Annotated in this window: 110 protein-coding genes, 1 tRNA gene and 3 pseudogenes (1 of these 114 only partly in view); 70 read left to right on the plus strand and 44 right to left on the minus strand. The window is 52.7% G+C overall.

The window, feature by feature from the left end; translation table 11 throughout:
- Positions 1 to 213: 213 nt before the first annotated feature.
- The 3 genes and pseudogenes from EVX52_RS25775 to EVX52_RS17035 form a co-directional block, all read right to left on the minus strand.
- Positions 214 to 540, minus strand: a pseudogene (locus EVX52_RS25775) (LytTR family DNA-binding domain-containing protein); the annotation flags it as partial.
- Positions 541 to 629: 89 nt separating this feature from the next.
- Positions 630 to 984 (minus strand): annotated as a pseudogene (locus EVX52_RS25780) (response regulator); the annotation flags it as partial.
- Between the two features lie 65 nt (positions 985 to 1049).
- On the minus strand, positions 1050 to 2768 hold the full coding sequence (locus EVX52_RS17035) for a sensor histidine kinase (protein WP_129991716.1): 1719 nt from the start codon (positions 2766 to 2768) through the stop codon (positions 1050 to 1052).
- A gap of 114 nt (positions 2769 to 2882) precedes the next feature.
- On the opposite strand from EVX52_RS17035, the gene EVX52_RS17040 reads away from it, so the two are divergent.
- Both EVX52_RS17040 and alaC read left to right on the plus strand, forming a co-directional pair.
- Positions 2883 to 3422 carry a GNAT family N-acetyltransferase gene (locus tag EVX52_RS17040; protein ID WP_129991717.1) on the plus strand — a complete coding sequence of 180 codons (540 nt, stop codon included), beginning with the start codon at positions 2883 to 2885 and terminating at the stop codon, positions 3420 to 3422.
- Between the two features lie 116 nt (positions 3423 to 3538).
- Entirely contained in the window at positions 3539 to 4798 is a 1260-nt protein-coding gene (gene alaC, locus EVX52_RS17045) for an alanine transaminase (RefSeq protein ID WP_129952224.1), read from the plus strand.
- A gap of 96 nt (positions 4799 to 4894) precedes the next feature.
- Here the strand turns inward: alaC and EVX52_RS17050 are convergent, their stop codons facing one another.
- Positions 4895 to 6700, minus strand: coding sequence for a DUF4153 domain-containing protein (locus EVX52_RS17050; protein ID WP_129991718.1), 1806 nt, complete (start codon positions 6698 to 6700; stop codon positions 4895 to 4897).
- A gap of 193 nt (positions 6701 to 6893) precedes the next feature.
- On the opposite strand from EVX52_RS17050, the gene EVX52_RS17055 reads away from it, so the two are divergent.
- Complete coding sequence (locus EVX52_RS17055) at positions 6894 to 7352, plus strand: nuclear transport factor 2 family protein (RefSeq protein ID WP_129991719.1); 459 nt, start codon at positions 6894 to 6896, stop codon at positions 7350 to 7352.
- 67 nt (positions 7353 to 7419) lie between these two features.
- Here EVX52_RS17055 and csgG read toward each other — a convergent pair whose 3' ends face one another.
- From csgG to csgD, 4 genes are read right to left on the minus strand one after another with little or no spacing between them, the layout of a single operon-like run.
- Positions 7420 to 8253 (minus strand): curli production assembly/transport protein CsgG, encoded by an 834-nt coding sequence (csgG, locus tag EVX52_RS17060; RefSeq protein ID WP_129952227.1) that lies wholly within the window; start codon positions 8251 to 8253, stop codon positions 7420 to 7422.
- A gap of 32 nt (positions 8254 to 8285) precedes the next feature.
- Complete coding sequence (csgF, locus tag EVX52_RS17065; protein ID WP_129952774.1) at positions 8286 to 8678, minus strand: curli production assembly/transport protein CsgF; 393 nt, start codon at positions 8676 to 8678, stop codon at positions 8286 to 8288.
- A 60-nt stretch (positions 8679 to 8738) separates the two neighbouring features.
- Positions 8739 to 9134 carry a curli production assembly/transport protein CsgE gene (gene csgE, locus EVX52_RS17070; protein WP_129991720.1) on the minus strand — a complete coding sequence of 132 codons (396 nt, stop codon included), beginning with the start codon at positions 9132 to 9134 and terminating at the stop codon, positions 8739 to 8741.
- Positions 9135 to 9138: 4 nt separating this feature from the next.
- Positions 9139 to 9789 carry a biofilm master transcriptional regulator CsgD gene (csgD, locus tag EVX52_RS17075; RefSeq protein ID WP_129991721.1) on the minus strand — a complete coding sequence of 217 codons (651 nt, stop codon included), beginning with the start codon at positions 9787 to 9789 and terminating at the stop codon, positions 9139 to 9141.
- An 873-nt stretch (positions 9790 to 10662) separates the two neighbouring features.
- Here csgD and EVX52_RS17080 point away from each other — a divergent pair.
- From EVX52_RS17080 to csgC, 3 genes are all read left to right on the plus strand, one after another.
- Positions 10663 to 11151 carry a curlin gene (locus EVX52_RS17080; protein WP_129991722.1) on the plus strand — a complete coding sequence of 163 codons (489 nt, stop codon included), beginning with the start codon at positions 10663 to 10665 and terminating at the stop codon, positions 11149 to 11151.
- Between the two features lie 70 nt (positions 11152 to 11221).
- Complete coding sequence (gene csgA / locus EVX52_RS17085) at positions 11222 to 11698, plus strand: curli major subunit CsgA (RefSeq protein ID WP_129952231.1); 477 nt, start codon at positions 11222 to 11224, stop codon at positions 11696 to 11698.
- A 213-nt stretch (positions 11699 to 11911) separates the two neighbouring features.
- Entirely contained in the window at positions 11912 to 12241 is a 330-nt protein-coding gene (gene csgC, locus EVX52_RS17090) for a curli assembly chaperone CsgC (protein WP_129952232.1), read from the plus strand.
- An 11-nt stretch (positions 12242 to 12252) separates the two neighbouring features.
- Here csgC and EVX52_RS17095 read toward each other — a convergent pair whose 3' ends face one another.
- The 13 genes from EVX52_RS17095 to hycA form a co-directional block, all read right to left on the minus strand.
- Positions 12253 to 13278 carry a HoxN/HupN/NixA family nickel/cobalt transporter gene (locus tag EVX52_RS17095; RefSeq protein ID WP_129991723.1) on the minus strand — a complete coding sequence of 342 codons (1026 nt, stop codon included), beginning with the start codon at positions 13276 to 13278 and terminating at the stop codon, positions 12253 to 12255.
- On the minus strand, positions 13271 to 15592 hold the full coding sequence (gene hypF, locus EVX52_RS17100) for a carbamoyltransferase HypF (protein ID WP_129952234.1): 2322 nt from the start codon (positions 15590 to 15592) through the stop codon (positions 13271 to 13273). Before hypF ends, EVX52_RS17095 begins: the two co-directional genes overlap by 8 nt.
- 136 nt (positions 15593 to 15728) lie before the next feature.
- On the minus strand, positions 15729 to 17900 hold the full coding sequence (gene fdhF / locus EVX52_RS17105; protein WP_129952235.1) for a formate dehydrogenase subunit alpha: 2172 nt from the start codon (positions 17898 to 17900) through the stop codon (positions 15729 to 15731).
- Between the two features lie 23 nt (positions 17901 to 17923).
- Positions 17924 to 18469, minus strand: coding sequence for an electron transport protein HydN (hydN, locus tag EVX52_RS17110; RefSeq protein WP_129952236.1), 546 nt, complete (start codon positions 18467 to 18469; stop codon positions 17924 to 17926).
- Between the two features lie 329 nt (positions 18470 to 18798).
- A complete protein-coding gene (hycI, locus tag EVX52_RS17115; protein WP_129991724.1) occupies positions 18799 to 19284 on the minus strand; it encodes a hydrogenase maturation peptidase HycI in 486 nt (161 codons plus the stop codon).
- The gene (locus tag EVX52_RS17120; protein ID WP_129952775.1) at positions 19277 to 19756 is read right to left on the minus strand and encodes a formate hydrogenlyase maturation HycH family protein; all 480 of its coding nucleotides are present in this window, start codon (positions 19754 to 19756) and stop codon (positions 19277 to 19279) included. Before EVX52_RS17120 ends, hycI begins: the two co-directional genes overlap by 8 nt.
- On the minus strand, positions 19756 to 20553 hold the full coding sequence (locus EVX52_RS17125; protein ID WP_129952238.1) for an NADH-quinone oxidoreductase subunit B family protein: 798 nt from the start codon (positions 20551 to 20553) through the stop codon (positions 19756 to 19758). Before EVX52_RS17125 ends, EVX52_RS17120 begins: the two co-directional genes overlap by 1 nt.
- On the minus strand, positions 20550 to 21107 hold the full coding sequence (locus tag EVX52_RS17130) for a formate hydrogenlyase complex iron-sulfur subunit (protein ID WP_129991725.1): 558 nt from the start codon (positions 21105 to 21107) through the stop codon (positions 20550 to 20552). Before EVX52_RS17130 ends, EVX52_RS17125 begins: the two co-directional genes overlap by 4 nt.
- 13 nt (positions 21108 to 21120) lie before the next feature.
- Positions 21121 to 22845 carry an NADH-quinone oxidoreductase subunit C gene (locus EVX52_RS17135; protein WP_129991726.1) on the minus strand — a complete coding sequence of 575 codons (1725 nt, stop codon included), beginning with the start codon at positions 22843 to 22845 and terminating at the stop codon, positions 21121 to 21123.
- Between the two features lie 44 nt (positions 22846 to 22889).
- Positions 22890 to 23843, minus strand: a complete 954-nt coding sequence (locus EVX52_RS17140) for a respiratory chain complex I subunit 1 family protein (RefSeq protein ID WP_129952241.1) — start codon at positions 23841 to 23843, stop codon at positions 22890 to 22892.
- Between the two features lie 10 nt (positions 23844 to 23853).
- On the minus strand, positions 23854 to 25758 hold the full coding sequence (locus tag EVX52_RS17145) for a proton-conducting transporter membrane subunit (RefSeq protein ID WP_129991727.1): 1905 nt from the start codon (positions 25756 to 25758) through the stop codon (positions 23854 to 23856).
- Complete coding sequence (locus tag EVX52_RS17150) at positions 25755 to 26384, minus strand: 4Fe-4S dicluster domain-containing protein (RefSeq protein WP_129952243.1); 630 nt, start codon at positions 26382 to 26384, stop codon at positions 25755 to 25757. Before EVX52_RS17150 ends, EVX52_RS17145 begins: the two co-directional genes overlap by 4 nt.
- Positions 26385 to 26531: 147 nt before the next feature.
- Entirely contained in the window at positions 26532 to 26999 is a 468-nt protein-coding gene (gene hycA, locus EVX52_RS17155) for a formate hydrogenlyase regulator HycA (protein ID WP_129952244.1), read from the minus strand.
- 360 nt (positions 27000 to 27359) lie between these two features.
- On the opposite strand from hycA, the gene hypA reads away from it, so the two are divergent.
- The 6 genes from hypA to flhA all read left to right on the plus strand — a co-directional run bounded on the left by hypA (position 27360) and on the right by flhA (position 33184).
- Complete coding sequence (gene hypA / locus EVX52_RS17160; protein WP_129952245.1) at positions 27360 to 27704, plus strand: hydrogenase maturation nickel metallochaperone HypA; 345 nt, start codon at positions 27360 to 27362, stop codon at positions 27702 to 27704.
- 31 nt (positions 27705 to 27735) lie between these two features.
- Positions 27736 to 28527, plus strand: coding sequence for a hydrogenase nickel incorporation protein HypB (gene hypB / locus EVX52_RS17165; RefSeq protein ID WP_129991728.1), 792 nt, complete (start codon positions 27736 to 27738; stop codon positions 28525 to 28527).
- Positions 28518 to 28796, plus strand: coding sequence for a HypC/HybG/HupF family hydrogenase formation chaperone (hypC, locus tag EVX52_RS17170; RefSeq protein WP_129991729.1), 279 nt, complete (start codon positions 28518 to 28520; stop codon positions 28794 to 28796). Before hypB ends, hypC begins: the two co-directional genes overlap by 10 nt.
- Positions 28796 to 29968, plus strand: a complete 1173-nt coding sequence (hypD, locus tag EVX52_RS17175; protein WP_129952248.1) for a hydrogenase formation protein HypD — start codon at positions 28796 to 28798, stop codon at positions 29966 to 29968. Before hypC ends, hypD begins: the two co-directional genes overlap by 1 nt.
- Positions 29961 to 30983 (plus strand): hydrogenase expression/formation protein HypE, encoded by a 1023-nt coding sequence (gene hypE, locus EVX52_RS17180; protein ID WP_129952249.1) that lies wholly within the window; start codon positions 29961 to 29963, stop codon positions 30981 to 30983. Before hypD ends, hypE begins: the two co-directional genes overlap by 8 nt.
- Positions 30984 to 31099: 116 nt before the next feature.
- Complete coding sequence (flhA, locus tag EVX52_RS17185; protein WP_370278353.1) at positions 31100 to 33184, plus strand: formate hydrogenlyase transcriptional activator FlhA; 2085 nt, start codon at positions 31100 to 31102, stop codon at positions 33182 to 33184.
- A gap of 4 nt (positions 33185 to 33188) precedes the next feature.
- Here the strand turns inward: flhA and EVX52_RS17190 are convergent, their stop codons facing one another.
- From EVX52_RS17190 to EVX52_RS17200, 3 genes are read right to left on the minus strand one after another with little or no spacing between them, the layout of a single operon-like run.
- Positions 33189 to 33731: a DUF4865 family protein gene (locus EVX52_RS17190; protein WP_129991731.1), complete on the minus strand. Its 543-nt coding sequence runs from the start codon at positions 33729 to 33731 to the stop codon at positions 33189 to 33191.
- Entirely contained in the window at positions 33731 to 34135 is a 405-nt protein-coding gene (locus EVX52_RS17195) for a tautomerase family protein (protein WP_129952252.1), read from the minus strand. Before EVX52_RS17195 ends, EVX52_RS17190 begins: the two co-directional genes overlap by 1 nt.
- Before the next feature lie 22 nt (positions 34136 to 34157).
- Positions 34158 to 34481 carry a carboxymuconolactone decarboxylase family protein gene (locus EVX52_RS17200; RefSeq protein WP_129991732.1) on the minus strand — a complete coding sequence of 108 codons (324 nt, stop codon included), beginning with the start codon at positions 34479 to 34481 and terminating at the stop codon, positions 34158 to 34160.
- Positions 34482 to 34585: 104 nt separating this feature from the next.
- Here EVX52_RS17200 and EVX52_RS17205 point away from each other — a divergent pair, with 104 nt between their 5' ends.
- Positions 34586 to 35467 (plus strand): LysR substrate-binding domain-containing protein, encoded by an 882-nt coding sequence (locus EVX52_RS17205; RefSeq protein WP_129991733.1) that lies wholly within the window; start codon positions 34586 to 34588, stop codon positions 35465 to 35467.
- A 10-nt stretch (positions 35468 to 35477) separates the two neighbouring features.
- On the opposite strand, the gene EVX52_RS17210 is transcribed toward EVX52_RS17205, so the two are convergent.
- On the minus strand, positions 35478 to 35678 hold the full coding sequence (locus tag EVX52_RS17210) for a DNA polymerase III subunit theta (RefSeq protein WP_129952255.1): 201 nt from the start codon (positions 35676 to 35678) through the stop codon (positions 35478 to 35480).
- Positions 35679 to 35833: 155 nt separating this feature from the next.
- Between EVX52_RS17210 and yghX the strand changes: the two genes are divergently transcribed.
- Entirely contained in the window at positions 35834 to 36739 is a 906-nt protein-coding gene (gene yghX / locus EVX52_RS17215; protein ID WP_129991734.1) for a YghX family hydrolase, read from the plus strand.
- Positions 36740 to 36791: 52 nt separating this feature from the next.
- Here yghX and yghU read toward each other — a convergent pair whose 3' ends face one another.
- Positions 36792 to 37637, minus strand: coding sequence for a glutathione-dependent disulfide-bond oxidoreductase (gene yghU, locus EVX52_RS17220; protein ID WP_129952257.1), 846 nt, complete (start codon positions 37635 to 37637; stop codon positions 36792 to 36794).
- Between the two features lie 91 nt (positions 37638 to 37728).
- Positions 37729 to 38790 (minus strand): LacI family DNA-binding transcriptional regulator, encoded by a 1062-nt coding sequence (locus tag EVX52_RS17225; RefSeq protein WP_129952258.1) that lies wholly within the window; start codon positions 38788 to 38790, stop codon positions 37729 to 37731.
- A gap of 285 nt (positions 38791 to 39075) precedes the next feature.
- Here EVX52_RS17225 and EVX52_RS17230 point away from each other — a divergent pair, with 285 nt between their 5' ends.
- The 4 genes from EVX52_RS17230 to EVX52_RS17245 are packed head-to-tail and all read left to right on the plus strand — an operon-like array spanning position 39076 to position 43936.
- Positions 39076 to 40251, plus strand: coding sequence for a Gfo/Idh/MocA family protein (locus EVX52_RS17230; RefSeq protein ID WP_129991735.1), 1176 nt, complete (start codon positions 39076 to 39078; stop codon positions 40249 to 40251).
- A gap of 2 nt (positions 40252 to 40253) precedes the next feature.
- Positions 40254 to 41321: a Gfo/Idh/MocA family protein gene (locus EVX52_RS17235; protein ID WP_129952260.1), complete on the plus strand. Its 1068-nt coding sequence runs from the start codon at positions 40254 to 40256 to the stop codon at positions 41319 to 41321.
- A 14-nt stretch (positions 41322 to 41335) separates the two neighbouring features.
- On the plus strand, positions 41336 to 42358 hold the full coding sequence (locus EVX52_RS17240; RefSeq protein ID WP_129991780.1) for a Gfo/Idh/MocA family protein: 1023 nt from the start codon (positions 41336 to 41338) through the stop codon (positions 42356 to 42358).
- A gap of 39 nt (positions 42359 to 42397) precedes the next feature.
- On the plus strand, positions 42398 to 43936 hold the full coding sequence (locus EVX52_RS17245) for an MFS transporter (RefSeq protein WP_129952262.1): 1539 nt from the start codon (positions 42398 to 42400) through the stop codon (positions 43934 to 43936).
- Between the two features lie 43 nt (positions 43937 to 43979).
- On the opposite strand, the gene EVX52_RS17250 is transcribed toward EVX52_RS17245, so the two are convergent.
- On the minus strand, positions 43980 to 44507 hold the full coding sequence (locus tag EVX52_RS17250) for a GNAT family N-acetyltransferase (protein ID WP_129952263.1): 528 nt from the start codon (positions 44505 to 44507) through the stop codon (positions 43980 to 43982).
- Positions 44508 to 44739: 232 nt separating this feature from the next.
- Here EVX52_RS17250 and nlpA point away from each other — a divergent pair, with 232 nt between their 5' ends.
- Positions 44740 to 45558: a lipoprotein NlpA gene (gene nlpA / locus EVX52_RS17255; protein ID WP_129952264.1), complete on the plus strand. Its 819-nt coding sequence runs from the start codon at positions 44740 to 44742 to the stop codon at positions 45556 to 45558.
- A 68-nt stretch (positions 45559 to 45626) separates the two neighbouring features.
- Here the strand turns inward: nlpA and EVX52_RS17260 are convergent, their stop codons facing one another.
- Positions 45627 to 45905: a DUF3761 domain-containing protein gene (locus tag EVX52_RS17260; protein WP_129952265.1), complete on the minus strand. Its 279-nt coding sequence runs from the start codon at positions 45903 to 45905 to the stop codon at positions 45627 to 45629.
- Between the two features lie 928 nt (positions 45906 to 46833).
- Here EVX52_RS17260 and EVX52_RS17270 point away from each other — a divergent pair.
- The 4 genes from EVX52_RS17270 to EVX52_RS17285 all read left to right on the plus strand — a co-directional run bounded on the left by EVX52_RS17270 (position 46834) and on the right by EVX52_RS17285 (position 50210).
- Positions 46834 to 47241 (plus strand): DUF3828 domain-containing protein, encoded by a 408-nt coding sequence (locus EVX52_RS17270; RefSeq protein ID WP_129991736.1) that lies wholly within the window; start codon positions 46834 to 46836, stop codon positions 47239 to 47241.
- Positions 47242 to 47469: 228 nt separating this feature from the next.
- Positions 47470 to 48600 carry a hypothetical protein gene (locus EVX52_RS17275; RefSeq protein ID WP_129991737.1) on the plus strand — a complete coding sequence of 377 codons (1131 nt, stop codon included), beginning with the start codon at positions 47470 to 47472 and terminating at the stop codon, positions 48598 to 48600.
- A complete protein-coding gene (locus EVX52_RS17280; protein ID WP_129952268.1) occupies positions 48597 to 48872 on the plus strand; it encodes a hypothetical protein in 276 nt (91 codons plus the stop codon). The genes EVX52_RS17275 and EVX52_RS17280 overlap by 4 nt, the downstream gene beginning before the upstream one ends.
- A gap of 546 nt (positions 48873 to 49418) precedes the next feature.
- Positions 49419 to 50210 (plus strand): hypothetical protein, encoded by a 792-nt coding sequence (locus tag EVX52_RS17285; RefSeq protein ID WP_129952269.1) that lies wholly within the window; start codon positions 49419 to 49421, stop codon positions 50208 to 50210.
- Between the two features lie 52 nt (positions 50211 to 50262).
- On the opposite strand, the pseudogene EVX52_RS17290 reads toward EVX52_RS17285, so the two are convergent.
- The 3 genes and pseudogenes from EVX52_RS17290 to EVX52_RS17300 form a co-directional block, all read right to left on the minus strand.
- Positions 50263 to 51474: pseudogene (locus EVX52_RS17290) on the minus strand (tyrosine-type recombinase/integrase).
- Between the two features lie 179 nt (positions 51475 to 51653).
- Positions 51654 to 51728 (minus strand) — tRNA-Arg (locus EVX52_RS17295).
- A 90-nt stretch (positions 51729 to 51818) separates the two neighbouring features.
- The gene (locus EVX52_RS17300; RefSeq protein WP_129952270.1) at positions 51819 to 52736 is read right to left on the minus strand and encodes a formate/nitrite transporter family protein; all 918 of its coding nucleotides are present in this window, start codon (positions 52734 to 52736) and stop codon (positions 51819 to 51821) included.
- A gap of 247 nt (positions 52737 to 52983) precedes the next feature.
- On the opposite strand from EVX52_RS17300, the gene ccmA reads away from it, so the two are divergent.
- From ccmA to mlaA, 10 genes are all read left to right on the plus strand, one after another.
- Positions 52984 to 53625 carry a cytochrome c biogenesis heme-transporting ATPase CcmA gene (gene ccmA, locus EVX52_RS17305; RefSeq protein ID WP_129991738.1) on the plus strand — a complete coding sequence of 214 codons (642 nt, stop codon included), beginning with the start codon at positions 52984 to 52986 and terminating at the stop codon, positions 53623 to 53625.
- 21 nt (positions 53626 to 53646) lie between these two features.
- Positions 53647 to 54306: a heme exporter protein CcmB gene (ccmB, locus tag EVX52_RS17310; RefSeq protein ID WP_129952272.1), complete on the plus strand. Its 660-nt coding sequence runs from the start codon at positions 53647 to 53649 to the stop codon at positions 54304 to 54306.
- Between the two features lie 217 nt (positions 54307 to 54523).
- Positions 54524 to 55261 (plus strand): heme ABC transporter permease, encoded by a 738-nt coding sequence (locus EVX52_RS17315; protein WP_129952273.1) that lies wholly within the window; start codon positions 54524 to 54526, stop codon positions 55259 to 55261.
- Positions 55258 to 55518 (plus strand): heme exporter protein CcmD, encoded by a 261-nt coding sequence (gene ccmD, locus EVX52_RS17320; RefSeq protein ID WP_129991739.1) that lies wholly within the window; start codon positions 55258 to 55260, stop codon positions 55516 to 55518. Before EVX52_RS17315 ends, ccmD begins: the two co-directional genes overlap by 4 nt.
- The gene (gene ccmE, locus EVX52_RS17325) at positions 55515 to 56009 is read left to right on the plus strand and encodes a cytochrome c maturation protein CcmE (RefSeq protein WP_129991740.1); all 495 of its coding nucleotides are present in this window, start codon (positions 55515 to 55517) and stop codon (positions 56007 to 56009) included. The genes ccmD and ccmE overlap by 4 nt, the downstream gene beginning before the upstream one ends.
- The gene (locus tag EVX52_RS17330; protein WP_129952276.1) at positions 56006 to 57979 is read left to right on the plus strand and encodes a heme lyase CcmF/NrfE family subunit; all 1974 of its coding nucleotides are present in this window, start codon (positions 56006 to 56008) and stop codon (positions 57977 to 57979) included. Before ccmE ends, EVX52_RS17330 begins: the two co-directional genes overlap by 4 nt.
- Positions 57976 to 58527: a DsbE family thiol:disulfide interchange protein gene (locus EVX52_RS17335; protein ID WP_129991741.1), complete on the plus strand. Its 552-nt coding sequence runs from the start codon at positions 57976 to 57978 to the stop codon at positions 58525 to 58527. The genes EVX52_RS17330 and EVX52_RS17335 overlap by 4 nt, the downstream gene beginning before the upstream one ends.
- Entirely contained in the window at positions 58524 to 59009 is a 486-nt protein-coding gene (locus tag EVX52_RS17340; protein WP_129991742.1) for a cytochrome c-type biogenesis protein, read from the plus strand. Before EVX52_RS17335 ends, EVX52_RS17340 begins: the two co-directional genes overlap by 4 nt.
- Complete coding sequence (gene ccmI, locus EVX52_RS17345) at positions 59006 to 60220, plus strand: c-type cytochrome biogenesis protein CcmI (RefSeq protein WP_129991743.1); 1215 nt, start codon at positions 59006 to 59008, stop codon at positions 60218 to 60220. Before EVX52_RS17340 ends, ccmI begins: the two co-directional genes overlap by 4 nt.
- A 34-nt stretch (positions 60221 to 60254) precedes the next feature.
- Positions 60255 to 61022 (plus strand): phospholipid-binding lipoprotein MlaA, encoded by a 768-nt coding sequence (gene mlaA / locus EVX52_RS17350; RefSeq protein WP_129952280.1) that lies wholly within the window; start codon positions 60255 to 60257, stop codon positions 61020 to 61022.
- 67 nt (positions 61023 to 61089) lie between these two features.
- Here mlaA and fadL read toward each other — a convergent pair whose 3' ends face one another.
- Positions 61090 to 62367: a long-chain fatty acid transporter FadL gene (gene fadL, locus EVX52_RS17355; protein WP_129952281.1), complete on the minus strand. Its 1278-nt coding sequence runs from the start codon at positions 62365 to 62367 to the stop codon at positions 61090 to 61092.
- Between the two features lie 417 nt (positions 62368 to 62784).
- Here fadL and EVX52_RS17360 point away from each other — a divergent pair, with 417 nt between their 5' ends.
- The 4 genes from EVX52_RS17360 to sixA all read left to right on the plus strand — a co-directional run bounded on the left by EVX52_RS17360 (position 62785) and on the right by sixA (position 67861).
- Complete coding sequence (locus EVX52_RS17360; protein WP_129952282.1) at positions 62785 to 63117, plus strand: YfcZ/YiiS family protein; 333 nt, start codon at positions 62785 to 62787, stop codon at positions 63115 to 63117.
- Between the two features lie 331 nt (positions 63118 to 63448).
- Positions 63449 to 64762: an acetyl-CoA C-acyltransferase FadI gene (gene fadI, locus EVX52_RS17365; protein ID WP_129991744.1), complete on the plus strand. Its 1314-nt coding sequence runs from the start codon at positions 63449 to 63451 to the stop codon at positions 64760 to 64762.
- A complete protein-coding gene (gene fadJ / locus EVX52_RS17370) occupies positions 64759 to 66960 on the plus strand; it encodes a fatty acid oxidation complex subunit alpha FadJ (RefSeq protein ID WP_129991745.1) in 2202 nt (733 codons plus the stop codon). Before fadI ends, fadJ begins: the two co-directional genes overlap by 4 nt.
- 412 nt (positions 66961 to 67372) lie before the next feature.
- Positions 67373 to 67861 carry a phosphohistidine phosphatase SixA gene (gene sixA, locus EVX52_RS17375; RefSeq protein WP_129991746.1) on the plus strand — a complete coding sequence of 163 codons (489 nt, stop codon included), beginning with the start codon at positions 67373 to 67375 and terminating at the stop codon, positions 67859 to 67861.
- Positions 67862 to 68071: 210 nt separating this feature from the next.
- On the opposite strand, the gene smrB is transcribed toward sixA, so the two are convergent.
- Positions 68072 to 68611 (minus strand): endonuclease SmrB, encoded by a 540-nt coding sequence (gene smrB, locus EVX52_RS17380; RefSeq protein WP_129952776.1) that lies wholly within the window; start codon positions 68609 to 68611, stop codon positions 68072 to 68074.
- 203 nt (positions 68612 to 68814) lie between these two features.
- Between smrB and prmB the strand changes: the two genes are divergently transcribed.
- The 6 genes from prmB to EVX52_RS17410 all read left to right on the plus strand — a co-directional run bounded on the left by prmB (position 68815) and on the right by EVX52_RS17410 (position 73581).
- On the plus strand, positions 68815 to 69747 hold the full coding sequence (prmB, locus tag EVX52_RS17385; RefSeq protein WP_129991747.1) for a 50S ribosomal protein L3 N(5)-glutamine methyltransferase: 933 nt from the start codon (positions 68815 to 68817) through the stop codon (positions 69745 to 69747).
- Between the two features lie 73 nt (positions 69748 to 69820).
- Positions 69821 to 70906 (plus strand): chorismate synthase, encoded by a 1086-nt coding sequence (gene aroC / locus EVX52_RS17390; protein WP_129952287.1) that lies wholly within the window; start codon positions 69821 to 69823, stop codon positions 70904 to 70906.
- An 8-nt stretch (positions 70907 to 70914) separates the two neighbouring features.
- The gene (mepA, locus tag EVX52_RS17395; protein ID WP_165383708.1) at positions 70915 to 71766 is read left to right on the plus strand and encodes a penicillin-insensitive murein endopeptidase; all 852 of its coding nucleotides are present in this window, start codon (positions 70915 to 70917) and stop codon (positions 71764 to 71766) included.
- A 45-nt stretch (positions 71767 to 71811) separates the two neighbouring features.
- Positions 71812 to 72612: a sulfite exporter TauE/SafE family protein gene (locus tag EVX52_RS17400; protein ID WP_129952288.1), complete on the plus strand. Its 801-nt coding sequence runs from the start codon at positions 71812 to 71814 to the stop codon at positions 72610 to 72612.
- Positions 72613 to 72709: 97 nt separating this feature from the next.
- Positions 72710 to 73267 carry an elongation factor P hydroxylase gene (locus EVX52_RS17405; protein ID WP_129991748.1) on the plus strand — a complete coding sequence of 186 codons (558 nt, stop codon included), beginning with the start codon at positions 72710 to 72712 and terminating at the stop codon, positions 73265 to 73267.
- A gap of 32 nt (positions 73268 to 73299) precedes the next feature.
- Positions 73300 to 73581, plus strand: a complete 282-nt coding sequence (locus EVX52_RS17410) for a YfcL family protein (protein ID WP_129952290.1) — start codon at positions 73300 to 73302, stop codon at positions 73579 to 73581.
- A gap of 71 nt (positions 73582 to 73652) precedes the next feature.
- On the opposite strand, the gene mnmC is transcribed toward EVX52_RS17410, so the two are convergent.
- The gene (gene mnmC, locus EVX52_RS17415; protein WP_129991749.1) at positions 73653 to 75683 is read right to left on the minus strand and encodes a bifunctional tRNA (5-methylaminomethyl-2-thiouridine)(34)-methyltransferase MnmD/FAD-dependent 5-carboxymethylaminomethyl-2-thiouridine(34) oxidoreductase MnmC; all 2031 of its coding nucleotides are present in this window, start codon (positions 75681 to 75683) and stop codon (positions 73653 to 73655) included.
- A gap of 169 nt (positions 75684 to 75852) precedes the next feature.
- Here mnmC and fabB point away from each other — a divergent pair, with 169 nt between their 5' ends.
- The 4 genes from fabB to EVX52_RS17435 all read left to right on the plus strand — a co-directional run bounded on the left by fabB (position 75853) and on the right by EVX52_RS17435 (position 80460).
- Positions 75853 to 77073 carry a beta-ketoacyl-ACP synthase I gene (gene fabB, locus EVX52_RS17420; RefSeq protein ID WP_129952292.1) on the plus strand — a complete coding sequence of 407 codons (1221 nt, stop codon included), beginning with the start codon at positions 75853 to 75855 and terminating at the stop codon, positions 77071 to 77073.
- Between the two features lie 205 nt (positions 77074 to 77278).
- Complete coding sequence (locus EVX52_RS17425) at positions 77279 to 77758, plus strand: DUF2946 domain-containing protein (RefSeq protein ID WP_129991750.1); 480 nt, start codon at positions 77279 to 77281, stop codon at positions 77756 to 77758.
- A gap of 85 nt (positions 77759 to 77843) precedes the next feature.
- Complete coding sequence (locus EVX52_RS17430) at positions 77844 to 79316, plus strand: PepSY domain-containing protein (protein ID WP_129991751.1); 1473 nt, start codon at positions 77844 to 77846, stop codon at positions 79314 to 79316.
- A gap of 16 nt (positions 79317 to 79332) precedes the next feature.
- Positions 79333 to 80460, plus strand: coding sequence for an SLC13 family permease (locus EVX52_RS17435; RefSeq protein ID WP_129991752.1), 1128 nt, complete (start codon positions 79333 to 79335; stop codon positions 80458 to 80460).
- Here the strand turns inward: EVX52_RS17435 and EVX52_RS17440 are convergent.
- The gene (locus tag EVX52_RS17440) at positions 80453 to 81940 is read right to left on the minus strand and encodes a PLP-dependent aminotransferase family protein (protein ID WP_240783482.1); all 1488 of its coding nucleotides are present in this window, start codon (positions 81938 to 81940) and stop codon (positions 80453 to 80455) included. The genes EVX52_RS17435 and EVX52_RS17440 overlap by 8 nt on opposite strands.
- Positions 81941 to 82040: 100 nt before the next feature.
- Between EVX52_RS17440 and EVX52_RS17445 the strand changes: the two genes are divergently transcribed.
- On the plus strand, positions 82041 to 82493 hold the full coding sequence (locus EVX52_RS17445) for a rhodanese-like domain-containing protein (RefSeq protein ID WP_129952297.1): 453 nt from the start codon (positions 82041 to 82043) through the stop codon (positions 82491 to 82493).
- A 19-nt stretch (positions 82494 to 82512) separates the two neighbouring features.
- Here EVX52_RS17445 and flk read toward each other — a convergent pair whose 3' ends face one another.
- Both flk and EVX52_RS17455 read right to left on the minus strand, forming a co-directional pair.
- Positions 82513 to 83562: a flagella biosynthesis regulator Flk gene (gene flk / locus EVX52_RS17450; RefSeq protein ID WP_129952298.1), complete on the minus strand. Its 1050-nt coding sequence runs from the start codon at positions 83560 to 83562 to the stop codon at positions 82513 to 82515.
- A gap of 242 nt (positions 83563 to 83804) precedes the next feature.
- Entirely contained in the window at positions 83805 to 84710 is a 906-nt protein-coding gene (locus tag EVX52_RS17455; protein WP_129991754.1) for a DMT family transporter, read from the minus strand.
- A 128-nt stretch (positions 84711 to 84838) separates the two neighbouring features.
- Between EVX52_RS17455 and EVX52_RS17460 the strand changes: the two genes are divergently transcribed.
- The 15 genes from EVX52_RS17460 to hisP all read left to right on the plus strand — a co-directional run bounded on the left by EVX52_RS17460 (position 84839) and on the right by hisP (position 99412).
- Positions 84839 to 85630 carry a helix-turn-helix domain-containing protein gene (locus EVX52_RS17460; protein ID WP_129991755.1) on the plus strand — a complete coding sequence of 264 codons (792 nt, stop codon included), beginning with the start codon at positions 84839 to 84841 and terminating at the stop codon, positions 85628 to 85630.
- 100 nt (positions 85631 to 85730) lie between these two features.
- Positions 85731 to 86864: a 4-phosphoerythronate dehydrogenase PdxB gene (gene pdxB / locus EVX52_RS17465; protein ID WP_129991756.1), complete on the plus strand. Its 1134-nt coding sequence runs from the start codon at positions 85731 to 85733 to the stop codon at positions 86862 to 86864.
- A 123-nt stretch (positions 86865 to 86987) separates the two neighbouring features.
- The gene (locus tag EVX52_RS17470; protein ID WP_129952302.1) at positions 86988 to 87998 is read left to right on the plus strand and encodes an aspartate-semialdehyde dehydrogenase; all 1011 of its coding nucleotides are present in this window, start codon (positions 86988 to 86990) and stop codon (positions 87996 to 87998) included.
- Positions 87999 to 88000: 2 nt separating this feature from the next.
- Positions 88001 to 88831, plus strand: coding sequence for a tRNA pseudouridine(38-40) synthase TruA (gene truA, locus EVX52_RS17475; protein WP_129952303.1), 831 nt, complete (start codon positions 88001 to 88003; stop codon positions 88829 to 88831).
- Positions 88832 to 88891: 60 nt separating this feature from the next.
- Positions 88892 to 89560: a DedA family protein gene (locus EVX52_RS17480; RefSeq protein WP_129952304.1), complete on the plus strand. Its 669-nt coding sequence runs from the start codon at positions 88892 to 88894 to the stop codon at positions 89558 to 89560.
- A 262-nt stretch (positions 89561 to 89822) separates the two neighbouring features.
- Positions 89823 to 90737 carry an acetyl-CoA carboxylase, carboxyltransferase subunit beta gene (gene accD, locus EVX52_RS17485; protein ID WP_129952305.1) on the plus strand — a complete coding sequence of 305 codons (915 nt, stop codon included), beginning with the start codon at positions 89823 to 89825 and terminating at the stop codon, positions 90735 to 90737.
- A gap of 188 nt (positions 90738 to 90925) precedes the next feature.
- Positions 90926 to 92212, plus strand: coding sequence for a bifunctional tetrahydrofolate synthase/dihydrofolate synthase (folC, locus tag EVX52_RS17490; protein WP_129991757.1), 1287 nt, complete (start codon positions 90926 to 90928; stop codon positions 92210 to 92212).
- Positions 92202 to 92993 carry a cell division protein DedD gene (gene dedD, locus EVX52_RS17495; protein ID WP_129952307.1) on the plus strand — a complete coding sequence of 264 codons (792 nt, stop codon included), beginning with the start codon at positions 92202 to 92204 and terminating at the stop codon, positions 92991 to 92993. The genes folC and dedD overlap by 11 nt, the downstream gene beginning before the upstream one ends.
- Positions 92994 to 93259: 266 nt before the next feature.
- The gene (gene cvpA / locus EVX52_RS17500) at positions 93260 to 93751 is read left to right on the plus strand and encodes a colicin V production protein (protein WP_013574561.1); all 492 of its coding nucleotides are present in this window, start codon (positions 93260 to 93262) and stop codon (positions 93749 to 93751) included.
- Positions 93752 to 93781: 30 nt separating this feature from the next.
- Positions 93782 to 95299 (plus strand): amidophosphoribosyltransferase, encoded by a 1518-nt coding sequence (gene purF / locus EVX52_RS17505; RefSeq protein WP_129952308.1) that lies wholly within the window; start codon positions 93782 to 93784, stop codon positions 95297 to 95299.
- A 131-nt stretch (positions 95300 to 95430) separates the two neighbouring features.
- The gene (locus tag EVX52_RS17510; protein ID WP_129952309.1) at positions 95431 to 96003 is read left to right on the plus strand and encodes a UbiX family flavin prenyltransferase; all 573 of its coding nucleotides are present in this window, start codon (positions 95431 to 95433) and stop codon (positions 96001 to 96003) included.
- Positions 96004 to 96325: 322 nt separating this feature from the next.
- A complete protein-coding gene (argT, locus tag EVX52_RS17515) occupies positions 96326 to 97108 on the plus strand; it encodes a lysine/arginine/ornithine ABC transporter substrate-binding protein ArgT (RefSeq protein ID WP_129952310.1) in 783 nt (260 codons plus the stop codon).
- A gap of 106 nt (positions 97109 to 97214) precedes the next feature.
- The gene (locus EVX52_RS17520) at positions 97215 to 97901 is read left to right on the plus strand and encodes a histidine ABC transporter permease HisQ (RefSeq protein WP_129952311.1); all 687 of its coding nucleotides are present in this window, start codon (positions 97215 to 97217) and stop codon (positions 97899 to 97901) included.
- Positions 97898 to 98611 (plus strand): ABC transporter permease, encoded by a 714-nt coding sequence (locus EVX52_RS17525; protein ID WP_129952312.1) that lies wholly within the window; start codon positions 97898 to 97900, stop codon positions 98609 to 98611. Before EVX52_RS17520 ends, EVX52_RS17525 begins: the two co-directional genes overlap by 4 nt.
- A 27-nt stretch (positions 98612 to 98638) precedes the next feature.
- Positions 98639 to 99412 (plus strand): histidine ABC transporter ATP-binding protein HisP, encoded by a 774-nt coding sequence (hisP, locus tag EVX52_RS17530; RefSeq protein WP_129952313.1) that lies wholly within the window; start codon positions 98639 to 98641, stop codon positions 99410 to 99412.
- Between the two features lie 72 nt (positions 99413 to 99484).
- Here hisP and pepT read toward each other — a convergent pair whose 3' ends face one another.
- Positions 99485 to 100717, minus strand: a complete 1233-nt coding sequence (gene pepT / locus EVX52_RS17535) for a peptidase T (protein WP_129991758.1) — start codon at positions 100715 to 100717, stop codon at positions 99485 to 99487.
- A gap of 159 nt (positions 100718 to 100876) precedes the next feature.
- On the opposite strand from pepT, the gene EVX52_RS17540 reads away from it, so the two are divergent.
- Positions 100877 to 102472, plus strand: coding sequence for an ABC transporter substrate-binding protein (locus EVX52_RS17540; RefSeq protein WP_129952315.1), 1596 nt, complete (start codon positions 100877 to 100879; stop codon positions 102470 to 102472).
- Between the two features lie 615 nt (positions 102473 to 103087).
- On the opposite strand, the gene EVX52_RS17545 is transcribed toward EVX52_RS17540, so the two are convergent.
- Both EVX52_RS17545 and yfcG read right to left on the minus strand, forming a co-directional pair.
- Positions 103088 to 103984, minus strand: a complete 897-nt coding sequence (locus EVX52_RS17545; protein WP_129991759.1) for a TIGR01777 family oxidoreductase — start codon at positions 103982 to 103984, stop codon at positions 103088 to 103090.
- Positions 103985 to 104126: 142 nt separating this feature from the next.
- Positions 104127 to 104756 (minus strand): GSH-dependent disulfide bond oxidoreductase, encoded by a 630-nt coding sequence (gene yfcG, locus EVX52_RS17550; protein WP_129952317.1) that lies wholly within the window; start codon positions 104754 to 104756, stop codon positions 104127 to 104129.
- 316 nt (positions 104757 to 105072) lie between these two features.
- On the opposite strand from yfcG, the gene yfcD reads away from it, so the two are divergent.
- Positions 105073 to 105705, plus strand: a complete 633-nt coding sequence (gene yfcD, locus EVX52_RS17555; protein WP_129991760.1) for an NUDIX hydrolase YfcD — start codon at positions 105073 to 105075, stop codon at positions 105703 to 105705.
- 37 nt (positions 105706 to 105742) lie between these two features.
- Here the strand turns inward: yfcD and EVX52_RS17560 are convergent, their stop codons facing one another.
- A complete protein-coding gene (locus EVX52_RS17560; RefSeq protein WP_129952319.1) occupies positions 105743 to 106759 on the minus strand; it encodes a LacI family DNA-binding transcriptional regulator in 1017 nt (338 codons plus the stop codon).
- Between the two features lie 351 nt (positions 106760 to 107110).
- On the opposite strand from EVX52_RS17560, the gene EVX52_RS17565 reads away from it, so the two are divergent.
- The 5 genes from EVX52_RS17565 to EVX52_RS17585 all read left to right on the plus strand — a co-directional run bounded on the left by EVX52_RS17565 (position 107111) and on the right by EVX52_RS17585 (position 111281).
- The gene (locus tag EVX52_RS17565; RefSeq protein WP_129952320.1) at positions 107111 to 107554 is read left to right on the plus strand and encodes a PTS sugar transporter subunit IIA; all 444 of its coding nucleotides are present in this window, start codon (positions 107111 to 107113) and stop codon (positions 107552 to 107554) included.
- Between the two features lie 135 nt (positions 107555 to 107689).
- Positions 107690 to 107971: a PTS sugar transporter subunit IIB gene (locus tag EVX52_RS17570; RefSeq protein WP_129952321.1), complete on the plus strand. Its 282-nt coding sequence runs from the start codon at positions 107690 to 107692 to the stop codon at positions 107969 to 107971.
- A gap of 50 nt (positions 107972 to 108021) precedes the next feature.
- Positions 108022 to 109398 carry a PTS ascorbate transporter subunit IIC gene (locus tag EVX52_RS17575; RefSeq protein ID WP_129952322.1) on the plus strand — a complete coding sequence of 459 codons (1377 nt, stop codon included), beginning with the start codon at positions 108022 to 108024 and terminating at the stop codon, positions 109396 to 109398.
- Between the two features lie 103 nt (positions 109399 to 109501).
- Positions 109502 to 110335 (plus strand): transketolase, encoded by an 834-nt coding sequence (locus tag EVX52_RS17580; protein ID WP_129991761.1) that lies wholly within the window; start codon positions 109502 to 109504, stop codon positions 110333 to 110335.
- Positions 110328 to 111281, plus strand: a complete 954-nt coding sequence (locus EVX52_RS17585) for a transketolase family protein (protein WP_129991762.1) — start codon at positions 110328 to 110330, stop codon at positions 111279 to 111281. Before EVX52_RS17580 ends, EVX52_RS17585 begins: the two co-directional genes overlap by 8 nt.
- A gap of 76 nt (positions 111282 to 111357) precedes the next feature.
- Here the strand turns inward: EVX52_RS17585 and pta are convergent, their stop codons facing one another.
- Positions 111358 to 113502, minus strand: coding sequence for a phosphate acetyltransferase (gene pta, locus EVX52_RS17590; RefSeq protein WP_205952685.1), 2145 nt, complete (start codon positions 113500 to 113502; stop codon positions 111358 to 111360).
- A 181-nt stretch (positions 113503 to 113683) separates the two neighbouring features.
- A protein-coding gene (gene ackA, locus EVX52_RS17595; RefSeq protein ID WP_129952326.1) for an acetate kinase crosses the window boundary here: on the minus strand, positions 113684 to 114712 show its 3' portion. The gene runs 174 nt beyond the window's last position; only the last 1029 of its 1203 coding nucleotides appear in the window; its start codon lies beyond the right edge, outside the window; its stop codon occupies positions 113684 to 113686.

A 114712-nucleotide genomic window follows, 5' to 3' on the forward strand; every position in this document is an offset into this window, starting at 1 on the left:
TATTTGTTAATAACGCAGAATATCTGGCAGAGGTATATTTAGGTTTTCCACATCACAGACGTGAGAAAGTGCGAAATATCCTCTGTCTTGACGAAACAAAGTCTACTTTTTACTGGCTAACCTGAGGATGACGGGTTAATGACATTTTTGTAATAATTCAGAGCCGGACGCCAAAAGATAACGCCCTCCGCCTCAAAACCCGTCAGATCCCCATCAAAACCGCATTAATTGCCTGAATTCTTTCACTTTGCTCCGGCTCACCGGCACTTCAAAATCCAGATCACTTAACCGCAAAATATAGGTGTTGTTAAACCACGGCACGATCTCGCGGATTTTCGACAGATTCACGCAATATGAACGGTGACAGCGAAAGAAATACTCCTCCGGCAGGCGGTTGCATAATTCAGTGATGTTCATTGGCATCGTGAATTCTTCTTTGCGGGTATAAACCTGTGTCACCTTTTCCTGCGCGGCGGCGTAATAAATATCATTAATATCGGTAACGATAATACGCTCATCTTTAATCAGATTGATGCTGTGACTGACCCGCAGGGGGTTGCCCATGGCCGGTGCAGTACCTTCCTGTTTATCACCGGGCTCCTTCGCAGCCAGCTCTTTATCCCGACGAAAATGTGACTCCAGCTTTTGCAGCATGGTGACAATGCGCGACTCATGATAAGGCTTAAGAATGTAATCAAACGCCTCAATTTCAAACGCTTCTGCGGCATGCTCCTTATAGGCGGTGATAAACACGATATACGGCTTGTGCGCAAACTTACTGATGTTTTGCGCCAGCAATACGCCATCGAGGGAAGGGATGCTGATATCAAGAAAAATTGCGTCCACTTCATGCGATTGCAGGTATTTAAGCACGTCCAGCCCGTCATCAAAAACTGCTTCAATGCTGATGCTGCTGTGGGTATTAATCAGATAACTCAGCTCTTCCTGAGCCGGTACTTCATCTTCGACGATAATAGCGTTCACGGAATTATCCCCCGGTGCGATGGCCCGAAATGCGGGCGGGTAAAACTAAAAAGCGTTTCTGCGGGTCAGGCGATTTTGCTCTCTGAGGCTGCCGTGACCTGGGGTTGCGTATGCGTAATCACAAACGAAATATCCGTGCCGGGCTCAAGACGGCGGATAGTCAGGCCCTGACCATACAATAATGAAACGCGGTGATGTACATTCAGCAGGCCAATTTTATTGCCGGGCATTTCATTGCGTGCCACGCGGTCAATCGTTTCCTGATTAATACCATGGCCGGTATCTTTTATTGATACCCTGATGCCGTCAGCCTGATGCTTCACTGAAATGACCACCACGCCTTTTCCGCTGCATTTCTGGATGCCGTGCACAATGGCGTTCTCTACCAGCGGCTGGATCAGCAGGCTCGGAATTTTCACCGAAATGTCATCATCAATGTCATAAATCACCGTCAGCTTGCTGCCGAACCGCGCCTGCTCAATGGCGATGTAATCCTGCACCTGATGCAATTCTTTGCGCAGATCAATCAGCTCATCGTTCAGTTCCAGGTTATAACGCAGATAGCGGGAAAGATTGATGATCAGCTGGCGCGCCACGTCAGGGCGGGCACGGATAGATGATGAAATCGCGTTCAGCGCGTTAAACAGAAAATGGGGATTTATCTTGCTCTGCAACGCCCGCATTTCCGCTTTATTGGCCATCTCGCGTAACTGCTCGGTGCGTGATACTTCCATCTGTGTCGACATAATCTGCGACAACCCGATCGCCATCACTTTCAGCGAATAAGTGATGCGGTGCGGGTCACAATAATAGATTTTCAGCGAGCCGGTGACTTCACCTTTTTCCCAGAGAGGAATGATAATCAGCGAGTGTATCTGTGGCGTACGGTGCATTTCGTCGTTGTTTTTCACCGTAATTTCACCGCTTTCCAGCGTCGCTTTGGTCATCTCACTCAGCGTTTCATGGCCGATATTGTATTCTTCTGCGCCCACGCCGACGTACGCCAGTATGTTTTTGGTGTCGGTTATCGCCACCGCATCAGCATCGATATCATCGCGAATAATACTGCAAATACTGGCTAACGATCCGGCGTTGATATTTCTGCCTTCTATGTTACGAAAATAGGGCAGGGTTTTATTGGCGATATCCAGCGCCAGCCGCGCCTGTCGTGCGGCGATCACCTCTTTTTCATCCTCGACACTTTGCACCAGCAACACAATCAGGCCGATGGAACTGGCACCGAGGATCAGCGGTGCGGCGATATTCATGACGATATCCAGCCCGAGCGAAAACGGTCGCGCCATCAGCAAAATCAGGATCATGGTCAGCGTTTCGCACAGCATGCCGCCCAGAATACCGACTTTCCAGTGCAGCGATTTTTTGACTTTTTTATTGATATAACCGGAGAGGAAACCTGCGGTAATACTGGTAATCAGACACGGAACAGACGTCGGCCCGTGGATGTCGATCAGGAAACGGTGGGTGCCGGAAATCAGGCCGGTAATGATCCCGACCCAGGGCCCGAACAGGATCCCGCCCGACATGATCGCGATCGTACGTACGTTGATCAGTGAACCTTCGACGTTGATGCCTGAGAGCGTACCGAAAATAGCGAACAGTGAGAAAATGGCGGTAACCGCAGTCAGTTCCAGCGGTGTATGGTTTTCATTTTCTTTATGCAGCAATTTGCGGAACAGCGGAGTTCGCGTGAGGAAGAACAAACAGATAAGCATCAGCGCCGCACGGTCGAAGACCGCCAGCAGCATATCGAACATGTGAGGCATGGCAGATTAGACTCTTTGCACGATTGAAAGATAAGCGTGCCAAATGGATTCAGCGGTTATTATATGTAAAAGGTCAGACTTTCACCATCGGCAGACACAGGAGCACATTCCGACATGATTTCGTTATCCACGCCGCGGCTGATCATGCAGCCTCTCCAGGCTGATGACTGGGCATTTTTCTTGCGGCTGTATCAGACCCCGGAGGTCATGCGTTTTATCGGCGATATTGAAACCCACGCGCAGGTTCATCGCCGTTTTGAACAACGTCTGGGTCACTGGGATCGCGACAGTGATTTCTGGCTGTGCCTGCTGATGCGTGAAAGAGAAACCGGCGCAGCAGTGGGACTGACCGGATTTTTCCCGGACTGGCGGCCGTATAAACAGGGTGAAGTCGGATTCATTCTGGCACCTGAACATCAGTGTAAGGGGTATGCCGTGGAATCCCTGCGTGAAGTGCTGAACTTTGCGTTTGACCAGTGTGGTTTTCATCGTTTGCAAGCTAACGTGCTGGAAGGCAACGACGCATCGCGCCGTGTGCTGGAAAAATGCGGATTCCGGATGGAAGGGCGTTTGCGGGACAGCTACCGGATCGGTGATGAGTGGAAAAACGACTGGCTGCTGGGGCTGCTGGTCACCGATCCACGTCCGCAGTGAAAAAAAGATGCCCGGTATCTCGACAGCCATTTTCCTCTGCGTTATGTTCGTTGTAGGCCGTTACGCGGCCAGCGTCGCTCGGACGGTCCGGGCGCTTACGTATCCCAGAGGAAATTATGGCTGATTCCAGTTCACCCCGTCGTTTTTCACGTATTGATCGTCTTCCCCCTTATGTTTTCAACATTACCGCTGAACTGAAAATGGCCGCACGCCATCGTGGCGAAGACATTATCGATTTCAGTATGGGCAATCCCGACGGCCCGACACCGCCGCACATTGTGGAAAAGCTGGTGCAGGTTGCGCAGCGCGAGGATACCCACGGTTACTCGACCTCACGCGGCATTCCGCGTCTGCGTCGTGCCATTTCCCGCTGGTATGCCGATCGCTATCAGGTGGAAATCGATCCTGAAAGCGAAGCTATTGTCACCATCGGTTCGAAAGAAGGGCTGGCGCATCTCATGCTGGCAACGCTCGATCATGGCGACACCGTACTGGTGCCCAACCCAAGTTATCCGATCCACATTTATGGTGCCGTGATTGCCGGTGCGCAGGTGCGCTCCGTGCCACTGGCCGAAGGCGTGGATTTCTTTGCTGAGCTGGAAAAAGCCATTCGTGAAACTATTCCGCGCCCGAAAATGATGATCCTCGGTTTCCCGTCTAACCCGACGGCGCAATGTGTGGAGCTGGATTTCTTCGAGCGTGTGGTGGCACTGGCTAAACAATACAACGTGCTGGTGATCCACGATCTGGCCTATGCGGATATCGTCTACGACGGCTGGAAAGCGCCGTCAATTATGCAGGTGCCGGGCGCAAAAGACATTGCGGTGGAATTCTTCACGCTGTCGAAAAGTTACAACATGGCGGGCTGGCGTATCGGTTTTATGGTCGGTAATCCTGAACTGGTCAGCGCGCTGGCACGCATCAAAAGTTACCATGATTATGGCACTTTCACGCCGTTGCAGGTGGCGGCCATCGCCGCGCTGGAAGGCGATCAGCAATGTGTGAAAGACATTGCTGAACAATACCGTCAGCGCCGTAATGTGCTGGTACGAGGTCTGCATGAAGCGGGCTGGATGGTGGAAAATCCGAAAGCATCAATGTACGTCTGGGCAAAAATCCCGCCTGCTTATGCGCATTTAGGATCGCTGGAATTTGCCAAACGATTGCTGGCCGACGCAAAAGTGTGTGTGTCACCGGGGATCGGTTTCGGGGATTACGGCGATACACATGTCCGTTTCGCCCTGATCGAAAATCAGGACCGGATCCGTCAGGCCGTGCGCGGCATCAAAGCGATGTTCCGGGCCGACGGTTTGCTGCCACCCAAAAAAACGGTGGGTGAACCGCCCGTGGAACAGGATCCGACGGTCACTGCCTGAGGCGCATTTGAACAAAAGCCGGGCGACGCCCGGCTTTTTTATGACATCAGGCTAACTTCTTTATTATCCAGGTCATATTTATCCGGGAATTCTGCGTTATTCTTCGTCGTGGTTGTAGTGAATGACCCGGCGTTTACCGTCAATCTGCACATCACTCCATTTACGCTGCATCGGTTTTACCTCACCGTTGCGCAGGGCGGTAATCAGTGCAAATTTATCTTTTTCTTCATACAGATAAAGTTCTCCCGCCTGGGTCCATTTCCCGGCCTGTCTGGCGTAAATGCGACAATTAACGGAAGGTGCATCCAGCGTATTACAGAGAAAAACCTCTTTCTGCCGGTCATTGTTTAAATCCAGCGTATTGACGATACACGCACCCTGAAGGCTGAGGCAATCGCGCAGTGTATTGCGGTACTCCTCCAGCTGCGGCAGGTTTTTCCACCATGCGTCATCGGGGGATGTCGCACCTTTCGCCAGCTGAATCCGTTTTTTCGCCTCTTCCACACGATAATTTTTCGCCAGTTCGGCTGCATTTTTATCGTTGTAGGAACCCCAGCGTGATGTCTGTGCCATCATATTTTTCACTGTGGTCAGCAGGCGCGGATCGGCAGTGAATGCGGGGTGCTGTTGCAGCGCTGCCAGCGCGTCGTTACCCCGCCGACCGGTGTCAAAACGTAGCCATTTCAGATCAACATCCTTCGCCTGTATCTTGCCCTTGTCGAGGCGTGCAATCTGGTTGTTCACGCTGATGCGGTAAGGATCGAGCAGCGGGCTGTTGGCGGCAATCACCAGTATCACCACCAGCACTGACAGCGGTTTATTGAGCTGGGTGATGCGTGGCAGCCAGCCGGGGTGCTTATCGATAACCGATAAGCTGTAGCAAAGCGATGCGAGCAGCGTAATGACGATCAGCAGCACCGCCCGCAGACGTTCCGGTGTCCAGCCGTGTTGCGAAACGCGCAGGCCGGTGGCGTAGAGCGCCAGTATGGCATACAACGGCAGCAACAAAATCGCCGCATTCACCAGCAGGCGGATAGCGCGCGGATAGGGTTTGACCTCGCTGTCAGTTTCACGCACGACATTGACCAGCAACAGAATACTCAGCGTCATGGTGGTCAGCAGGCTCGCTGCAGACCAGGCTTGCGACAGCGTTGACAAGCCGGTGAAGGGCAGGACAAACAGGAAAATCAGCGCGACAAACGCCACCAGCGGCAATAAGCCTTTCAGGATGAAACGGATGATGTGGCGGGTGGTATTGATGAGCGCCGGCTGCGTGCGGCAGATGACGATACTGGCCCCTAACAGCAGCCCGTAAACCAGATACATAAACAGCGGCGTTTCAAAAAATAATTCATGGAAATATTCGATGCCGACCAGCCGGAACAGCGCCGCGCACAGAGCCATCACGCCCACTGCCAGCAGCATCAGCAGGAACGTAAGCATGGCCGACAGCGTGTTCTGGCTGTAACACGCAGAAAGACTGGCATAGCGGTAACGGTTTGCCGCCGGGAAAGTTTGTACCTGCAGCCACGGCAAAACGAAGTAGACCAGCAGCGCCAGAGACAAATTAAATGACACCAGCACTGAATCCGCCGATGTCTCCGCTATATTACTTTTTACCCAGGTGGCCATACCGGCCAGCAGCAGCGCCAGCAGGGCCACTGAGGCCCATAACCGGCGGTCATTCAGATGAACGACGGACAATGAAATCAGCACCGGTAATGTAAATGCCATAGTCTGGCCGTAAATATTGTGAGAGAAACCGGCAAATCTTGCTGCAATGTGGTCTGAGAAAAAGAAGTACAGCAATAATCCCTGAAGCAGGCAGAGGGTAATGATTAACCCGCGGCCGGGTGTAGGCAGGTGTGGCATCGGGCGACCTGTCTGATTGAACTGAGGCATCCGTGGCTCTCCGGAAAAAATAATGTAAGGGGAAGTAATATAAAAACTCCCGCCAGTGTAGAGAATTCCCGCCCGCTGTGCAGAAAACTCTTCATCAGGCAGAAACGGTGGTTTTGTGAGCACTGCCGCTTCACTGGCAAAATCAGCTGTAGTCACTAGGCTTATGTATTAAATGGAGAATTCCGAGGTGAAAATGGCAGAACACGAACTGAAAGAAAAACGCATTGAAATTGTTAGAAATTTCTACGCCAAACTGGATCAGGCAGATGCGTCATTGCTGGATCTCTTTGCTGAAGATGTGGTGCTGTTTTTTCCAAAATTTGGCACTGCACAGGGAAAAACTTCGCTGGGGGAACTCGGTAAACGCTTCGCGCTTGAAATCGATAAGATCCAACACATTCAGGACGCGTTCCGTTTTCTGAGTGACGGAGATGCCATTGTGCTGGAAGGGCAGATGCGTGGCGTGATGCAAAACGGTGACCGCTGGCCGACGTCGGAGGCCGGCAGCCATCATTTCTGCACGGTCTTTGTCTTTGAAGATTTGCTGATTAAACGGCTGAGTATTTATCTCGATCCTGATTTTAATCTAGAGGATAAGAAGCGGGTGAATAATTATCGTCAGGCGGTGAAAACTGAGGAAAACAAAACCTGAGATCACCGGATAAAAAAAGAAGGGAAACCGTTTCAACCCACGGTTTCCCTTCGCCAACTGCCGGTTATCAGGATTCGGCAGGGACAATATTGTTCTTGTAGCGTTGCAGAATCGGTGAGTTGATGTCCGACGGGTTCTGCAACTGCCACAGGTTACGTTCGATGCCGTCATTCACCAGATAAATCACCCCGGATTCAATCGCCGACATCAGGCACAACATCACAGGCTCATTGGTGGTGTAACCCAGTTCACCTTCCAGTAACCGCTGATAGTCGATAAAGCGGAACACCCCGGCCTGCACTTCATACGACAAAATCGTCTTGCTGGTATTCACGGACGATAAAACTTCTCCGGTATTGACGTCGACAGCACGCAGGTTCACGGCTATCTGGTCCAGCTGGTATTGCGTGCTGGCTCCGATACCGAAGTATCGCGCCCCCGCACCGCCTGATTTCACATTACTTTCGTAACCGATTATCGAGCCTTCAATCAGGATATTCGCCGCGACCAGCGAGGAAAGCGGCCGCTGATTATTGATGGCGACGCTGCCATTCTCCTGCGCGGCACGAATAATTTTGCGTTCGTTCAGTAAGTTTTGCAGCCCCTGACGTTCCAGCGGGATAAACCATTTGGAATCTTTGAGTGCCGATACCAGCATCGCTGTGGCACTTTGCGGCACGGCGGTCGAAAAGTTACTGGCCGGATATGGCTTGAACTGGCCCGTTTCATCCTGAATGTTATAGACCGACACAAAAATCCGGCCCTGCGGCGAAGGCAAGTGAGTCAGATCGGTATAGCTTGGTGCCCGGGGCAATAATGTCGGTCTTGCGGCTTCTTTCGGTGCTGCTGTGAGGCACCCGCTCAACACAAAAACTGCGATGAGTAATAAATAGCTGCGCATGATGTCGTTCCTGTTTTTATTGGTCATCGGAATCAGTTGGTCGTGGCGGACAACCCCTGTACCTGGATAGTGGAAATTTTGCCGGTCTTGCGGTCAGTGACATTCATCACCAACTGCCCGTCGGTATTCTGGATATCCACGATAAAGTCTTGTGTTACCAGCCGCCCCGGTTTCCCCTGATTGACGTTGCCCATCAGGCTGCCCAGTAATTGCGACTGTATCGAGGCGGTAAAATTATCCAGCGCGGACGTCTGGGTGGAGCCGAAGTCATAGCTGTCGGGATCTTTATAAGAATTCTGCGCCTGAGCTTCGTTGAGCAGAAACGCACCATTATTCGGGTTGCCGCCAAAATTCGGGTTGATGAACTGAAAAACCATGTTGCCGCCCCAGGAAACCGGGGATGCCGTCAGTAATGCCAGCAGCATGACTGAACGCGAAGCTGAGACTGGAATATTCACGATGCTCTCCTTAAAAGAGGCTGTGCATTAAAATTCGTCATGGGCGAGATCCCCGGTGCCCAGTAACGCTTTGTCTAATTGCCGCCGTGATAGTGCTTCGCTCACCCCGGCAATGGCGGTATCGATGTCCTTATTAAAATTGCGACGGTTCGGAAACAGCAAAGCCTGATAAAGGGTGTCCTGACCTATTTTTATGGTGATCCAACTGCCCCAGCGGGCGCTGGGCCTTTCTGAAATGGTGAGCGTTTCCGGGTAGTTCTGTTCCCATTTGCCGGTGAAGCCACGGTAAAAATCGTGGCCAATCGAAGTCACGGTTCTGTCGGTGATAAGCCCCGGATCTTTTATATCCGCAGCCTGTACATGCAGGCAGGTGGCGCACAGCAGCGCCAGCCAGAGCCAGAAGCCCTTTATGCACATAGTCATGATGTCAGCGCTTGAGGTTGTCGTTAGCCCAGGACGCCGCCTGGGTACGGTTTTTAACCGATATTTTCCTAAATAAATTATAGAGATGCGTTTTAACGGTGTTCTCGCTGATAAACAGCAAACGCGCGATTTCCGTATTCGAGGCACCCATACGTAACTTATTAAGGATCTCTTTTTCGCGATGAGTCAGGCCGGTATCTTCTGAGTGAAGCTGGCGGAAAGCACCGGACTGATTGATCAGGTAACTGGCGAAGCCCTGAGAGAAGTAACATTCTCCACGGATCACGCTTTTAATCCCTTCCACCAGATGTGCTTCATCGGTGGAAAGATAAAAAACGGCGCTGATCCCCGGCCAGGTTTCAATTTCCCGAAAATGATAATTATCCGGTGTGTTTAATAATAATAACTTCACATTGTCGTGATAACGGTTTACCGCTGTTTGCCACAGATCAATTGTCCGACGATCGGCCTCCATCATATCGAAGAGAATTAATGCCTGATGAAGCGGCTGATCTTCAAGTAATTTATGGATATTGTGAAGCCGGGCATTAACACAAAGTTGCTGTTTTAATTGCTGCAATAAAGCACTGGCTTGTAATGATGGTTTAGTCACTAATAAAAGAATATTATTATTGATTGCTGCTTCATTACTCATAATGAAACCCTGCCCTGATTTTTATAGCCACAGTCTGCCATTGCCTGATCACTGAAAAGGCAGGAAATAGACTGAGATTTTATTTTGCTAAACCTATAGCGATATGTTTGCTGTGTATATCTGAAAGTAGCAAATATTCACAACCTGAGGCACATAATATTTTCAGGCGGTTTTATGTGCGTTACTGACTCAATTTAGCTTTTGGTTTACCTTACGCAAGGCTTATTTGTGTTTCAGAATGTAACATAAAATGTATAAAGCTTTCCTTATGTATTGGCGGGAATTAATTCCTGTCATGTTAAAGAGGACTTATCTACTAATTTTACACTAAATTAACGTTTGGCCTTGTTAAGGCTAAATATTTCTTCGATAGCAACCCGGTTTAATTGTGCTGAAACACCCGCCGGCTGCATGCTTCGCCTTTAATAACCCAAATTATGGTGTCTTTTTGTATTGATTTCACTTAGGTGAGCAGGCCTGTAAGTCACTTTACATCGGGTTAAACAGCGCTATAAAGCAGCGGAAAGGCTTTTTTTGCGACTGCTAAGGGATGAAAGTGTGCAGGTGATCTCTTTTACGTGGGTTTTTAATTTCAAAGAGAATTAAGAATAGTTGCATTTGTGTGATTATTTAAACTGTTCTGCACTTTAATTTTAGGATTAATGCCATGGGGTTGATTAGCCCCGCTGACCTTTTACGCCATCGTTCCGGACAGTCCGCATGATAAAGGTCGTCTCATACTTTCTGATGAAGCCGGAAATTAAAATACGACGGGCGGGTGAGTTCCTTATTTTCAGTAAACACCATAATCAATTTGTCCGCAGCAATTAACCGGTGAGCTAAGTAAGGTGCCGGTATATACAGGGTGACGAAATGAAAAAGACTTTATTGACCCTGGCGTTACTTACAGCATCCTGGGGGATTCATGCACAGCAGTTTGATATGACTTATCCGGAAATGAATTCTGCAGGGTCGGATCAGATTTTCGCGGGTGCAGGAAACTCAACGGGGAACTCCGCTGTAATTTATCAGAGCGGTAATAGCAATCTGACCGTCACCCATCAGACGGGTTACGGAAATTCAGGTGCTATCCGTCAGACCGGGTCAGAGAATACAGCACTGCTGAATCAGCGAGGTAATGGAAATAACGCGGATATATCCCAAAGCGGTAGCGATAATTTCGCCTACATATCGCAAACCGGCGGCGGGGATGCATCCATTACGCAACAGAATTTTGGCAATACCGCATACATTCTGCAAAAAGGCCGGAGTGTAACGGAAATTCGTCAGAATGGTACGAACCAGAGCAGCGGCGTCGTACAAAACTCGTCAGGAATGGCGATTAGAGTGACACAGCATTAGCAATCAAATCGGCCCAAAAAGGGTAGAACGTTTTTTATGACATCCGACATTAAACCAATGGGGTAGCATCATGAAACTTTGGAAAATTGTGGCAGTTTCCGCTTTAGTCGTCAGTGGCAGTGCGTTTGCAGGGGGCAATGATGGTCATCACGGTGGCGGACCCTCCGGCCCGTCAACACCGCCGTCAACGGTCCCGACATTCACGGCAACTCAGTGGAATTCTGAAATTCAGATTTACCAGCAGGGCACGGCTAACCTGGCGAATGCCACTCAGTCTGGCGCACAAAAATCGCTGACCTCCATCGGTCAGGATGGTTACAGAAATACCGCGAGCACCAATCAGACTGGCGACGGCAGTCTGGTGAGCGTTTCTCAGAAGGGTGACTTCAACAATGCTAACGTTGCACAAACTGCAAACGGCAGCAAAGTGCTGGTTTCCCAAAATGGTTCTGGCAACTATGCTCAGGCTTCGCAAGGGGCTAACGGTGCTCTGACCAATATTGTTCAGTCTGGTACCGGCAACCTCGCGTACGCTTCACAAAACTGATTCAGCTCCCTCCCCTGTGAAGGGGAGGGCTGGGGTAGGGTATTACTCGCAACGTCGGATTTGATGTTGCCTGCGAAACCCCCTCCCGACCTCCCCCTTCGCAGGGAGAGGAGCAAAAAACAGGTTTAGCTTCTACCATGAGTCATGGCAAAAGCTTCTCAGAACAGGGCGCTGGCCCTGTTTTTTTTCGACCGGATACGGAGGATAAACGTTATGCATTTACTCCTGATTGCTGCCGTGATGTCCAACCAGCTTTGGTTCGATACACAAAACAATGCGCAGAATTATGTCATTACGCCGATGGTCAGCCTCACCAAAGCCTGTGCCTGTCAGGTAGCGGTTTCTGTTTCGCAGGAAAGTACTGCGGGCACCAGCACCAGCCGTCAGAGCCATAATATGAATCTTTCCGCTAACCAGCCGCAGCCTCTGGGGCAGATGCGTTTTGCCGTCCAGCCCGGGGGCAAAACGCAAATTATGATAACCGTAACGGACGGCGATAAACTGCGTCTGGAAAAGCAACTGACCTTGCCGGACGATGCCTGACGGCGCGCGGATCACACCGCCAGATTGTCGTAGCCTTTACGGCGATAATTGAGGGCAGAAATACCCCAGAACACCACAAAAATCGCCACGGCAGCGTACCCCACGCTGCCCATATTTTCATTGAGGCGCCCGACAACGACCCAAATTCCACCGTGTAAGTCCAGCTTATCGGCCAACAGTCCGAGCGCTTCCAGGCCACCGATAAACAGGGCGATTACCACACTGGTGGCGGTAATTGTCATGTTGTAATAGAGCTTACGCACCGGTTTATCGAACGCCCAGCCGTAAGCGCCGACCATGACAAAGTTATCCAGTGAATCGACCAGCGCCATGCCGCTGGCGAACAGCGCCGGAAATACCAAAATGCTCCATACGGACATACCGGAAGTGGCCCCGGCGGCGGAAATACCCAGCAGGCCAATTTCAGTGGCCGTATCAAAACCCAGCCCGAATAAAAAGCCTACCAGATACATCTGCCAGCTTTTGTTTACCAGATTAAACGCAAAGCTGAATAACCGGCTCATCATCCCACCCTGCATCCTGTGATCTTCTCCGGTTTCCGCAGAATTTTTACCCTGTTTGATTTTCTGAAAACGGCGGTAAACATCGCGCAGGATCAGCGCATTCAACAGCGCCATCATCAGCAGAAATAGCGCGGAAACCAGTGTGCCAATCGTGCTGCCATAGTCATGCAGCCAGCCAATTTTATTACCAAACACCAGAGATGTTGCCGCGATCGCCACGCAGGCCAGCACCACAATGCTGGAATGTCCGAGAGAAAAAAATGCCCCGACTGCCACCGGCCGCTGTCCTTGTTGCATCAGCTTACGGGTGACGTTATCAATAGCCGCAATATGATCGGCATCAACGGCGTGACGCAGCCCGTAACCGTAAGCCAGCAAGGCCGCCGCCACCAGCGCAGGGTTGTGGCGAAACACCACCAGAGCCCAACCCCAGGCCAGTAAATTGACAGCCAGCAGCCCGATCAGCAGCCAGAAAGCACGACGGTGCGTGTGAAAAAAATCACGGTTAATCATGGGAGTCCTTGTTGTTAAAACCAGAAGAAAATTGCAGGCGGGCGCAGGCGATAACAGCCTGCCCCAGCGCCAGACCGCCGTCTCCGGCAGGCACCTTTTGTGGCATCAGCACGCGAAGGGGCGCTAAATAGTGATGTAAAAGCCGGCGCAGCAGACGGTTATGCAGCACGCCACCCCCCAGCGCCACAGTACGGGTGCCAGTTCTGACCGCGTGATAGCAGGCGAGGGCGGCAAAGCCTTGCGCCAGCGCATCGTGAAAAGCGAAAGCCCGTGCGTCAGGCGTAGCCCTCCAGCCGAGCCATTGCTGCCAGAACGTCGCTAAATCAAGAAACGTGCCCGACGGTGTATGCCGCAGCGGCATTGTCACCGGATGCGAAATACCCTGTCCGCGTTGCGCCAGCGCTTCCAGACGGCTTGCCGCCTCGCCTTCCCAGCTCAGTTGCGCAGGCGTACAGCCGAGTGCGGCGGCGACGGCATCAAACAGGCGTCCGCAGGAAGACGCCAGCGGGGCATTAATCCCGGCGGTGATGGCTCTGGAGAGCGGCAACCACGGATGTTCCTGTAACGCCTTTGCCTCAGGGCGTGTCTGCCAGTCCGGCACAAAGGCCTGCCAATGTGCCAGTAAATTCCGCCACGGTTCCCGCGCGGCGCGGTCGCCGCCCGGCAGTGCAACGGCAGGCAATCCGCCTAAATGTTCGCAGTGCAGATAATCTGCCTGCAAACACTCGCCGCCCCACAGGGCACCGGTTTTAGCATCAGCAATGCCATAACCCAGCCCGTCAAGCGCCAGCCCGATAACCTTGCCGCCATCCAGCGGCCAGCCATGTTCCGCCAGACATGCAGCAATATGGGCGTGATGATGAAGAACCTCCGTCACGCGTACACCGTGGCTTTCCGCCTGTCTATGGCTGACATACCCCGGATGCGCGTCACAGGCCACTGCCACCGGCAGGCAATCATAAAGGCGCTGAAAATGTTCAATCGCGTGCTGTTGTTGTCCGGCAATATCGCTGCAGGTGAGTGATCCGAAATGCGTACTGAGAATGGCCTGATCGCCGCGCACCAGACAGAAGGTATTTTTGAGATCACCGCCCAGCGCCAGCAGCGGCGGCTGGATGTTGAATCCGGCAGGCAGTGTAAAAGCATCGGGCACATAGCCGCGCGCGCGGCGCAGCATTTCAATACCCCGGGGTGTCACACGCAGCAGTGAATCATCGGCGCGCTGGACAATATCGCGGTTATGCAGCAACCACACGTCGGCAATACCGTTGAGTTGCAACAGCGCAGCTTCATTGGTCAGTACAGGTGCACAACCGTTCGCATTGCCGGAGGTCATCACCAGGGGGGTATGAACCGCCTGTATCAGTAAATGATGCAGCGGAGTAAACGGCAGCATCAGTCCGACTTCGTCCAGGTCCGGCGCAATGGCAGCGCACAGCTTTGATATCGCACTTTTCTCTGCCAGTACGATGGGTGCAGCCGGTGATTCCAGCATTTCACGCAGTGCAAATTGCGGGCTTTCATCGCTGCATTCTGCCAGCCAGCTGATATCCGGCAGCATCACCGCCAGTGGTTTTGACGGCCGCTGTTTACGTTCCCGCAGCCGCATTACCGCGTTTTGTTGTGTGGCATCACAGGCCAGATGAAAGCCGCCCAGCCCCTTAATGGCGACGATTTTACCCGCGCGTAATGCCGCGACGGCGCATTCCAGTGCCGCTTCTCCTTGTGCCAGAATGTTGCCATTTTGCAACGTCGCGCTGACCTGCGGCCCGCATTGCGGACAGGCGACCGGCTGTGCGTGAAACCGGCGGTCAGCAGGATCCTGATATTCGTGCTGGCAGTGCGGGCACAAGCGAAATTCCGCCATGCTGGTGGAAGGGCGGTCATAAGGCATGGCGCGGATCAGCGTAAAACGCGGGCCGCAATGTGTACAGTTGGTGAAGGCGTAGCCGAAACGACGATCCCCCGGACGGGTAATATCTTTCAGGCATTCGGGGCAGGTTGCCGCGTCGGGCACTACCTGTGTATCCATCCGGCTGTGACGGCTGTCAGCGATAGTGAAATTTTGCGGCGGTATCGGCCAGTCGAAAGGATCGAAAGTGATGCTGTCGATGCGTGCCAGCGGCGGGCAGTCGCGTTGTAACTGTTCAATAAAAATTTCAAGATTGACCGGCTGAAGCAGCCTGATTTCCACACCTGCGCTGTCGTTACACACTTCCCCGCGAAGCCGCAGACGGTCAGCCAGTTGCCAGACGAAAGGCCGGAAACCGACGCCCTGGACTTTACCGCAGATGCGAATGAGCAGACCGGACATAAAAACCCTTTTTAAACGTAGAGGAGGGTTTTAAAGCTCCTCCCCTTCGCAGGGGAGGGAGCAAAACTAAAACCCAATTCCCACTCCTCAGGGAGGCGCTTAAAACCCACTCCTTTTGGTGAGGAGCTAAATCAAACTAAATCTCAACCACCGGGATCACATCCTCCACGGCGCTGCGCAGGCGTGCTTTCATATCGCTGTAAGTCTGATGTGCGTAGTTTTCGGCCCAGCGCTGATCGGTGATTTGTTCGACTTTCACTGCGCAGTATTTGGTTTCCGGTGTTTTGGAAATCGGGTCGAGATTATCTTGCGTCAGCTCATTACAGGCGCCAATCCACCACTGATACGTCATGTACACCGCACCCAGATTGATACGTTCGTTGTAGTTGACGCGTGAGATAACTTTGCCGCGGCGTGAGGCCACCCAGACCAGTTGCTGGTCACGGATATTCAGCGCCTGGGCGTCAGCCGGGTTCATTTGCACGAAACCCGGTTCGTCAGCCAGCGTCTGCAATGCCGCACAGTTACCGGTCATCGAACGGCAGGAATAGTGGCCGACTTCGCGCACGGTGCACAGGACCAGCGGGTAATCACCGTCCGGCACTTCGGCCGGTGCGCGCCACGGTGCGGCAAACAACTGGCCTTTACCTGTCGGGGTATCGAAGTGATTGTCGGCGTACAGGTATTGCGTCCCCGGGCTTTCAAGTGTGGTACAAGGCCACTGCACGTGTCCCAGTTCGCCCATTTTTTCGTAGGTGGCGCCGTAGAACAGCGGGCAAAGGTTGCGCATTTCGTCCCAGATTTCCTGGTTATCGTTGTAATGCATCGGATAACCCATCTCGGTCGCCAGCAGACTGATAATGTCCCAGTCGCGTTTGACGTTGTATTTTGGCTCAATGGCTTTCTCGAAACGCTGGAAGCCACGGTCTGCGCAGGAGAATACGCCACCATGTTCGCCCCAGGAGGTGGCCGGTAAAATCACGTCGGCCTGCTCGGCGGTTTTGGTCATGAAGATGTCCTGAACCACCACGAATTCCAGCGCTTCGAAGCCTTTTCGCACCAGACCTAAATCGGCTTCAGTCTGCAATGGATCTTCACCCATAATGTAATAGGCTTTGACCTTACCTTCGATTGCCAGATGCGGGATCTCGGTGATGCGGTGACCGACTTCGGCGTCCATTTGATTAACGTCAATGCCCCAGGCATCGGCAAATTTCGCACGAACTTTTGCATCAGTGACGGACTGATAACCCGGGAATTCATTCGGCAACACGCCCATATCACAGGCACCCTGCACGTTATTCTGCCCGCGAACCGGCCCGACGCCGACATTGGCGCGGCCCAGATTACCGGTCAGCAAGGCCAGCCCTGCCAGCCCTTTCACCACGTCAACTGCCTGACCAAACTGAGTGACGCCCATGCCCCACATGATGGTGGCAGAAGGTGCGGCGGCGTAAGTGCGCATTGCCTGACGGATTTGCTGTGCGGAAACACCGGTTTGTTCTGCCACGGCTTCCGGTGAGTAATCCGCGACATTTTTGCGGTATTCCTCAAAGCCCTCGGTGTATTTCGCCACATAGTCATGGTCATACAGATCTTCTTCGATCAGCACATGGGCGAAGGCATTCACCAGCGCCATGTTACAGCCGTTTTTGATTTGCAAATGTTGATCGGCAATGCGGGCGGTTTCGATGCGGCGCGGGTCGCAGACAATGATCTGTGCGCCTTTTTCTTTCGCTTTGATCACGCGGCGTGCGACGATCGGATGAGAATCCGCGCAGTTATAGCCGAACACCAGCAGACATTTTGAGTTTTCGATATCGCCGATGGAGTTACTCATTGCACCGTTACCGAGGGTGGCCTGCAAACCGGCAACTGACGGGCCGTGACAAACACGGGCACAGCAGTCAACGTTGTTGGTGCCGATCACCGCACGGGCGAATTTCTGCATCACGTAGTTGGTTTCATTGCCGGTCCCGCGGGAAGAGCCGGTAGTCATAATGGCGCGCGGGCCGTGTTTTTGTTTAATGTCTTTCAGGCGTTGTGCAGTGTAGCGGATGGCTTCATCCCAACTGACGGCTTCGAATTTCCCGCCTTTCTGGCGGCGGATCAGGGGTTGGGTCAGGCGCGGGGTCAGCAGTTTGGTGTCATTGAGAAAATCCCAACCGTAATAACCTTTCAGGCACAGTTCGCCCTGATTGGTAACGCCGTTCGCCGCTTCCGCACGGATGATTTTTCCGTTATCGACAACCAGATTCAATTTACATCCGGCACCGCAATACGGGCAGACAGTAGTGACTTTTTTCATGCTATTGCTTCCTTAATCCGGGGTTAAAACAGCAGCGGGGAGGTGCTGTCGAGCGCAGCGCGGCGGCGTTTTTCTGCGTTCATTTCCTGTAAGTGGTTACGGTCGATGGCGAACAGTGCCTTGGTCGGGCAGATTTCCATACAGGCCGGGCCTTCAGCGCGGGCGTGACACAGGTCGCATTTGTGCGCCTCGGCTTTATCCGAGGTGGTGATCATCGCCGCGCCGTTCTGGCGGAAAACCGGTTTGGTGACCACTTCCATTGCGCCATACGGACAGGCGACAACGCAGGTCTTACAGCCGATGCAGCGTTCCTGCATCACCTGCACATGATCCCCGGTGCGAAGAATGGCGCCGTTCGGGCAGACGTTGGCACAAGGCGCATCTTCACACTGGCGACACATCACCGGTGTACTGAGATTGACGCCTTTGATGACGTGCAGACGCGGGGCGAAGGTGGCGGCGTTAAGCAGCGAGATATCTTGTGATTCACTGTGAGCCATCACGCAGGCAATTTCACAGGTACGACAGCCGATGCATTTTTTAGGGTCGGCGATAATAAACCGGTTCATCTCTCTCTCCAAATCCCCGTCGTCCTTGACACCGCAGGTGCGTTGGCTGCGTTCACTCGCCCGAATCACTGACTCATGTCAGCTCATCGGGACTCCTTCGCTTGCTGCCTTCCTGCAATGCCAATGCCTTAGGGGATTTCAGTATGCTTTTAATTGAGGGGGTTAAAAGTTTTCATCTACTTCTATACATAAAGCGTGCCAGTTTCTTGGTTGTGATATTTATCATTAAATTCAATACGTTATTTGTTTTGTGTGTGACGGTGACGAAACCAGTCGCTGACGTCATGTCTGTTTCGTCACCGCATCGACAGTTATGTCGACAGACGCTGTCAGGCGGTTTCCTGCCGGAAAGGGGCTATCCCGAGCCCTTGCTCCAGCGCAGGCAATCGCTGATACAGATGGCTAACAGCCTGTTCAACAGCGGCGCTCATGGGGAAGTAAAAAGCCACCACATCCGGCTGAATGCCGACAAACGTGATGTGCGGGATGTCTGTACGCAACTGCTGAATGAGGAATGTCAGCGGCAGATTATGGGTGGTCATCATGAACATGTCGGCGATGTCATCTTCATCGATGATGCGCATTTCACCGGGCGCCAGCCCCATGTCAGTGGCATCGATAATCACCAGATGTGCAGGCCGCAGTTCGCGTAAATAACCGATGTCGTTTTCCGGTACCGCGCCGCCGTCAACCACTGTCCAGCCGGCCAGCGGTTTTTCAACGCAGAGTTCGGCCAGCCGCGGACCGGCACCGTCATCGCCCATCATGCTGTTGCCCACGCACAACAGTGCGTAGCGGGAGGTTAAATCAGGCATCGTATCTCCTGACCATCAGGTACATGGCGGGGTCGTGTTCAATTTGGGTGAGCAGGGCGATGAGCCGGTCGCTCCAGCCCTGTTGTTCAGCACTCATTTTCGGGCGGGCATCACGCAGCGCCAGCGCCAGCAAGTGGGTGTGGCTGCTGTCGATATTGATCTCCCCGAAACGCCGCACACCGGCCAGTTTGCGGTGCGCTTCGCTGTTTTCAGGCAGACAGTCAACCCAGTGCAGATACCCCTCAAGCGGGCATTCCAGGCGGGATGTCAGACAGTCGATCACCCCGAGGTGATGGCCGATCGCCAGGCTGTAATACACCACTTCCTGCACTTTTTGCGAACTGCGTTTCTGTGCGCTTTTCTCATCGACAAACTTGCTGCTCAGTGAATAGAAAATCACTTTGTTTTTGTCCGGCTGATGACCGGTATAAGGTTGATGGCGCGCGTAGCGCTGGTCGTTAACGGAGGTCATCACAGATGTACCTCACCACGCAGAACCTGCTGATAAATGTGTTGCAGATTGCCGACAATTTCGTTGAGACGCAGATCACCTTGTTCCTCAAGATATGCAGACACCCGCTGTTCCACCGGTTGTAAGCCGGGCGCGGCAACGATATCCATAAACTTGTCAGCAATCTGGCGGCCATAACGGTAACCGGCCATCCGGCGTGCTTCCCTGTCCAGTAATACGCGTAGTGGCTGCGGTATATCCGGGTGCAGCAGCGCTGCCGGTCCGGTGGCCGCTTCGTCGTGTTGCTGGCCTTTAATCTTCTGATCCAGCAAACCCAGCGCCAGCGCAAAACCATAAATGGTGGCAGCCGGTGTCGGCGGGCACCCGGGAATATACACATCCACCGGCACGATTTTGTCGGTACCTCCCCATACGCAGTACAGATCATGGAAGATGCCACCGCTGTTGCCGCAGGCTCCGTAGGAAATGCAGATTTTCGGATCCGGTGCACTGTCCCAGGCGCGCAGTGCCGGAATGCGCATGGCGCGGGTGACGGCACCGGTGAACAGCAAAATGTCGGCGTGGCGCGGCGACGGTACAACCTTGATGCCGAAACGTTCGGCATCGAACAGCGGGGAAATGGCGGCGAAAATCTCAATTTCACAGCCGTTACACCCGCCGCAGTCCACGCGATACACGTAGGCTGAGCGGCGGATGCTGTTAAGCAGTGTGGATTTCAGTTTAGTAATGCTTTCGTCCAGCGTGACGGGGACCGGCAAGCCGTTTTCGTCACGCGGAGCAAACAGGTTATGACTCATGAACGGGCCTCCGTGGTCATGTGCCGGCCGATATCAATCCGGTCGGTCGAAGAAAGGCTGTGTAGTTTTTTGCATTCGGGACAGGTTTCGTACTGTTCGCGGCGTTCAGAAATTTGCCGGTCGCTCAGTGCGGCACTTTCCTGCAACAGGCTGAGTGCGAAGTCGATTTCCTTTTGTACCGCGTAAGGTTTTCCGCAGGCACGGCAATGACAGATCGGGAAATCCGCCGTCTCAAACAAATCTTCTTTCCGCCAGACTGCCAGTTCGAATTCCTGCGACAGTCTGATGGCGGCCGTCGGGCAGACTTCTTCACAGCGGGCGCAGAAAATACAGCGTCCCAGAAACAGCGACCAGCGGATCGTTTCGCCGTCTTCTGCCGTGGTCATGGTCAGCGCGTTAGACGGACAAGCGTTGGCACATGCGCCGCAGGCAATACACTGCTGTGCGGTGTATTGCGGTTTGCCGCGAAAATTGGGTGCCAGATCCAGCGGCTTAAACGGATAAGCCACGGTTGCGGTGCCGGTTTTAAGCACTTTTTTAATCAGTTTCAGCATGATAAGCAGTTCCTCAAAGCGGCGAATTTTTGCGTTCGATGCCGTAACGTTCGATCTCTTTGTAAGGCACGACAATGGACGTTTTCTTACGCACATCGACAACCGTCATGCGGTCGGTGCAGGAATAACAAGGATCGAGACTGCCGATAATCAGCGGCGCATCAGACACCGTATTGCCGCGCAGCATGTAGCGCAGCGTCGGCCAGTTGGCGTAAGTCGCCGCACGGCAACGCCAGCGGAACAGCTTTTGGTTGTCGCCGGTCATGCTCCAGTGAATGTCATCACCGCGTGGTGCTTCGGCAAAACCAAGAGCAAAGCGGTGCGGAATATAATTGAAACCTTCGACTGCCAGCGGGCCGCCGGGCAGGCTTTGCAGGCCGAACTCGATCATATTCAGGGCGTTAAACACTTCATGGATGCGCACTTTCAGGCGGGAATAAACGTCGTTACCGGTTTCGCTGCACAGCTCAAATGGCAGTTTGGCGTAACCGGCATAAGGGTGATCCTGACGCATATCGCGGCGGTGACCACTGCCACGGACCATCGGCCCGACGTTACTGAAATCGCGAGCGACTTCAGGATCCAGAATACCGACGCCCACGCTGCGCTGCCGGGTATTCGGCGTGCTGAGCAGAATATCAACCAGCTCGTTAAGATCACGGCGCATGCTGCCCGCCAGGGCAATCGTGGCTGTCATATCATCTTTGAGAATGTCGCGGCGGATACCGCCGATCAGGTTCATACCATAGGTTTTACGCGCGCCGGTCAGGATTTCTGCCATCTTCATCGACTGTTCACGGACGCGGAAAAATTGCATGAAACCGGAATCGAAACCGACAAAGTGGCAGGCCAGTCCGAGATTGAGCAGATGGCTGTGCAGACGTTCCACTTCCAGCAGAATGGAACGGATCATCTGGGCACGTTCCGGCACCACAATGCCCATCGCATTTTCGACCGAAGAGGTGTACGCCACGCTGTGCGTGAAGCCGCAGATGCCGCAAACGCGGTCTGACAGGAAGGTGACTTCGTTGTAGCCCATGCGGGTTTCAGCCAGTTTTTCCATGCCACGGTGCACGTAAAACAGACGGTAATCGGCATCGATAATGTCTTCGCCGTCGACGAACAGACGAAAGTGTCCGGGTTCGTCAGACGTGACGTGCAGCGGACCAATCGGCACGATTTTGCTGCCTTCTTTGGCTTCGGAAATAAACGGATAGGTTTCTTCATCCGTGGTCGGTGCCGGGCGCTGACGGTAATCCATCGCGTCTTTACGCAGCGGATATAAATCGTCCGGCCAGTCATCCGGCAGCACCAGACGTCGTTCATCCGGCAGCCCGACCGGACGCAACCCGTACATATCACGGACTTCGCGTTCGCCCCAGACGGCAGCCGGTACGCGCGGTGTCACGGAAGGAAATTCGAGGGACACGGGATCCACTTCGGCGCGCACGGTGATCCAGCACTTCACGCCCCGTTCCATCGACAGCACATAATACAGCGCGTAATTGCCGCACAGCGTCCGTTCGTCGTTACCGAATAGCACGGACAGCCAGCCACCCTGCTGGTAATACAGCCATTCGACGACTTCCGGCAGCCAGTTCAGCCGGATGGTGACGGTTGCCTGTGTATCGGTCTGCCATTCACTGCCTAAAATTGCCGACGGAAACTGTTTCGCCAGCGCGGCCAGATATTCTTTGCCGACCGGGTTTTGATTTAATGCGGTATTAAACTCACTCATTACAAAGCCTCTTCCCGCCGCAGCGGGACAAGAAAAATGTCAGGTCAGCCTGCGACCAGCCAGGAAACCAGCGCCAGAAACGCCAGCCCGAATCCCGCCCAGGTGGTGCGGGAAGTTTTAAGAAAGCGCAGACGGGCGACGCTGTTCTCGATTAGCGCGACCACAAAGACCGCGATCAGCAGTTTCAGCAGGCACCACACCACGGCGGTCAGCAGGGCCAGTGGCGTGAACTGTTCCGTCAACCCGAACGGGAGGAACAGACCGATGAACAACTGCAACACCACCAGTTGTTTCAGGCTGATGCCGATTTTCAGCACGCCGAGCGCCGCGCCGGAATATTCTGTCAGCGGGCCTTCCTGTAATTCCTGCTCGGCTTCCGCCATGTCGAACGGCAGTTTGCCCATTTCGATATAAGTGGCGAATGCACAGGCCAGACCGGCCAGAACGAGAGTCAGGGAAGAGGACAGCGGCCAGTGCAGTACGCGGGCAGCAATGGCACCCAGCGAGGTTGAACCGGCCACCAGTGCCGCAATCCACAAACCAAGCAGCAGGATCGGTTCGACCAGCACACCGAGTACCGCTTCACGGCTGGCGCCTATACCGGTGAAGGTGCTGCCGGTATCGAGACCGGCAATCGCAAACACAAAACGCACCACGGCAAACAGATAAATAACGGTGATCACATCGCCCGCAGCTCCCACTGGCGAGGCCAGCGTGACCACCGGCAGGGCCGTAGCGATCACCAATAATCCGCCGGTCAGCAGATACGGCATGCTGCGAAATGCTGAACCCGCGGCAGCGGGCGCGACACTCTGGCGGGTCAGCAGTTTGGCGATATCACGGTATTCCTGTAATACGCCCGGCCCCTGACGGTTGTGCATCCGCGCGCGCATCACGCGGCTGAAACCGGCAAACAACGGCGCAAGCGCCAGCAAGGCAATGGCCTGCAGCAGTCCCAGCGGCCACAACGAACCTGCGAGTAAGAATGAAAAGTTCAAAGTCAGTTCCTCAGGCAAAAGCCACGACCAGCAACACGGCCAGTTCGATGAGCGCCAGACGACGGCAGAAAGCCCCCAGCCAGCCACGGTGCAGCGCAGCCACCAGCGGCACGGGTGTCATGTGCTGACGCAGACGATAAAGCGGGGCAAACATCACGCGCAGCGGCTGAGCAAAACCGGTCGCCGTCACCACCATGGCAGCGCAATGACCGTAGCCACAGGCCCAGGCATCGCCGCGTGAACGGTTTGGGAGACGGGAGCCGCGCAATGCCGCCGCGATAATCCATGGCAGCAGCGGCATGCCCAGCAGCAGCAGCGCGATCATCGGTGCAGACACGGCGGACGTGTCAGAAAACACCACGCCGTGCGCGGCTGCCGGTAAAACAGACGAATTCAGCACCGAGGCGGCCACGGCAGAAAAATGCGGAATAATCCATGGCGAGGCGACACCTGAAAGTACACACAACAGCGCCAGCAATACGCTGCTCAGCGTCATCATCCTCGGGGCCGGCGTGGCTTCTGCCGCCGCCTGACTGCGGGGTGAGCCTAAGAATGTGACGCCAAAGACTTTGGCAATACACATCAGGGCCAGTGCACCGGTCAGCGCCAGACCGGTTGCCAGTAAAGGCCCGAGCAGACGTGCGATAAACACATGACTGGCGCTCAGCTGGAATAAAGACTGGTAGAGCAGCCATTCGCTGGCAAAGCCATTCAGCGGCGGCAGCGCAGCCATCGACATCAGGGCAATCAGCATCGCCACGGCGGTCCACGGCATCAGACGGGCGATCCCGCCGAGTTTTTCCATATCCTTAATGCCGGTCTGCATTTCGATTTCACCGGCACCGAGGAACAGCGCAGTTTTAAACAGCCCGTGATTGAACAGGTGGAATAATCCGGCCAGCAGGGCGAGTGAGGCCAGCAGCGGCAGATTCAGTGCCACGCCCACCATGGCACCACCGACGCCGAGCAGAATAATCCCGACGTTTTCCAGAGTGTGATAGGCCAGCAGACGGCGGATATCATGTTCCATCAGTGCGTACAGACCGCCGATAAATGCGGTCAGGATCGCCAGAAGCAATACCATCAGGCCCCACCAGAGTGGCGGTGCACCCAGCAGATCCAGACCGACTTTTACGATGCCGATAATGCCGATTTTCATTAATGCAGAAGAGAACAGAGCGGCGGCGTGGGCGGGGGCGCTGGAATGCGACTGCGGCACCCAGGCGTGCAGCGGGATAATTCCGGCATACAGTCCGAAGCCTGCCAGCGCCAGCAGGAATGCCAGAGATTTAGTGCCCGGCGTAAACGTTGTGTGGCGAAGCACCTCAAAATCCAGACTGCCACCGGCGCGATGCAGCAGTGCAAACGCCAGAATCAGACATAACGTGCCGAGGCGGCCGGATAAAAACTGATTCAGACCGGCACGTCGGCTTTTCACATCGTCGGCCTGGACGATCAGGAAATAAGCACACAGGGCGGCCATTTCCATCATCATGATCAGTTCAGCCGCATTGGCGGAAATCGCGGCGGCGGTCAGCGCTGCCAGCAGCAGATTACATAACGAACCGGTGCGGGCGCGCTGGCGCGGACGGGCATTCGCCAGCCAGGCGCAGGCATACAGGCTGCTGCACAAGGCTGTTACGGACATCGCCAGTAATAACAGCGCATTCAGCGGGCTGAAGCTGGCGCGGTAAGGCAGAACCGGCAGCGTGAGTGTCACTGATGTGCCATTGCTCAACATAAGAATCGCAGCAAGAATGACGGCTACCGATGCGATCATGCCGCCGGTGCCTGAAATCAGACTGCTGATTTTTGCAGCCCCGGCCAGCAATCCGCAGGCGATACCGCTGAGAACCCAGACCAGCATTGCCAGCGTCATCAGCGACGCCGGATCCAAAGCTAATAATGCCGTCATTGTTTGGCCTCCGTGTCAGGCGCACTAAAGGAAGTCAGCCCGGCCGGAAATACATTCATTGCATTCAGGCGTTTTTGCTGACTGGCATTTTCAGACAGACTGGCCGTGACCAGGGTGATGGCCTGCGTAGGGCAGGTCCTGATACACGCCGGCCCCTCAGGGCTGAAGCTGCATAAATCGCATTTGACCGCCACCGCGCGCACTCCCGGCACGCAATCCAGAAACGGGCTGACGGCCCGTGGATCTCGCGGGGCGGGCAGGGCTTTGGGGGTATTGCAGTCGCGGGGAATATCCAGCGGTGCGCTGCCGGAAAAGGTAATGGCGCCGAACGGGCAGGCAAGCCCGCATAGCTTGCAGCTCACACACAGACTTTCATTGAGATGAATGGCGTCATTTTCACGGGTGATCGCATTGACCGGACACACCTGTGCGCAGGGGGCATCTTCACACTGGTGACACATCACCGGCGCGGAATCCAGACGGTTACGCATCACCTGTAAACGGGGAGCAGATTGCAAACCGTGACGCTGGTGCTCCTGCGAACAGCTGGCCATACAGGTATTGCAGCCAATACAAAGTTTCGCATCGGCTATCACATATTGATTCATGGCATTTTTAAAGCTCATGAAGTCTCCTTGGTATTTCGTCAAAGGTGACGAAATCGGCACTTAAATTGACATTTCGACATTTATGTCGGAATTGATCCCAGTAAAAGTTCGGCAATAAAAAATATTTCTGTTGTGCCGAAGGGGTAATGTATTTCCGAATGTAAATCAGGCGTGGCTGAGTAATTTATCGAGTTGGGAATGAATCGGCTGATTACTTTTCAGTGAGTCAAAAATACATTGATAAATAGCCGAAATTTTATTGAGATAATGTTCAAGCACGGCGTTTTTATCTTTAATGTCCACGGTGCCATCAACCCGGCCTTCTTCGCTCAGCGTGGCGTGTGCAAACACTCTGAAGACAGGGTCTTCACCGTTGTGTGCCATGTTCAGGCTGTAAACGATATCCTGACTGTAGAAGTCGTCGCTGAGATGAATGCTGACTGAAAAATGGTTAAACAGCGTGAAGCGGATATCCTGATCTTCGCCGCAGCTGAATTCATGGTTTATCTTTTTATTTGAATGAGTTATTGCCTGTATCAGGCTGTTTTGATACGTGCGCCATTGTAACTTCAGGTGGCTGTTTTTACTGGCTATGTAATCCGCTTTGCTGGTCAGTTCACTGAGAGTGCTCATTGTTATTACCCGTTATTGAGGTGTGCGTAAGTGCCTTTCCGGTGCGTCTTTATGCCTAAAATGACGACGAAAATACGGCGCATACAACACTACTGGCATAAAACGTGCCAGTTTCGTATTTTATTGAGTATTTCTTTTATTATCATGGAGTTGAAATATTCCCGTGCTGAGTGCCGGGCCGCATGGAAAACATGATGACATGTCGAAGGCACTGTATTTCGACATATATGACGGACGATGTCAGAGTTATTCCGCTATTTGATTTTCAGTCCTGTTTACACCTGTCGAAAAATTCTGGCACCAATATTGCTACTCATGTTTCCATGCACTCTTTATTAATCTCCTGCCGGAGGGGAAATAATGCACGAGATTACGTTGTGCCAGAATGCCGTAGAAATAATGCAGCAATTTGGACGACAAAATAATGCCCGGCGAATTACGGCGGTATGGATGGAAATTGGCGCATTTTCCTGCGTTGAACCGGAAGCGGTGGAATTTTGCTTTGAACTGGCGTGTCGCGAAACCCTCGCCGAAGGTTGTGAATTACATCTCGTGACACCGGCAGCAGAAAGCTGGTGCTACACCTGCCAGCAGGACATCTCCTTACTCAGCCCCGGTGTGCTGCTGTGTCCGCAATGTGGCGGGCGTGATGTACGGGTGGTGGCCGATGACGGCATGAAAATTAAACGAATCGAAATCGAATAACGGGTGCCCGATATGCCCGGGGGAGAAAGCTATGTGCAGTACCTGCGGTTGCGCCAGCGGCGAACTTCGTATTGAAGGTGTCAGCCCTGAACACGTTCATCAACATTCCCATGATCACATTCATCCACATGATCATTCCCACGATCACCACCACGGCCTGCCGTTTGCGCCGCGACGGCTGGTGGACATCGAAATGGATGTGCTAGCCAAAAATAATCATATTGCCGCCCACAACCGCGAGCATTTTGCGGCAACGGGCATTCTGGCCCTGAATCTGGTGTCCAGCCCCGGCTCCGGTAAAACGACACTGCTGACCTGCACCCTGACCCGGCTGGCAACCTATTTTGACTGTGCGGTAATAGAAGGCGACCAGCAAACCACGAATGATGCTGATCGTATCCGTGCCACCGGCGTACCGGCGATTCAGGTCAATACCGGTAAAGGCTGCCATCTGGATGCACAAATGGTTCACGATGCGCTGCATCAGCTGTCGCCTAACAATAACAGTCTGCTTTTTATTGAAAATGTCGGCAATCTGGTGTGTCCGGCCAGCTTTGATCTGGGGGAATTGCACAAAGTGGCAGTGCTGTCCGTCACGGAAGGCGAGGACAAACCGCTGAAGTATCCGCATATGTTTGCGGCGTCGCGTCTGATGATCCTCAACAAAATCGATCTGCTGCCGTATGTCAGTTTTGACGTCGACGCCTGCATTGCCAATGCGCGGCAGGTTAATCCGCAGATTGAAGTGATCCGGCTTTCTGCCACCACCGGCGAAGGCATGGATCTGTGGCTGACCTGGCTGGAGCAGCAACGATGTGCATAGGCATTCCTGGGCAAATCGTTGCACTGCACGACCAGCAGCCCGATCACGCCTGGGCAGAAGTCTGTGGTCTGCGCCGCGAAGTGAATATTGCACTGGTGTGCGACGGCCAGCCACAAATGCTGATCGGCGGCTGGGTATTGATCCACGTCGGCTTTGCATTAAGCAAACTTGATGAACAGGAAGCACAGGAAACGCTGGCTGCGTTGCACGCGATGGAAGAAGTGGAAGCCGATGTCGCCCTGTTTCTCGGCGCGGGAGAGGCAAAATAATGCGTTTTGTTGATGAATTCCGTGATCCGAAACTGGCGAAAACGCTGATTGAAAGGCTGCATCAGCGCGCGGCATTGCTGCCTTATACCGCTGAAAAACCGATGCAGATTATGGAAGTGTGCGGTGGTCATACGCATGCCATTTTCAAATTCGGGCTGGATAAACTGCTGCCACCGCAACTGGAATTTATTCACGGGCCGGGGTGTCCGGTGTGTGTGTTACCGATGGGGCGGATTGACGCCTGCTGCGAAATTGCCGCGCACCCCGGGGTGATTTTCTGTACCTTCGGCGATGCGTTGCGTGTGCCCGGCCAGCATGGCTCGCTTTTGCAGGCGCGCGAACGCGGTGCTGATGTACGCGTAGTGTATTCCCCGCTGGATACGCTGAAACTGGCGCGTGAAAATCCGGCGCGTCAGGTGGTGTTTTTCGCCCTTGGTTTTGAAACCACGCTACCGGTTACCGCCGTTACGCTGCAACAGGCGCGACGCGAACGCCTGTCCAATTTCAGTGTGTTCTGTCAGCACATCAGTCTGATGCCAACCTTACGCAGCCTGCTTTCGCAGGATGATGTGCGGATTGACGCTTTTCTGGCACCCGGTCACGTCAGCATGGTGACAGGCACCGCACCTTATCATTTCATCAGTGAAGAATTTGGCAAGCCGCTGGTGATAAGCGGCTTTGAACCACTCGACATGCTGCAAAGCGTGCTGATGCTGGTGGAACAAGTTTGCGAGGCATCGTGTAAAACCGAAAATCAGTACCGCCGCGTGGTGCCGGAAGAGGGTAACCTGCTGGCACAGGAAGCGATGCGGGAGGTGTTTACGCTTTCCGGCAGCAGTGAGTGGCGCGGCCTGGGCGTGATTGAAGCCTCAGGAATTACCCTGACGCCTGCCTATGCCCCGATGGATGCGGAGCGGCGCTTTAATCCGCAGGCACAGCCGGTGGCAGACGATCCCCGCTCCCGTTGCGGTGAAGTCCTGACCGGGCGCTGTAAGCCACATGAATGTCCGCTGTTTGGCAGCGGTTGTACGCCACAGAATGCATTTGGTGCGCTGATGGTGTCTTCCGAAGGCGCATGTGCGGCATGGTATCAGTACCGTTATCAGGAAACGGCGAGTGCGAATAAACCGCCGCAAAAACAGATAAAACAGAAGGTAAGCCAGGATGAGTGATCGCAAAGACGTCGTCACTATGGCGCATGGCAGCGGCGGCCGTGCCATGCAGCAGATGATCGAACATATGTTCCTCAGTGCGTTTGATAATCCCTGGCTTAACGAACAGGAAGACGGCGCCCGGTTGTCGCTTGCCAGCCTGAATGCCCTGGGGGACCGGCTGGCATTTACCACAGACAGTTACGTTATCGACCCCGTCTTTTTCCCCGGCGGCAATATCGGCAAGCTGGCGGTGTGCGGCACGGCGAACGATCTGGCGGTATGCGGCGCGACACCAGCCTATCTTTCCTGCGGCTTTATTCTAGAAGAAGGGTTAGCGCTGGATGACTTACAGAAAATAGTAAGTTTGATGGCGCAGACGGCACGGGAGGCGGACATTGCCATTGTGACCGGTGACACCAAAGTCGTGCAGCGTGGGGCAGCCGATAAAATCTTCATTAACACGGCCGGAATAGGCGTGATCCCAACCGCCGTGAACTGGGGCGCCGCTATGATAAAAGCGGGGGATAAAGTCATCGTCAGCGGGACGCTTGGCGATCACGGTGCGGCGATCCTGAATTTGCGGGAAAATCTGGGGATGGATCTGGGCGTGGAAAGTGACTGTGCAGTGCTGGCCCCGATGATTGCACCGCTGCGACCGCTGGCCGGTGTCCATGCCTTACGCGATGCCACACGCGGCGGAGTGAATGCAATTCTGCATGAATTCAGCGCCGCCAGTGGGTTGGGGATCGCCATCGACGAAACTGCGTTGCCGGTTAAACCGGCAGTGCGTGGTATCTGCGAATTACTGGGACTGGAACCGCTGAACTTTGCCAACGAAGGCAAACTGGTGGTGGTGGTATCCGCCGGGGCCGAAGAAAAAGTGCTGAAGCTGTTACGCCACCATCCGCTCGGAGCCGGTGCTGCGACGATCGGTGAGGTGACGGTCAATCCACAGGTGTGTCTGCGCGGCGCACTGGGGGTTTCCCGCCAGCTAATGTTGCCCCACGCGGAGCCCTTACCTCGCATTTGTTGATCTCGTCAGGGGGCTGACTGCGCCGAAAGGGGTAGAATTTTCGCTGTTCTCCGAGGTTAAAAAAGCTTGTTTCCAAAATCACGTTATCCAGAGCCAACGCTATGCAGAGTGCAACAATGAGCACCACAAAACACAAAGGATTACTGGAACTGACGCGCACCTTGTTGCTGCAGCAGACCATGACATCGCTGCTGGAAACCCTGACTCAGGTGATTCAGACTGCCGGTATTGCGGAAGCCGTGACACTGGTGTTGTTCGACAATAACAGTGAACGCGTCAGCTTTTATGGTATCGATCCTCATCATCAACCGGTCAGTTATGAGGATGAAACGCTGCTGGCGACAGGCCCGGTGCATGCGCTGTTGAAGAATCCCAAAACGCAGGTCTGGCGCAGCGAAGCGCTGCATCTTCGCTATCCTCAGCTGGCTGCGCTGAATCTGTATCCGGCGTTTACCGATTATTGTCTGGTCCCTTTACTGGCTTCTTCCGGGTTGCTGGGCGGCTGCGAATTTACCCGTCAGCATGCGACCCCGTTCAGTGAGGAAGACAAAAATGGTCTCTATGACCTTTGCACGCTGGCTGCCATTGCGGTCGAACAAATCCAGTTGCGCGAAAACGCGTTGCTCCAGCAATCGCTGCTACGCCATGAACGTGACGATTTCCGTATTCTGGTCGATATCACCAATGCCGTCCTGTCCAAGCTGGATCTCGACGAACTGACCGGTGAAATCGCCAAGACTATTCACCACTTCTTCCACATTAACGCCATCAGCATTGTGCTGTGTGATGCCGATAAAGACAGCGAACAAGCCAGTGTTTACGCGACCCATTACGTGCAGACGCACGTTGCGGAGCGTGAACAGTCGCGCATGTCGCTCGACGGATCACTGGAACAGCAGGTGATGAAAAATGGCGAAATGTTGCTGACTAATGTGCGGGCTGCGGAAGAGCCGGATGATGAAAGCACATTGTTCCAGCTGTTATGGCGGGATCAGACCAAAACCCTGTGCATTCTGCCGTTACGTTTTGGTCATAAAACGCTGGGCGTTCTGAAACTGGCACAGTGCCAGCCGGATAACTTCAATTCCGCTAACCTGCGGGTGTTACAGCAGATCGCCGAACGCATTGCGATTGCCGTGGATAACGCGCTGGCCTATCAGGAAATTAAAAGCCTGAAGGAGAAACTGCAACACGAAAATCTGTATCTCACCGAGCAGATCAACAGCAATAATCCGGATTTCAGCGACATTGTCGGGCGCAGCTCCAGCATGTCAGCGGTACTGAAACAGGTGGAAATCGTAGCGAAAAGTGACTGTTCGGTGCTGATCCTTGGCGAAACCGGCACCGGTAAGGAGCTAATCGCCCGTGCGATCCATAATCTGGGGGATCGTCGTGATCAGCGGATGGTGAAAATGAACTGCGCAGCCATGCCTGCCGGCTTAATGGAAAGCGATTTATTCGGCCATGAAAAAGGCTCGTTTACCGGTGCCACCGCGCAACGTATGGGCCGTTTTGAGCTGGCTGACAAAGGCACGTTATTCCTCGATGAAGTCGGTGAAATCCCCGTTGAACTGCAACCCAAGCTGCTGCGCATTTTGCAGGAGCAGGAGTTTGAACGTGTCGGCGGCAATAAACTGATATCGGTGGATGTGCGGATGATTGCAGCAACGAACCGCGATTTACGTCAGATGGTGGCGGATAAAGAGTTTCGCAGTGATTTGTATTACCGGCTGAATGTCTTCCCGATTGTGATCCCGCCGCTGCGTGAACGCCCTGAAGACATTCCGCAACTGGTGAAATTCCTGACCTATAAAATCGCCAAACGCATGAAACGCACCATCGACAGTATTCCGGCCGAGACCTTACGGTTACTGAGCCGGATGCCGTGGCCGGGCAACGTGCGCGAGCTGGAAAATGTTATCGAACGCGCCGTATTGCTGACCCGTGGAACGGTGCTGGATTTACAACTTCCTGAACTGAATTACCCGTTGCCGGTGTCGCAGCCGGTGCCGGTGGCTTCCGCGCCTGATATTGCGCCCGCTCCGCACCTGAGTGAGGAAGACGAGCGCGAACGCATCCTTCAGGTACTTAAAGAAACCAACGGCGTGGTCGCCGGTCCGCGAGGTGCGGCGCAACGTCTGGGGTTAAAACGCACGACGCTGTTGTCGAGAATGAAGAAATTAGGCATCGCCGCGCATTAACCGGTCAGACTGCTTTTACCGCACCGGACAATGAAATGTGGCCGATGCGGTAATTCTGTCCACCGCCTGCCAGCGGGTTTCTCCCTGCCGTAAAATGTATTTTCTTCCAGTTTGTTGTATCCCAGGCGGTGACGTCGATCAGCCTGTCATTGATGTTTTCCTCAGCTAATGGCGCAAGATCACTGAACGGTGCGATGTCCGTTATCTCTCTTTTGGCGTAAACCGCTTGTGCGACATCATTACTCATTTTTGCTGCCAGCACCGGATAAACCCGGATCTGCGGCCAGCCGAAGGCGTTGGCGACACCCTGAAAACCCGCTCCTGAAATAAAACGGTTCATGCCTGACACGTCCTGCCACAGATAAAACGGCGCGTAGATATTTTCTGTACTGCCGGTTTGCGGGCAGTCACGGCGGGCGTAGAGATACGTTTTGAAAATAAGCCCCGCCAGGCCATCAGTCCGGTATCCGTTATCGGCAATGCGCTTTTCAATAATGTCCATGTCGTAATCTGCGGGCAGCGTAAAACTGTATTGCATGGCAATCATCAGGCGGCTCCCTGCGGGATGCTGAACATGTCTCCGTGACTGAACGACCAGTCTTCCGGCCGGGTAAAACTCACCACCACCATCACATCAGCCGGCGAAATGCCCAGCGTGATGTGTAGCTTTTCGGCCAGATGCCGGAACAGTTGCTGTTTCTGATAACTGTTACGCGGTTTACCTGCCGTAATGTGAAACAGCAAAAAATCGTCCGAACGCCGGTCATTTTCGCCCGCTAAATAGGTGGGACTGATCACCCGCTGGCGGCGGACCGCCGGTTCGAACAGCTGAAAACAATCCTCTGCGGGCACGGAAAAGTGATCAACCAGTGTTTCCTGCAATGTGGCTGAAATGGCATTCTGCCAGGCGTCCGCGCGGTGAGCAGGTAAAGAGATTCGGGTAAAAGGCATCGTCGGTTCCTCCGGTTACTGGTTACTGATCATTGAGAGCGGCGAAGCGGCTCAGGGCAGACGCGGCGGCGGGCCATCCGGCATAAAACGCCAGATGAGTGATCACTTCCGACAGTTCGGTATGTGTGACACCGTTGCTGACCGCCAGATCCAGATGAAAAGGCAGTTGTTCACTGCGGCTGAGGGCAATCAGTGCGGCAACAGTGATCAGGCTGCGGTCACGCGCAGACAGTTCATTTCGTTTCCACAGATCGCCGAATAACACCTGTTCCGTCAGTTCTGCCAGTTTGGGTGTCAGGCGCGACATGGTATCCAGCGTCTGCGTTTGGGAAGAGGTTGTGCTCATATCAGGCTCCTTTTTTCGGTGTGAAAAGGAGCATAAGGCGTTATGATTATCCTGAATATCGAAAATATCAGTAGTATTAATCCATAAAAACAGGATGATTAAGCATGGCGAAAAGACCGGTCACTTTTGATTCAGAAGCCTTGCGCAGTTTTGTTACCGGCATTGAGCTGGGGAGCTTTGTGCTGGCCGCTGACCGGCTGGGGCGTTCAACGTCTGCCGTCAGCGCACAGCTGAAAAAACTGGAGCAACAGGCGGGCACGGAGCTGGTACAGAAATCCGGACGGCACCTGATCCTGACCGGACGCGGCGAAGTGATGCTCAGTTATGCGAGGCGGATCCTCAGCCTGAATGATGAGGCCAGCGCCGTGCTGCTTGCCGGCGCGCTGAGTGGCAGCCTGAATCTGGGCATGCAGGAGGATTTCGGCGAAACCTTGTTACCGGCCATTCTCGGCACATTCACCCGTACGCATCCGCAGGTGCAGGTTTCGGCCAGTATTACCCGTAATCAGCAACTGCTGGACGGGATCCGGCATAACGAGTTTGATCTGGCTGTGTGCTGGCAGGCTGATGAAACGTCGCTTTTCCCGTCAAGCCGGTCGCTCGGACGTGTGCCGTTGCGCTGGATTGGCCCTGAAAATTTCAACCTGACGCATTATCAGGAAACCGGCGAACCCGTGCCTTTACTGGTGTTCGAAGCGCCATGCCTGATGCGTAATGCCGCGACGACGGCACTGGATAACGCCGGGATTGCCTGGCGTATAGCCTTCACCAGCCGCAGTCTGAGCGGAATTTGGGCAGCGATGTCGGCCGGGCTCGGGGTCACCGTGCGTACGGATTTTGGTGTTCCGGCAACCGTCAGAATTTTAAGGGAATTCCCCGCGCCGGGTGACGTGGGGATCAGCCTGCACCAGAGCCTGACGCCGCCGGGCGAGGCGGCCGCCAGCCTGAGGGAGGCCATTATCGGCTTCTTTACGCAGCAATACTGAGCCGCGGTAATTACTTTTTAACCGGTTGCTGACGGTAATGTTCCAGACGTTCGCGAAAATAAGCACGCAGATGTTCCGGCTGCTCCATCTCCACTTCATCTGCGTTGACCGGCAGATTATTGCGCTCACGCACCGCGACAGTCCCGGCCGCCAGCCCGGCACTCACTTTATCCATCTCTTCTTTACTCAGCCCTGCGAGTGTTTTGTTCATGGTATCTCCTGTTGACTGCTTGCAGTTTAGCATTCTCAGCGGGCGAAAGGTTTTGCTTCCCGGCTCAGATCAGGTCTCAATTTCACCGTTGGTTTACAAAATCGTCAAAAACAGGCCATTATTTATTCTTCACTTGTCCGGAACGGAGCCTGAAGATGACCCGAATGACCGCCAGAGATTTCCCGCCTGAACTCCTCGAATACTTTGATTTCTACGTGCACGGCAAAATGACCAAACGTGAGTTTCTTGATCTCTCGGCGAAGTTTGTGGCGGGCGGATTGTCGCTGGCTGCACTGACGACGCTGATGACGCCAAATTATGCCTATGCCGAACAGGTACCCTTCACCGATCCGGATATTGTGGCGGAATACATTCAGTATCCGTCACCGCAGGGGCACGGCAGCGTGAAAGGTTATCTGGTACGTCCGGCCAACCTGACCGGCAAAGTGCCCGGCGTGGTGGTGGTGCATGAAAATCGCGGGCTGAATCCGTATATCGAAGATGTTGCGCGGCGGGTAGCGAAAGCCGGATTTGTGGCGCTGGCACCGGACGGACTGAGTTCGGTCGGCGGTTATCCGGGCAATGACGAAAAAGGGCGCGAACTGCAAAAAAATGTCGATCCGACCAAGCTGATGAACGACTTTTTCGCGGCTGTAGAATTTCTGATGCACCACGGGACCGGCACCGGCAAAGTGGGTATCACCGGTTTCTGTTACGGCGGAGGTGTGGCGAATGCGGCTGCGGTGGCTTACCCTGAACTTGCTGCTGCCGTGTCATTCTACGGACGCCAGCCGAAACCGGAAGATGTGCCGCGCATCAAAGCGCCGTTATTGCTGCATTATGCTGAACTGGATAAGCCGATTACCGAAGGCTGGCCGGCATATGAAGCGGCGCTGAAGGCCAATGATAAAATTTATGAAGCGTATCTTTACCCCGGTGTTAACCACGGTTTTCACAACGATTCGACGCCGCGTTATGATAAAGCGGCAGCCGATCTGGCGTGGGAAAGAACCGTTGCCTGGTTTAAAAAATACCTCGAATTACCGACAGAAAGTGCATAAAAGAAAAGAGCGGGAGGGTAAAACCCCCGCTCTTTTTTGTTTCAGACGCCTGTTATGATTTCAGGATGCCGTCGAAATCCGAAGCATCATGGCGCTCTTCCAGCTGTTCATCGCCCCAGGTGCGATTCACAATGCGTCCGCGTTTAACCGCCGGACGGCTTGCGACCTCGGCGGCCCAGCGCTGGAAGTGCTTATAGGATTGGATGTCGAGGAATTTAGCAGACTCGTACAGACCGCCCTGTGCCAGACTGCCGTACCAGGTGAAAATGGCGATATCGGCAATCGTGTATTCTTCACCGGCAATATAACGGTGTCCGGCAAGCTGACGGTCTAATACGTCGAGCTGGCGTTTGGCTTCCATGGTAAAGCGGTTAATGGCGTATTCGATTTTGACCGGCGCGTAGTGATAAAAATGGCCGAAACCGCCGCCAAGATAGGGGGCGGACCCTTGCAGCCAGAACAACCAGTTCAGGGTTTCGGTGCGACCGGCAAGATCTTCAGGCAGGAATTTGCCGAACTTCTCTGCCAGATAAAGCAGGATGTTGCCCGATTCAAACACTCGGATCGGCGGGGTGGTGGAGTTATCCAGCAACGCTGGAATTTTCGAGTTCGGGTTAACGTCAACAAAGCCGCTGGAGAACTGATCACCTTCGTTGATGCGGATAATAAATGCATCGTACTCCGCACCGCTGATGCCCAGCGCCAGTAACTCTTCCAGCAGGATTGTCACTTTCTGGCCGTTCGGCGTACCAAGAGAATAAAGCTGAAGCGGGTGTTTACCCACCGGCAGCGTTTTTTCATGCGTCGGGCCCGCTACCGGACGGTTGATATTCGAGAACTTACTGACTTCGTCTTTATTCCAGGTCCAGACTTCAGGTGGCTGATACTGTTCTGACATGACATTCTCCGCGTCTTTTTTGAGGTTACGACCCAAAAGTTTAGCAGGAGTTAATCAATGGCGACGCTGAGAATGTGCCCCCGGCAGTTGGCTAACGGGCGGTATGCTGCAACCCTTTGCGTTTCCATTTCACATCGGCTACCGACTGGCCGGCATGAATTTTCCCCTGTAACAACAGATTGAATTTCGCGCCATTGGTGCGCATCAGACGGCTTTGCAGGATATACACGGCTTCAGTTCCCAGTTCACGACATGGCAGGTGCACGGCCGTGAAATTTTGCGCTGCCGCGCTTTTCGATTCGTGAGCGAAATCCAGACTCATCACCGAAATATCTTCCGGCACATTAATACCGTGCTCCGTCAGGACTTCCACAGTCGCTAACGCCATCGGATCGCCGCCGCAGATAATGGCCGAAGGTAAGGACTCGCGTTTATGCTCCCGAAGATATTTATCCATTGTTTGTCTGGCCTGTTCCCGGCCATTGCCATGATTAATCAGCAAATGGGTTGTATCCTCGAATGCAACGTGATGCTCAAGACAGGCACGTTTAAAACCGTCCAGCCGTTGCATCATGGTTTCTCGCCGCAGGTCGGTAAACAACAACACCGGGCGATGGCCTTTAAGGAACAGGTAATTTGCCGCGCTGTAACCGATGGAATAATGGTCTGCCGAGACGCAGTCCAGACGCATCTCACTGTCCTTGGCATTGATCATCACCACCGGTTTGCTGGATTCTGCTGCCAGCCGGTACAGCATCACATCATCAATACCAATAATGACGATCCCGTCGACATCCGGCTGATGCAGTGCCTGCATAAAAACAGCAATATCCGGCTCATTCACCGCCAGCGTACATTTGCGCACGTGTATATCAAAGCGCGCCACTTCCGTGCTTATTTCCTGGATCACTTCATAATAATACCGGTCTTCATGCGGGGAGAAGGCGGCGGGTGGCGCGCAGATCAACAGACAATTCATTAACAGACGGCTGGCAGGAATATCGCGCAAAATACCCATGTTTCTTGCGTGGGTAAATACTTTCTCTTTTGCCTGCGGGCTGACATTTGCTTTCCCTGCCAGCACACGGGAAACGGTGCTCGGAGATAGCCCGGTTAATTCCGCTATTTGCCTGATTTTTAATTTTCCCGTCATTTTGTGATCAACGCCTCATAAGAAGATGGACTTATTGCCACGGTTAACTGTTTGTAATTCATGGGCTATTCAGGATGATAGCAAATCCCGCAAACAGCACTGCAATTCCTGTCACAAATAGCAGTTGTTGGAAAAAAAAACCATTACTACTCTCCAGAATATAAACCTCACAAACAAGAAATAAGGTATTTATCCGCGCTGAATATTTAAAGAATTCAACAGGGTGACGTCCTTTATGTCGCTTAAATTCGTCTGCTGTCCGGTAAAATATTAAGGAGTAAAATAATGTTAAAAATAGCAATCATTGGTACGGGTAATATTTCGCATAATCATATTCAGGGATATTTAGAGTTTGCTGACCGTTGCCAGATTGTTGCGCTGGTAGATATTTACCCGGAGAAAGCCGAAGAGAAAAAACGTCATTACGGCCTCACGGGAGCCAAAGTCTACGCCAGCCATGAGGACATCCTCAATGATGCGAATATCGACGTTTTTGACGTTTGTACGCCACCGTATGTTCACGCTGAGATTTCTATTAATGCGCTGAATGCGGGGAAACATGTACTTTGCGAAAAACCCATGGCGGCCTCGTTACAGGAATGCGATGCGATGATCAGCGCCGTGCAGGCGAGCGGGAAAACGTTATCGATCATTGCGCAAAATCGTTTTACCGACGCGTTCTGGCGGCTGAAAAAAGTCCTCGATTCCAGCGAGGCCGGTAAGGTATGCCATGCGCAAGTGGATTCCTTCTGGTGGCGCGGACATTCCTATTATGATTTATGGTGGCGCGGTACCTGGGAAAAAGAAGCGGGTGGTTGCACACTCAATCACGCCGTTCATCATATTGATGCAATTCAGTGGATGCTCGGTTTCCCGTCTGAAGTGGTATCGGTGATCACTAACGCCGCGCACGATAATGCCGAAGTGGAAGATCTCTCGGCGGCTATTTTCAAATACGACTCCGGCGCACTGACCCAACTGACGGCGTCGGTGGTGCATCACGGGGAAGATCAGAAAATTGTCATCCAGGGCACGAAAGCGCGCATTTCTGCTCCGTGGGATAAATACGCCAGCATTTCTGCCCCTAACGGTTTCCCGATCGATGCGCGCGATACGGATCGGGAAAACCAGCTTGAAGACATTTATCAGTCTGTCCCAAAACTCACTTATACCCTGCATACCGGCCAGATTGACAATTTCCTGACGGCACTGGAAACCGGCACCGCGCCGCTGATCGACGGCATTCAGGGCAAGCGCTCACTGGAGCTTATCGCCGCAATTTATAAATCAGCCATTACCCGCAGTATTGTCTCTTTGCCACTGACCCCTTCCGATCCGTTTTATCAGACCGGCGGGCTGATGTCGCTGGCACCGCATTTTTATGAAAAATCCGCCTCTGTAGATAACTTCGCCGATGAAGATGCAATCCCGCTCGGTAAAAACATGGATAAAGGAGCCTGAACATGAGTAATAAAGATGGTATGAACTACGCGCCGGTAGGCAAACCGCAGCCGGTGGTGAAACCCGGTGAATTCGTGATTGCCGCGGCGGCATTGGATCACGGGCATATCTACGGCATGTGCAACGGGCTGATCGAGGCGGGTGCCAGCCTGAAATGGGTTTACGATCCTGATCCGGCCAAAGTCGAAAAATTTGTCGCGCAGTATCCGCAGGTTAAGGTTGCGGATTCATTGCAGACACTCCTTGATGATAAGGCAGTGCAGATGATCGCCGGGGCAGGCATTCCGTCTGAACGCTGTGCGCTGGGGCTGAAAGTTATGGCGGCCGGGAAAGATTATTTCACTGACAAAGCGCCGCTGACCACGCTGGAACAACTGGCGCAAGCGAAGGCCAAAGTGGCCGAAACCGGGCGCAAGTATGCCGTGTATTACAGCGAACGACTGCATGTTGAAAGTGCGGTTTTCGCGGGGCAACTGGTGCAGGAAGGGGCGATCGGCCGGGTGATCCAGACCCTCGGGACGGGCCCGCACCGTGAAGGTGAAGGGCGTCCGGACTGGTTCTACGAGCGGGAACGTTTTGGCGGCATCTTGTGCGATATCGGCAGCCATCAGATTGAACAATTTTTGTTTTATACCGGCAACCATAATGCGCGCGTGGTGGCGGCACAGGCACTCAACTTCAATCACCCGCAATATCCGCACTTTGAAGATTTCGGCGACACGATGCTGGAAGGTGAAAACGGTGCGCGCGGTTATTTCCGCTGCGACTGGTTTACCCCTGAGGGGCTGAGTACCTGGGGCGACGGCCGTCTGACGCTGCTCGGTACCGGGGGTTATATCGAGATCCGCAAATATGTCGATCTCACGCTCGGCGAACAGGACGTGGTGTATCTGGTCAATCAGCAAGGCGAATTCCGTTTCCCGGTTTCCGGCCACGTCGGCTTCCCGTTCTTTGGCCAACTGATCCTTGACTGCCTGAACCGTACCGAAAACGCCATGACGCAGGAGCATGCCTTTAAAGCCGCCGAGTTGTGCGTCCGTGCGCAAATGCTGGCAAACGAAACTCACTGAAACGGGAGCAGATGATGAAAACTCTTCAGGCTGCGGTGATCGGTTGCGGAGCTATCCATACCTGCCATGTAGCGGCGATCCGCCAGAACCCGGAGTGCCGGTTACGCGCGATTGCGGAGTGCGATATCGGCAAAGGCCGGGCGCTGGCCCAGGAATACGGGTGTGATTTTTACACGGATTATCATGAGATGTTGAGGGACCCGCAGATCGACGTGGTGCATATCTGTCTGCCGCATCATCTGCACAAGGAGGCTATTCTCGCCGCACTGGCAGCCGGAAAGCATATTTTCACCGAGAAACCGGTGGCGCTGAATAGCGGCGAAGTCAGCGCCATTAAACTCGCGGAGGAAAAGGCCGCAGGACACATTGGCGTCTGTCATCAGAACCGCCTGAACCCTTCCAGCCAGAAAATCAAAATGCTGCTGGAAAGCGGGCAACTGGGCAACATGCTGAGCATCAAAGCCGTTCTGACCTGGTCGCGCAGCGATGCCTATTACAGCGAAAGCCTGTGGCGCGGGCGGTTTGCCACCGAAGGCGGCAGCCTGCTGATCAATCAGGCAATTCATACGCTGGATTTAATGCAGTGGTTTGGTGGCGGTGTTCTGGCGTTGAAAGGGGTGGTCGAAAGAACCTTTCTCAGTGATGTGACGGAAAATGAAGACACCGCCATGGCCAGTCTGAAAATGACCAACGGGGCCCGCGGATTGTTTTATGCCACCAACTGCCACAGCACAGATTCGCCGTTACTGCTGGAGATCCACTGTGAAAAAGGACTGCTGCAGTTGTATCACAACACGTTATGGCTGACTGAAGGAGAAAACAAAACATTGCTGGTCAGCGATGACAGCCCGTCAGGAGCAACCAAAAGCTACTGGGGTGACAGTCACCGTCAGGCCGTATCAAATTTCTATTATTCACTTCGACATCCTGAAGAAAAAAATTATACCTCTGTTTCACAAGCCGGAGTGTCTCTGAATATTATCGGGGCAATCTACCGTTCTTCACAATCAGGGAAATGGATCACTCTGGCTGATTAAATAATTTATTAATTACCTCACATTCACAGGATAATAATAATGAAACCTACTGAACGCAGAGTGGGTTACGGCACGGCTATAGGCTATGGCGTAACCGACTTATTTGGTGGCGGTGCATTCGCCGTTATCGGTACCTGGCTTTTATTCTTCTATACCATGTATTGCGGATTAACCGTTTTAGAAGCGGGGTCTATTTTTGCTATTGCCCGTGTGATTGACGCCGTATTAAGTCCGATTATGGGCTATATTACCGATCACTTTGGCAATACATGGCTTGGAAAACGGTTTGGCCGCCGTCGGTTTTTCCTGCTGCTCAGCTCGCCGCTGATGTTCCTGTATGCGCTGGTCTGGATCAAAGACATGGGCTACTGGTATTACCTTGGCACGTATCTGTCGATTGAATTGCTGTCGGCGATGGTGCTGGTGCCGTGGGAAACGCTGGCGGCAGAGATGACCAACCGCTTTGGCGAACGTACCCGCCTTGCCGGTGTGCGTATGATTTGCTCGCAACTCGGTGGCTTCCTGGCCGTGTCTGTGCCGGGGGTGATCATGATGTTTACCGGTAAAGATAATCCGATGACCTATACCTATACCGGTATGTTTTTCGCCACGGTATTTTGTATTGCGGTTTTCACCACATGGCTGTGTACCTGGGAAGCCAAAGATGTGCGGGATCCGGATGAGCCGGAACCGGAAATGGAAACCGGCGGCAACCTCTGGCATCATCTGAAACGTCTGGTTTTAGATTTTATCTCATCGTTTAATATCCGTATGTTTCGTCAGCATATTATTATTTATATTGCTTCCTTCACGGCCATGGACGTATTCGGTGCTGTCTTTACCTATTATGTGGTTTATGGCCTGAATCAGGATGTGGGGGCAGTTTCCGGTTATTTAAGTGTGGCGGCTTTTGTTTCTGTGCCATCGACAATTTTTTATATGATGGTTATGGAACGCCTGAATCTTTCACCGTCAGCTGCGTTGCGGATAGCTTATGGGTGTATATTTATTGTGCTGGCTGTTCTGTTTTATATTTATATCACCAAGACCTCAGTACCATTAATCCTATTTACCTCCATATTTGTTATATTAGGTTTCGGACGTTCAGGGCTTTATTATATCCCATGGAATATTTACAGCTTTATTCCGGACGTCGACGAAATAGTCACTAAAAAACGCCGCGAGGGGATCTTTGCCGGGGTCATGGTATTTACCCGTAAAAGTACCGTCGCGATTGCCATCATGATCGTTGGCCTGGTGCTGGAAGAATGTGGATTTGTGAAAGGGCAGGGCGCTCAGCCGGTCAGTGCGTTACACGCGATCATCGGTCTGATGATCTTCGCCACCGGTGCGTTGCTGGCGATCAGTTTCTATATGACTTTCAAATTCAAACTAACGCGGGATACGCATAAAATTCTGATCAAAGAAACGGCGCGCCTGAAACTGGGCGGCGCTCAGGAAGATTGTGATGAAACCGCGCGTAAGGTGATTAAAGATCTGACCGGTTACGAATACAACGAAGTCTGGGGCGGCAGCGCGACACGTAAAACCACGCGGGAAAAATTAGCGATTGAGTAATCAGTCGCCTGCGGGCAGCAACAAGGCCCGCAGGGATTTCCTGTCAGTGATCCGGTGCGGGCAGGGTCTGGTTTCCGTCCCCCAGTGCGCGCTGCATAAACACGGTGTCCAGCCAGCGGCCATGCTTAAATCCAACGCAATGCAGCGTGCCTTTCATCTGAAAACCGGCAGCGAGATGTAAGCTGATTGAGGCTTTATTTTCGCTGTCACCAACGTTACCGATCAACTGACGATAGCCGTGGGTTTCTGCCCAGTCTATCGCCCGGCGAAGCAGGGCTTTCCCCGCGCCGCGCTTCTGAAAAGCAGGAGCAATATAGATTGAATCCTCCAGGGTATGGCGGTACGCATAGCGTTCACGATAATGTCCGAGGTAGCAATATCCCTTCACTTCGCCTTCATGCAAAACCACCAGCCAGAGTAAACCTGCGTCTTTAATTTTCTTCAGACGACCCGCCATCTCGCGTTCATCCGGTGGCTGCGTCTCAAACGAGGCGGTTCCATGAAGCACGTGCCAGGCATAAATTTTCTGTATCGCAGGAATATGCTGCGCTTCGGCTTCCGTAATTTCCATTCTTGCAGGTTCTCATCAGTGATTTCTGTTTTGCCTACTCTTTCCCAAATGTATCAGGGAGAGCAAACCCTTTATCACTGATATAAGGAAAAGCTTTGGTTAGCCGGACTTAAGGGGGGCATCTATATACTTTTTTCTTCTTAGCAGTGCTTTATTGGTTTTTTAAACTGCGGTAATCCTCCTGCTATAGTCAGTCCATTGTCCATTAGCGGTTATTTTTTAAGGAAAAAAAGTGAAACTGACGTTACCTCATTTACGCACGGGTGCTGTGGTATTGCTGGCGGGATTACTGCTGGCGGGTTGTGATCAAAAAAGTGACGATACGAAGCATATCAAAGTCGGCGTGATTAATGGCGCAGAGCAGGATGTGGCGGAAGTGGCGAAAAAGGTCGCGAAGGATAAATACGGTCTGGATGTCGAACTGGTTGGTTTCAGTGGTTCATTATTACCAAATGACGCAACCGAGCATGGTGATCTGGATGCGAACGTTTTCCAGCACCGTCCGTTCCTTGATCAGGATAATAAAGCCCACGGTTATCATCTGGTGGCGGTTGGCAACACTTTTGTGTTCCCGATGGCGGGTTACTCGAAAAAAATCAAAACGGTGGATCAGCTGAAAGATGGCGCGACGGTGGCGATCCCTAACGATCCGACCAATTTAGGCCGGGCGCTTCTTCTGCTGCAAAAAGAGAAGCTGATCACCCTGAAAGAGGGCAAAGGACTGCTGCCGACGGCGCTGGATATCACCGCAAACCCGCATCATCTGAATATTATGGAACTGGAAGGTGCGCAGTTACCGCGCGTGCTGGATGATCCGAAAGTTGATGTGGCGATCATCAGCACGACCTATATCCAGCAAACCGGGTTATCACCGGTGCATGACAGCGTATTTATTGAAGATAAAAATTCGCCGTACGTGAACATTCTGGTTTCACGACCAGACAATAAAGATGCGGAAAATGTGCAGGAGTTTCTGAAATCGTATCAGTCGCCTGAAGTGGCAAAAGCGGCGGAGAAAATCTTTAACGGCGGCGCGGTGCCGGGCTGGTGATCGGCTAAACCGGACAATTTAACCTGCTGATAAACCTGAATAGCCCACTTAAAGGTGGGCTTTTTTATTCAGTTCAGCCAGGCCGCCACCCCGCCGTGCCTTGAACATGTACCCCGGCGATGCGTACTGAAACTGTATGTTCCATCCCTGCACTGAGCCGATGCGCCATCGGGCGCTTTTCCCGATTTGGTATGCGCCGGACGGTGAATTTCCTGCCCGTCTGAGTTAGTGTAATCCCCTTGCTCAATGAGTTCACTATCCTGCGACGAAGGCGGCGTATGCTGTCTGGCCACAGCCGTGTTGCATAAAAGAGCCACTGCAAAAAGGAAAAATCCCAGTAAGCGCATGATTGCACTTTTCCCTGTAGAGGTTGTATGACCTGAATGATTGACGAGGAGAATACTCCTGATAACCACATAAACAATGCTGATATTTAAACAGTAGTTTACTGACTTATTAAGTTTCGTAATGATTAGTTCAGCATCTCCTTCTATCAGGCAGGTGTAGAGAAGACATGAATCATTTAGAATCCGCTTCACTACGTTATGAAAAAATTACATGGAATTATTGCAATCGTAACGTTATTCATAGCGATACAGGGAAAGAAAAAGCGTAAATAATAAAACTAAGTGGCAATAACTCTCCGTTTATTAAGGGGCTGTATGACGTGGATCTATGATGTCAAAAAAACGTTCAGTCATAATATTTTATTTCAATGAAAATAAAGTTTTCGAGTTCGGGCATTTAACTCAATACAATGACAAATAAGAGGGTTTTTAGAGTTAATTTGAGTGTATTCATTAGGGGGATTTAAATGGCGATAAATATATAGGTTATCTATGGCACATATTAACCCAAAACAACAATTCCGGAGGCCTAATATCTGAGCGGTTTTAACGGAGAGATTAATATGACATGGAATAAAGAGGAAGCAATAAGCTGGGCAAGGCAACATGCGCAGCCTCACAGCACTGGTTATTGTGCGCGTTATGTTGCGAGGGCAATTGAGGAGGGTGGGCTTCTCATTTCTCATGCGAACGCTCATGATTTCGGTGGGTCACTAAGGGGGGCCGGATTTCATGAGATGCCAGGCGGCACCCCACCCGAAAAAGGGGACCTTGCGGTAATCCAGCCGATACCAGGCCCCCCTATGGACATACCGCTATTTTTGATGGAGTAAGCTGGTACTCAGATTTTAAACAGCGAACAATATACCCCGGCGAAGCCTATCGCCATTATCAGCCCGCCTATAAAATTTAGCGGAAGAGGTGAGTGATGCGCAGATACATTCTGGCTGCAATGATGTTTACCTGTGTGGCGCGCGCTGAGACAACACCGCAGCAGCAGGCTGAAATATTTTATCGTTGGTACATCCAGCAGGTTAGTGGCCTTGAAAACCCGCTGGAGAATCCGAAACTTTCCGGATACGTAGAGCACGGGACATACGCCATCCTGATGAAAGCCTACAAGGCCAATGAGATTGATGTTGATTACTTCACGAAAGTTCAGGACTTTGATGATAAGGACTGGCTACAGCATATAACGGCTGAAAAGGTGGTTATTGATCCTGTTTGCACAAACGTTTACATGTCCTTTGGACTGGCAGACAGGAAACGGGTTGCCGCCTGCTTTGTTAGAGATAAGGGAGGGTGGAAAATTAGGTCAGTGACAGACCTGCCCTAAAATGTATTAGCTCAGACACTTGACCTGACACAACTACGGCACAAACCAAAGTGATAGTGAAGTGGCATACTGAATAAATCGCCCTATTTTTGGCGGTTTTAATGCATGCATTTACTTCACTAACTAAATGTTATGTAGGCATATAAACACAATAATTTTGGTTAAGTCAAAAAAAGTAATATGATGAAAATCTGATCAGTCCAAACTGCAAGGATTAGCAGGTGCATCATGTTTACACTCTACGAAGGCCGTGAAATTGAATGGGAACTCAGCCCAGAAGACTTCGCCTATATCTGCTCACCCGAGCACGCTTTAGAACAATCTAAAACCCACTATGATCTGGATGAGCGAAATTACCGCAGCAGATTCAGGCCCTTTAGTGTTCCTGAGCGCCTTTACTCAGGACAGCCCACATGGCGACGGGCACAGGCCGGGTATGTGGATCCCATTTACGACTCAATAAAGGAGCATCTTCAGTTGGGCTGGCTGATTGGTGTGGATACCACTGAGCAATGGAATTGGGTCGAAAACCCATTTTACGTTGATGAAAATGGTGACCTGATTTGTGACAGAGCCTACTTGTACCACGAAGGGTTTATTCGACAGGCTATGGATGCTTATGAATTCGCCGTAGCTGAAAGACAAGGTGTAAAAGCCCTTCCAACTCAGAAATATGATTACGGGGGTTGGGGTTCAGCGCCTGTTCAACATGCCCAGTCAACTAAGACAATCAATAGTAAAGCTGCCGGGCGGTTATTAGCTGCTGGCGGTATCTACAATGGAAACATAGAAGGCTACGCCAAAACAGCTCAGCAGCTCGGAGGAGATGCCCCGGCGGGTTACGATCAAGTTCTTAATGAAACAACAGCAGGATCGGCTATTGCTTTGGCATCTATCGGCGCGGCCTTTGGGCTTGGTCGGTTGGGGTCAATGCAAGAAATAGAGAGCATTGAAAAAATATATGGAGCAAGAGGGCCTGCAAGTCTACGAGAGTTTGAGCCTGACTTGGCCGGTGGGCCGCTTGAAAAGCTAAGTACAGAAGGTGTTAACATCACGCACGCGGGCGTTGATACCGTTGAGCTTCATATTTCGCGTTTCGAACCCGACAGTGCTAATGACTTTATGATTGACCGGCTACGAAAGATCTCTGACGGTACTTTAGCCCCAGCACCAGTAGATTTGAACTATTTCACCCATGAATGCCGTGAATTTCAACGATATTGCAATTTAGGATGGGAGTCAGGGCAACCAACAGACGGTGTTGCAGCGTATGATTTATGGAATAACGCCCACACAGCAACACTTGAGGAATTCGGTTTGCGAGATAATCAACTTTATCACCCGGATGCGTTTAAATGATGACTAAAGCAGAACAGGATATTCTCAAGGTTTTAATGGCTGATGAGAAAAAATGGACTTGGATGACTCTGGATCGGATGCTTTCGATAAGGGGCTTGGGCGGGGTTGGGCAGGTACCACGTTATGTAGCGAAACTTGCGGAGGATGGAATGATCAACATAGTTGAAGGCAATAAGCCAGCAATGCCTTTCTATGTAATTACCCCTAAGGGGCGAGCGATAGTTGAGAGACTTATCAGCCAAAGTGACGACTCAGTCTCTCAGAGTGACTAGTGGTCTTGGCAAAACTAGCACTAGCGGCTAAATGCCGACCAACTCATTGGGCGGTATTTTAATGCCTGCTGCATGGCTCAAAGTGGCACTGTTTTCAGGGAGGAGATCAATGCCATGTTTGTGCAGGGTAAATGGTCTAACAGCCCTTTTTTGGGACGATGGCTGTCATCTAAGGTAGCAGGGGGACCCATAGGCTAAAAGAGATAATTTTCTGAACCACACAGTAGGGATTCTAAAGGCTGCATTTTAGTATCTTTGAATAATTCGTCTCGGACGGAAGCAAAAATCTCTCGAAAGCTTTACTCGCAGGAGAGAGTGGCAGCGTGAACAACGCATACGAAAGGTCAACTCCAAACAGAGGGTTTTATACTCTAAAGCTTTGGTAAAGCCTTAGAGTAGCCTCAAAGTGAATTTACAAATATTTACCTATTTAAACTTAACTTTATATTTCGTTACGAGTAGCTTACACAAAAAGCACCATAGACCTTCTTTGTATCGCTTACATTGTGGCATCAATTTATATTTCTCCAGGGAGGAGATGTGTCAATGCTAGCTGCCAAAACCTCAAGTCACGAAAAAAGTTTTCTGAAAATCGTTTTGAATAATGACTATTATTATACACTGAAGATACTGAGATTCTTAGTTGTTACTCTAGTGGGATCTTATTCACCTATAGGTTACAGTTTTTCTGGAATAGACATACCTGATATCAAACCTTTTCAGGAAGAATCCGTCATTGTTCAGAAAGGAAATGTTGTATACTTTGATGGTCTTATATCAAAAGAATCTTTTACAACACTAAGTAATTTCCCACACCCAGATAAAATTGAATCCATTTCAATCAATAGCATGGGAGGTGACGTTGAAGCTGCTCTCGATATAGCTGATTGGATGTGGGAAAATCATATTAATATAACAATTCGTACTGTTTGCGCATCTGCTTGTGCAAATTATCTATTTCCTGCTGCAAGAAATAAATTCATAGGAAAAGATTCTTACCTATTACTGCACGGTGGTGTAAACAGTCCTGAAAAAGAGTTTCAGCTGGATACGAATACGGATTTTTCGAGAAATAGCTTCTTTGAGTCCCCAGAAGTAAAGAAAATCAAATCTAGAGAATTGGTTTTTTACCATAAAATTAATGTTGACTCTAAATACCCTTATTGCCCACAGTTAGAAGAGAATTATTCAGATAAATTTCCGGAAAAGTGGTTTTCATATGAACCCCTTTCTCTTGAAAAATTTGGCATATCCAATATCCATTATGCCAACTCACCTTCTCAATGGATTTTATTGATGAGAAGTAAAAATGTTATTTTCGCAAACAATTGTAATTAGGAGATTCGATAATGCGCGAGCTTTCAACAGTAGAAATGAACGTTGTCGCAGGTCATACCTTACATGCTTCAAGGTAGTCAGCCCACCATTGGAGCATCAGTTTCCTTTCTTCGAGATGTTCTGCTTTGTGTATGTATGCTGCTCGAACGGAGTTTCGTTCTTGATGGCTCATTTGACATTCAACAGCATCTCTTGACCACAATCCAGACTCAATTAAAGCACTACATGCCATGGTTCGAAAACCATGTCCACACACTTCCTTCTTTGTGTCGTAGCCCATAGTGCGCAGGGCCTTGTTGACAGTGTTTTCGCTGATTGGTTTGTCATCACGACTAAACCCTATGAACATAAGATCTTTATCGCCGCTGATAGCATGAAGTTTTTCGAGTATGGTTTTGGTTTGTTTGCTCAATGGCACAAGATGAGGGCTTTTCATTTTCGAGCCTCTGTCAGAATATTTTACCCCGTCTAATTCTTGACGTTCTCCCGGAATCGTCCATATCCCGTTTTTGAAATTCACTTCGGACCAACGAGCGAACCTAAGTTCACTTGAACGGATGAAAGTTAGCAGAGTTAACTGGACTGCGATTTGCGTTATGCCTTTACCTTTTAAGCTTCAATTCGTCTTAGAAGCTCAGGTAGCTGTTCGAAGGGGAGAGCAGGGCGATGAGTGCTTTTAGGTGTTTTTACGGCACCTGAAAGGTCATAGGCGGGATTTTGGTCAATCAAAGCGTTATGGACAGCATATCGCATTATGGCTGTTATGCGTTGTTGTAAACGCGAAGCCACTTCAAGATGCCCGCTTTTCTCAGCGTTTTTTAGCGGAAGCAATAATCACGGGTTTTGAGTTCAGTGATGTTCCGTTTACCAATAACTGGAAACAGATGAGTGATTAAGCTGTTTAACACTGTTGTTCTGTGACTATCAGACCATGTCCTGTTGCTCGAATGCCAATCTCTGGCAACCGTTTCGAATGTGAGCAACCCTTTTTCTTCAATCTTTTCAGATTTTCGCTTCTCACCAGGATCTATGTTGTTTGTGATTAGCTTTCTTGCTTCGTCTCTTCTAAGACGTGCAGCGGCAAGAGAGATTTCAGGATAAACACCTAACGCCAACATTTTTTGTTTACCGGCAAAACGGTATTGCAGACGCCAATATTTCGAACCGCTGGGCTGAATCAGAAGGTGCATACCACCACCATCAGTCAGCTTACCGGCTTCTCCGCAGGTTTAGCATTTCTTACTTTTACCTCAGTGAGTGCCATAGAAAACCTCCCATACTGATGGTATCTGCATTATCGAACTTACTATACCAACTGTTATACCAACAAAATGTGCAGGATGTTGATAAAAGTTATTGGAATTTGGTAGACGAAGTGATGGGGTTAACTTGCTGAATTTAGAGAATAAAATAGACTTGAGTGGACGTTTGTAGACATTGAAATGGTGTCCCCTACAGGAATCGAACCTGTAACTAGCCCTTAGGAGGGGCTTGTTATATCCGTTTAACTAAGGAGACACGGGCGCCTGTGGAAAGCGCCCGCGTAGTATACCCATTTTTCTGGTAATAATAAGATACCAAGCTGTCGTTTGGTTGTTTCCTCGCCAGTCAGGGTTTTGCGGCCTCTTTTCTGGCGGTTTCCTGTTCCTCTTTTTTCGCTTCGGCTTTCTTCTGATTACTCATGTCGTTGCGGATCTGCGCGTGGCTTATCAGCGCGAAGATAAAGGTACCGCCGAAGATGTTGCCAGCCAGCGTCGGCAGGGCGAACGGCCAGATAAATTCGTACCAGGGGATGGCGCCGGAGAATACCAGATACAGGATTTCAACCGAGCCGACGACGATGTGCGTCAGGTCGCCGATCGCCACCATATAGGTCATCAGCATGATTACCCACAGTTTGGCGGTACCGGCGGAGGGGATCATCCAGACCATGGTGGCAATTAGCCAGCCGGACACCATGCCGCCGACAAACATGCCCTGGGGGTCTTTCTTCATGATCTCCATACTGATGGTGCGAAACGCTTCGTCGGTCGCCGTGTCGAAAAAGGGCACCAGATGAAACACCAGCGCCGCCAGTCCGCCGCCGATGACATTACCTGCCAGCACGATGCCCCATAAACGCAGCAGCAGCAGAATGTTTCTGCCTGTCGGTTTTTGCATAATAGGTAAAACAGCGGTCACCGTGTTTTCAGTGAATAACTGCTGACGCGCCATGATCACGATAATGAACCCGACGGTATAACCGATGTTCTCAATGAAGAAGCGTTCCGGTGTATCGGGCAGACGGGCATGAAGAATACCTTTCGCCATCAGCGAGGCGCTGATCGACAATCCGGCGGCAACCGCTGACCACAGCAATGCCTGTCCGTCGCGCTCAAGCTCTTTTTCTCCTTCCATGCGGATAACTTCGTGAACCGCTGCCGCTTTTGACGGCAGGTTCTCTTCGCCGGTCTCGATTTCTTTTCCCTGCGTATGTTCGTCGCTGTCAACATCCTTGTCATCGTGATGCTGTTTTTCTCCGGCCATTATGATTCCCCAAAACTAAAGCAAAGTAATTGCAGATAGGTTCCTGAGTAAGCATAGGCGAGGCAGAGAAATTATGAGCAGGTATACAAAAAAGTTACAAAGCGTTAACCCATGAACCCTATGGAACATTGAGAAGATGTTTGCTGGATTTCAGGGTTTTCAAGCTTGTAAACTGCGCCTCCCTGAGCTGCGGCTCATCGGGTGCCTGTGATATGATACGCACTTGTGAAAAATAAGAGACATCACCATGTTTGAAGCCTTTAATCTGAGCTGTGTTCGTGATGAAAGAACCCTGTTTAGCGGCTTAAGTTTTACTATCGAACCGGGTGATATGGTGCAGATCGAAGGCCGCAACGGTGCCGGTAAAACCAGTTTACTGCGGATCCTTGCCGGATTGTCCTCTCCGGACGCCGGTGAAGTCCGCTGGCAGGGCGTGAGTACCCGCCGTCAGCGCGATATTTTCCATCAGCAGCTTCTCTATCTCGGTCATCAGCCCGGTGTAAAGTCAGTACTTACTGCGTTTGAAAACCTTGCCTTCTATCTGTCCGTGAATGGCCCGACGGTCAAAGGTAACGCCAGCGCAGAAGCGATTTATCAGGCATTGGAAAACGTCGGATTGCTGGGTTATGAAGATGTGACGGTGGCGCAGATGTCCGCCGGACAGCAACGCCGCGTCGCACTGGCGCGTCTGTGGCTGAGTGATGCGTCGTTATGGATCCTCGATGAGCCGCTGACCGCCATTGATAAACAAGGCGTTGCTACCCTGATTACGCTGTTTGAACAGCATGCGCAGCAGGGCGGGATGGTGTTGCTGACAACGCACCAGGATTTAGAGGGTGTTAACCGCCACGTGCGGAAACTTCGTCTGACCAGTGCTGAGCCGGTGTGACGCGAAGGGGATACAAAAGGAATGTTTACGAAAGTCCTGCGCCGCGAGCTGAAAATTGCCTTTCGCAAAAGCGCTGAAATTATTAACCCGCTGTGGTTTTTCCTGATTGTGATTACGCTGTTCCCGTTAGGGATCGGCCCTGAGCCTAAACTGCTGGCGCGTATTGCACCCGGCATTGTCTGGGTCGCCGCGTTGTTGTCCTCCCTGCTGGCGCTGGAGCGATTGTTCCGCGATGACTACCTGGACGGCACGCTCGAACAGCTTCTTTTGTTGCCTTCGCCGCTGGCACTCACGGTTCTGGGGAAAGTATGTGCTCACTGGGTGGTAACAGGATTGCCGTTACTGATCCTCTCGCCGCTGATTGCGCTGCTGCTCTCACTGGATTTTGAAACCTGGCAAGCCGTTGCGCTGACGATTTTACTGGGCACGCCGACGCTGAGCTTTATTGGCGCGATTGGTGTGGCGCTGACCGTCGGGCTGCGCAAAGGCGGTGTTCTGCTTAGCCTGCTGGTATTGCCGCTGTATATTCCGGTGCTGATTTTCGCCACCGGCGCGATTGATGCCGCATCAATGGCGATGCCCGTCGGCGGTTATCTGGCCATTCTCGGTGCGATGCTGGCAGGCAGTGCCACATTAGCGCCTTTTGCGACAGCTGCCGCTTTGAGAGTGAGTATCCACTGACACTTTTTGCCGGTAAAAGGCGATAGCACAGCATTATTTTACGTGTCGTTACAATAGAGAAGAAAAAACGCAACCTTTGACTAACATCACACTTCTCTATAGTGAACAATAGAGAGGCCAATAATAAGTGCGGATGATTTATAACCGACCGCGCAAGAGCCCACCGAGGTTCCACGGCATATCACACAGTGACATTTTAGAGTGAGCAACGATAACAATGTGGAAATGGTTACATCAACTCGCAAGGCCTGAACGGCTTTACCACGTCTGCGGGCGGTTCATCCCCTGGCTTGGGATTTTAGGTCTTGCCTGCCTGCTGATTGGCTGGGTATGGGGTTTTGGCTATGCACCACCGGATTACCAGCAAGGTAACAGTTACCGGATTATGTATATTCATGTCCCGGCGGCTATCTGGTCAATGGGGATTTACAGCGGGATGGCGATCGCGGCGTTTATCGGCCTGGTGTGGCAGATGAAAATGTCCGACCTGGCGGTGGCGGCAATGGCGCCGGTCGGGGCTGTATTCACGTTTATTGCCCTGGTGACCGGCTCGGCATGGGGCAAACCGATGTGGGGCACATGGTGGGTGTGGGATGCGCGTCTGACCTCCGAACTGGTGTTGCTGTTCCTGTATCTGGGTGTCATTGCGCTGTATAACGCCTTTGACGACCGTCGTCTGGCCGGGCGTGCCGCCGGTATTCTGGTCCTGGTCGGCGTGGTGAACATTCCCATTATTCATTACTCCGTAGAGTGGTGGAACACGCTGCATCAGGGGTCCACCGACATGCAGCAAACCATCGACCCGAGTATGCGTTATCCGCTGCGCTGGGCGATTTTCGGTTATCTGTTCTTCTTTATTACCCTGACGTTGATGCGTTTACGTAACCTGATTCTGGTTCAGGAACGTCTGCGTCCGTGGGTGGCTGGCCTGGTGAATAAGGAGCGTCGCGGATGAGCCCTGCATTCTCAAGCTGGCATGATTTTTTTGCGATGGGCGGCTATGCCTTTTATGTCTGGCTGTCGGTCGCCGCGACGCTGCTCTCGCTGAATGTGCTGGTGGCGCATACCTTTATTCAGCACCGGCAAATCCTCGGCGAAGTCCGTCGACGCCAGGCGCGCGAAAAACGCATCAGTCAGTCCCAGTCTAAAAAACAGCCAGGCGCACAGACGTCACCGCTGGAACCGGACGCTTCCGGGGAGAAGTTATTGTGAATCCACGTCGTAAAAAGCGGCTGTCGCTGGCGCTGGTGGTGCTGATGGGCCTTGGTCTGAGCATTTCACTGGTGATGTATGCGCTTCGCTCCAACATTGATTTGTTTTATACACCCAGTGAAATCTTGCAGGGCAAAGGCGAAGATCACGAGATGCCGACGGTGGGCCAGCGCCTGCGTATCGGCGGTATGGTGATGCCCGGCTCAGTGAAGCGTGACCCGAAAAGTTTGCAGGTTAGCTTTAAAATTTATGACGCACGGGGAGCGATTGCTGTGACCTATAACGGCATCCTTCCCGACCTGTTCCGTGAAGGGCAGGGTGTGGTGGCGCAGGGTGTGATGGAACCGGGGAATGTGGTGAATGCTATCCAGGTGCTGGCGAAACACGATGAAAAATATGTGCCGCCGGAAGTTGCCGACGCCATGAAAGAAAATCACAAAGGGCCTGCTTCGGCCTACGTGGGTAACAATAAAGGAAACGACCGTTCATGATGCCGGAACTGGGAACATTTGCACTCTGTCTGGCATTAGGTCTGGCGGTGTTACTGAGTATTTATCCGCAGTGGGGCGCGGCCCGTCAGGACAGCCGGATGATGGCGATGGCGCGTCCGTTGTCATACGGCATGTTCGCCTGCATTGCACTGGCCTTTATTATTCTGGTGCATGCGTTTGTGGTGAACGATTTCACCGTCGCCTATGTTGCCAATAATTCCAATACCCGCCTGCCGGTGTATTACCGCGTGGCAGCTACCTGGGGGGCGCACGAAGGGTCGCTGCTGCTGTGGGTGTTATTACTCAGTTGCTGGACGCTTGCCGTGGCGCTGTTCAGCCGCCGTATGCCGCAGGATGCCGTGGCACGCGTGCTGGCGGTGATGGGGATGATCACCGGCGGGTTCCTGCTGTTTATTCTGCTGACGTCCAACCCGTTCATCCGCTCGCTGCCGAATTTCCCTGTCGACGGCAGCGACCTGAATCCGGTGCTGCAGGATATCGGGCTGATTTTCCATCCGCCATTGCTGTACATGGGGTATGTCGGTTTCTCCGTGGCGTTTGCTTTCGCGATAGCGTCGCTGATGGCGGGGCGTCTGGATACCGCCTGGGCACGCTGGTCGCGGCCGTGGACACAAGCCGCGTGGGTATTTCTGACCATCGGTATTGTGCTCGGTTCGGCATGGGCGTATTACGAATTAGGCTGGGGCGGCTGGTGGTTCTGGGACCCGGTTGAAAATGCTTCCTTTATGCCGTGGCTGGCCGGTACGGCGCTGATCCACTCGCTCGCCGTTACCGAAAAGCGCGGGACCTTCAAAGCCTGGACGGTGCTGCTGGCCATCACCGCCTTCTCGCTGTGTCTGCTGGGCACATTCCTGGTGCGCTCCGGTGTGCTGGTCTCGGTTCACTCGTTTGCCTCTGATCCGGCACGCGGCATGTTTATCCTGGCTTACTTAGTGATTGTGATCGGTGGCTCGCTGCTGCTGTACGCTTTCAAAGGGAATTCGGTGCGCGCGCCGGGCCGTCACGAACTGCATTCCCGGGAGAGTTATTTGCTCGGCAATAACGTTCTGCTGGTGGCGGCGATGCTGGTGGTGCTGCTCGGTACGCTGCTGCCGCTTATCCACAAACAGCTCGGGCTGGGCAGTATTTCTATCGGCGAACCCTTCTTCAACACCATGTTTACCTGGCTGATGGCACCGCTGGCGCTGCTGTTAGGTATTGGCCCGCTGGTGCGCTGGCGTCGCGATGAGCCGAGCAAACTGTGGCGTCGTCTGGGCGTGGCGCTGGTGGTGACGCTGGTGCTGTCAATTCTTCTGCCGTGGCTGTTGCAGGATAAAATCGTCGGCATGACCGTAGTGGGTATGCTGATGTCGGTGTGGGTCATTGTGCTGACGCTGATGGAACTGCACGAGCGTGCCACGCACCGTCACTCGTTCTGGCGCGGTCTGACCAAACTTTCCCGCAGCCACTGGGGGATGGTGCTCGGGCACCTCGGGGTCGCGGTGACGGTGATCGGCATCGCCTTCAGCCAGAATTACAGCGTTGAACGTGATGTGCGCATGAAGTCCGGTGATACCGTGGATATTCATGATTATCACTTTATTTTCCGCGATGTCCGTGACATCACCGGACCGAACTATACCGGCGGTGAGGCGAACATTGATGTCACGCAGAACGGCAAAAAAATCACTACGCTGCATGCGGAAAAACGCTTCTACAGCGTGGCGCGCAGTATGATGACTGAGGCGGCGATTGACGGCAATCTGGCGCGCGACCTGTATGCGGCGCTCGGCGAAGAACTGGACGACGGTTCGTGGGCGGTACGGCTGTACTACAAACCTTTTGTCCGCTGGATCTGGCTGGGCGGCCTGTTTATGGCGGCCGGTGGGGTGTTGTGTATTCTTGACCCGCGTTATCGCATGAGTAAAAAACTCAGGAAGCAGGGTCTGGCGGAGGCGGAAGAAGCATGAACCGGAAACTTCTCTTTATTCCGTTGATCCTGTTTCTGGCACTGGCTGCGGCTTTTCTGGTGCAGCTGACCCGCAATGCAAACGGTGATGATCCGACGCTGCTGGAATCGGCTCTGATCGGCAAACCGGTGCCGGTGTTCAAACTGGAATCACTGGCGCAGGCGGGCAAAACCTACGATCAGTCGGTGTTGCGTGACGGTAAACCGATGCTGCTTAATGTCTGGGCGACGTGGTGTCCGACCTGCCGCGCCGAGCATGAATATCTGAATTCGCTGGCAGCAAAAGGTGTACGTGTGGTCGGACTCAATTATAAAGATGACCGGCAGAAAGCGGTAAACTGGCTCAATACGCTGGGCAATCCTTACATGCTCAGCCTGTATGACGGCGACGGCATGCTGGGGTTGGATCTGGGCGTATATGGTGCGCCGGAAACTTTCCTGATCGACGGGCAGGGCATTATCCGCTATCGCCACGCCGGTGACTTAAACGAAAAGGTCTGGCAGACCGAGGTGTTGCCGCTGTACAAAAAATACGGAGGTCACCCATGAAACTGATTTCATCGCTGCCCGCGTTGCTGCTGGGCATGCTGCTGAGTGTCAGCGCGTTCGCTGCCATCGACACGTATCAGTTCAAATCGCCGGAGCAGGAACAGGCTTACCGCGAAATAACGGCGCAGCTGCGTTGCCCGAAATGTCAGAACACTAATATTGCCGCTTCGGATTCGATTATCGCCGCCGATATGCGCACCAAGGTATTTCAGTTACTGAACGAAGGGCAGAACAAACAGCAAATCGTCGCGTATATGGTGGCGCGTTACGGCAATTTCGTCACTTACGAACCGCCGGTCACGCCCTCTACCTTTATTTTGTGGCTCGGGCCGGTGCTGGTCATCGTTATTGGCGCAGGCATGATTTTTATGCGCTCCCGCCGTGGTATTGCGCACACTGAACACACAACCATATCTATGTCAGAACAAGAGAGACAGCGCCTGGCGCAGTTACTTAAAGACAGTGACAGGAAAGGATCATGAGCATTTTTTGGCTGTGCATTGTGGTGATGCTGGTTATCGCACTGGCACTGTTTATCGTGCCGGTTATCCGTGGCGACCGCGCAGAACAGACTTCCCGCGATGCGCTGAACAAAGCGTTTTACCATCATCGCCTGAGTGAACTGGAAGAAGACGAAGCGCAGGGCGTGGTCGACGAGCGTCCGGCGCATATTCAGGAATTACAGGAAAACTTACTGACGGATATTCCCGCCGGGCAGATGCCCGTCGCCATGCAGCCGATTGGACGCTGGACGCTGGTGCCGGGCGGCATCTTGCTGGTGATCATCACGTTGGGTGTGTATCTGTATGCCGGTGGTCTGGGGCAGGTCAGTGCATGGAATCAGGTGATGCAGCGTATGCCCGATTTGCGTCAGCGGATTGCCGATGATCATGGTGTGCCACTGACCGCCATGGATGTACAGGATTTAGGGCTCGGATTGCGTACTGATTTGCAGGCAAATCCGGATAATATCCGGGACTGGGTGATGCTTGGCCGTGTCGGAATGGCGCTCAATAATGCCGCTACTGCCACACAGGCCTACGCCCATGCCTATCAGCTTGCACCAGACGATATGTCAGTCAAACTCGGTTATGCCGAAGTATTAACCCGTTCGTCTGATCCGCAGGATAACCTTACCGGCGGAAATCTTTTACGCAGTATGCTGGAAAAGTCTCAGGGTGATCTGCGTGTGTTAAGTCTGCTGGCCTATAATGAATATGAACAGGGGCATTATCCGCAAGCCATTGGTGCGTGGGAAGTTATGCAGAAAATCCTGCCTGCCGGTGACAAACGCCTGGAGATGGTTAACGCCAGCATTGCGCAGGCAAAACAGAAAGCCGGTCTGGATCAGGTTAAACTGACGGTAAATGTCACGCTTTCTGCTGAGGCTCAGCAGAAACTTTCGCAAAATGGCACGGTCTTTATTTCAGTGACTGACGGCAGCAGTCCGGTGCCGGTTGCGGTGAAAAAACTGCCGCTCAGCCGCTTCCCGCTGACGGCCACCGTCGATGACAGCAACGTAATGATGCCGGAACGCTTGCTTTCTTCGCTGCATCAATTAAAAGTACGCGTTCGTATTTCACAAAATGGTCTGGCAACGCCAGCCTCAGGTGACTGGTACGGCGACAGCCCGCTGACCGATTTTGCCGGTAAAGGCCAGGTCAGCATCGATATTAATCAGCAGGTTCCATAATAAGGAACCGACGATCAAAAACAGGGAGATATCCATGAACTTACGCCTGACTGGGCTGGCGTTTGCAACAGTTTTACTGGTCGGTTGTGCCGGCACGTCCGGATCATCGGACAGCGAACAGCAGGGACGTTCTGATCCGCTCGAAGGTTTCAACCGGGTGATGTTCGATTTCAACTATAACTATATGGACCCGTACCTGGTGCGGCCTGTGGCGGTAGCCTGGCGTGATTATGTGCCACAACCGGCGCGTAACGGCACCAGTAACTTCCTGAGCAATCTGGATGAACCGGCCAGCATGGTTAACTCCCTGCTGAAAGGTGATCCGTACCGTGCGGCAATCCACTTCAACCGCTTCTTCCTGAACACGATTTTAGGGATGGGCGGTCTGATCGATGTTGCCGGAATGGCGAACCCGAAACTGGCGCGTGAAGAGGCGCAGGGCTTCGGCAGCACACTGGGTCATTACGGCGTCGGCTACGGTCCGTATGTGGTTCTGCCAGGTTACGGCAGCGCGACCGTCCGTGACGAAGGTGGCGACCTGGTTGATGATTTGTATCCGATGCTCAGCTATCTGACGTTCTGGATGTCAGCCGGTAAATGGGTACTGGAAGGGGTGGAAACCCGTGCGGAACTGCTCGATTCTGATGGCCTGATCCGTAACTCTTCGGATCCGTATCTGTTTATACGTGAGGCTTACTTCCAGCGTCATGATTTCCTGGCAAGAGGCGGTCAGCTGACGCCACAGGAAAATCCGAACGCGGCACTGATTCAGGGCGACCTGAAAGATATCGACTCGGAATAACCGTTCCGGACACACAAAAAAAGCGCCTTCCGGCGCTTTTTTCATATCAGGCGTATCACTCAGTTCATCAGAAGCTGTAGTTAAAGTTCGCGCCGTACAGCATGGCGGTCCCTTTGGCCTGGTATTCGTAATTCGGTACACCGTTAGCGACTTTCTCACTGATATTCACGGTCTGACCATGCATATAGGAGACACCCACATCCACAGACGCGTCTTTATTGAAGGCGTAAGTCGTACCGGCGGAAACCCAGAAGCGGTCCTGATCCGGAATAGAAATGGTGCGGTTATCTGCCGGAACCGGGCTGTCATCGAAGGCGATACCGGTACGGAACGTCCAGTTATCGTCGTAGTAATAGGTGGTGCCCAACGCGATGCGGTAAGCATCATGATAACCTTCGTCTTTCTGGAACAGCGTCTGGCCGTTAGAACCGGTCGCTTTCAGCTCCTGGAACTGGCTCCAGCTGGTGTAAGCCAGGCTGTAGTGAATCGCCCATTTTGGTGCCACGCGGTTATAACCGGACAATTCCCACATTTCAGGCAAGTTCAGGGTCAGGGATCCCGGCACGGTCTGGCCACCCGTTCCGCCTAACGCTTTCGGAATGCCGTTACGGTATTCGCCGTCGAAGTCAATTTTCACTTCAGAACGGTAGGTGAAGCCGTAGCGGTTATTATCATCCACTTCATACAGGATACCGGCGTTCCAGCCGTAACCCCACTCATTGCCTTTCAGCTTGGCGGCTTCCGTATCCGCAGGCAGCAGACCGCCGGTTTGAATCGGCACCAGTTCACCGGCAGTACGGCGAATTTTCGCTTTCGCGTAAACGGCATCGAAGCCTAGGCCGAAGCTGAAATGCTGGTTCAAACGGTAAGCAACACTTAAGTTAGTGTTAACGGTGGTAAGGTCAGTTTCACCGCCGATCGGGCCAGCCGGATAATTATCGCTGAACTCAGTCGCCAGACCGTAGTTTGACGTAGCCGAGGCACCGACCGCCCATTGATCATTGAGTGGCATAATAAAGTGGATATTAGGCACCCACTGATTCGGCGCAATGTTATCCGCATCAGTGCTCCTGCCTGTAACCGGCGAGTTGCCTGTTACTTTGACATCCGGGTCGACATAAATCGCACCCGCTGAGAAAGAGGGACGATCAAACATGGTCATGGTTGCCGGGTTACGGCTGCCGGATGCGGCAGTATCAGCGATGGCACCTTCACCCGAGAAAGAGCGGCCTAACCCCGCAGCGGTATATTCATTTAACTGAAAACCTGCTGCATAAACGTTGGAGGAAACAATTGCCACTGCAGCTGCCAGAGCAGATCTTTTAAACAGGTTTTTCTGGTTCATGACCAAAACCTCAATTTTATGTTTTTTATCAAACAATGTTACATCAAGTAACAATGAGCGCGGGATTGTAGGGTCCGTTATCAGTCTGACAAATCAGACCAGTGAGCGAAGTATAGGTCTGACCTGTGGTGTAGTTGCAATAATGTTTCATAGATATTTCTTATTTGATGCAAGAAATTGGATCCACTTAACAAAAAACAAACAATAAAAGTTCAATTAAGAAACGTTAAAGTGAGAACAGTGACGAAGTTATAAACGATTACTTACATATACGTGATCTGGATCACCTGAAAGGCACATAATAAGTAAGCACTAGTGTGTTGTCAGAACGGTGGCGTAAAATACAAGCTGGAAATAAAACCTTATTCGCAATCAGGCCAGACGGTGGACGTTGCCGCTGATGCCGGGGAGAAAATTATGTCTGACGTAACCATGTCCTCTAAATCCACCCAACCTCTGCATTCCATCAACAAATGTGGTGCGGAAGAAACCGCAGCCTGCTGCTGTGTCGATGTCGGAACCATCATGGACAATACGGATTGCACCGCTTCTTACAGCCGTGTTTTCGAAACCGAAGCTCAGGCGAACGAAACCCTGCAAGCCCTGACCGAACGCGCACGCGGCGTTGAATCTGAGCCATGTGAAATCAACAGCCGTATCGAAAAAGTGGATGGCGGCGTCGAACTGAATATCGATTTCACATTTAGCTGCCAGGCTGAAACGATGATCTTCCAGTTAGGCTTGAGATAATCCCCGTCATACTTTGAGCCGCAGATGCGTTGGCTGCACTCCGTAACCGAATTACTGATGTATATCAGTTCATCGGAATGGCATTGATTGCCGCGTGACTCATTCTGCGACTCAAATTATTGAGAGGAAGTTCTAAGTTGTAATACCGCTTAAATAAGCGGTATTTCTTTGTCTGCTATTTCTGCCTGCCGCCTTTCTTCTCATTCTTATTTCAGAAAAATTTGCTGTTGCTCGCACTTCACTCCCTTTCGCTTTGCCAAATGTAAATACATAGTTAAAACTGAGTTATCAGGTCTGACCTCTTAAGACCCTATTTTTCTCAGGAGCTTGTATGAATAAAGTCGTTCCACTGGTGACGCGTGAGGGCGATCGCATTGCGATTGTCGACGGCTTACGTACGCCGTTTGCTAAACAGGCCACCGCCTATCACGGCATTCCTGCTGTCGATCTCGGTAAAATGGTGGTCAGTGAGCTGCTGGCAAAAAGTGGGATTGACCCGAAGGACATCGACCAGCTGGTTTTCGGTCAGGTGGTCCAGATGCCGGAAGCGCCGAATATCGCCCGCGAAATTGTGCTCGGTACCGGCATGAATGTATCGACCGATGCCTATAGCGTCTCGCGTGCCTGTGCCACCAGTTTTCAGGCGGTTGCTAACGTGGCCGAAAGCATCATGAGCGGGATGGTGCAGGTCGGGATCGCGGGCGGAGCGGATTCTTCTTCGGTATTGCCGATAGGTGTCAGCAAACGACTGGCCCGCGCCCTGGTGGATGTTAATAAAGCACGTACGCTGTCGCAGCGTCTCTCCATTTTCAGCAAACTCAAACTGCGCGATTTGCTGCCGGTGCCGCCTGCTGTGGCTGAATATTCTACCGGTCTGCGCATGGGCGATACCGCAGAGCAGATGGCGAAAAGCCATAACATCAGCCGCGTGCAGCAGGATGAGCTGGCGCACCGTTCTCATACGCTGGCCGCGCAGGCATGGGAGCAGGGGTATTTAACCTCGCAGGTCATGGCTGCACAGGTTCCGCCTTACCGTGAAGTGCTGCAAAAAGATAACAACATCCGCCTGAATTCTGAAATCAGTCAGTATGCCAAATTGCGCCCGGCTTTCGACCGTAAACACGGTACCGTCACCGCCGCCACCAGCACGCCGCTGACGGATGGTGCCGCGGCGGTATTAATGATGAGCGAATCCCGCGCACGTGAACTGGGCCTTGAACCTCTCGGCTATCTGAAAAGTTTTGCGTTTGCCGCTATCGGCGTCTGGGAAGACATGCTTCTCGGGCCTGCCTACGCCACGCCGCTGGCGCTGGATCGCGCAGGGTTGACGCTGGACGATTTGGATCTGATCGATATGCATGAAGCGTTTGCGGCACAGACGCTGGCGAATATCAAAATGTTAGCCAGTGATGAGTTCGCCCGTGAAAAACTTGGCCGTAGTCAGGCTGTTGGCGAAATAGACTGGGATAAATTCAATGTTCTGGGCGGTTCACTGGCCTACGGGCATCCTTTTGCGGCAACCGGCGCACGAATGATTACCCAGACTCTGCATGAATTACGTCGTCGTGGCGGGAAATATGGGCTGACCACTGCCTGTGCCGCTGGCGGCTTAGGCGCAGCAATGATCCTGGAGGCCGCGCAATGAGAGAACCTATGGAAAACCTGAATCCGGCAGAAACTCAAGCAACCGAACCGGTCTCTGCTTTTTCACTGATATTTACCACGGAACATGTGGGGATTATCACCATCGATGTTCCCGGCGAAAAAGTGAATACCTTAAAGGCTGAATTTGCTCAACAAATCAGCGCTATTTTGCACAAAGCACAGCAGTATCCCGGTCTGAAAGGTCTGGTGCTCATTTCGGGCAAAACAGATTCATTCATTGCCGGTGCGGATATCACCATGATTTCGGGCTGTCAGACAGCCGTCCAGGCCAGTGAACTGGCGCAAAAAGGCCAGACGGTGATGGCTCAAATCGCCTCGTTTTCTGTGCCGGTGGTGGCCGCTATTCATGGTGCCTGTCTCGGCGGTGGTCTGGAACTGGCGCTGGCGTGCCATGCCCGTGTGTGTTCGCTGGATGAAAAAACTCAGCTCGGCCTGCCGGAAGTACAGCTGGGTTTACTGCCGGGGTCCGGCGGTACGCAGCGGCTTCCGCGGCTTATCGGTGCGCCGAAAGCGCTGGATATGATGCTGACCGGTCGCAGTATTCGCGCGAAACAGGCGCTGAAAATGGGGCTGGTGGATGACGCAGTGCCCTATTCTATTTTGCTGCAAACGGCGCTGGAACGTGTGGCGAAAGGGCGTAAATCACGTCCGCCATTGCCGTGGCAGGCGCGTCTGGCCGGTGGGCCGGTGGGCAAAAGTTTGCTGTTTCATTTTGTGCGTAAACAGACATGGGCGAAAACACACGGCAATTATCCGGCCACCACAAAAATCATCGATGTGGTAAAAACCGGGCTCGATCAAGGCAGCGGTAACGGCTATCAGGCCGAAGCCAAAGCTTTTGGCGAACTGGTGATGACATCAGAATCGGCGGCATTACGCGGCCTGTTTTTCGCCTCCACCGCGCTGAAAAAAGAAAAGGGCGGTGATGCAGAACCTTTGCCGGTGCGCCGTGTGGGCATTCTCGGTGGTGGCCTGATGGGGGGAGGTATCGCTCATGTGACTGCCACCAAAGCCGGACTGCCGGTACGTATTAAAGACATTAATCACGACGGTATCCGCCATGCGCTGAAATACAGCTGGGATTTGCTGGAGAAAAAGGTGCGCAGCCGGAGGCTGACCCGCAGCGAACAGCAACGTCAGATGCTGCTGATTTCCGGTACTACCGGTTACAGCGGTTTTGCGCAGGCTGATATTGTGGTGGAAGCGGTATTTGAGGATTTATCGCTCAAACAGGCGATGGTGGCGGAAATAGAGCAAAACGCCGCACCGCACACGATTTTTGCATCAAACACCTCTTCTTTGCCCATTCATAAGATTGCAGAGCGGGCTGACCGGCCGGAACAGGTGATCGGGCTGCATTATTTCAGCCCGGTCGATAAAATGCCATTGATTGAAGTCATCCCGCATGCGGGCACCAGTGCACAGACTATTTCAACCACGGTTTCGCTTGCCAGGAAACAGGGGAAAACGGCCATCGTGGTAGGTGACAGCGCCGGATTCTATGTAAATCGTATTCTTGCGCCTTACATCAATGAAGCTGCGCGTTGCTTACTGGGCGGTGAACCGGTCGATCATATTGATAAAGCGCTGGTGAATTTTGGTTTCCCGGTCGGCCCGATCCAGCTGCTGGATGAGGTCGGTATTGATGTCGGCACGAAAATTGGTCCGATACTGGTGGACGCTTTTGGTGAGCGTTTTGCCGCTCCCGCCGGTTTTGATGCGGTGCTTAAAGATGACCGTAAAGGCCGTAAAAATGGCAAAGGTTTCTACCTTTACGGGCAGAAAGGGCGGACGGCGAAGAGAAAACAGGTCGACCCGGCGATTTATCGTCTGCTGAATGTCACGCCAAAAGCGCAGCAGTCAGAAGATGAGATTGCACAACGCTGCGTGATGCTGATGCTCAACGAAGCGGTGCGTTGTCTGGACGAAAAAGTCATCCGCAGTGCGCGCGATGGGGATCTTGGCGCTGTGTTCGGAATAGGTTTTCCGCCCTTCCGGGGGGGACCGTTCCGTTACATAGACCAGCTTGGCAGCGCCACTGTGGTGAAAATACTGGAGCAACTGGCGCAGCAGTACGGCGAGCATTTCACGCCATGCGAAGGGTTAATACGACGGGCGCAGCAGGGTGAACGGTTCTGTTCAGGTAACAGGGCGGGCGAAAAGGTCAGTGAAGTGTGATTGTGATCACTGCTTATTGCTGAGTTTCGCGAGAATCTGGAACAGATCCTGCTTAAAGCCAGGTACATGCCGGGGATCATTTTTATGGTGAGAATAACTTTGTACAGAAACAATCCCAAACGATTGATCTACAACCTGAGTGGTTAAATAATCGCCTGAATGGTTTACAAGCGGTAAGGGTTGGTGTAAAAAACAGCGTTTTATTTACGTGAAGTTTCAGGCAAAATGCCCGACCGCTGATGCTCATCATGCAGGGCATGTGGGCACAGCGTGTTAAGTGGATGTAATGCCTGACAGCTATCTTGTAATGAAAAACTTCAATCTGACAGTGATTGAAATGCTGGGCAATGGGTAATACAGCACGCAAGGCGTTTCTGTATAGCGCTATTTTTGTTAACAAAAGCGGTGCAATATGCAAGTTGTAATTATGCGTCACGGTGATGCGGTTCTCGAAGCTGCCAGCGACTCAGTTCGCCCGTTAAGCGAATGCGGATGTGACGAATCAGTACATATGGCTGCCTGGCTGAATGGCCGTGGCATCAAAATTGACCGCATTCTGGTCAGCCCGTACCTGCGTGCGCAGCAGACGCTCGAAAAAGTGCGCCAGTGTCTGGCGCTGCCCGGAAATGTTGAGATTGATATTCTCAAGGAACTGACACCGGGCGGAGATCCTGCTCTGGTCGCCAGTGAACTGCAGCATCTGGCACTGACCGGCGTCAACGCGGTACTGGTGGTGTCGCATCTGCCGCTGGTCGGTTATCTGGTAGCAGAGCTGTGTCCGGGCGTTTGCCCGCCAATGTTCGCCACTTCCGCGATGGCAAGTGTTGAACTGAACGGCGAAACCGGGCAAGGCACCTTTGACTGGCAATTCAGCCCATGCCAGGTGATGGCTAAGGTCTAATCCCGTTTACTCGTCATACTTCGAGCCGCAGATGCGTTGGCTGCGATAAATTACCCGAATCACTTACCTGAGTAAGCTCATCGGGATAATTTTTCTTGCCGCCTTGCTGCAACTCGCATTATTTAGAGTAAGGCTTCGGTGAACAGCGCCAGACAAAAGAAAGGCACAGCTCCGGCTGTGCCTTTCTCGTTTCTGAAGGTGGGGAGGAAGTCAGCTGATTTTATCGTCCAGCTCCACCAGTACCAGCAAAGCGGCGCTGCCACCCAGTTCTTTAGGAGCCTGATGGAAAGCCTCGACGTCCGGATGCTGTGCCAGCCACAACGGGGTTTGTTGCTTGAGGATATGTTTGCCGTGACCGTGCATCACACAGGCGCAATGTACATGTTCACGGCGGCAGGCGGCGATCAGCGCGCCCAGTTCCTGTTTGGCTTCTCTCTGCGTTAAACCGTGTAAATCCAGAAACAGCTCGGGCGAATAATCGCCGCGACGCAATTTTTTCAATTCAAAATGACTGACATCTGGCCGGATATGGCGAACCGGGCCTTCTTCCTGCAACATTGGCTGGAATTCATCAGAAAAGTAATAGCTCGCGTCCACCTGCTCCTGAATCAGCTTTTTAGGCGACAGGGTGACCAGCTTTTTTCGCGGCGGGCGGTGAGTAATCGTATCGTTTTTCAGGCGCTTGATGCCCGGAACAGCCTCGCGGAATAACGCCGCTTCCTCGGGGCTGAGCAGGTGTTTTTTCTTCATCTTTTTATCGTCATTATCGCTCAATACAGACAGTGTACCTTCCGTCACCCTGCGGTTTAAAGAAAACTCAGGGTTAAATTCTTCGGGACATCGCGCAAGTGCGTTGACTAGCTGCTGATTTGTGGCGGGCTTCGTGGCAAACTATGCGGCAAATAATGGGTTAAACGTCTGTTAAAAACCCGTGCACTGCCTGGAGAATAAAATTGGACAAAATTTTCGTCGACGAAGCTGTCAGTGAGCTGCATACCATTCAGGATATGCTGCGCTGGACCGTCAGCCGCCTGAACGCGGCCAATGTCTATTACGGTCACGGCACCGATAACCCGTGGGACGAAGCCGTGCAACTGGTTCTGCCAAGCGTGTTTTTACCGCTGGATATCCCTGAAGATATGCACACCGCACGCCTGACATCCAGCGAGCGCCACCGCATTGTTGAGCGTGTGATCCGCCGCGTCAACGAGCGGGTGCCGGTGGCCTATCTGACCAACAAAGCCTGGTTCTGCGACATGGAATTCTATGTCGATGAACGCGTACTGGTGCCACGTTCGCCTATTGGCGAGCTGATCAGCAACCGTTTCTCCGGCATTCTGAACGAACAGCCACAGCACATTCTTGATATGTGTACCGGCAGCGGCTGCATTGCTATTGCCTGTGCTTATGCGTTCCCTGAAACCGAAGTTGACGCTGTCGACATTTCTGCCGATGCGCTGGCGGTGGCTGAGCGCAATATCGACACACACGGCATTGAGAACTGGGTCACGCCCATCCGCTCCGACCTGTTCCGTGAATTGCCGGCCTTGCAATATGACCTGATTGTCACCAATCCGCCGTACGTGGACGAAGAAGACATGTCTGATCTGCCGCAGGAATACCGCCACGAGCCGGTTCTGGGGCTGGCTTCCGGCAGCGACGGTCTGAAACTGACCCGCCGTATTCTGGCCTGTGCACCCGATTACCTGACCGATAACGGCGTGCTGATCTGCGAAGTGGGCAACAGCATGGTACATCTGATGGATCAATATCCTGAGATCCCGTTCACCTGGCTGGAGTTTGAAAACGGTGGTGACGGCGTCTTTATGCTGACCAAACAGCAACTTCTCGATTGCGCCGAAGAATTCCGCGCATACAAAGACTAATTCACTTTGACAATAATGACCGGCATTGCGCCGGTCATTGAGCATCCATCAACATAATGGTTAAGGAGCCGTGATGGCAGGGAACAGTATTGGGCAGTTTTTCCGCGTCACCACTTTTGGCGAATCCCACGGTGTGGCACTGGGCTGTATTATTGACGGTGTACCGCCGGGCATTTCGCTGACCGAAGCTGATCTGCAACACGATCTCGACCGTCGTCGTCCGGGCACTTCGCGTTACACCACACAGCGCCGTGAAGCTGATGAAGTAAAAATTCTTTCAGGTGTGTTTGAAGGCGTCACTACCGGCACCAGCATCGGTCTGATTATCCAGAACACCGATCAGCGATCCCAGGATTACAGCGCAATCAAAGATGTGTTCCGCCCGGGACATGCCGATTATACTTACGAGCAAAAATATGGCGTGCGCGATTACCGTGGCGGCGGCCGTTCGTCTGCCCGCGAGACCGCGATGCGTGTGGCCGCTGGCGCGGTGGCTAAGAAATACCTGCTGGAGAAGTTCGGTGTCAAAGTACGCGGTTATATGTCGCAAATGGGTGATATCACCTGCGAGCTGAAAGACTGGGATCTGGTGGACACTAACCCGTTCTTCTGCCCGGATGAAAGCAAGCTGGAAGCGCTGGATGAGCTGATGCGCGCGCTGAAAAAAGAAGGTGATTCGATCGGTGCCAAAATCACTGTGGTGGCAGATCATGTGCCTGTCGGCCTGGGTGAGCCTGTGTTTGATCGTCTGGATGCGGATCTGGCGCATGCACTGATGAGCATTAATGCCGTGAAAGGTGTGGAAATCGGCGATGGTTTTGCGGTTGTCGCCAAACGTGGCAGTGAAAACCGGGACGAAATTACGCCGGGTGGTTTCGAAAGCAACCACGCGGGTGGGATTCTCGGCGGCATCAGCAGCGGCCAGCCGGTTATCGCCCATCTGGCGCTGAAGCCGACCTCGAGTATCACTGTACCGGGTCGTACGATTAACCGCGACGGTGAGCAGGTCGAGATGATCACCAAAGGGCGTCATGATCCGTGCGTCGGTATCCGTGCGGTACCGATTGCCGAAGCAATGATGGCGATCGTACTGATGGATCATTTACTGCGTCAGCGTGCTCAGAACGGCGACGTCCATTCCACCGTGCCACGCTGGTAGTCTGTCCGATGAAACCTTTACGCACGTTCCCGGCGTTTCGTGCTGTTTGCGCCAGTCTTCTGGCGCTTGCACTTTGCGCACCTGCGATGGCGGCAACGCCGTGGCAGAAAATTACTCAGCCGATTTCCGGCACGCCGGAAGCGATTGGCAGTTATGCCAACGGTTGTCAGGTTGGCGCACAGCCCTTGCCGCTGAACTCTCCGGCCTATCAGGTGATGCGTACCGACCAGCGCCGCTATTTCGGCCAGCCTGATTTACTGGCATTTATCACCCGTCTGGGCACGCAGGCTCAACAAAAAGGACTGGGTACCCTGCTGGTCGGTGATATGGCGATGCCGGCTGGCGGGCGCTTCAGCAGTGGTCACGCCAGCCATCAGTCCGGGCTGGATGTGGATATCTGGCTGCAACTGCCGCGTCAGCGCTGGAGCGAACAGATGTTGCTCAGGCCGCAGCCTATCGATCTGGTCAGCGCCAACGGTAAATCCATTGTGCCCTCTCAGTGGCAGCCACGGATCGAAACGCTGATCAAAATGGCAGCACAGGATAAAGATGTGGTGCGGATCTTCGTCAATCCGGCTATCAAACAACAGCTCTGTCTTGATGCAGGAACGGATCGCGAATGGCTGCATAAGGTACGTCCGTGGTTTGGTCATCGCGCGCATATGCACGTTCGTCTGCGTTGCCCGGTAGGTAATCTCGAATGTGAGAATCAGGCACCACCGCCTGCGGGTGATGGTTGTGGCGCAGAGCTGCAAAGCTGGTTCCTGCCACCTAAGCCGGGCAGCGGAAACCCGGTGAAAAAAGAGCCCCCTCCGTTGCCGCCTTCTTGTCAGGCGTTGCTGGATAAACACGTTCTTTAACAGGTTTTACTTACTCTTCGCCACGCATAGCGAGCTGACAGAAAAATGGACTGGTTGATTGTTGCCCCGTGGGTTTTGGTTGTTTTATTTTTCGTTGCACTGTTTGCCGGTTTCATTGATTCCATTGCCGGTGGTGGCGGGCTGATCAGCCTGCCGGCGCTGCTTGCGGCAGGTGTGTCACCGGCACAGGCCATTGCGACCAATAAGCTGTCATCGATAGGCGGATCCTTCTCCGCCAGTCTTTACTTTGTACGGCGTGGTGTGGTGAATCTCAACGATCAAAAACTGAATATTGCCTGTACCTTTACGGGATCAGTGATCGGCGCGATCCTTATCCAGCATCTGCGCGCTGATATGTTACGTCAGGTTTTACCGCTGCTGATCATCTGCATTGGGTTGTATTTTTTGCTGACGCCGCGTCTGGGCGAAAGCGACCGGGCAAGGCGCTTAAATGCACTGCCGTATGCGCTGGTAGGCGGCGGTTGTGTCGGGTTCTACGATGGTTTTTTCGGTCCCGGTGCCGGTTCTTTTTACGCGCTGGCTTTTGTGACGTTATGCGGGTTTAATCTGGCAAAAGCCACGGCACATGCAAAAGTCCTGAATTTCACCTCCAACTTTGGCGGCCTGCTGTTTTTCATACTTGGCGGCAAAGTGGTGTGGGTGCTGGGATTTGTGATGATGGCGGGGCAGTTTATCGGTGCACGTCTGGGCGCGCGGATGGTGCTGAGCAAAGGTCAGAAGATCATTCGTCCGATGGTGGTCATCGTTTCCGTGGTGATGAGCTGCAAGCTGATTTATGACAATCATGGCGCTGAAATCCATCAATGGATAAGCCTGCATTTATAATGGCAGGCGCTGCAAAATGCTTGCCTGAGGTCATGAAATCGGGTGTGTAAACAAGGGTATATTGTCGCCTTTCCCACTTACTGAGTTTTACCGTTTTATGTCAGATTCGACTACAACACATAACTATCATCAACTGATCGACATTTTTGATTCCTGCTTCTTTGAGGAATTTAACGTTCGCCTGGTCAAAGGCGACGACGAGCCGATCTATTTGCCTGCTGATGAGCAGACCCCTTTTAACCGGATTGTGTTTGCACACGGTTATTATGCCAGCGGCATGCATGAAATTTCCCACTGGTGTGTGGCTGGCGCTGAGCGCCGCAAACGGGTGGATTTCGGTTACTGGTACTGCCCGGATGGCCGCGATGCGCAAACGCAAAGTGAATTCGAGAAAGTGGAAATCAAACCACAATCTTACGAATGGCTGTTCTGTGTGGCAGCAGGTTTTCGTTTCAACGTCAGTTGTGACAACCTGAGCGGCGATTGCGAACCTGACCGCGTGGGTTTTCAGAACAAAGTACGCGAAGAAGTGCTGCGTATGCTGGAACTGGGTATTCCTGAAAGACCGGCACGCTTTATTAAAGCGTTACAATCGTTTTACAATACGCCCCCATTGACGCCTGCAGATTTCCCTGCGTTGCAGCCGATCGAATAAGACCCCGAATACCTGTTACGAGAGGAAGAGTAATGATCGCAGAATTTGAAACGCGGATTTTAACGCTGATCGACGATATGGTCGAAAGCGCCAGTGACGACGAATTGTTTGCCAGTGGCTATCTGCGGGGCCATCTGACGGTCGCCGTGGCAGAAGCGGAAGAAAACGGTGAACACACTGCTGAAGCACTGAAAATCCGTGTTCAGGATGGCCTGGACAAAGCCATCAAAGCCGGTGAGTTGTCACCACGCGATCAGGCTTTAGTGCAGGGCATGTGGGAAAATCTGTATCAGGCTTCCCTGCCTCAGTTTTAGGGGACGCTATTTTGTGAAAAAGCGCAGCGACGGGTTAACCGGCTGCGCTTTTTTATTGCCTCAGTGGCCGGTTAATGTGATTCGACCGGGCGGCCTTTCAGCAGTTTTCTGACCCACATCCGGTTTGGATTCAGCGCCGCCAGTGTGTCGCTGTCGAGCGGCAATGGTTCACCGGCAATCTGTGCAGCCAGTATTTCTGCCCCCAGGGGGGCGGAGCTGAGGCCACGGGAGCCGAGCGCGCCAAACAGAAACAGGTTTTCATACACCGGCGCGTCTGCAATCGGGCGATGGCGCTGAATATCCAGATCCAGTTTTTTATAGCTTTCCAGCAACGCGTCGTAATCGGACACCGAACCGATCATCGGCAGATGATCCCGCGTTGCACAACGCACGCCGTTCCTCGCCTCACCCTGACTGACATCCACCTCATGTGGCCATGGTTGTTCCGGCAGGCAGTTCAGCAGCCGCTGGCGGTTTTCCTGCTGATCGTCTTCACGGTAATCCGTGCATTTATCCGCACGGTGATAGCTTGCGCCAATGCAATGATGCTGATTTTGCGGACTGACCGGGGTCATATAACCGTCATAACACAAGACCTGTTTAAGTTTGCTCAGTACAGGTGTGGTCGGAATATGCGAAACCTGACCGCTGACCGCGTAAACCGGCAGTTTTTCGGTCTGGCTGAAATCAGTGATGTCCGCGCCGTTGGCCAGGACAACGCCCTGATGACGGGCAACATGGCCATCGGCAAAGGTCAGCACCCACTGTGAATCTGCATCATAATTTAATGCGGTTGCGCGCTGGCGATAATGCACGGTTAAGCCCCGGGTTTCGGCAAGCGAAATCAGGGACGCGGTCAGTTCAGCCGGACACAGCCAGGCACCGAGCGGATAAGTTACGCCGCCGCTGCCGCACGGCAATCCGCATAGTGCTTCCACGTCTTCTTCACTCAATCCTGTTGCCAGTTCTCCCGGCCAGCCACCGTTAATGATGCCGTCAATTTTGCCCTGACTTTTTTCGTCATACCCGAGTTGCGTGACGCCACTCCAGCCGTGATCGAAAGATACATCCGCCTTTTCAAGTTGCGCATACTGGCGGCGGGCGAAAGTGAAAGCATGGGCAAAGAAGTTCTCCAGTGTATCGCCGCGGCCGTTGAGCAACGGATAAACCGCCCCCTGACGGTTGCCGGAAGCACCGAGTGCCGGTTTTTCATCGGCGCAATACAGTGTGACCGCAAAACCACGTCGAAGTAATGCCAGCGATAACACAGCACTGGCGACGCCGCCGCCGAGAAGGGCAAATTCAGTGACATTTTTCGCCGCCGGACGCACATACCACGGTGCGGGATGAGGTACGTCAATTCCTGCGGGCAGCACACCGGCTAACATATGTCGCTTTTCGCCGAACCCCGGTACCTTACTGATGTCAAAACCTGCGCTTTGCAATCCGCGGCGGACAAAACCCGCCACGGTGAAGGTGGCGAATGTACCCTGCGGTCGGGTCATTTTCGCCATTGAACGGAATAAATCCTCTGTCCACATGTCCGGATTTTTGGACGGGGCAAATCCGTCGAGAAACCAGGCGTCGATCTGTTGATTCATACTGGTGTCACATGCCGGAAGCAGGGTAGTGACATCGCCGAACCACAGGTCAAGCGTGATACGCCCGTCTGCGAGCAGCAGGCGGTGACAGCCGGGAAAGGGCATTGGCCATTGTTCGCAAAGTTGTGCCGAATACGCGGCCAGCTCGGGCCATTGTGTGTGTGCTGTCGCCAGATCACGGGCGGACAACGGAAATTTCTCGTAGCTGATGAAATGCAGACGTTGCAGCGTGGCGTCGGGCTGCGCTTCGCGGAATGTCCCGAAGGCTTGCCACAGCGACATAAAGTTCAGACCGGTGCCAAAACCGGTTTCGGCGATAATGCACAGCGGGCGAGGGTGACCGGCAAAACGTGCCGGAAAATGATTGCCATTGAGAAAAACATGTCGTGTTTCCAGCAGGCCGTTCTGATTGGAAAAATAGACGTCATCAAAATGTCGGGAAACAGGTGTACCCTGTTCGTTCCAGCTTAATTCTGCGGGCGTGATCGGGTTGTGGCTCACGTGAAACTCTCTCAGTTCAAGGCGATGCCGAAGTTTAACGCTGCCTTAGAACCCGCGCAAATTTACCACGATTTACACAAGGAATTGCTGATCGGACTTGTTCGGCGTACAACTGTACGCTAGAGTGCGTGACGAAATCCCAAATGGTGAATAGTACAAGAGGTATTAAATGAAACGTGCAGTGATTACTGGCCTGGGTATCATCTCGAGCATCGGTAACAACAAGCAGGAAGTTCTTGCATCTCTGCAGGAAGGTCGCTCTGGGATCACCTTCTCGCAAGAGCTGAAAGATGCCGGGATGCGTAGTCACGTCTGGGGTGATGTCAAATTAGACACCGCAGGCCTTATCGATCGTAAGATTGTGCGTTTCATGAGTGATGCCTCGATCTACGCTTACTTATCCATGCAACAGGCGATTGAAGACTCCGGTCTGACCCCTGAAATGGTATCCAACGAACGTACCGGCCTGATCGCAGGTTCCGGCGGCGGTTCTCCGCGCAATCAGGTCGCGGGCTCTGACGGTATGCGTGCCAAAGGCCTGCGCGGCGTAGGTCCTTACATGGTGACCAAAGCGATGGCTTCCGGCGTGTCTGCCTGCCTCGCAACGCCGTTCAAAATTCGCGGCGTTAACTATTCCATCAGTTCTGCCTGCGCCACCTCTGCACACTGCATCGGTAACGCGGTAGAAATGATTCAGCTGGGCAAACAGGATGTGGTGTTTGCCGGTGGCGGTGAAGAACTGTGCTGGGAAATGGCGTGTGAATTTGACGCGATGGGCGCACTGTCCACCAGCTACAACGAAACGCCGGACAAAGCATCCCGTACCTACGACAAAGCGCGTGACGGTTTCGTTATCGCAGGTGGCGGCGGTATGGTTGTTGTCGAAGAGCTGGAACACGCTCTGGCACGTGGCGCGCATATCTATGCAGAAATCGTTGGCTACGGCGCAACATCTGACGGCGCAGATATGGTGGCTCCTTCTGGCGAAGGCGCAGTGCGTTGCATGAAAATGGCAATGAACGGTGTAGATACTCCAATCGATTACGTTAACGTTCATGGGACTTCTACCCCGGTCGGCGACGTTAAAGAACTGGGCGCTATCCGTGAAGTGTTCGGTGACAAAACGCCGGCGCTGTCTTCGACCAAAGCCATGACCGGTCACTCTCTGGGTGCCGCAGGCGTTCAGGAAGCGATCTACACCTTGCTGATGGCTGAATACGGCTTCATCGCGCCAAGCATCAACATCGAAAACCTTGATGAGCAGGCCGAAGGTATGGATATCATCACTCAGCCAACGCAGCGTGAACTGACGACGGTGATGTCTAACAGCTTCGGTTTCGGTGGCACCAACGCCACGTTGGTGATGCGTAAGCTGAAAAACGACAAATAATACTGTCCGTTAATGTCTGTATAAAAGCCTGCTTCCGAGCGGGCTTTTTTGTCTCCGCCATCCTTCAGGCCGCCTCTGCGTTGGCGTGCCGGGTTTCTGAGGAATTATTCGCCCGCGGCCGTGATAGAACCTGAATGATTTCGGGTGTATATCTCAACAATTCAGGTACAATTTCGCCGCTTCTTATTTTCACCTTGTTGACATAATGCTCTCACTCCGACACATCCATCATCGACATTTGCACTTCCCGGCCTGGCTCGGGATGGTGGCGATACTGATGTTGTTTATTGCGCCCGTGGTGTCTAAATCGCTGGTGGCAGAGGGTGTGCAGCATAGGATGATGCCCGGCATGATGATGTCCGGGATGGACATGTCGGACGGGGAAATGGCTGACATGGATATGTCAGTGCATTCTGTATTATCGGAAGAGCATTGCCAGACGCCCGCCTGTCAGTCTGCGCCGCAGGATACCGTGAAAGCTATGCTTTCTGGCGACATGAGCGATGCCGCGTGCGGTTATTGTGTGTTGCTGGTGCATTTACCCCTGCTCGATTTGCAGGCTATGCCCATGCAGTGGTCGCTGGATGTTTCCAGCCGTGCTCCACCGTGCGCTGCCATACCGCATCTTATTCCTTCGCTGATATTCACGGATTCCCAACCCCGCGCACCGCCTGTTTTTCTGTAACTGCCTCTGAATAATTTCTTTCAAGTTAACCGCGATTTTTATCGCTGTTGACAGCGTGTTATTTGAAATTCAGGAAACCAGATTTATGAATCAACCTGCAAACCTGCCTTCCAGCGCGGGTAAAAAAATGCCTGCGCAAGCGGCCTTTATGGCGTTGCTGCGCCGTGTGCATTTTTACATTGGCCTGTTCGTCGGACCCTTTATTTTTGTCGCTGCGCTGACCGGTACACTGTATGTACTGACACCTCAGTTGGAAAATTATCTCTATGCCGGCGCATTATTTACCGCCTCAAAAGGAGAGGCGCAGCCGCTCTCCCGTCAGATAGATGCGGCGCTACAGGTTGCCGGTCAGGATAAAAAAATCTACGCCGTCAGACCGGCCCCCTCTGCGGGGGAAACGACGCGGGTGATGTTTTCTGATCCGCAACTCGGAGCATCTAAGAGCCGTGCAATTTTCATCGACCCCATCACGCTGGCGGTGAAAGGCGACATGACGGTGTACGGCACCAGCGGCATTTTGCCTTTCCGCACCTGGCTGGATGATTTACATCGCGGCTTATTGCTGGGCGATACAGGCCGGATATACAGCGAGCTGGCCGCCTCCTGGTTGTGGGTGGCGGCATCGGGTGGCGTCGTGCTCTGGTTCAGCGGTCGCCGGAAACCCCGACCACTGCGTAAGGTCAGTGGCAAGGTACAACAGCAGCAAAACAGCCGTCGCTGGCACAGTTCGCTCGGCCTGGTTTTGCTCGCCGGTTTACTGTTTTTCTCCGCCACCGGCCTGACCTGGTCACAATGGGCGGGGGACAATATCGGCGTGTTACGTGCCCATATGGGCTGGATGACGCCCGGCGTGAAAACCAGTCTGGATCCACAGACGGTTGCCGGGCCGGTCAGTGAACATGCCGGGCATCAAGCGCCGATGGCTGATATGCCTGATATGCCGGGAATGAACATGTCGGCACACAGCATGCCTGCTGCATCACCAGCCGCCGTTGTTTCTGCACAGACTTTTGATGCGGTAGTACAGGCAGCGCGTGAGGCGGGTATTGCGGCGAACAAGATTGAAATCCGTCCGGCGTATAACACGGGGAAAGCCTGGACAGTGACCGAAGTTGATCGCAGCTGGCCAACGCAGGTGGATGCGGTATCGGTCAATCCCCGTTCCCTGCAAATCGTCGATCACGTGCGGTTTGCTGATTTCCCGCTGCTTGCCAAACTCACCCGCTGGGGTGTGGATGCGCATATGGGCATTCTGTTTGGCATCTGGAATCAGGCCATTCTGGTGATTTTTGGTGCCGGGCTTTGTGTGATGATTGCCTGGGGATATCGCCTGTGGTGGCTGCGCCGCAGCGTCAACAGTACCGACAGTCATCCGGCCACGACATTGCTACAAACCTGGCGGTCTGTGCCGTTCTGGCTGCAATGCCCGATTTTGGTGATCACGATCGGTCTGGCAATTTCATTGCCCGTGATGGGCGCGAGCTTACTTATTTTCCTGCTGATTGATGTTATCCGCTGGCAGCGGCGCAATTCTTCGCGTAACGTCAGCGAATTCTGAACAGTGAAGAAAAGACATGTTGATGGCGGCGTTCGGCTCTGTATTTAAGCCTTTTTTACGTGACAGATTTTTGCATCTGTTAATTCTGCTTGGTGTCATTCTGACCCTGTTTCAGCCTGAGGAAATCAGCCAGTTTCCGCAGTTTGTGGACTGGGACACGATCGTCACGTTGCTGGGTTTACTGATGCTGACCAAGGGCGTTGAGGTCAGCGGTTACTTTGATTTTGTAGGCCGTAAGATGATTAACGCCATCGACAATGAGCGGTGGCTGGCGCTGTTTCTGGTCACTGCTGCAGCACTGTTGTCCACGTTTATGACCAATGACGTCGCGTTATTTATCATCATCCCGCTGACGATCACGCTGAAGAAACTGACGTCGTTACCGGTGACGCGGCTGATTATCTTTGAAGCACTGGCGGTGAATGCCGGTTCACTGCTTACGCCGATCGGTAACCCGCAAAATATTCTGTTATGGAATAAATCCGGTCAGTCCTTCCTGCATTTTATCGGACAGATGACACCGCTGGCGCTGGTCACTCTGGCTGCCTTATTGCTGGTGACCTGGTTTTGTTTTCCGTCGCACAGCCTGAAAAAAATTGAGAACAATCAGGGATATCCTTTTCAAAAAGGTCTGCTGGTGAGCTGTGTTGTGCTCTACGCGGTATTTATCGCCTGTGTTGATCTGGGGCTGGCCCTGTATGGTTTGCTGGCGGTGATCCTGTGTTTTTTACTGCTGGCGCGAAATGTCCTGCTGCGCATCGACTGGCCGCTGATCCTGGTGTTTATCGTGATGTTTATCGATGTGCGTTTACTGGTCGGGATGAATGCCCTGCAGCCAGCGTTTACGCATATTCACGGGCTGCCGGATTACGGTCATTATCTGCTGAGCATCGGGCTTTCTCAGGTCATCAGTAATGTGCCCGCGACAATCCTGATGATTAATTATTTACCCTCCGGACCGTTGCTGGCCTACGCCGTCAATGCTGGCGGTTTCGGGCTGGCGATAGGATCGCTGGCCAATCTTATTGCGCTGCGCATGGCGAATGACAAGAAGATCTGGCTGCGGTTTCACTATTATTCTTTCCCGTTCCTGTTGTTCAGCGGCGGCGCGGGCTGGTTGTTATTGACGCTGTTTGTTAAATGACTGGCACCTTCAGCGACGCCAGACGGTTTACTGCGGTGGTGATTTCAGCCGGGGTTAATGCCGAGAAACCGAGCAGCCAGCCGTCCTGATGTTGGGTCACTAAACCGGCGCTGGCGGTAAACAGAGGTGAAAGCCGTGGCGTTTCGACACCGGCCTGGGCGGCAAGCGCGCTGAAATGCTGTTCCTGTCCGGCAGGCAGACGGGCGGCGAGTTGTAACCCCCCGGCGGCAACCTGAGGGCTCAGCCATTCAATTTTTTGCTTAATTTGCGTCAGCAGATGGTCACGTCGGCTGTGGTAAAGCTGACGCGAAAAGCGCAGATGTGAAGCGAAATGCCCGGCCTGCATAAATTCCGCCGTGACGGCCTGCATCAGCTGTGAAGAATGACCGTCATTCACGGTGCGCAGCGTCACCATCGGTGCCACCAGCGCAGGCGGTAAGACGGCATAGGCCAGCCGCAAAGACGGGAATAAAACTTTCGAGAAGGTTCCCAGATAAATGACCTGCTGATGTTTATCCAGCCCTTGCATAGCCGGAAGCGGCCGCCCGTCGTAATGCAGTTCACTATCGTAATCATCTTCGATGATCCAACTGCCGTGACGTTTCGCATAGCCGAGCAGATGTAAACGGCGTGACAAACTCAGGCTGACACCGGTCGGATAATGGTGCGACGGCGTCAGGTATATCAGGCGCGGCACAGGTGAATCAGCGCCCGGCACCATTCCCTGTTCATCAACCTCAATGGCGCAAATATCGGCTCCGGCGCTGGCAAACGCGTTGCGTGCACCCGGATAACCCGGCTGCTCAAGCCACACCGTATCTGCGGGATCAATCAGGAGCATCGCCAGCAATTGCAGTGCCTGTTGCGAACTGGTGGTGATAAGGATTTGTCCGGCGCTGCAAATGACCCCGCGTGACTGCTGAAGATAGCTGGCAAGCGCCTCGCGCAAGGGCAAATACCCCTGCGGGTCGCCATATCCCAGCAGGCGTTCGCCCTGAGTCCGCAGCTGTCTGGCGGTTATTTGCTTCCAGATTTTCAGCGGGAAGGCGCGCAGATCAGGCGAACCGGCTGCAAAGGCGACGGGCGCTTGCGGGTCATGACAGCCGCCGTTGGCGATAATTTTCTCACCCCGCGCTGACAAGCGCGTAAACCCAGGCGATAAGACCTGGCTGTTTCTGGAGGACAGGGCGGTGGGCAGTGAGCGGCTGACAAAAGTCCCCTTGCCGGTATGGCGCTGAAGATAACCCTCTGCTTCTATCTGTGCGTAGGCGGCTTCTACGGTGACCCGTGAGAGTTTCAGGTCAGAGGCCAGAATACGCGAAGACGGCAGGCGTTCTCCTCCGGTCAGCGCACCGGTATGAATAGCCTTGCGCAACGCTGAACACAGCCGGTCACGCAAACCTGCCGCAGCGTCTGAACCGGTGATGGCTGTGTTTTCGAAAAGCGTAATCAGTGCAGAGGGCTGAGACAAGATGCGCATAATGGGTCTTATGATTGGCTTGAAATTGGCATTAATCATAAGACCAAAAACGGCGATGATGGAACTGTTTTCAGTCATATCATTTAACGAGGAAGTGTTTATGCAACCAGAGTCTTATGTTTTAGGATTTGCACCACCATCACCTGAAATCAGTGCTGCATATCTGTTGTCGAAACTGAGCTTTTATACCGATGCCGCCGATGTCGCTGCGGATTTACAAAACGGTGTGAACACAATCGTGGTGATTGATACCCGTTCTGCTGAACATTATGCAGGTGGCCATGTGCCGGGCGCGGTCAGTTTTCCGCATAAACTGATGACGGCAGAAAGTACCTGCGAACTCAGTAAAGACGTGGTTTACGTAACCTATTGTGACGGAATCGGATGCAACGGTTCGACGCAGGGCGCGTATAAACTGGCCCGGCTTGGATTCAGGGTGAAGGAAATGATTGGCGGACTGGATTTCTGGATCCGCGATCAACACCCGGTTGCGGTGGGTGAAGAACGCGGACAGTATTCACGGAAACAGGCACCGCCAGATTGCAGTTGCTGAAAAGAGGTTAACGGCGTGCTTAAAACAGTAACCACAGCAGAAGCAGAACCACCACGAACGCAATAAATACCAGCGGCTTGCCGCCCATCGCCTGCATGGAAGGGGGCAACATCGCGATAAACGGGTTCATGATCGGTTGCGGATCGGTACGTGTCACCGTGGTGAAGGTATCGTCTATGTCTTCTGTGCGCGCAGAGCGGTCAACCCGCTGGCTGAACAGAACGCCAATCAGATCACTGACCTGAACCTGCGTCAGCGGCGTGGAAAGCGTCGCGCTGAAACGATTTTCGGCATATTCCGTCAGTTGATGAATTTCATGGGTGCTGGCCGGCTGCTTGAGCACGCTCAGCAACGTGGTCAGCGTCGGTGCGGTGGTCTGCTGGCTGAGCGACGCTTTCACCTGCATAAACTGGCTTAGCACCTGAAAATGCTTCGCCGGTATCGGTTCGCCCACTTTCACACCAACCAGCGTAAACAGTTCCTGCCAGACTTTCACAGGGGCTTCGCCGGTAGCAGCGCTGAGACGGGTTACCAGTTGTTGCAGGCTGTTATGCTCGGCAGGCAGCAACGGACGATCGGTGACCGGTGTCTGCTGGGGCTGCGGAATATTCATCTGACGGGTCTGGATCAGATCCAGCACCTGTTGCAGCTGCGGATGTGTCAGCTGACTCAGTACGGTATGACCAAAATTCTGGCGGATAAAATCGCTCACCGCCTGACGGTTGTTACCCTGCGGCAGCAGCTCGGTCAGTTGCAGCATCAGCTGGCGTGAGGCAAGGCTGTCCTGGGCCTGTGTAAGTTTTCCCTGTAACAGCGCTTCGGCCTGCGGGAATTGCTGAGAGGTGATTTCCGCACCGTTTGGCAACGCAAGTTCGTGGCGCAGATTGGCCCAGATCTCAGCAGATTTGATGGGCGTCAGCGCCATCAGTTTGACGATCAGTTTTTCCAGCGTGGTGCGCTGTACCGGCGTTAAGGGCAGTTCAGCGCCCGTTTTAGCCGGAACGGTCTGACCCTGCGGTTGTGTTCTGTTGTCGCCAACCGGCATGCCCGGGCCGCTCAAAGGTTGCATATCACCGTCCTTCGCTGGAAATTTAAAACGTCGCTTAAACTCAATGATAAGTCAAAAGCACGGCGCAGAGCGCGGAAGCGCCTCATCATACCTGCAAAGTGTTTTAATCGACACCGTGAATAGCAGGCTGAGAAAGATTCTTCAGAATATTGTTTCCTAAAACAGCAGAGAAAAACGTCTGGCGGGGCGCGAAAGCAGAAAGTGGGGGAGGTGCCACCCTCTTATTAAGGATGGCATACCCTTTAGCGAATTTTGTTTTGTTCCGCAGGCGCGGCGCGGGTGAACAGCGGTTTACGCAAACGCTGCGCCAGAATGACCCCGACAAGCGTGATACCGCCGCCAATCAGATGGTAGCTGTGCAGGTGCTCGTGCAGGAACAGCACGGCGATCACTGCCGTGAAAATCGGCGACAGGTTCATGAAAATAGACGCTTTGTTGGCACCCAAACGGATCACACCCTGGATCCACAAAAACGGCGCGATGATCGACGCCGGGATCCCCGCGAAAAGCACCAGCGGAATATTATGTGCGGTCAGGCTGACATCCTTCGCGAGCAGAAAGTTTGGCAGCAATAATAAAACGCCGAAAATGATCTGCACATATAACGATTGCCAGTTCGGCAGCGGGATCGCCCAGCGCTTGGTCAGCACCCCATACAGCGCATAGGAGGCCGAAGCCGCAAACATCATCAGCTCACCGGTGCCGATACCGTGTTGCAGCAGCTGCGCCGGCGAACCGGCACTGACCAGCCAGACTAAACCGCCGAGTGAAATAATACTGCCCAGTGCGACGCCCACTGTTGGCACTACGCTCAGCACAAACAGGCCAATCAGCACGGTCAGCAGCGGGATCAGCGAATTCAGGATGCCCATAAACAGCGCACTGACGCTGTGTGCAGCGTAGTATGCCAGACTCTGATACAGCACCATGCCCAGCAAGCCCAGTATCAGCAGTTTCCACCCGTATTGTTTCACCGCCTGGAGGTTACGCAGCACGCCGGGCAGCACGAAAGGTGTCAGCGTCAGCAGTGCCAGAAGCCAGCGGTAGAACGAAATGGCAGCAGGATCAATTGCGCTGGCCGAGGCTTTACTGACCACAGCATTCAGTGACCAGATCAGGACGGCAAGCAGGGGAAAGAGCACATTCATTGAGTCGTATTCCTGAATAAATCGTCACGCCAGTGTACGGTTGTCTTGTTTGTTATATATAACGATAATCAGACAACACATTGCGTAATTCAGACAATCCCCGTTTGGCGCACAGACAAAAGGTTTTTATGCCCGCACCGCGTTCTTCTTTACCCCGATATTACCCGCCGTTACCTGAGAAGATACCGGTTACTCTGCTTTTTCGGGGTGAAATTGTGGAGGGGAATTCTGAGTATGTTGAGCATTCCCATCCGTGGAGCCAGATTATCTGCGTAAAATCCGGCGTTCTTGCCATGCGCGTGGCCGGACAGCGCTATCTTGCCCCGCGCGAATTCGCCATCTGGATACCTGCCGGGGTTGAGCATTCAAGCTATAACCGCAAAACCACACGTTTTTGCGTCATTGATATCGCCCCCGAACTGGATATCCATCTGCCTGTTGAGCCTTGCCTGCTGACGCCGACAGCCATTTTTAACGCCATTGCTGATGACTGCTTCTCACGAAATATGACTGAACCGCAGAGTGAAACGGATCTGCGTATGTGTCGCGTTTTGCTGGATCAAATCAGTCTGGCACCCCGTCAGAACACTTATTTACCCACATCGGAAAATAAATTACTGTCCCCCGTGCTGAGCGCACTGGAAAAGAATCCGGCGGATAACACGTCGCTGGCACAATGGGCGAAGCAGGTGTATACCACCGAACGAACCCTGTCGCGGCGTTGCCAGCAGGAACTGGGGATGAGTTTTGCCCAATGGCGTCAGCGGCTGCGCTTCCTGCATGCTGTCTCTTTGCTGGAGCAGGGGAAAACGGTACAGGAGGTCTCACTCGAACTGGGTTACAGCTCGTCTTCGGCCTTTATCGCCATGTTCCAGCAGGTGTCGGGCACCACACCGCAGCGTTTTCGTAACGACAGGTAAACCCGTGCCCTGAAAGTTGGGATCTGACCCTGTATCGTGGCAAAATCAATGCCCTCTTTATTTTCTATTCTTTCTTTAGGCCATGCTGCCGGAGACAAACGTGAAAATCCTGGTTGATGAAAATATGCCGTATGCCGTCGAGCTTTTTAGCCGGCTGGGCAACGTGCAGGCCGTTCCTGGCCGTCCTATCCCGCAAGATGCGCTCAATGATGCCGATGCGCTGATGGTGCGGTCTGTGACCAAAGTGAACGAGAGTTTGCTGGCGGGAAAACCGGTGAAATTCGTGGGGACTGCCACGGCGGGCACCGATCATGTCGATGATGCATGGCTTGCCAGCGCAGGGATTGGTTTCTCGGCCGCGCCTGGCTGTAATGCGATTGCCGTGGTGGAATATGTCTTTTCTTCATTGCTGATCCTCGCACAGCGCGATGGTTTCCAGCTGCGCGATAAAACGGTCGGGATCATTGGTGTCGGTAACGTCGGGTCACGCCTGCATGCCCGCCTCGAGGCACTGGGGGTCCACACGCTGCTGTGCGATCCGCCGCGTGCCGATCGGGGTGATGCCGGTGAATTCTGGCCGCTTGAGAAACTGGTCGCCGAAGCCGATATCCTGACATTCCATACGCCACTGAATATGTCCGGCCCTTATGCCACATATCATCTGGTGGATGCGGATTTACTGGCGCGTCTGCCTGCTGAGCGCATCCTCATCAACGCCTGTCGTGGCGAAGTGGTGGATAACACTGCGCTGCTCGGCGTACTGAACGGCAGCAAAAAGCTGACCGCTGTGCTGGATGTCTGGGAACCGGAACCCGATTTGTCGCTGGCGTTGCTGGATAAAGTTGCCATCGGCACGGCACATATCGCCGGTTACAGCCTGGAAGGGAAGGCACGCGGCACCACGCAGGTGTTCGAAGCATTCAGCCAGTTTATCGGTCAGCCACAAACGGTGCCGCTGGAATCGTTACTGCCCGCGCCTGAATTTGCCGAAGTGACACTGAGTGGCGCGCTGAGCGAAGCCAAACTGCTGCGTCTTATTCACTTAGTGTATGATGTGCGCCGCGATGACCGGCCTTTGCGCCGTGTAGCCGGAAAACCGGGCGAATTCGACAAGCTGCGTAAGTTCTATGAAGAACGTCGTGAATGGTCATCTTTACGGGTGATTTGCGACGATGCAGCGACCGCCGGTGTGCTGAAAAAACTGGGTTTTAACAGCCAGTTAGCCACGGCGTAAATCATTGAGTTCCTGCCCTGATATTTCACGTTGAAATATGACGGGTAAAACGCGTTAAAACAGGGCGGTGATGTTCATCGCCCCTTTGTATTTTGTACTTTATATTTTCTGGAGAATACCAACATGTCTGATGGCTGGAATATTGCGCTGCTTGGCGCAACGGGCGCAGTCGGTGATGCGTTACTGGAATTATTGGCTGATCGTCAGTTCCCGGTTGGTGAGCTCTTCCCGCTGGCCAGTGAACGCAGTGCCGGTCAGACCGTGCGCTTTAATGGCAAAAGCCTGCGCGTACAACAGGCATCTGAGTTCGACTGGTCTCAGGTTCAGCTGGCATTCTTTGTTGCAGGCTCTGAAGCCTCTGCCTTGTATGCCGAGGAAGCTGCAAATCAGGGATGTCTGGTGATTGACAGCAGTGGCCTGTTCTCGCTTGAACATGACATTCCTCTGGTGGTGCCGGGCGTGAACCCTGATGCGCTTTCTCATTACCGCAATCGTAATATCGTGGCCGTGGCTGACAGCCTGACCAGCCAGTTGCTGACTGCCATCAAACCACTGACCGAACAGGCGGGTTTGTCCCGTCTGCACGTGACCTCTTTGCTGTCTGTTTCTGCGCTGGGCAAAGCCGCTGTTGACGATCTGGCCGGGCAAAGTGCCCGTCTGCTTAACGGAATTCCGGCAGAAGAGGGTATCTTCAGTAAACAGCTGGCGTTTAACCTTTTGCCGCTGGTCAGCGATGAAGAGGGCAGTGTGCGTCAGGAACGCCGTCTGGTGGATCAGGTTCGCAAAGTGTTGCAGGACGATGGCCTGCCGGTTTCCGTCAGCTGCGTGCAGTCGCCGGTGTTCTACGGTCATGCGCAGGTGGTACATATGGAAGGTCTGCGTCCGCTGTCAGCAGAAGAAGCACGCGCTGAACTTGAACGCATTGATGATATCAATCTGAGCGATGAAGATGATTTCCCGACGCAGGTCAGCGATGCATCCGGCAATGCCAATCTGAGCATCGGGTGTATCCGTAATGACTACGGCATTCCTGAGTTACTGCAATTCTGGTCAGTGGCTGACAACGTTCGTTTTGGCGGCGCACTGATGGCGGTGGAAACCGCAGAGAAGCTGATTAATGAGTACTGGTACTGATTATGTCCGATGAAGTGATCGCTGACGTCAGCACCGCACCGGTTGCCGGGCGTGTGGCGTTAGGCATTGAATATGACGGCAGTGCTTATTTTGGCTGGCAGCGTCAGCAGGGTGTTGCCAGTGTGCAGGAGTGTCTGGAAAAGGCACTGAGCCGGGTGGCCAATTCACCGATCGTGGTGTTTTGCGCCGGACGGACAGACGCAGGCGTCAGCGCGACGGGGCAGGTGGTGCATTTTGACACGCCGGTGCTGCGCAAAGACGCGGCGTGGACGATGGGGGTGAATACCCATTTACCCAAAGATATTGCTGTGCGCTGGTGCGCGAATGTGGGCGAAGATTTTCACGCCCGTTTCAGCGCCACTGCCCGCCGCTATCGCTACGTTATTTACAATAACCGTTACCGTTCAGCAATTTTGCATGCCGGCGTGACGCATGTTCACATGCCACTCGACGTCGGAAAAATGCAGATTGCCGGCCAGGCGCTACTGGGTGAGAACGATTTCACGTCTTTTCGTGCATCTCAGTGCCAGTCGCGTACACCGTGGCGTTATGTGATGCATGTGAATGTGAGCCGTCACGGCAGTTATGTGGTGGTGGATATCAAGGCTAATGCATTTGTTCATCATATGGTGCGCAATATCGTGGGCAGTCTGGTGGAAATCGGTGCCGGTAACCAGCCTGTTGGCTGGATGGGAGAACTGCTGGCAGCGAAAGATCGCAATCTTGCGGCAGCCACCGGCAAGCCGGAAGGGTTGTATCTGGTTTCAGTCGATTACCCTGAGAAGTTTGCGCTGCCTCAGGTGAATATGGGACCCCTGTTCCTCGAAGACTAAGGAACGGATAAAGCGATTGTTTAAATGGGCTGTTAAACCGAAAAAGGGGGAGTAAATCAAATGGGTTTTATTCACTTTGTCATTGATTTTATTTTGCATATTGACGTGCATTTAGCGGAGCTGGTTGCGCAGTATGGCATCTGGGTTTACGGCATTTTATTCCTGATTTTGTTTTGCGAAACCGGTCTGGTGGTGACACCTTTCCTGCCAGGGGACTCATTATTGTTTGTGGCAGGCGCGCTGGCGGCGTTGCCGGGCAATGACATTAACGTCCATCTGATGGCATTCCTGATGGCCATTGCGGCGATCCTGGGCGATGCGGTGAACTACACTATCGGACGGGTATTTGGTGAACGTCTGTTCAGTAATCCTGATTCAAAGATTTTCCGTCGCAGTTATTTGGACAAGACGCATAAGTTTTACGAGAAACATGGCGGTAAAACGATTATTCTTGCGCGCTTCGTGCCGATCGTCCGCACGTTTGCACCGTTTGTGGCCGGTATGGGACATATGTCTTACCGCCATTTTGCTGCGTATAACGTGATTGGTGCACTGGTTTGGGTACTGTTATTTACCTATGCTGGCTACCTTTTCGGTGATCTGCCGATTGTTCAGGAAAATCTGAAATTACTGATCGTGGCGATCATTGTGGTTTCCATCCTGCCGGGTGTGGTTGAAATCTGGCGGCACAAACGCGCAGCGGCCAAAGAAAAGCGTCAGCAGGATTAATTCCGCACGTTTTTTACGCAAGCGCTTTAAAATTTAAGGCATTAAACCTGAGGGTAAGACCAGTTTTTTATCCACAGTGTCTGGCCGTTATGGTTTAATGAGCGACAATTTATGGTCTGTTCCTGCGAACAACCCTTCTGTGGCGCGGTGTGTGAGGTTTTTTATCACCCCGCACACAGGTGATTTTGGGTAGGTTTCAGGGGACTTGTTACAGCATGAACAGCGGACTGGCTTCGGCCGGGTTCAAACAGAAAGGTTATCGATGAGCTGGATTGAACGAATTCTTAGTAAGAGCACTGACTCGCAGACCCGTAAGGCAAGTATTCCTGAGGGCGTCTGGACTAAATGTGATAGCTGCGGGCAGGTTCTTTACCGCGCCGAGCTTGAGCGCAACCTCATGGTGTGCCCTAAGTGTGACCACCATATGCGCCTCAGTGCGCGTATGCGTCTGTCCACTTTCATGGACGAGGGCAGTGAGGTTGAATTAGGCAGCGAGCTTGAGCCTAAAGATGTTCTGAAGTTTAAAGATTCCAAAAAATACAAAGATCGTCTGGTTGCAGCACAAAAAGAAACCAACGAAAAAGACGCCATGGTCGTCATGAAAGGTACGCTGTTTGGCATGCCAATCGTGGTCGCGTCCTTTGAGTTTGCCTTCATGGGCGGATCAATGGCGTCTGTGGTGGGGGCCCGTTTTGTACGTGCCGTTGAGCAGGCGCTGGAAGATAACTGCCCGCTGGTCTGTTTCTCTGCCAGTGGCGGCGCCCGTATGCAGGAAGCGCTGATGTCGCTGATGCAGATGGCGAAAACCAGTGCAGCACTGGCGAAATTACAGGAACGCGGCTTGCCGTACATTTCTGTACTGACTGACCCGACCATGGGCGGTGTTTCTGCCAGTCTGGCAATGCTGGGCGACATTAACGTCGCTGAGCCGAAAGCGCTGATCGGTTTTGCCGGTCCACGCGTTATCGAGCAAACCGTGCGTGAAAAACTGCCGCCGGGCTTCCAGCGCAGTGAATTCCTGATCGAAAAAGGTGCGATTGATATGATCGTACGCCGTCCGGAAATGCGAGCTAAACTGGGTAGCGTTCTGGCGAAATTAACCGGGCAACCGGAGCCGAACGTGGCTGACGTCCATGTTGCTGTCAACGGTTCTGCCGCTGACAATCAGGATGCCTGATCGAACAGGGTAAACGCCGGTCAGTTATTCGGGCGGCCATCGTGTGTTGTGCCGCCCACACTGTTTTTCTGCAAAAAAGACAGCCGTGCTTTTACTCTGTTGGTATGATCTGACAAAGAGGGCATTGCCTGCTGTCACAGTCTGGTGATGTAGCGTCGAAGTGAACCTGACAAGGTTGAACGGGACTCATGCAAAATCAACTTATTCCCCAAGCCACGTCGCCTTTGGCCACGTGGCTTTATTATCTCGAACATCTTCACTCTCAGGCGATTGAGCTTGGTCTTGATCGGGTTAAAGCGGTAGCCGCGAAACTCGATTTACTGACGCCTGCGCCACAAGTTTTCACTGTGGCCGGAACCAACGGTAAAGGCACCACCTGTGCAACGCTGGAATCCATCCTGATGGCAGCGGGCTACCGTGTGGGCGTTTACAGTTCCCCGCATCTGGTGCGCTACACCGAACGTGTCCGTATCCAGGGTGAAGAATTAGCAGAATCTGCGCATTGCGAATCTTTTGCGCTGCTGGAAGCTGGCCGTGGTGATATTTCGCTGACCTATTTTGAATACGGCACATTGTCGGCGTTGCAGCTGTTTAAACAGGCTAAGCTGGATGTGGTGATCCTTGAAGTCGGGCTGGGCGGGCGTCTGGACGCGACCAATATTGTCGATGCCAGTGTGGCAGTCGTGACCAGTATTGCGCTGGACCATACTGACTGGCTGGGATCTGACCGCGAAAGCATTGGCCGTGAAAAAGCCGGTATTTTCCGCGCCGGTAAACCGGCCGTGGTCGGTGAACCGGATATGCCGCAATCTATTGCTGCCGTTGCGCAGGAAAAACACGCGGATTTATACCGCCGTGAGGTGAACTGGCATTTTTCTGCGGATGCCGGACAGTGGCGCTGGGCAGCACTGGAAGAAGGCCATGAGGTTAACGTGCTGGAAGGTTTACCGTTGCCGAATGTGCCACTCGCCAACGCCGCGACCGCGCTGGCCGCGCTGCATTATTCCACTCTGGATATTCCTGAAGCCGCGTTGCGCACTGGTTTACAGCGCGCGGCACTGCCGGGACGTTTCCAGACGGTGAGTGAATCACCTCGTCTGATCCTGGATGTCGCGCACAACCCGCATGCGGCGGCGTATCTGGCCGGACGTCTGGCGGAACAGCCACGAAATGGCGGTAAAGTGCGTGCTGTCGTCGGAATGTTGAAAGACAAAGATATTGCCGGTACGCTGGCTTGCCTGTCGCCTCAGGTGGACGAATGGTATTGCGCGCCGCTGGAAGGTCCGCGCGGGGCCAGTGTTGAAGAGCTGACGGCACACCTGCCGCAGGCGCACCAGTTTGACGATGTGGAGTCTGCCTGGAAACAGGCTATGCAGGAGGCTGCTCCTCAGGATATTGTGATTGTCTGCGGCTCGTTCCATACCGTAGCTCACGTAATGGATGCTATAGACACGGGGAAAACCAGTGGCAAGTAAGTTTCAAAATCGTCTGGTCGGGACGGTCATTCTGGTGGCGCTGGGCGTCATTATTTTGCCCGGTTTACTCGACGGCAAGAAAAAGCATTACGAAGACGAATTTGCGTCTATTCCATTGGTGCCAAAACCGGGTGATGTTGAGGAACAGGACTCGGTGCCACCGGTCACGCAATCTTTGCCGGCTCAGCCACCGGAAGGTGCGGATCAGGCGATGAACGGTGCTGCGCAGGAGTCGGAAGGTTCGGCGAATAACACGAATGCCGCGAATAAGGGCAATGTTGCACCGGGCAATACCACGATAGAAGCACCGCCGGTCACCACATTGCCTGAGCAGAAAAAAACGGTGCAGACTGCACCGGTAAAACCTGCGGCGCAGAAACCTAAAGTCATCGAACCTAAACCGATGGTGGAAGCGAAGCCAACGGTGAAACCGAAGGTCGTCGAGCAACCAAAACCGGTCGAGCAGCCGAAGGCCGTGGCTGAACAGCCAAAACCGGCAGAACAGCCGAAGCCTGCGCCGGAAGAAAAAGCGCCGGCAGGGCAGTCCTACGTGGTGCAGCTTGGCGCACTGAAAAATGCTGCTAAAGCCAATGAGATTGTGGCGAATCTGCGTTTGTCTGGTTTCCGCGCTTATACGGTTCCGTCAACGCCGGTACAGGGGCAGATTACGCGCCTGTACGTCGGGCCGGATGCGTCGAAGCAGAAGCTTGAGGCTTCACTTCCGCAACTGCAACAGCTGAGTGGATTAGGCGGGCAGGTTCGCGCCTATTCTGCTCACTGATTTTGCACCTCCTCCTGCGAAGGGGGAGGTGGCCGTTAAAACATAAAAAATACCACGGAGGGCACAAGCGATTGGTGCCCTTTTTCTATAAGATCCTCTGGTTGAGTTTTTATAGGTTTATGCTGCGATTGAGGTTTTTTTAATCGCTATTATTAATTTGTCTGACCGGCTGATTTCCCCTACGCAAACGTTTTCTTTTTCTGTTAGAATTCGCCGCGAACGGGATGCCGGGGCAGATGTGACTGGATTAGACACTGGAATAGTTAATGGTCTGGATTGATTACGTCATTATTGCGGTTATCGGATTTTCTGCTTTAGTCAGTTTAATCCGTGGCTTTGTTCGTGAGGCTTTATCGCTGGTAACCTGGGCTTGCGCCTTTTTTGTTGCCAGCCATTATTACCCTTACCTCGCCATCTACTTCACACGTTTCGAAGATGAATTAGTTCGAAACGGGATCGCAATTGCCATCTTGTTCATCGCGACGTTGATCGTAGGTGCAATTGTCAACTATGTGATTGGTTCACTGGTTGAAAGAACCGGGTTGTCCGGCACTGACAGGGTGTTAGGTGTGTGCTTCGGCGCACTGCGTGGGGTGTTGATCGTTTCCGCGATGCTGTTCTTCCTCGATACTTTTACCGGTTTTTCGCAAAGTGAAGACTGGAAACAATCCCAGTTGATCCCACAATTCAGTTATATCATCAGGTGGTTCTTTGACTACCTGCAGAGCACGTCGAGTTTCTTGCCAAAACATATTTAGTTCTGGCAGCGCTGAAGAGGAAAAGACAACATGTGCGGTATTGTCGGTATCGCCGGTTTCATGCCGGTAAACCAGTCGATTTATGACGCGTTAACGGTGTTACAACACCGTGGTCAGGATGCCGCAGGCATCACCACCATCGACGCGAATAATAACTTCCGTTTACGTAAAGCCAATGGCCTGGTGAAGGATGTTTTCGAAGCCCGCCATATGCAACGCTTACAGGGCAACATGGGTATAGGCCATGTGCGCTACCCAACGGCTGGCAGTTCCAGCGCTTCAGAAGCTCAACCTTTTTACGTCAACTCTCCGTTCGGCATCACCCTTGCCCATAACGGTAACCTGACCAATGCTCACGAATTGCGAAGCAATCTGTTCGAAGGCCAACGCCGTCATGTGAACACCACTTCCGATTCTGAGATTTTGCTGAATATCCTGGCGAGTGAGTTGGATCGTTTCCAGCACTATCCGCTGGAAGCTGACAACATTTTTGCTGCGGTTGCTGCAGTGAATCTGAAAATCCGCGGTGCTTACGCTTGTGTGGCGATGATCATCGGTCATGGCATGCTGGCGTTTCGTGACCCGCATGGCATTCGTCCGCTGGTGATTGGTAAACGTACGCTGGCAGATGGTCGTAATGAGTACATGGTGGCCTCTGAGAGCGTGGCACTTGATACGCTGGGCTTTGAATTCCTGCGTGACGTTGCGCCGGGCGAAGCGGTGTACATCACTGAAAAAGGTCAGCTGTTCACCCGTATGTGTGCTGAGAACCCGCAGTACAATCCTTGCCTGTTCGAATACGTCTATTTTGCACGTCCGGATTCCTTCATCGACAAAATTTCCGTCTACAGCGCCCGCGTACGTATGGGTGAAAAGCTGGGCGCGAAAATTGCCCGTGAATGGGAAGACATGGATATCGACGTGGTGATCCCGATCCCGGAAACTTCCTGCGATATCGCGCTGGAAATTGCCCGTATTTTGGATAAACCGTACCGTCAGGGGTTTGTAAAAAACCGCTATGTGGGCCGTACCTTCATCATGCCGGGTCAGCAGGAGCGCCGTAAATCAGTACGACGTAAACTGAACGCTAACCGCGCTGAGTTCCGTGATAAAAATGTCTTACTGGTCGATGATTCCATCGTGCGTGGTACCACCTCTCAGCAGATTGTTGAGATGGCGCGTGAAGCCGGGGCAAAACGCGTTTATCTGGCCTCTGCGGCACCGGAAATCCGCTTCCCGAATGTTTACGGTATCGATATGCCAAGCGCGAACGAGCTGATTGCCCATGGCCGTGAAGTCAGTGAAATCAATCAGATGATTGGGGCTGATGCGTTAATCTTCCAGGATCTGAGCGACCTTATCGCCGCAGTGAAAGAAGACAATATGGATATCGAGAAATTCGAATGTTCAGTTTTCGACGGTGTTTACGTCACCAAAGATGTGGACCAGAACTATCTGGAATATCTTGAAGCGCTGCGCAACGACGATGCTCAGGCATTGCGTGGTCAGCAGGAAGCTGAAAATCTCGAGATGCACAACGAAGGCTGATCAGCCGGTTGCTGACATTCTCTCTGGCGCGCCCCTCCGGTGAACACCGGGCGGGCGCGTTTTTTTATGCCTGAATTTATGTCAGTATTGGCACCACCGGATCCGGGTTTATTTTTTCTAAGGCAGTGTTGATGAAACGACTTATTGTCGGTATTTCCGGCGCCAGCGGCGCAATCTATGGTGTCAGGCTCTTGCAGGTATTGCAGAGTGTGCCTGATATTGAAACTCATCTGGTGATGAGCAATGCAGCCCGTCAGACACTGACACTGGAAACGGATCTCACCCTGCGTGATGTTCAGGCACTGGCAGATGTGGTGCATGATTCCCGCGATATCGCGGCCAGCATCTCCTCCGGTTCTTTTAAAACTGCCGGCATGGTGATTTTGCCTTGCTCGATCAAAACGCTCTCGGGCATCGTGAACAGTTATACCGACGGTTTGCTGACCCGTGCGGCTGACGTAGTGATGAAAGAACGCCGCCGTCTGGTGTTATGTGTGCGCGAAACGCCGTTGCATCTGGGCCATTTACGACTGATGACACAGGCGGCTGAACTGGGCGCAATCATCATGCCGCCGGTTCCGGCGTTTTATCACCGCCCTGTTTCTGTGGAAGATATTATTGATCAGACGGTAAACCGGGTGATCGATCAGTTTGATATCGAGCTGCCGGAAGACTTATTTGTTCGATGGCAGGGCAGTCGTTAAACTTTCACGTCCCAATACGCACTTATTTCGCGCACTTTCGTTACATTGCACCAACAATGATCACAATTTGATTCATTGGGGTGCAGTGTCCAACCTTGCTTCGGCTATCCTTCCTTCAGACCTTTGAAAACTTTGATTATCCCGATGCTTTTTTGACCGGTTTTCACTCTCTCGCTGTGCAAAACGGCTATGCAGAGAAACGGCACGAAAAGTGCATGAGAAAATCTGGCAAAAAGCCATTTGCATCGTTCAGCAAACTATAAAAAGACGTTCATTCACGCACACGCAACCACAACAGATGAATAATCACTGAGGCTAATGTATGAAAAAGTTGTTCAAGGTTCTTCCGCTGGTTCTGGTTTTAGCCAGCGCAGGTAGTGCATTTGCTGCCGCGCCTAAAGCAATTAACATCGGTACTGATCCGACTTACGCCCCATTTGAATCGAAAGACTCCAGCGGTAAGCTGGTGGGTTTTGATATCGACCTGGCAAACGAGATGTGTAAACGTGCAGCCATTAAATGTACCTACGTTGAAAGCGATTTTGATGCGCTGATCCCGTCCCTGAAAGCGAAAAAGATTGATGCGATTATTTCCTCATTATCCATCACTGAAAAACGTCAGCAGGAGATTGATTTCACAGAGAAACTTTACGCTGCTAACGCCCGTCTGATTGCACCTAAAGGCTCTAAAGTTCTGCCCACTCTGGATGCGCTGAAAGGCAAAAACGTCGGTGTTCTGCAGGGGTCCACTCAGGAAGCTTATGCGAATGCCATGTGGCAGCCAAAAGGCATCAATGTGGTGGCCTACCAGAACCAGGATCTGATTTATGCGGATCTGGCTTCCGGTCGTCTTGACGCAGCATTCCAGGACGAAGTGGCAGGCAGCGAAGGCTTCCTGAAACAGGCAGCGGGTAAAGATTATGCGTTTGCGGGACCGTCGGTTAAAGATGATAAGTTCTTCGGCGTAGGTACCGGCATGGGCCTGCGTAAGAATGAAACGGACCTGAAAGATGCGCTGAACAAGGCATTTGACAGCATGCGTAAAGACGGCACTTACGACAAACTGGCGAAAAAATACTTCGACTTTGATGTTTACGGCGGCTGATATTCGTCGTGAGACATGCCAAAGGGGGCGGTACGCCGCTCCCTGCGGTTCTGACGCCGGTGGTCGTGTTGCCTGCGCAGGGATCCACTAAAGACAGGAAAAAACCATGCTGTATGGGTATTCCCAGGTAATTATCCAGGGCACGTTAGTGACACTGGAGCTGGCGATTTCGTCAGTCATTCTGGCGCTGGTGATAGGGTTAATCGGCGCGGGCGGGAAACTGTCAAAGAACCGGATCGTTTCTGGTTTTTTTGGTTGCTACACCACGCTCATTCGCGGCGTACCTGATCTGGTATTGATGTTATTGATTTTCTACGGTTTGCAGATTGCGCTTAACAGCATTACAGAATCACTGGGGCTGACACAAATTGATATCGACCCGATGAGCGCCGGTATTATCACCCTGGGCTTTATCTACGGGGCATATTTCACTGAAACGTTCCGCGGTGCGTTTATGGCGGTCCCGCGTGGACAAATCGAAGCTGCGACGGCTTTCGGGTTCAGCGGTTCACAAATCTTTCGTCGAATTTTATTCCCGGCCATGATGCGTTTTGCGCTGCCGGGCATTGCCAATAACTGGCAGGTTATTCTCAAAGCCACCGCACTGGTGTCGTTGCTGGGTCTCAATGATGTGGTGAAAGCCACGCAACTGGCCGGGAAGGGGACATATCAGCCGTTCTATTTTGCGATTGTGGCCGGTGTGGTTTATCTGATTTTCACCACGCTGTCGAACGGCGTGCTGGTGTGGCTTGATCGCCGTTATTCGCTGGGTGTGAAGAGGGCTGATCTATGATCGAAATTTTACAACAGTACGGTATGTCCCTGCTTTACAGCGACGGCTACCGTTTCACCGGTCTGGCTATCACCTTATGGTTACTGATCAGTTCCGTTGTGATAGGCGGATTACTGGCTGTGCCGATGGCGGTGGGGCGTGTGTCTTCCAACAAATTCCTTCGCTATCCGATCTGGCTGTATACCTATGTTTTCCGCGGGACACCGTTGTATGTGCAGTTACTGGTGTTTTATTCCGGCATGTACAGCCTGGAGATCGTGCGTGGCACCGACTTCCTGAATGCTTTTTTCCGCAGCGGGCTCAATTGTACGATTCTGGCACTGACGCTCAACACCTGTGCATACACCACCGAAATTTTTGCGGGTGCGATCCGCGCGGTGCCGCACGGCGAAATTGAAGCGGCCAACGCTTACGGGTTTTCACGTTTTAAATTGTATACCTGCATTATTTTACCGTCGGCATTACGCACGGCACTGCCTGCGTACAGTAATGAAGTCATTCTGATGTTGCACTCCACCGCGCTGGCGTTTACCGCCACAGTACCGGACGTGCTGAAAATAGCCCGCGACATTAACTCGGCAACGTATCAGCCGTTTTATGCCTTCGGGATTGCTGCGGTTATTTATCTTTGCATCTCTTTTATATTGATTGGGCTGTTCCGCATGGCGGAAAAACGCTGGCTGGCACATGTAAAGCCTCAAACTCACTAATAAGAATTATTTTTGCGGAATCACGTTATGCCAGAAAACAAATTAGCGGTTCTCGATCTCCACAAACGCTATGGCGACCATGAGGTGTTGAAAGGCGTTTCATTGTCGGCGAATGCGGGTGATGTGATCAGTATTATCGGTTCATCAGGATCCGGTAAAAGTACCTTCCTGCGCTGCATTAACTTCCTTGAGAAACCAAGCGAAGGCTCGATCAGTGTCAATAATCAGGATATCCGGATGGTGCGCGACACCGATGGTCAGCTGAAAGTGTTTGATAAAAAGCAGCTGCAACTGTTACGTACCAAACTGACGATGGTGTTTCAGCACTTCAACCTGTGGAGCCACATGACGGTGCTGGAAAATGTCATGGAAGCACCGGTTCAGGTGCTGGGGTTGAGCAAGGCAGAAGCGCGGGAACGCGCGGTGAAATACCTCGATAAAGTGGGTATTGATGCCCGCGCACAAGGGAAATATCCGGTGAATTTGTCCGGTGGCCAGCAGCAGCGCGTGTCCATTGCCCGTGCGCTGGCGATGGAACCGGAAGTGTTACTGTTTGACGAACCGACCTCCGCCCTTGACCCTGAACTGGTCGGCGAAGTACTGCGCATCATGCAAAAGCTGGCGGAAGAGGGGAAAACCATGGTGGTAGTGACACATGAAATGGAGTTTGCCCGTCACGTCTCCAGCCACGTCATTTTCCTGCATCAGGGGGTGATTGAAGAGCAGGGCGAGCCTTCCGAGGTGTTCGGTAACCCGAAAAGTGCGCGGCTGCAACAATTCCTCTCAGGTGCTTTGAAGTGATTTCCGTGCTCCTTCCCCTCTCACGAGGGGAAGGCTGGGATGGGGTGTGGGTTTTGCTCAGCTAAAATAGCATCAGCCTTTCGCGGCCAGCAGGCACAGCTGAACGGTCAGCTCGTAGGATTTCACAAACGAATTCACTGGCAGGAACTCAAATTTTGAGTGGAAATTATGCGCGCCGGTAAAGTAGTTCGGCGTCAGCAATCCTTTGGCCGACAATGCCGCACCATCGGTGCCGCCGCGCATCGGGATCACTTTGGGCTCCACGCCAATTTCTTTCAGTCCTGCAAAAATCAGGTCGATCGCCCGGCGATCTTCGCCGATGGCACTGCTGATATTGCTGTAGGTGTCGCTGATCTCCACCGAGACTTTTGCGCTCGGATACTGCGCGGCAATCTCTTGTGCCACGTCCTGAATTTTCTGCTTACGGGCGGCAAAACTGACGTTGTCAAAATCACGGATTGAGGCTTTCAGTTCTGCTCCCTGCTGGGATGCGCTCATGCCGTTGAACCAGATATAACCTTCCCGGCCTTCGGTGTTTTCAGGGGTTTCAGCACGGTCAAAATGGCTGATGAAATCCTGTGCCATCAACAGCGGATTCACCAGTACGCCTTTGGCCGACATCGGATGCGCTGTCACGCCGGTGAAGGTAATTTCTGCCGCCGCCGCATTGAAGTTTTCATACACCACTTCGCCCAGTTCGCAGCAATCGATGGTATAAGCAAAGTCCACATCGAAGCGGGCGAGATCCAACGCCTTGGCACCGCGCAGGCCGATTTCTTCGTCTGGCACGAACGCCACCACGATATCGCCGTATTCCTGCTCAGTCGTCAGGTTTTCCAACAGTGTCATCACTACCGTGACCGCCGCTTTATTGTCCGCGCCCAGCACGCTGGTGCCGTCGCTGAAAATAATGTCCTCACCTTTATACGGCAGGATTTCCGGGCGTTCGGAAGGGCGCAGCCAGATATCCAGTTCTTTGTTCAGACACACATCCTCACCGGTAAAACGCAACGTCTGGGGATGAATATCCGGACGCAGGCCGACATCGACCGTATCTATATGCGTAATGAACCCGATGCGCGGACCGCCTTTTTTGGTGCCGGGTTTTACTGCCGTCACGGTCGCCTGTTCGTCGATCTGAATATTTTTCAGGCCCAGCTGATGCAGTTCCTCAGCCAGTAGCCGCGCCATATCATGCTGGCCTGGCGTGCTTGGCAGGGTGGTCGCGCTGGCATCACTCTGTGATGTTACGCTGAGATAACGGTAGAAACGTTCGGTAAGCTGTTTTGCGATTGTTGTCGACATCTTGACCTCTGAATGTGCGCAAATATTGTTCCCTGTTATAAGATTTTCATATATAACAAAGTATTACTACGTGTTATCCAGATGTTAATCTGTTTTTGCTTTAGGTTCCACGATGAAGAAGATTTAAACACTCTCCGGACAGGGAAAATAGGGAAAAGAATGAAACACAACATCTTAAAAATAAGCACAGGCTTACTGGCGTTAACTCTCACTGGCGGCGTTTGTGCTAAAACGCTGGTTTACTGTTCCGAAGGTTCGCCTGAGCAATTCAACCCGCAGCTTTATACGTCGGGCACCTCTGTGGATGCCAGCGCCGCGCCAATTTATAACCGTCTGGTGGATTTCAAAATCGGTACCACTGAACTGGTGCCGGGTCTGGCAGAAAGCTGGGAGGTCAGTGCGGACGGTAAAACCTATACCTTCCACCTGCGCAAGGGCGTGAAATTTCAGAACAGCAAGCTGTTCAAACCGACCCGTGATTTCAACGCTGACGACGTGATCTTCTCGTTCATGCGCCAGAAAGACGAAAATAATCCTTATCATAAAATTTCCGGCGGTACTTACCTTAACTTCGACAGCCTGAAAATGGGTGACCTGATCGGCAGTATTGATAAGGTGGATGATTACACCGTGCGTTTCAACCTGACGCGCCCTGAAGCGCCGTTCGTGGCCGATCTGGCATGGTATTTTGCTTCCATCCTCTCGGCGGAATATGCCGATCAGATGCTCAAAGCCGGCACGCCGGAAAAAGTCGATCAGGATCCGATTGGTACCGGGCCGTTTGAACTGGTGCAATACCAGAAAGACACGCGTCTGCTGTACAAAGCTTTCCCGGACTACTGGCAGGGTAAATCCAAAATTGACCGTCTGGTGTATACCATTACGCCTGATGCCTCAATGCGTCTGGCCAAACTCGAGAAGAATGAATGTCAGGTGATGCCATTCCCGAATCCGGCTGATCTGGAGCGTATGCGTGCCAATAAAGACATCAATCTGATGAGTAAGGCTGGCCTGAACACCGGTTTCCTGTCCTTCAACACTCAGAAACCCCCGCTGGATAATGTGAAAGTGCGTCAGGCGCTGACCATGGCGATCAACAAACCGCAAATCATAGAAGCCGTATTCCATGGTACGGGAACCGTGGCGAAAACACTGCTGCCGACCGGTGTATGGAGCTATAACGACAAACTGGTGGATTACGATTATTCACCGGAGAAAGCCAAAGCCCTGCTGGCCGAAGCGGGTATGCCGAATGGTTTTGATATCGATTTGTGGGCGATGCCGGTTCAGCGTCCGTATAACCCGAACGCCCGGCGTATGGCGGAAATGATCCAGGCTGACTGGGCCAAAATCGGCGTGAAGGCGCATATCGTCAGTTACGAATGGGGCGAGTATCAGACCCGTATCCGTAACGGTGAACACATGGCGGCGCTGATGGGCTGGACGACGGCGAACGGCGATCCGGATAACTTCTTCGGCCCGCTGTTTACCTGTAATGCCGCGAAGGGCGGTTCAAACTCAGCCAAATGGTGTTACGCGCCGTTTGATAAGCTGATCACCGAAGCCAAAGAAACGACCGATCATGCAAAACGTGTAGCGCTTTACGAGCAGGCCCAGCAAATGATGCACGATCAGGCACCGGCGGTAATGATTGCTCACTCGACCATTTTCGAACCGGTACGTAAAGAAGTGACCGGCTATGAAGTGGATCCGTTTGGGAAACATGTGTTTTATCAGGCTGATATTAAGGAGTAAATCCTGAGCGGGATTAGAACGGATGAAAATTGAAACTGTGAAAGTTTCGGTTTCTCAATAGCAGTTCTCATACGAGATATTTTGCCGAAACCGAGCAGAGGGGAAAGGCTTTTCCCCTCTGCACTCCCCTCGCTTTTTCACTGCGCGCTGTCGCTGGAACGAAGGACATGTTCTGGTCGTTCTGAGTGTGGCGCAAAATGTCATCGCTCCGCGATTCCCTCATTTCAGGCTTCGAGCCTTAGGTCTCGAACCGTTCATTCGGTGCCATTTTTGAGCACGCCAATCAACATTTCTAAAAGATAAAAAACAATCTGCCTTTGAATTTAAGATCGCACGGGCGTTTCAGAAAGCTTGCTGAATGAGAGGTTGCAGACCCAAGGCTGCAATCCCGAAATGAAGGCACCGCGCAGCGGCAAGATTTCCAGCCTGTCGCAGTGATACCTGAAACATAGCTAGCGAGCGTTAGCGCTTGTTGAAAAAGCGAGGAGGAATCCAAAGGAGGAAAAGCACTTTCCTCCTTTGGGCGGTTTCGGCGCAGAAAGTTAAGTAATCTCAGTTATTGAGAAACCGAAACATCCCCAGTCTGGTACGGCAGGGTGAAGGCTGCCAAACCCTTCACCCTAGCAAATCCTCCAGCGCCTCTTTCAGTTCCTGATGCTTAAAAATAAACCCTGCGGCTTCCAGCCTGCGCGGGACGGCACGCTGTCCGCCGAGTACCAGCACGGCTGATTCCCCCATCAGTAACCTTATTACCGGCGCGGGTGCCCGCATAAATGCCGGACGGTGCAATACTTCGCCAAGCAGAGCGCTGAATTGCTCGTTACGTGCCGGGTACGGCGACACCATATTGAACGGGCCGGAAAGTGTTTCGTGTTCCAGCAGGAAAATAATCGCGTCAATCATGTCGCTGATGTGGATCCAGGGCATGTATTGCTGACCATCACCGAGCGGGCCACCGAGACCGGCACGGTAGGGCAGAACTATTTTTGCCAGCGCACCGCCTTTTTCAGCCAGGACGATGCCGGTACGCAGCAAACAAACACGCGTTGCCGGGCTTTGTGCTGACATCGCCAGTGCTTCCCAGCGGGCACATAACTGCCAGGTAAACTGCTTATTAGGTGGCTCGTCTTCCGGCACGAGCGCCTGACCCTGATCGCCGTAATATCCGACCGCTGAGCCGGAGATAAACACAGAAGGCGGCTTTTCACTGGCATTAATCAGCGTTGCCAGTTGTTCGGTCAGTTTCCAGCGGCTTTCACAAAGCAATGCTTTATACTCTTTGGTCCAGCGTTTGTCGGCAATCGGTTCACCGGCAAGATTAATTACGGCATCGAAACCATCGAGTGAGGTTTTTCCTTGCAGCGTTTCCCAGACGGAAACCTGAGTGCCGAGTAACTTCGCCGCGCGTTCAGGTGCACGGCTCAGGGCGGTGATCTGATGAGATTGCGCAAGCAGCCGTTCGGTGAGTTTCCTTCCGATGAGGCCGGTGGCGCCGGTAATCAAGATCTTCATATCGTGATCCTTAACTGTCTGAATACGCGGATGAACTGCCTTTAATCATAGATGAGTCATCGCTATTAACGCGCGATATGGAGCACAATTAAGGGTTTTTTATTTTGAGACATTCACAATACTGCCGGCAAACTGAAGGGGCTTACGGAACCTGCGCCAGCGCGTAGGCTTTTTGTGTCGCCGGGCGGCTTTTAACCCTTTCGAACCAATTGCGCACGGCCGGGTATTGTGCGAGATCAATTCGCTGACGTTCATGAGCCGCTACCCACGGATAAGTGGCTATGTCGGCGATACTGTAATTCTCCCCGGCGATATACGCGTTTTTCTCTAACTGGCGGTTCAGCACACCATACAGACGCTGAGTTTCCTGTAAATAACGCTCAATGGCATAAGGGACCGGTTGCGGCGCGTAATGCGTAAAGTGGTGGTTCTGACCCAGCATCGGACCAAAGCTGGCTACCTGCCAGGTGAGCCATTCCAGTGTCGCAGTCCGCTCGCGCAACTCTTTGCTGAGAAATTTTCCGGTTTTTTCTGCCAGATATTGCAAAATTGCGCCAGACTCAAAAATACCGATCGGTGCGCCGCCGTCAACGGGCTGACTGTCAACAATCGCCGGGATTTTGTTGTTTGGCGAAATGGCCAGAAATTCAGGTTTGAACTGTTCTCCGGCGCTGATATCAACGCGATGGAGCCGGTATTGCAGGCCACTCTCTTCAAGAAAAAGAGAAATTTTATGGCCATTCGGTGTGGGAGCGTAATAAAGATCGATCATATTGCCTCCTGCGTTGTTTTAATCACTGTCGCGACTGGCGGGGACGGGATACGCCAATAGGGAACGGGTAATCACAAACTTCTTATCCGGTTTATTAGGTTATCATAATGTAGATGTTTAGAGGTCTATGTCAGACTTGTCTGATGGCGAACTTTGCGGGGTAACATAGCTTTTAGGTTGCATCAACGCATCCATAGCTATTGAAGCTAACCAGCAGACCCAGATAGAATCTCAGCACATTATCGACGTGTTGCAAAATCACAGCGCACAGACTTATTGCGCACAGATCAGCGCTTAAAAGAGAAGGTTCCAGCGGATGTCAGAACAAGAGCAAAACATCAGTACGGATGAGTGGGTGGATATCGTCAACGAAGACAACGAGGTCATTGCCCAGGCCAGCCGACAACAAATGCGTGCTCAGGTCCTGCGTCACCGTGCCAGCTATATTGTGGTTCATGATGGAATGGGGAATATTTTGGTTCAGCGTCGGACTGAAACCAAAGACTTCTATCCGGGCTGGCTTGATGCAACGGCCGGTGGTGTGGTGCAAAGCGGTGAAAATATTCTTGATTCCGCCCGCCGTGAAGCCGAGGAAGAACTGGGCATCGCCGGTGTGCCGTTTGCAGAGCACGGTCAGTTCTACTTTGAAGAAGAGAACAAATGCCGCGTATGGGGTGCACTGTTCAGTTGTGTATCCCACGGTCCGTTTGCCCTGCAGGAAGAAGAAATTGATGCCGTGCGCTGGATGACACCGGAAGAAATTACCGCGCGCTGTGATGAATTTACGCCAGACTCGCTGAAAGCACTTTCTCTGTGGATGACGCGCAACAATGAAAAAGAACACGGTAAGCCTCTGCCCCGTGAAGCCGCCGCTGCTGTGGCTGACGCGTCTGTCTCTGAAGACCCTAAAAACGATGCCGTGGTGTCGTCACCAAAAGACGCTATCTGAGACACACTTACGGGCGAGCTCATATCGCCCGTTTTCTTTAGCAACTCTCCCGCTTGCACAACGACGAAGCGATCATCACTTCTTCCCACTCCTCGTCATTAATCCTCGCCAGTAACGCCTGGGCAGCCCGTATCCCGATTTCTTTATGCGGTATGGCAATGGTGGTCAGCGGTGGCTGGCATACTTTACTGACATCGGCGTTGCCAAAGCCGACCACGGCAAGATCGTCAGGCACTTTGATGCGTCTGCGCTGACATTCATACAATGCGCCACAGGCGAGATCGTCGGAAACACACACCAGCGCGTCAATTTCCGGCCAGGCGAGCAGAAATTCCGGCAATTGCTGAGCGCCGGTGGAGAAGCTGGCTGGCTCAGCGGCGTTTATCACCCGGTGCGGAGACATGTGCGCTTTTAACATGGCCTTGCGCCAACCCTGAAGGTGTTGCTGGAAAATCCACTGCTCCTGATTAGCACACAACATGCCGATATTCTGATACCCCCTGGCGATCACCGTCCGGGTTAGCTGAAACATCGCCTCGACATAATCAATGCCGATATTCATGTCGATCGGCGAATCGGTCAGCGCGCCGATTTCCAGCACCGGTATGGTCAGGTTATCCAGCCATTGCCGTACGTTGGCCGAATGCTCAACGGACAGCAAAATCGCCGCCGCCAGATTATAGGAAAGCAGCGTTTCCAGCAGTTTTTCTTCCCGCTCAATACGATGCTGAGATTCCGCCAGCATGATCTGATAACCCGCCGGTTGCAGCACTTTCTGTAACCCGGCAAACATCTCGGCGCAGCCCGCTTCGGAAAGGCTCGGTACAATCATCGCAATGGTATTTGATGAAGCAGAAGCCAGCGAACTGGCGGCCTGATTGGGCAGGTATCCGAGCTGGCTCACGGCCTCTTCGATCTTCTCCCGCAGCTTGTCGGAGACCTGTTCAGGTGTTCGCAGTGCACGGGAGACGGTCATACTGCCCACGCCTGCCAGCTGCGCAACATCGGCCAGCGTCACTCTTCCGGTACTGCGTCTCTTCTTGTTAATGGACATTCACGATCCTGACCTTAACTGCGCATCTTGCGCACAATGTATACCCATGGGTATAGCGAAAAAAGCGGGCCGCAGCAGGACCGGCAAAACGGGAACCACGGCAGAATTCGGTAAATTATCGGCAATTTCCAGACAAAGTATACCGTTATTTATGTGATCCACGGGACGGTGGTACCGCCGCGCGATTATTTTTGATAGCGCTATCACAGTTCTCAATGATAGAAGTTTGGTAGCGCTATCTTTGAGATGTGTGTCACAGATGTTAACGCTATCGCTGAAGTAGAGTCAGGATCGTTGGTGCGGTCTGGGGGAAATTTGACCGGCCATCTTAAAAAAATACGGAGCCTGACTATGTTAAATGATTGGCTGACATCTGAACGAATTCAGATCAGAACGGATATCACGGACTGGCGGCAGGCGGTGGAGGTCAGTGCACAACCCCTGCTGAAAGAAGGGACCATAACCCCGGATTACCTGACGGCAATTTTCGCTCAACGGGAAAAGCTGGGGCCGTATTTTGTTCTGGCACCGGGTATTGCCATGCCGCATGCCAGACCAGAAGAAGGGGCGAACGGGTTGGGACTCTCGTTACTGACACTGCCACACGGCGTGGTGTTTAATTCAGAGGATAACGACCCGGTCTATACGGTGGTGATGTTATCGGCTGCTGATAAACACAGTCATGTTGAACTGATTTCTGAACTGGCGGAATTATTTTCCAGTGAAGAAGATATGCAGAAAATACATCAGGCAAAAACGATCAGAGAAATTCAGGACATTATATCCCGCTATTAGTCTGCCTTTATATCAGAAGGGCATGGGGTTCAAGCCTAAAGAAATCCTGAAATTCAGGGGCATGAATATGTGCAACTGAACTGTGATCCTACGCAATGTAAACTTTTAAAAAACAGATAAAGAACAGGTGAAAAAATGAAAATCATGGCGATTTGTGGCTCCGGTTTAGGCAGCAGTTTTATGGTTGAAATGAACATCAAGAAGGTTCTGAAAAAACTTAATATTCAGGCAGATGTTCAGCACTCCGATTTGTCCTCAGCCATTCCGGGCGAGGCCGATCTGTTTGTGATGGCAAAGGACATCGCTGCCAGCGCCAGTATTCCTGAAAACCAGCTGGTGGTGATCACTAACATCATTGATATTAATGAACTTGAAACAAAACTGATGGCTCACTTTGAAAAGCATCCGGTGTCCTGACCGGCACGGAATAACCCTACAAATAAAACAAATAGACAAACGAGGTGGATATGTTTATCCAGGAAACGCTCAAGTTTGTGGTCGATATATTAAAAGTGCCTTCTATACTGGTGGGGCTCATCGCATTAATCGGTCTGGTAGCGCAAAAGAAAAACTTTTCTGATGTGGTGAAAGGCACGGTTAAAACAATACTGGGCTTTTTAGTCTTAGGCGGTGGTGCCACAGTATTAGTCGGTTCATTAAATCCTTTAGGCGGCATGTTTGAACATGCCTTTAATATCCAGGGTATTATTCCTAATAACGAAGCGATTGTTTCCATTGCGCTGGAGAAATTCGGTGCACCGACAGCGTTAATTATGGCGTTTGGTATGGTGGCAAACCTGATCGTGGCCCGTTTCACCCGTCTTAAATATGTGTTTCTGACCGGTCACCATACGTTTTATATGGCCTGTATGATCAGCGTTATTCTGACAGTGGCCGGTTTCGAAGGCGTTTCACTGGTGTTCACCGGCTCCCTGACGCTCGGGCTTATCATGGCGTTCTTCCCGGCGCTGGCGCAACGCTATATGCGCAAAATTACCGGCAGCGATGACGTCGCATTCGGTCATTTCGGCACTATCGGTTATGTCTTATCGGGCTGGATAGGCAGCAAGGTCGGTAAAGGTTCACGTTCTACGGAAGAAATGAATTTGCCGAAAAACCTCAGCTTCCTGCGTGACAGTTCCATTTCTATCTCGCTCACCATGATTATCATTTATCTGATTATGGCGGTATTCGCGGGGCAGGTCTTTGTTGAAGCCACTTACAGCGCAGGTCAGAACTATCTGGTGTACGCCATTATTATGGCAATTACTTTCGCGGCGGGCGTGTTCATCATTCTGCAAGGGGTGCGTCTGATCCTGGCGGAAATCGTTCCGGCATTCGTCGGCTTCTCCGAGAAATTGGTGCCTAATGCCCGCCCGGCGCTGGATTGCCCGGTGGTGTATCCGTACGCGCCGAATGCGGTGCTGATTGGCTTCCTGTTCAGCTTCCTCGGGGGGCTGGTGGGGCTGTTCCTGTTAGGGCAGATGCATCTGGTGCTTATCCTGCCCGGTGTAGTGCCGCACTTCTTCACCGGTGCAACGGCGGGCGTGTTTGGTAATGCCACCGGCGGGCGTCGCGGGGCGATGGTCGGTGCATTTGCCAACGGCGTGCTGATTACCTTCCTGCCGGTTCTGTTGTTACCGGTACTCGGCGCGCTGGGCTTTGCCAATGCAACCTTCTCTGATGCGGATTTCGGCGTTATTGGCATTCTGCTGGGTAACCTGGCCCGCTTCATGTCGAAGGAAGGCATCATGGCGCTGATTGTCGGAATCTTCGCGGTACTGGTTGCCTGGAACTATCTCGGTAAAAAACCGGTGGCTGAGAAAGAAGCCACTGAGAAGTAATAGCCTGCATCACTGCATTTTTAACTCCATCCGGGAAACACTGTCCTGCCTGTTAGAAATAACAGGTCAGGATAAGCATTCATTAAAATAAGGACCCATGAAGATGAAAGATGTCCAGAAGGTTCGTGATCTTGCCCGCCATATCCGCATCGAGACGCTGAAAATGCTGACCGGTCTGGGATTCGGGCATTATGGCGGCAGCATGTCCGTGGTGGAAACGCTGGCCGTGTTGTATGGCGATGTGATGCGCATCGATCCGGAAAAACCAGACTGGCAAGATCGTGATTATTTCGTGCTGTCAAAAGGCCATGCGGGGCCGGCGCTGTATGCCACGCTGGCACTGAAAGGTTATTTCCCGGTCAGCGAATTACACACACTCAACCAGAACGGAACCCGTCTGCCGAGCCATCCGGACCGGCTGCGCACCACGGGCGTGGATGCGACCACCGGCTCGCTGGGACAAGGCGTGTCCATTGCGGCGGGCATGGCGCTTTCGCATAAGCTGGCCGGTCGCAGCAACCGTGTATTCTGCATTCTTGGCGACGGCGAACTCAACGAAGGACAGTGCTGGGAAGCCTTCCAGTTTATTGCACACCACAACCTGCACAATCTGACGCTGTTCATTGATTACAACAAACAGCAACTCGACGGCACGCTGGATGAAGTCATCAAGCCGTTTGATCTGGCCGGAAAATTCAGTGCATTTGGCTTTGATGTGCAGACCATTAAAGGCGATGACATTGCAGCGATAAGTGAGGCGGTCACACCGGTTCGTCATGCTGAGCAACGTCCGCTGGTGGTGATACTCGACAGCATCAAAGGGCAGGGCGTGAAGTATCTCGAACAACTGGCGAACTCGCACCATCTGCGTCTAACGCCGGATGTGAAACTGGAAATCGAAAATGCTATCGCTGAGCTGGAGGCCACCCATGTTTGAAGTCTCTCTGGAATTACAAAAAGACGCGGTGGAAATGCGTAAAGTTTACGCCAATACCGTGCGTCAAAAGATCGTAGAGAACACGCCGGTTATCGCGCTGGAAGCCGACCTGATGAGCTCGATGGCGATGGACGGCGTGCATAAAGATCACCCTGATCATGTGATTAACTGCGGCATTATGGAAGCCAACGTGATCGGCGTTGCAGCAGGTTTGTCGCTGACCGGTCGCGTGCCTTTTGTGCATACTTTTACCGCATTCGCCAGCCGCCGCTGTTTCGATCAGCTATTTATGTCACTGGATTATCAGAAAAATAATGTGAAGATTATTGCGTCCGATGCGGGCGTCAGTGCCTGCCATAACGGTGGTACGCATATGTCGTTTGAGGATATGGGTATCGTGCGCGGGCTGGCGAGTTCGGTGGTGATGGAAGTTACCGACGCCGTAATGTTCCGCGATATCCTGTTGCAACTGATGGATTTGAAAGGCTTTTACTGGGTGCGCACCATCCGTAAACAGGCCACGCAGGTTTATCAGGAAGGTTCGACATTCACCATCGGCAAAGCCAATGTGCTGCGCGATGGCAAAGACATGACGCTGATTGCCAACGGCATTATGGTCGCTGAAGCACTGAAAGCGGCAGAAATGCTCGGGCGCGAAGGCGTGAGTGCGGCGGTCATTGACATGTTCACCCTCAAGCCGATTGATAAAGACATCATCATTCAATACGCCGCGAAAACCGGCAAAATAGTGACCTGCGAAAACCACAGTATTCACAACGGGCTGGGATCGGCGGTGGCGGAAGTACTGGTAGAAAATCAGCCGGTGCCGATGCGCCGTGTCGGCGTGAAGGAACGTTACGGTCAGGTGGGCACGCAGGAGTTTTTACAGCAGGAATATGGCCTGACGGCTGAGCATATTCTGGAAGCCGCGAAAACATTGCTCTGAATTTTTATCGAAAGAAATGCGACCCAAAAAAAACGCCGGATATTAAGTCCGGCGTCTTACCTTCAGAAGTTCTGACTTATTTAGCCGGAACAGCCGCTTCTGCCTGAGCAGACTGAATCGCTGTCAGTGCAACGGTGTAGACGATATCGTCTACCAGTGCGCCACGTGACAGGTCATTGACCGGTTTACGCATGCCCTGCAACATCGGTCCGATTGAGACCAGATCCGCAGAACGCTGTACCGCTTTGTACGTGGTGTTACCGGTATTCAGGTCAGGGAAGATGAACACGGTCGCTTTACCCGCAACCGGCGAGTTTGGCGCTTTGGACTGAGCAACGTCAGCCATGATAGCGGCGTCATATTGCAGCGGGCCATCGATGATCAAATCCGGGCGTTTTTCCTGTGCCAGACGGGTCGCTTCACGCACTTTTTCAACATCGCTACCTGCGCCGGAATTACCGGTTGAGTAGGAGATCATCGCAACGCGTGGTTCGATACCGAACACCGCAGCAGAATCCGCAGACTGGATTGCGATTTCAGACAGCTGTTCAGCGGTAGGATCCGGGTTGATCGCGCAGTCGCCGTAAACCAGAACCTGGTCAGGCAGCAGCATGAAGAATACAGAGGAAACCAGCGAGCTACCCGGTGCGGTTTTGATCAGCTGCAACGGCGGGCGGATGGTGTTTGCTGTGGTGTGAACCGCACCGGAAACCAGACCGTCAACGTTACCTTGTTCCAGCATCAGAGTGCCCAGAACCACGTTGTCTTCGAGTTGTTCACGTGCAACCACTTCGGTCATGCCTTTGTTTTTGCGCAGTTCAACCAGACGGGCTACATATTCTTCACGGACAGCCACCGGATCAACGATTTCGATGCCTTTACCCAGCGTCACGCCCTGAGCTGCTGCAACGCGTTTGATTTCGTCAGGATTACCCAACAGTACGCATTCAGCGATACCACGTTCAGCACACAGCGCTGCCGCTTTTACGGTACGTGGTTCGTCGCCTTCCGGCAGAACAATACGTTTACCGGCTTTACGGGCCAGTTCGGTCAGCTGATAGCGGAATGCCGGCGGTGACAGACGGCGTGAACGTTCGGAATGTGCGCTCAGGGAGTTGATCCAGTCAGCGTTAATGTGAGACGCCACGTACTGTTGCAGTTTCTCTACACGCTGATGGTCATCTGCAGGTACTTCCAGATTAAAGCTCTGCAGGCTCAGGGAGGTCTGCCAGGTGTTGGTTTCTACCATAAAGACAGGCAGGCCGGTCTGGAAGGCACGTTCACACAGGCTGTTGATGCGTTCGTCGATTTCATAACCACCGGTCAGCAGGATAGCGCCAATTTCCACGCCGTTCATGGCGGCCAGACAGGCTGAAACCAACACGTCAGGACGATCAGCAGAGGTCACCAGCAGAGAGCCCGGACGGAAATGCTCCAGCATATGCGGAATGCTGCGTGCACAGAATGTTACGGATTTCACGCGGCGGGTTTTCACATCGCCTTCGTTGATAATACGTGCGTTCAGATGCTTAGCCATGTCGATTGCGCGGGTGGCAATCAGCTCGAAGCTCCAGGGAATGCAGCCAAGAACCGGTAGCGGGCTGTTAGCGAACAACTGGGTCGGGTCGATATTCGCCACGCTGGCTTTGGTGGAATCATCAAAGATTTCGGACAGGTCAGGACGTGTACGACCCTGATCGTCAACCGGCGCATTCAGTTTGTTAATGATTACGCCGGTGATATTTTTGTTTTTGCTGCCACCGAAGCTGGAACGGGCCAGTTCGATACGTTCTTTCAACTGTGCAGGAGAATCATTGCCCAGCGCCAGCACAAAGACGATTTCTGCATTCAGGGTTTTGGCAATTTCATAGTTCAGCGCATTGGCGAACTGGTGTTTACGGGTAGGCACTAAGCCTTCAACCAGCACCACTTCCGCATCTTTGGTATTTTCATGATAACGCGCGATGATTTCTTCCATCAGTACGTCTTGCTGGTTTGAGCTCAGCAAGGTTTCCACATGGCTCATTTTCAGCGGTTCTGCAGCGGTCACGCTGGAGTTAGCACGAATAATGGTGGTGGTTTGGTCAGGAGCATCTCCGCCAGTACGCGGTTGGGCGATAGGCTTGAAGATACTCAGGCTGACGCCTTTTTGTTCCATGGCACGGATCACGCCCAGGCTGACGCTGGTCAGACCGACGCTGGTGCCTGTAGGGATCAACATAATTGTACGGGACACGGCTAAACCTCTTTAACGGTTGCCAGGCAGGGACCTTCGCAGGTTTGTACAGGGAGGATAATGATCAGCATAAGCGCGATGATTATCCTGCGCGGTGCGTCCAAACGGGCGGCGTTTGCCTATAAGTGAAAAATTGCCCGCATTACGCGGGCAGTCTTGAATCGAATTATGCAGTCAGACGCGCGGCGTCTTGTGCAATCACCAACTCTTCGTTGGTTGGAATAACCAGAGCGGCGCGGGTGCCTTCTTTGTTGATCGCCCCGGATTTGCCAAAACGGGCAGCCAGGTTACGTTCATGATCCACTTCAAAGCCCAGCAGACCCAGTTTAGCCAGCGACAGTTCGCGAACCATTGCAGCGTTTTCACCGATACCACCGGTGAATACGACGGCATCCAGACGGCCTTCCATCAATGAGGTATATGCACCGATGTATTTCGCCAGACGGTGGCAGAAGACGTCCATGGCACGTTTAGCATCTGCTTTGGTGGTGTAGTTATCTTCAACATAACGGCAGTCACTGGTGACTTCAGTCAGGCCCAGCAGACCTGATTCTTTGGTCAACATTTTGTTGATTTGATCAACGCTCATGCCCAGTGAATCATGCAGATGGAAGATGATGGCCGGGTCGATGTCACCGCTGCGGGTACCCATCACCAGACCTTCCAGTGGGGTCAGGCCCATGGAGGTATCAACACATTGACCGTTACGGATTGCACTGACAGAACCGCCGTTACCCAGGTGGCAAGTGATCAGGTTCACTTCTTCCACGGGTTTGTTCAACATTTTTGCGGCTTCCTGTGTCACGTAGAAGTGACTGGTGCCGTGTGCGCCATAACGACGGACGTGATGATCTTTATACAGGCTGTACGGCAGTGCGTAGAGGTAGGATTCTTCTGGCATTGTCTGATGGAAAGCCGTGTCGAAAACGGCAACGTTTTTATCAGCCAGTTTAGGGAATGATTTCAGGGCTTCATCGATACCGATCAGGTGAGCCGGATTATGCAGCGGCGCAAACGGAATAGATTCTTTGATACCCTCAATAACCGCGTCGTTGATCAGCATTGATTTGGTCAGCTTCTCGCCGCCATGAACGATGCGGTGGCCGATCGCAACCAGTTCTGCGGACAGCTCAGGTTTTTTGCTCAGAATGTTATTAACGATGAATTTCAACGCTTCACTGTGTGCGGCACCCGC

Origin of the sequence: Rahnella sp. CFA14(1/10), from assembly GCF_004195095.1 — a bacterium.
Classification (GTDB): Bacteria; Pseudomonadota; Gammaproteobacteria; order Enterobacterales; family Enterobacteriaceae; genus Rahnella; species Rahnella perminowiae.

Bases quoted from the DNA above. Each gene is read 5' to 3' on its own strand.
- EVX52_RS17520 (WP_129952311.1), top strand. From the start codon at position 97,215: ATGCTGTATGGGTATTCCCAGGTAATTATCCAGGGCACGTTAGTGACA.
- EVX52_RS17315 (WP_129952273.1), top strand. From the start codon at position 54,524: ATGTGGAAATGGTTACATCAACTCGCAAGGCCTGAACGGCTTTACCAC.
- yghX (WP_129991734.1), top strand. From the start codon at position 35,834: ATGACCCGAATGACCGCCAGAGATTTCCCGCCTGAACTCCTCGAATAC.
- EVX52_RS17145 (WP_129991727.1), bottom strand. From the start codon at position 25,758: ATGACGGCATTATTAGCTTTGGATCCGGCGTCGCTGATGACGCTGGCA.
- EVX52_RS17480 (WP_129952304.1), top strand. From the start codon at position 88,892: ATGGGTTTTATTCACTTTGTCATTGATTTTATTTTGCATATTGACGTG.
- EVX52_RS17565 (WP_129952320.1), top strand. From the start codon at position 107,111: ATGTTAAATGATTGGCTGACATCTGAACGAATTCAGATCAGAACGGAT.
- hycA (WP_129952244.1), bottom strand. From the start codon at position 26,999: ATGAGCACTCTCAGTGAACTGACCAGCAAAGCGGATTACATAGCCAGT.
- hypA (WP_129952245.1), top strand. From the start codon at position 27,360: ATGCACGAGATTACGTTGTGCCAGAATGCCGTAGAAATAATGCAGCAA.
- EVX52_RS17035 (WP_129991716.1), bottom strand. From the start codon at position 2,768: ATGCCTCACATGTTCGATATGCTGCTGGCGGTCTTCGACCGTGCGGCG.
- EVX52_RS17195 (WP_129952252.1), bottom strand. From the start codon at position 34,135: ATGCCTTTTACCCGAATCTCTTTACCTGCTCACCGCGCGGACGCCTGG.
- yfcD (WP_129991760.1), top strand. From the start codon at position 105,073: ATGTCAGAACAAGAGCAAAACATCAGTACGGATGAGTGGGTGGATATC.
- EVX52_RS17240 (WP_129991780.1), top strand. From the start codon at position 41,336: ATGAAAACTCTTCAGGCTGCGGTGATCGGTTGCGGAGCTATCCATACC.
- sixA (WP_129991746.1), top strand. From the start codon at position 67,373: ATGCAAGTTGTAATTATGCGTCACGGTGATGCGGTTCTCGAAGCTGCC.
- aroC (WP_129952287.1), top strand. From the start codon at position 69,821: ATGGCAGGGAACAGTATTGGGCAGTTTTTCCGCGTCACCACTTTTGGC.
- hypB (WP_129991728.1), top strand. From the start codon at position 27,736: ATGTGCAGTACCTGCGGTTGCGCCAGCGGCGAACTTCGTATTGAAGGT.
- EVX52_RS17235 (WP_129952260.1), top strand. From the start codon at position 40,254: ATGAGTAATAAAGATGGTATGAACTACGCGCCGGTAGGCAAACCGCAG.
- EVX52_RS17585 (WP_129991762.1), top strand. From the start codon at position 110,328: ATGTTTGAAGTCTCTCTGGAATTACAAAAAGACGCGGTGGAAATGCGT.
- hycI (WP_129991724.1), bottom strand. From the start codon at position 19,284: ATGCCTGATTTAACCTCCCGCTACGCACTGTTGTGCGTGGGCAACAGC.
- mepA (WP_165383708.1), top strand. From the start codon at position 70,915: ATGAAACCTTTACGCACGTTCCCGGCGTTTCGTGCTGTTTGCGCCAGT.
- csgC (WP_129952232.1), top strand. From the start codon at position 11,912: ATGCATTTACTCCTGATTGCTGCCGTGATGTCCAACCAGCTTTGGTTC.
- EVX52_RS17055 (WP_129991719.1), top strand. From the start codon at position 6,894: ATGGCAGAACACGAACTGAAAGAAAAACGCATTGAAATTGTTAGAAAT.
- EVX52_RS17525 (WP_129952312.1), top strand. From the start codon at position 97,898: ATGATCGAAATTTTACAACAGTACGGTATGTCCCTGCTTTACAGCGAC.
- EVX52_RS17095 (WP_129991723.1), bottom strand. From the start codon at position 13,278: ATGATTAACCGTGATTTTTTTCACACGCACCGTCGTGCTTTCTGGCTG.
- hydN (WP_129952236.1), bottom strand. From the start codon at position 18,469: ATGAACCGGTTTATTATCGCCGACCCTAAAAAATGCATCGGCTGTCGT.
- EVX52_RS17470 (WP_129952302.1), top strand. From the start codon at position 86,988: ATGTCTGATGGCTGGAATATTGCGCTGCTTGGCGCAACGGGCGCAGTC.
- truA (WP_129952303.1), top strand. From the start codon at position 88,001: ATGTCCGATGAAGTGATCGCTGACGTCAGCACCGCACCGGTTGCCGGG.
- EVX52_RS17440 (WP_240783482.1), bottom strand. From the start codon at position 81,940: ATGCGCATCTTGTCTCAGCCCTCTGCACTGATTACGCTTTTCGAAAAC.
- EVX52_RS17250 (WP_129952263.1), bottom strand. From the start codon at position 44,507: ATGGAAATTACGGAAGCCGAAGCGCAGCATATTCCTGCGATACAGAAA.
- EVX52_RS17205 (WP_129991733.1), top strand. From the start codon at position 34,586: ATGGCGAAAAGACCGGTCACTTTTGATTCAGAAGCCTTGCGCAGTTTT.
- flk (WP_129952298.1), bottom strand. From the start codon at position 83,562: ATGCAACCTTTGAGCGGCCCGGGCATGCCGGTTGGCGACAACAGAACA.
- EVX52_RS17135 (WP_129991726.1), bottom strand. From the start codon at position 22,845: ATGAGTGAGTTTAATACCGCATTAAATCAAAACCCGGTCGGCAAAGAA.
- flhA (WP_370278353.1), top strand. From the start codon at position 31,100: ATGAGCACCACAAAACACAAAGGATTACTGGAACTGACGCGCACCTTG.
- EVX52_RS17575 (WP_129952322.1), top strand. From the start codon at position 108,022: ATGTTTATCCAGGAAACGCTCAAGTTTGTGGTCGATATATTAAAAGTG.
- yfcG (WP_129952317.1), bottom strand. From the start codon at position 104,756: ATGATCGATCTTTATTACGCTCCCACACCGAATGGCCATAAAATTTCT.
- EVX52_RS17570 (WP_129952321.1), top strand. From the start codon at position 107,690: ATGAAAATCATGGCGATTTGTGGCTCCGGTTTAGGCAGCAGTTTTATG.
- ccmB (WP_129952272.1), top strand. From the start codon at position 53,647: ATGTTTACGAAAGTCCTGCGCCGCGAGCTGAAAATTGCCTTTCGCAAA.
- hypE (WP_129952249.1), top strand. From the start codon at position 29,961: ATGAGTGATCGCAAAGACGTCGTCACTATGGCGCATGGCAGCGGCGGC.
- EVX52_RS17190 (WP_129991731.1), bottom strand. From the start codon at position 33,731: ATGATTGCCATGCAATACAGTTTTACGCTGCCCGCAGATTACGACATG.
- EVX52_RS17510 (WP_129952309.1), top strand. From the start codon at position 95,431: ATGAAACGACTTATTGTCGGTATTTCCGGCGCCAGCGGCGCAATCTAT.
- ccmA (WP_129991738.1), top strand. From the start codon at position 52,984: ATGTTTGAAGCCTTTAATCTGAGCTGTGTTCGTGATGAAAGAACCCTG.
- EVX52_RS17200 (WP_129991732.1), bottom strand. From the start codon at position 34,481: ATGAGCACAACCTCTTCCCAAACGCAGACGCTGGATACCATGTCGCGC.
- EVX52_RS17545 (WP_129991759.1), bottom strand. From the start codon at position 103,984: ATGAAGATCTTGATTACCGGCGCCACCGGCCTCATCGGAAGGAAACTC.
- EVX52_RS17040 (WP_129991717.1), top strand. From the start codon at position 2,883: ATGATTTCGTTATCCACGCCGCGGCTGATCATGCAGCCTCTCCAGGCT.
- fadL (WP_129952281.1), bottom strand. From the start codon at position 62,367: ATGAACCAGAAAAACCTGTTTAAAAGATCTGCTCTGGCAGCTGCAGTG.
- EVX52_RS17560 (WP_129952319.1), bottom strand. From the start codon at position 106,759: ATGTCCATTAACAAGAAGAGACGCAGTACCGGAAGAGTGACGCTGGCC.
- EVX52_RS17400 (WP_129952288.1), top strand. From the start codon at position 71,812: ATGGACTGGTTGATTGTTGCCCCGTGGGTTTTGGTTGTTTTATTTTTC.
- EVX52_RS17210 (WP_129952255.1), bottom strand. From the start codon at position 35,678: ATGAACAAAACACTCGCAGGGCTGAGTAAAGAAGAGATGGATAAAGTG.
- EVX52_RS17430 (WP_129991751.1), top strand. From the start codon at position 77,844: ATGAATCAACCTGCAAACCTGCCTTCCAGCGCGGGTAAAAAAATGCCT.
- pepT (WP_129991758.1), bottom strand. From the start codon at position 100,717: ATGTCGACAACAATCGCAAAACAGCTTACCGAACGTTTCTACCGTTAT.
- EVX52_RS17230 (WP_129991735.1), top strand. From the start codon at position 39,076: ATGTTAAAAATAGCAATCATTGGTACGGGTAATATTTCGCATAATCAT.
- EVX52_RS17435 (WP_129991752.1), top strand. From the start codon at position 79,333: ATGTTGATGGCGGCGTTCGGCTCTGTATTTAAGCCTTTTTTACGTGAC.
- EVX52_RS17270 (WP_129991736.1), top strand. From the start codon at position 46,834: ATGCGCAGATACATTCTGGCTGCAATGATGTTTACCTGTGTGGCGCGC.
- yghU (WP_129952257.1), bottom strand. From the start codon at position 37,637: ATGTCAGAACAGTATCAGCCACCTGAAGTCTGGACCTGGAATAAAGAC.
- cvpA (WP_013574561.1), top strand. From the start codon at position 93,260: ATGGTCTGGATTGATTACGTCATTATTGCGGTTATCGGATTTTCTGCT.
- EVX52_RS17455 (WP_129991754.1), bottom strand. From the start codon at position 84,710: ATGAATGTGCTCTTTCCCCTGCTTGCCGTCCTGATCTGGTCACTGAAT.
- fabB (WP_129952292.1), top strand. From the start codon at position 75,853: ATGAAACGTGCAGTGATTACTGGCCTGGGTATCATCTCGAGCATCGGT.
- pta (WP_205952685.1), bottom strand. From the start codon at position 113,502: ATGTTGATCCCTACAGGCACCAGCGTCGGTCTGACCAGCGTCAGCCTG.
- EVX52_RS17280 (WP_129952268.1), top strand. From the start codon at position 48,597: ATGATGACTAAAGCAGAACAGGATATTCTCAAGGTTTTAATGGCTGAT.
- EVX52_RS17360 (WP_129952282.1), top strand. From the start codon at position 62,785: ATGTCTGACGTAACCATGTCCTCTAAATCCACCCAACCTCTGCATTCC.
- EVX52_RS17425 (WP_129991750.1), top strand. From the start codon at position 77,279: ATGCTCTCACTCCGACACATCCATCATCGACATTTGCACTTCCCGGCC.
- csgF (WP_129952774.1), bottom strand. From the start codon at position 8,678: ATGCTGCTGGCATTACTGACGGCATCCCCGGTTTCCTGGGGCGGCAAC.
- csgD (WP_129991721.1), bottom strand. From the start codon at position 9,789: ATGAGTAATGAAGCAGCAATCAATAATAATATTCTTTTATTAGTGACT.
- alaC (WP_129952224.1), top strand. From the start codon at position 3,539: ATGGCTGATTCCAGTTCACCCCGTCGTTTTTCACGTATTGATCGTCTT.
- csgA (WP_129952231.1), top strand. From the start codon at position 11,222: ATGAAACTTTGGAAAATTGTGGCAGTTTCCGCTTTAGTCGTCAGTGGC.
- EVX52_RS17125 (WP_129952238.1), bottom strand. From the start codon at position 20,553: ATGAGTCATAACCTGTTTGCTCCGCGTGACGAAAACGGCTTGCCGGTC.
- EVX52_RS17300 (WP_129952270.1), bottom strand. From the start codon at position 52,736: ATGGCCGGAGAAAAACAGCATCACGATGACAAGGATGTTGACAGCGAC.
- EVX52_RS17445 (WP_129952297.1), top strand. From the start codon at position 82,041: ATGCAACCAGAGTCTTATGTTTTAGGATTTGCACCACCATCACCTGAA.
- EVX52_RS17050 (WP_129991718.1), bottom strand. From the start codon at position 6,700: ATGCCTCAGTTCAATCAGACAGGTCGCCCGATGCCACACCTGCCTACA.
- EVX52_RS17335 (WP_129991741.1), top strand. From the start codon at position 57,976: ATGAACCGGAAACTTCTCTTTATTCCGTTGATCCTGTTTCTGGCACTG.
- fadI (WP_129991744.1), top strand. From the start codon at position 63,449: ATGAATAAAGTCGTTCCACTGGTGACGCGTGAGGGCGATCGCATTGCG.
- EVX52_RS17150 (WP_129952243.1), bottom strand. From the start codon at position 26,384: ATGAGCTTTAAAAATGCCATGAATCAATATGTGATAGCCGATGCGAAA.
- EVX52_RS17330 (WP_129952276.1), top strand. From the start codon at position 56,006: ATGATGCCGGAACTGGGAACATTTGCACTCTGTCTGGCATTAGGTCTG.
- EVX52_RS17460 (WP_129991755.1), top strand. From the start codon at position 84,839: ATGCCCGCACCGCGTTCTTCTTTACCCCGATATTACCCGCCGTTACCT.
- hisP (WP_129952313.1), top strand. From the start codon at position 98,639: ATGCCAGAAAACAAATTAGCGGTTCTCGATCTCCACAAACGCTATGGC.
- EVX52_RS17540 (WP_129952315.1), top strand. From the start codon at position 100,877: ATGAAACACAACATCTTAAAAATAAGCACAGGCTTACTGGCGTTAACT.
- EVX52_RS17225 (WP_129952258.1), bottom strand. From the start codon at position 38,790: ATGACGGGAAAATTAAAAATCAGGCAAATAGCGGAATTAACCGGGCTA.
- smrB (WP_129952776.1), bottom strand. From the start codon at position 68,611: ATGAAGAAAAAACACCTGCTCAGCCCCGAGGAAGCGGCGTTATTCCGC.
- accD (WP_129952305.1), top strand. From the start codon at position 89,823: ATGAGCTGGATTGAACGAATTCTTAGTAAGAGCACTGACTCGCAGACC.
- EVX52_RS17405 (WP_129991748.1), top strand. From the start codon at position 72,710: ATGTCAGATTCGACTACAACACATAACTATCATCAACTGATCGACATT.
- hypF (WP_129952234.1), bottom strand. From the start codon at position 15,592: ATGTCCGGTCTGCTCATTCGCATCTGCGGTAAAGTCCAGGGCGTCGGT.
- EVX52_RS17080 (WP_129991722.1), top strand. From the start codon at position 10,663: ATGAAAAAGACTTTATTGACCCTGGCGTTACTTACAGCATCCTGGGGG.
- fdhF (WP_129952235.1), bottom strand. From the start codon at position 17,900: ATGAAAAAAGTCACTACTGTCTGCCCGTATTGCGGTGCCGGATGTAAA.
- EVX52_RS17245 (WP_129952262.1), top strand. From the start codon at position 42,398: ATGAAACCTACTGAACGCAGAGTGGGTTACGGCACGGCTATAGGCTAT.
- EVX52_RS17260 (WP_129952265.1), bottom strand. From the start codon at position 45,905: ATGCGCTTACTGGGATTTTTCCTTTTTGCAGTGGCTCTTTTATGCAAC.
- EVX52_RS17580 (WP_129991761.1), top strand. From the start codon at position 109,502: ATGAAAGATGTCCAGAAGGTTCGTGATCTTGCCCGCCATATCCGCATC.
- mlaA (WP_129952280.1), top strand. From the start codon at position 60,255: ATGAACTTACGCCTGACTGGGCTGGCGTTTGCAACAGTTTTACTGGTC.
- EVX52_RS17120 (WP_129952775.1), bottom strand. From the start codon at position 19,756: ATGACCTCCGTTAACGACCAGCGCTACGCGCGCCATCAACCTTATACC.
- EVX52_RS17285 (WP_129952269.1), top strand. From the start codon at position 49,419: ATGCTAGCTGCCAAAACCTCAAGTCACGAAAAAAGTTTTCTGAAAATC.
- purF (WP_129952308.1), top strand. From the start codon at position 93,782: ATGTGCGGTATTGTCGGTATCGCCGGTTTCATGCCGGTAAACCAGTCG.
- EVX52_RS17340 (WP_129991742.1), top strand. From the start codon at position 58,524: ATGAAACTGATTTCATCGCTGCCCGCGTTGCTGCTGGGCATGCTGCTG.
- folC (WP_129991757.1), top strand. From the start codon at position 90,926: ATGCAAAATCAACTTATTCCCCAAGCCACGTCGCCTTTGGCCACGTGG.
- EVX52_RS17130 (WP_129991725.1), bottom strand. From the start codon at position 21,107: ATGCTGAAACTGATTAAAAAAGTGCTTAAAACCGGCACCGCAACCGTG.
- EVX52_RS17275 (WP_129991737.1), top strand. From the start codon at position 47,470: ATGTTTACACTCTACGAAGGCCGTGAAATTGAATGGGAACTCAGCCCA.
- csgE (WP_129991720.1), bottom strand. From the start codon at position 9,134: ATGACTATGTGCATAAAGGGCTTCTGGCTCTGGCTGGCGCTGCTGTGC.
- fadJ (WP_129991745.1), top strand. From the start codon at position 64,759: ATGAGAGAACCTATGGAAAACCTGAATCCGGCAGAAACTCAAGCAACC.
- ccmI (WP_129991743.1), top strand. From the start codon at position 59,006: ATGAGCATTTTTTGGCTGTGCATTGTGGTGATGCTGGTTATCGCACTG.
- ccmD (WP_129991739.1), top strand. From the start codon at position 55,258: ATGAGCCCTGCATTCTCAAGCTGGCATGATTTTTTTGCGATGGGCGGC.
- csgG (WP_129952227.1), bottom strand. From the start codon at position 8,253: ATGCGCAGCTATTTATTACTCATCGCAGTTTTTGTGTTGAGCGGGTGC.
- argT (WP_129952310.1), top strand. From the start codon at position 96,326: ATGAAAAAGTTGTTCAAGGTTCTTCCGCTGGTTCTGGTTTTAGCCAGC.
- hypD (WP_129952248.1), top strand. From the start codon at position 28,796: ATGCGTTTTGTTGATGAATTCCGTGATCCGAAACTGGCGAAAACGCTG.
- hypC (WP_129991729.1), top strand. From the start codon at position 28,518: ATGTGCATAGGCATTCCTGGGCAAATCGTTGCACTGCACGACCAGCAG.
- EVX52_RS17410 (WP_129952290.1), top strand. From the start codon at position 73,300: ATGATCGCAGAATTTGAAACGCGGATTTTAACGCTGATCGACGATATG.